Origin of the sequence: Paraburkholderia ginsengisoli NBRC 100965 (genome assembly GCF_000739735.1) — a bacterium.
GTDB classification, from domain to species: Bacteria; Pseudomonadota; Gammaproteobacteria; order Burkholderiales; family Burkholderiaceae; genus Paraburkholderia; species Paraburkholderia ginsengisoli.
This window is the reverse complement of the sequence record NZ_BBJF01000004.1, coordinates 1-115343: the sequence shown is the minus strand read 5'-3', so window position 1 is coordinate 115343 and position 115343 is coordinate 1. Positions and strand designations below refer to the sequence as shown.

The window sequence follows — 115343 nt, the reverse complement described above, 5'->3', positions numbered from 1 at the left end:
GGACAGGTTCGCGGCGTGGGCCTCACGCAATTCGCGAAGCACCGCATGAGCGGACCGCCGACGAATGCGCAAAAAAAAACGGAGCCCAATCGGGCTCCGTTTTGCGGACATTGCGAACCATACGACGCGATGTTCAAAGCGCCGAAGTCCACATCATTCTCCCGACGACTCCTGCGCCTGCGCGACGCCGCGCTTGATCCACGCGCCGAGGTTGTGCGGACGAACCGTGTCCCACTCCTCGAACGGTTGATGAATCCACGGATTGGTGGCCAGGTACTGAACGTGGTAATCGGGCTTCACCTTCGAGCAGCCCTTGTACCAGAGCACCGCCGAGCGCACTGCGGTGATCGCCGGATAGCGCTCTTTCAGATGCTGCTGAACCCGCGCCAGCGTGACGCCCGAATCAACCAGGTCGTCGACCAGCAGCACGTTGCCGTGCAATTCGCCGCGCGTCATCGTGATGTATTGCGCGATGTCGAGTTCGCCCTGCTCCGTGCCGGCCGCTTCGCGATACGAACTGGTGGCGAGAATCGCCAGCGGCAGATCGTAGATGCGCGAGAGCTGGTCGCCGACGCGCAGGCCGCCGCGCGCGAGGCACAGGATCTGGTCGAACTTCCAGCCGGACTCGTGCACCTGCAGCGCCAGCAACTCGATCAACCGGTGATACTCGTCCCAGCCGACCCACAGGTTCTTTTCGTCATTGCGCGGATCTTTCATCGCGATCATGGGTACACCTTGAACCATGGCTTAAACCTTGAACGGATGACGAAGAAGAATGGTCTCGTCACGATCCGGACCGGTCGACACCATGTCGATCGGAATACCCGCGACTTCCTGCACACGCGACAAGTACGCACGCGCATTGGCCGGCAGCTTGTCCCATTCCTTGATGCCGACGGTGCTTTCCTTCCAGCCCGCGAAGGTTTCGTATACCGGCACGCAACGCGCGACTTCCGACGAGCCACGCGGCAGCAGATCGACATTCTTGCCGTCGACCGTATAGCCGACGCACAGCTTCACTTCGTCGAGGCCGTCGAGCACGTCGAGCTTGGTCATGCACAGACCCGACACGCCATTGATCTGGATCGAGCGGCGCAGCGCGGCGACGTCGAGCCAGCCGGTGCGGCGCGGACGGCCGGTGACCGAGCCGAACTCCTTGCCGACGGTCGCCAGTTCCAGGCCGATCGCTTCCTGACGCGCGGCGTTGTCCGCGTCGTACAGTTCGCTCGGGAACGGGCCCGAACCGACGCGCGTGCAGTACGCCTTCGTGATGCCGAGAATGTAGTTCAGCTTTTGCGGACCGACGCCCGCGCCCGCGGTCGCCGCACCTGCCACACAGTTGCTCGACGTGACGAACGGATAGGTGCCGTGATCGATGTCGAGCAGCGTGCCTTGCGCGCCTTCGAACAGCAGATTGCTGCCGGCGGCGTTCGCGTCGTACAGGCGGCGCGACACGTCGGTCACCATCGGCTTCAGGCGGTCGGCGTAGCTCAGCATCGTGTCGAGCGTTTGCTGGAAGTCGACAGCGGCGACGCCCAGGTATTGCGTGAGCACGAAGTTGTGATAGTCGAGGTTTTCGCGCAGACGTTCGGCGAAACTCTCCGGCTCGAACAGGTCCTGCACGCGCAAGCCCCTGCGTGCCACCTTGTCTTCGTAAGCCGGGCCGATGCCGCGACCGGTCGTGCCGATCTTGCTTGCGCCACGGCGCGCTTCGCGGCCCTGGTCGATGGCGATGTGATACGGCAGGATCAGTGTGGTGGCTTCGGAAATGAAGAGGCGATTCTGAACGTCGACGCCGGCGGCTTCGAGCTCGCCGATTTCCTTGAACAGCGCTTCCGGCGACAACACGACGCCATTGCCGATATAGCACGCGACGCCGGGATGCATGATGCCCGACGGAATCAGACGCAAGATGGTTTTCTTGCCGCCGATGATGAGCGTGTGACCGGCATTGTGACCGCCCTGGAAGCGAACGACGCCTTGAGCGTGGTCCGTCAGCCAGTCGACGATCTTGCCCTTGCCCTCATCACCCCACTGGGTTCCCACGACGACGACGTTGCGCCCGGGGTTCACATTCACTGCGCTGGCAGACATGTTGTTTCGTAAGCTGGTTAAAAACGTATTCTACCTATGTTCGCGGAACCTTCCGAATTTTTCCGTTTCCGCTCAACGGCATGCACATTTTGTTAGGTGTAGAAAAGATGGCGTGGCGGCTCGCCGCGCCTCGTTCGGCGACGCGTTCGCCGCCGTCTGACAGGTGCCGGGGATGGTCCCCGCAAGGGCTAACCGGAACGCGCTCAGGCGCGCGGCTCGACGACCCAAGCACCGTTGCGCTCGACCAACACGCGGTCGAACGCGAATTCATCAAGACTGTGCTCGTGACCGGGCAGCGCCTGGATCACCACTTCACCGGCATCGCGCAATGCGGCGACGCTCACGCGCAGCGCGTCGTCGTGTTGCCACGGCGCGAGAATGGCGCTGCTGCGCGCTTCGACCGGCGAGATCCGCGCCACTTCACGCAGATCGAGCGAAAAGCCGGTTGCTGCGCGAGCCCGGCCATACGCCTGGCCCACGTGGTCGTAACGGCCGCCGCGCGCCACCGCATTCGGCACGCCATCGACATACGCCGAGAACATCACGCCGCTGTGGTACGCGTAGCCGCGCAGATCGGCGAGGTCGATCATCACTTCGGCGCCGTCCACCTGACCCGCGAGGAACGCGAGGTCGTCGAGCGCGCGGGCAATGGCCGGCGCGTTCGGCAGGCGCGCACGCGCTTCGTCGAGCACCGACGCGTCGCCATACAGCGTGGGCAGCGCGCGCAACGCGTCACGAATGACCGGCGTGAGCCCCGCCGTCAGTTCGATCAGGCGCGGCACGTCCTTGCCCGCCAACGCGTCGTACAGCGACTGGCCGAGGTCGGCCGCGGCCGGCTCGGCTTCGATCAATGCCGCGAGCACACCCGCGTGGCAAAGATCGAGACGCACTTTCGCGAGGCCGGCGAGGCGCAGCGCGTCGAGCATCAGTTGCTGGATCTCCAGGTCCGCCTCGAGGCCAGCGTGACCGTAAATTTCCGCGCCGATCTGGATCTGTTCGCGCGTCGCGTGCAGGCCGCGCGGCCGCGTATGCGCGACGTTGCCCGCATAGCAAAGACGCGTGACGCCCTGACGGTTCAGCAGATGCGCATCGATACGCGCAACCTGCGGTGTGATGTCGGCGCGCAGACCGAGCGTGCGGCCCGACAGTTGATCGACTAGCTTGAAGGTACGCAGATTCAGATCGTGACCGCCGCCCGTCAGCAGCGACTCGATGTACTCGAGCAGCGGCGGCATGACCATCTCATAGCCGTACGAGCGGAAACGGTCCAGCAAGTGGCGTCGCAACTCTTCGATCTTGCGGGCTTCCGACGGCAGCACGTCGGCAATATTCTCGGGAAGTAACCAGGTCGACATCGATACAGTCCTACGACGTTGAACACGGCGGCCGAAGGCGCCGGTAAGTGAGTGTGTGAATGGCGGGCGGCGGCTCGATTCTGGCGGCTAACGCAGGCGTTGGTGCGGTCCGCAAGGGCGCTTTTCCGGAAGACCGGGCGCGCATTGCAACGCCTGCCGTCGCGAGCGGCTGCGCGAACACGCGCTGCTGGGTCGCGGCGTGGCCCCGTCAAGTCACGATAAACAGCAGGATCAACCCGAGCACCATCACGACCAGGCCGCCGATGCGAATCTGATGCGCGGGCCGTTCCGCTATTTTACGGAAGGTGTCGCGCCAGGCGGCCGGAAAAACGAAGGGAAACATCCCCTCGATAATCAGCATCAATGCGATCGCGAGCAATAACGAGCCGGCTATATCCATGCGAATTGAAGAGGCCGCGATGCGGATGCCGCGGCCTTCCGGTTATCAGTGTTTGCGCGAGGCCGCGGGAGCGTCCGGCGCAACGCCGCCGGTCGGACTACGCATGAAGCGGAAGAACTCATTGTTCGGATCGACCACGATCAGGTCGCCCGGCTTGAAGGTCTTCTTGTATGCCTGCATGCTCAGGTAAAACTGGTAGAACTGCGGATCCTTGCCGAATGCTTCGGCAGCGATTTCCGCGGCCTTCGCATCGCCCTCGCCGCGGATGGCCTGCGCCTCGCCGTAGCCTTCGGCGAGCACCGCCTGCTGTTTGGCGAGCGCGTCGTCCTTGATCTGGTTGGCCTCGGCCGCGCCCTTCGCGCGTTCGTCGGCGGCCATCTGTTCGCGTGCGGCGATCATCCGCTTGAAGACGGAATCGGTCATCTCCGCCGGGAAATCGACGCGCGTCAGTTGCAGGTCGACCACCGACACGCCCAGCGACGCCGCGCTCTTGTCCATCGCACCGCGCGCTTCGTCGGCGACGCTTTGCTGTTTGGCGAGCGCATCGGTCAGCGTGAACTTGCCGAACGCATCGCCGAGCGCGCTGCGCGACAGCAGCGCGAGCCGGTCCGGCAGGCTCTGCACATCGCCCCTGGTTTCGGCGAGCAGCTTGACGGGATCGGTCACGCGGAACTTGATGACCGGATTGACCAGCAGATCCGTTTTATCCGACGTGGCGAAGCGGTCTTCGTCCGGTGCGTCGAGCGATTGAATACGGTTGTCGACCAGCGTGACGGTTTGCAACGGCGGCGGCAATTTGACGTGTAGCCCCGGCCCGAGCAACGTGGACGGCGTGTCGCCACGCGACGACAACACGGCCATGTGTCGCTGATCGACGATGAACACCATCGACGAAGCCGCGAACAGCACGACGACGAGAGCCACGACGAGCGCAATGATCTTGTTCATGTTGTGCGCTCCTTATTGAACGTCGTCTTCGCGCATGCGATTGCGGAAGGCTTCGCGTGAGCGCAGCGCGGCGCCGCTGGCGGTAGGCTGGCTCGCGGCGGCCCCCGATGCGGCTCCCACGACAGCTGCGGAAGCACCCGACGGCGCCACGGCGCTCGCCGCTTGCGGCGCGCCGGCTGCCGCTGCGCCCGGCGCGGCGGTTGCCGCGTCGGCGACCCGCTGGCGGGCCTGCTCGGCCAGCTTGTCGAGCGGCAGATACAGCACGTTGTTGCCGTTCTTGCTATCCACAAACACCTTGGTCGTCGTCGAGTAGATCTGCTGCATCGTTTCCATGTACATGCGCGTGCGAATCACGGCCGGCGCTTTCGAGTACTGGGCGTAGACCTGCTTGAAGCGGTCGGCCTCGCCTTGCGCCTGGGCCACCGTCTTCTCGCTATAGGTTTTCGCTTCTTCGATCTGTCGCGCCACGTCGGCTTGCGCACGCGGCAACAGATCCGCCGCATAGGCCTGCGCATCGCGTTTCGCGCGCTCGTTTTCCGCCCGCACTTTGGCGGCGTCGTCGAACGCGGCCTGCACCTGGTCGGGCACCTGCACGCTCTGGATCGTCACGCCCGTCACGGCGAGACCCGATTCGTACTGATCGAGTGATTGCTGGATCGCCGCCACCAGTTGTTGACGCATTGTTTCGCGATCCTGACCGAGAACTTCGTTCGTGCTGCGCGCGCCGACGATGCCGCGCACCGCCGCCTGCGCGGCGTGCGTCACGCTCAGATCGGGATCGACGCTGCGGAACAGATAGTCGGTGGGCTTGCGCACCTGGTACTGCACCGCGAAGCGCACGTCGACGATATCACCGTCGTGCGTGAGCATCGATGCGTCCTTCACGTTCGCCGGACGCACCACGTTGTTGCGGCCGATCTCGACCTGGCGAACCTGGCCGATATTGACGAACTCATGCGCTTCGAACGGATACGGCAAACGCCAGTGCACCCCCTGCCCAGCGGTGTAGCGATACTTGCCGAACTGCATCACGACCGCGGCCTGGCCATCCTGCACGACGAACACGCCGCTGCCGAGATAGATCGCGATCAACACGCCGATCACGATGCCCACGCCGATGCGCGCGCCACGTCCGTTGTCCGGACGGCCGCCGCCCGCACCGCCGCCCTTGCGTCCGAAGATCCGGCTCAGGCGACGGTTGAAGTCGCGCCACATCTCGTCGAGATCGGGTGGACCTTCACCGTCTTTCGGCGGACGTTTGGGATCGTTCGGCCGTTGCCGGTCGCCATTGCCGTCGCCCCGGCCCCAGCGCGGATCGTTCAGTGAAAGCAAGGCTCGCATGCGCAGCCAGATACTCCGCTCGTTGTAATCGTTCACCTGTGTTCGTTCACCAGAGTAGACAGCGGGTCAGTGCAATTGGAACGGGTCAGTGCCCGAGTTCTGGAACCTTGCGGTCGTCGTCGCGTGGTGCGGCCGACCGGTCTTCTTCCGACTGATCGATCAGCATGTCGGTAAGCGGTTCGGCAGTAGCGATTTCAGCGATGGCAGCACGCAACGTATCCAGCCCTTGCCCGGTGCGCGCGCTCAAAAAGACGCGCGAAATATTACCATACTCATCCCGCTCAACCGCGTCGCCACGGGCCGCCAACTCCGGCACCGCGTCGATCTTGTTGAACACCAGCACCTGGCGAATCGTGTCCGCGCCGATCGCGTGCAATACCTCGTTCACCTGATCGATCTGGTCGAGGCGCACCGCGCTCGATGCATCGACCACATGCAGCAACAGATCCGCGTGAATGGTTTCCTCGAGCGTGGCGCGAAACGCCGCGACCAGTTGGTGAGGCAATTCGCGAATGAAGCCGACCGTGTCGGACACCACCACCTGCCCCGCTTCGTCGCCGAGATAGACGCGCCGCGAAGTCGTGTCGAGCGTCGCGAACAATTGATCGGCGGCATACGCCTGCGCCTTCGTGAGCGCGTTGAAGAGCGTGGACTTGCCCGCGTTCGTATAGCCGACCAGCGACACCGACATCGTCTGATTACGGCTGCGCGCGCGACGCTGCGTGCCGTGCTGACGGCGCAGTTTTTCGAGCCGCGTCTTGAGCGCCTTGATGCGCTCGCCGATCAAACGGCGGTCGGTTTCGAGCTGCGTTTCACCGGGACCGCGCAAACCGATACCGCCTTTCTGGCGTTCGAGGTGGGTCCACGCGCGAATCAGCCGGGTCGACAGATACTGCAGCTGCGCGAGCTCCACCTGCAGCTTGCCTTCATGGCTGCGGGCGCGTTGCGCAAAAATATCGAGTATGAGACTGGTGCGATCGACCACGCGCCGGTTAAGCGCCTGCTCCAGATTGCGCTGCTGCGCAGGCGCCAGAGCATGGTTGAAGATCACGAGTTCGATGTCGTTCGCCTCACACGCGAGCCGCAATTCTTCGGCCTTGCCGCTGCCGACGAACATCTTGGCGTCGGGACTGGAGCGGCGTCCGGTGAGGGTGACTAAGGGATTCGCGCCCGCGCTTTGCGCGAGCAGGCTGAGTTCTTCGAGACTGGCTTCGAAATCGATCTTACCGAAGTCGATGCCGACAAGCGCTGCATTGATCAAATTGGAGGGTATCAAAATGAGGCGGCCGGGAGTAATCGCCAACGGGCGACGCTACGCCGGCCGCGACGGGGGTTAGGACTGTTCGGAATCCGGGTGGAAATTCACCGGGCGGGCTGGCACGACTGTCGAGATTGCGTGCTTGTAGACCATCTGGGTGACCGTATTCCGGAGCAACACGACGTACTGGTCGAACGATTCGATGTTCCCTTGAAGCTTGATGCCGTTGACCAGGTAGATCGACACCGGCACATGCTCTTTACGCAGTGCGTTCAAAAACGGGTCTTGTAACAATTGCCCTTTGTTGCTCATAGCAAACTCCGTATTTTTTTGCAGGTTGACTGAATCGACGACGAAGAAAAAGAGATCCGCCGTCGACCGCTACACTATAGCCGATTTTCGTTTTGGCGCGAGGGCTCGGGCCGTGCGCCCAAACCCAGCACACACGCGGGTTTCAGCCTTTGTCCGCGTAAGGGTTCGTCGATGATCTGAACTCTATCCGCAATGGAGTCCCGGTCAGCTTGAAAGTTTCCCGGAAGCGGTTTTCGAGGTAGCGTTTATACGTTTCCGTGATCGCATCGAGTGCGTTGCCGTGAATCACAATAATCGGCGGATTCTGTCCACCCTGGTGCGCGTAACGCAGTTTCGGCCGCACCGGACCGCGTCGGCGCGGCTGCTGGAATTCGACCGCATCGATCAGCGCGCGCGTGAGCTTCGGCGTCGGCAGCTTGGCCATCGCGGCGGAATACGCGTCGTCGACCGAACGCATCAGCGGACCAATTCCGGTTTTTTCCTGCGCGGAAATGAAATGGAATTTGGCGAAGTCGAGAAATTTTAGTTTGCGCTCGAGGTCCGCCTTGGTGCGGTCGCGCACATGCGGATCGAGACCGTCCCACTTGTTCACGCCCACCACCAGCGCGCGGCCCTGCTCCACCACGAAGCCGGCAATGTGCGCGTCCTGTTCGGAGATGTCCTGGCGCGCGTCGAGCAGCAGGATCACGACGTTCGCATCCGAGATGGATTGCAGCGTCTTCACCACCGAGAACTTTTCGATCGCTTCAAACACTTTGCCACGACGGCGCAAACCTGCCGTATCGATCAACGTGTATGGCTTGCCCTGCCGTTCGAAGTCGACGTAGATCGAATCGCGCGTGGTGCCCGGCATGTCGAACGCGATCACGCGCTCTTCGCCCACCAGTGCGTTGATCAGCGTCGACTTGCCGACGTTAGGACGACCGACGATCGCGATCTTCACGCCGCGCGTTTCTTTCTCGTCGTCGCTTTCTTCCGGCTGACCGGCATACGCGACGCCGAGCGCCTCGTTGATCATTTCGGTGACGCCGTCGCCATGCGCGGCCGAGATCGCGCGCGGGTCGCCGAGACCGAGTTCGTAGAAATCGGCGGCCACCGTCGTGTACTTCATCCCCTCCGCCTTATTGACGACGAGGAAGATCGGCCGGCCGACCTTGCGCAGATAGTCGGCGATCGACTTGTCCTGCGGCGCGAGACCGTTGCGGCCGTCGACGATGAACACGACGATGTCGGATTCTTCGACCGCCTGGCGCGTTTGACGCGCCATCTCGTGCAGGATGCCGTCCTTCGCGACCGGCTCGAAGCCGCCGGTATCGACGACCAGATACGGCCGCTCGCCGGCGCGCCCTTCGCCGTAATGGCGGTCGCGCGTGAGACCGGGCAGGTCGGCAACCAGCGCGTCACGCGTGCGCGTGAGGCGGTTGAACAGCGTGGATTTCCCCACATTGGGGCGCCCAACGAGGGCAATAACGGGTTTCATCAGATGTTGTTCACGGTGAAACGCGGGATCGAAATCGACCGGCCGCGTAGCGACGCCATGCGGCCGCTACACGGCAGCGTTTGACGAAAATTATCACGAATTCGGCCAGCCCCGGATGTGCCATTGATATGCGCACCGGGGCGGCCGGGAGTTTGGCTGTATGGGCAGCGCCAATGGGCCGCCAGATTCAGTCTTTCCTGCCCGACGGCTCGCACGCCCGTTCGATGACGGTGGCGCTGTGCTGCCGTCGAAGGTGGCGCCGCAAGCAGCCACCTATGGCCACGTGAGCTACACGCGCCATATCTGATCCGACTTGCCGGACCAGCCAGTCCGGCGGAATTCTTCTACTTGCTCGACGACACGACCAACATTCAAAAACGGCCAGGACCACCGCAACAGAAACGCGCGCGGCCGGCGAAGCCGGCCTGCGCGCTTGACGGCGAGCCTTGCGCGATCAGCGAGGACGATAGCCGTACAGGCCGCCGTCGCGCGTCTGCACGACCAGCGTTTCACCGGCCAGCACCGGGGCCGCGGTAATCGCGCTGCCGTCGGTCTTCATGCGTGCGACGAGCGTGCCGTCGGCCGCCGACAGGAAGTGCACGAAACCCTGATAGTCGCCGAGCACCGCGGCGCGACCCAGCAGGAATGGCACGCCGAGATCGCGGTTCTTCAGCTTGTCGTTCTTCCACTGCACCGCACCGGTGTTGACGTCGAACGCTGATACCACCGACCAGTCGTCGGCGGCCACTACCGTGCGGTCATCCTGCGCCAGACCGCTCGTGCTCGAAAACGCCTTTTCCCATACGACGCGGCCGGAGTTCGCGTCGAAGCAGCCAATCTGCCCCTGAAACGTCACCGCGCAGGTTTGCGAACCGACCAGCGTGGGCGGACCGGTTACGTCGTTGATGCGCTCGACTTCCGTCACGCCCTTCGGATACGACACCGGCGTCTGCCAGAAGGCGTCGCCGGTTTGCAGGTTGATCGCGGAGAACGAGCCGCCCGGGAAGCCGGCCAGCACGGCCGCGTCACCCGCGAAGGTCATGCCAGCCGACACCCGCAGATTGAGCGGCACCGCGCGGTTGCGGTAATTCCACTTTTGCTCGCCGGTCTGCGCGTTGAAAGCGACCAGCTGACCGTCGACCGTGCGCACCACCACGAGGCCGTTGCCGACTAGCGGCGGCGAAATGATTTCGCCGGGCGCCTTCGCGGTCCACAACTGCTTGCCGTCCGCGCCGAGCACGTAGACGTCGCCCTTCAGACCGCCGACCGCCGTGAGCGTGCCGTCGCTGCCGACACCCGCCGACAGGTCGTCGCGCAGCTTGACGCGCCAGATATCCTTACCGGTTTGCGCGTCGATCTTCGCAACCGAGCCGTTCGCGCCGGCCGCGAACACCGCATTGCCGACCGCGACCGGCGCGAACAGGTAACGACCTGCCTTGCCTACGCTCGCCGTCCACGCCTGCTGCACGTCGAGCACGGGTTTGAACTCGGTGAGCGGCGTCGGCACACGGCGCTCGTCTTTCGTGGATGAGCAAGCCGCCATCGTAAGGACGGTCATCGCACAGATAACGGGCACAGCGTAACGTTTCAGCAGATTCATCGGTGGACGAAGCATTAGGAAATTGATTAAAGGAGACCGTTGGTCGTTCATGCGGCGCGCAGCGCGTGGCGATCAGCCACCCAGCGCGTCGAGCTTGAACTGGATCAACTGGCGTGCCGAGCTGTCGTTTTTCGACAGCGAGTCGAGCGCGAGTTTGTAGGCCGTGCGCGCGTCGTCGCGCTTACCCTGGGCGGCAAGCAGGTCGCCGCGGCGATTCGCCACGATGCCCTTGAACGCGTCGGATTGCGGCTCGGCAAGCAAGGCGAGGCCCTGCTCGTAAGCCTTCTCGTCAAGCAGCAGCGAAGCCATGCGCAGTTTCGCGAGTTGCTTGAACTCGTCGTCCTTCGCGTGATCGATGGTCCATTGCAACTGGGCCTTCGCACCGGCTTCGTCGCCCGCGGCATAGAGCGCCTTGGCGGCGCCCAGTGCGCTCATCTGCGCATACGCGGTACGGCTGAACTTGTCTTCCATGTCGGCGGCGGCGCGCGTGATACGGGCCTTGTCGCCCGACGCCACGGCCTGCTGCACCTGGTCATACAGCACTGCGGCTTCCGCCGCCTGGCGCCGCTGCCAGAAATTCCAGCCGTTCCAGCCGGCTGCTGCAACCAGTGCCACCAGCACGATCCACGTGGTTGCATTACCCCACTGCGCCCACCATGTCTTCAGACTTTCAATCGATTCTTGTTCGTCGTGGTAACTCATTGCCCGGCGCTTTCCTCTTTCTTGATACGTGTGCGTGTCGAGCCAACCGGCCCGACGACATCGCGATCAGTCGTCGCCGTCTTCGGCGGTTGCAACCATCGCATTGATTAGAAATTCGGTCAAGTCTTCGGCGGGCACGTTATGTTGCTCGTTTTTACCGCCGTTAGCATTTGTATCTCGCAGCGGTTTGACGCCGACCGTGCCATTGGCGATTTCATCTTCGCCGAGCACCACCGCGAACGCCGCGCCGCTCGCGTCGGCGCGCTTCATCTGCGATTTGAAGCTGGCCGTCTGACCGTCTGCGCTGCAATGCAGGATCACGTCGAGACCTGTATCGCGCAGCCGTTCCGCGATGATGAAGGCCTGCTCGCGCGCGGCATCCCCTTGATGGACCACGTACACGTCGCAGCCTTCGGCCTCGGGCACGAGTTGCTCTTCCTTCAGCAATTCGAGAATCCGCTCGACGCCCATCGCCCAACCGCATGCGCCCGTCGGCTTGCCGCCGAGCTGCTCGATCAGCGGATCGTAGCGGCCGCCCGCCGCAACCGTGCCTTGCGCGCCGAGCTTGTCGGTCACCCATTCGAACACGGTCAGGTTGTAGTAATCGAGACCGCGCACGAGACGCGGATTGATCGTGAACGGAATGTTGTTCGCCTTCAGGATGCGCTGCAGACCTTCGAAGTGCGCGCGCGATTCTTCGCCGAGAAAATCGATCAGCTTCGGCGCGTTCTGTGCGACTTCCTGCATCGCCGGATTCTTCGTATCCAGCACGCGCAGCGGGTTCGTATAGAGACGGCGCTTCGCTTCTTCGTCGAGCACGTCCATGTGCTTTTCGAGGTACGCGATCAGTTCGACGCGATGCGCCGCGCGCTCTTCGGCGAGGCCCAGCGAATTGAGTTCGAGCTTGATGCCCATCAGGCCGAGGTCGTCCCACAGCCGCTGGCACATCATGATGATTTCAGCGTCGGCATCCGGGCCCGCGAAGCCCAACGCTTCCACGCCGACCTGATGGAACTGGCGATAGCGGCCGCGTTGCGGACGCTCGTGACGGAACATCGGACCGATGTACCACAGACGCTTCGGACCGTCGTACAGCATGTTGTGTTCGATCGTCGCGCGCACCACCGCCGCCGTGTTCTCGGGGCGCAGGGTCAGGTTTTCACCGTTCAATGCATCGGTGAAGCTGTACATCTCTTTTTCGACGATGTCGGTCACTTCGCCGATACCGCGCTTGAACAGCTGCGTATGTTCGACGATCGGCGTGCGAATATTCTGATATCCGTACGAACGCAGCATCGACTTGACGGTGGTTTCGAAAAATTCCCAGAGCCCGGCTTCCTGCGGAAGGATGTCGTTCATGCCCTTCACGCCGGAGAGCTTTTCGAGCTTTTTCTTCTGTTCAGTCATCTGTGTTTCGAGAGCCGATATTTAGTTGAGTGCTTCGGCGCGGCCGTAGCGGCGCTCGACGTAGTCACTCACGATTTGCTGGAATTCTTGCGCGATGTTCTCGCCGCGCAGCGTCTTGACCTTCTCGCCGTCGATGAACACCGGCGCGGCCGGGTTCTCGCCCGAGCCCGGCAAGCTGATGCCGATATTGGCCTGCTTTGATTCGCCGGGACCGTTGACGATGCAGCCCATCACCGCGACGTGCATCTTCTCGACGCCAGGATACTGGTCGCGCCACACCGGCATCTGTGTGCGCAGATACGTCTGGATTTGTGACGCCAGTTCCTGGAACAGCGTGCTGGTGGTACGGCCACAACCCGGGCACGCGATCACCATCGGCGTGAACGAGCGCAGACCCATGGTCTGCAAGATTTCCTGGCCGACGATCACCTCGCCGGTACGCGACGCACCCGGCTCAGGCGTGAGCGAGATGCGGATCGTGTCGCCGATGCCCTGCTGCAGCAACACCGACAACGCCGCGGTCGATGCGACGATACCCTTCGAACCCATGCCTGCCTCGGTCAAGCCGAGATGCAGCGCGAATTCGCAACGGCGCGCGAGTTCGCGGTACACGGCGATCAGATCCTGCACACCGCTGACCTTGCACGACAGAATGATCTTGTCGCGTCCAAGGCCGAGTTCAACCGCGCGTTCGGCCGAACCGATCGCCGACTGGATCAGCGCTTCGTACATCACGCTTTGCGCTTCCCACGGCGTGGCGCGCGAGGCGTTCTCGTCCATCATCTTCGCAAGCAGGTCCTGATCGAGACTGCCCCAGTTGACGCCGATCCGCACCGGCTTGTCGTACTTCACCGCGGCTTCGATCATCTGCGCGAACTGCGTGTCGCGCTTTGCGCCGTGACCGACGTTGCCGGGATTGATCCGGTACTTCGACAGCGACTCCGCGCACGCGGGGTAATCGCGCAGCAGCAGATGGCCGTTGTAGTGGAAGTCGCCGACCAGCGGCACCGACACGCCCATGCGGTCGAGCTGCTCGCGTACGGCCGGCACGGCCGCGGCCGCTTCTGGCGTGTTCACCGTGATACGCACCAGTTCCGAACCGGCTTGCGCCAGCTCCTTGATCTGGATCGCGGTGCCGATCGCGTCCGCCGTGTCGGTGTTGGTCATCGACTGCACGCGCACCGGCGCGTCACCGCCGATGGTGACGAGCTGGCCGCCCCAACGGACGTCGACCGCATGCGACTTGCGCCGCGCAGCCTGGCCGCCGAACACCGGTTCGTTAGAAACGATCTTGCTACTGGATCGGGATTGAGCTTCGGATTGCATCGAAAAACCCATTTACGCCGCATGCGCTACACAAAAAACGTAGCGCCTGAATTGAAAAAGCGCCGCGGACCGGTTGGCCGCGGCGCATACCGTATCTGTCAAGGCAGCGCGAAGCGTGCCACATTTCCCTTGGCCGCCGAATATTTCGCCGGATCGACCGGCTGGCCGTCGAGCGTCAGCGACTCGAGACCGGCCTTGTTGCCGAGTGTGATCCGGAACGGCGCCTCGCCCGTTACTTCCTTCGTATCGCCTGCGTGCACAAGGCCGGAGAATACTTCCTTGCCATCTTTGCCGCGCACGCTGAACCAGCTGTCCTGCGTCACGCGCAGCGCGACGATCGCCTCACCTGCGGCTGGCGCCGCCGCGACTCCCGATGCGGCCGCCACGACGGCCGGCGCGCTCGCGCCCGGTGCCGCGGCGGCCTGACCCTGCGAGCCGGCCTTCGGAGCCGTGGGCATGGCCGTGACCGCGGGCGCCGATGACGGCGCGGTACCGGTGGCCAGCGGCGCGGGCATCGGCGTTCCCGACGCTGCGTTATCTTCGGCAGCCTGCGCTTGCGGCGCCGACGCGCCCTCCTGCGCCGCCGCATCCGCCGATGAACTCTGCGCGACCGCGCCCGATGCGCCGGTCGCGGCACTACCGTTCGCGCTCGCCTTCAAACGCGCGAGCCACGCGGTCGAGTCACCGCCGTTGGTGTGCCACATCGCGAGCGCGATCACCGCGACGACCACCGCCGCGACGCCCCACAGCCACGAGCGACTCTTCTGCCCGCTGCCGCCGAGCGACAGCGAAACCCGGCCGCGCGGCAAATCCTTACCCGACGACGCCGGCATCGACAGATCCGGCGCCGGCACACCCGTCTCGCGGCGCAACGCCTGCGTGAACGGCGTGGGATCGGCGCCGAGCATCTTCGCGTAGCTGCGCACCACGCCGAGCGCGAAGGTCGTATCCGGCAAATGGCTGATGTCGCCCGATTCGAGCGCTTGCAACTTGATGACTGAAACCTTCAATCGGGCCGACACGTCTTCGATCGACCAGCCCTTCGATTCACGCAATTGGGTCAAGCGCGCGCCAACCGCCGCCAACGAATCCAGGTTCGATTGCACAACAGGCTGCACGACCGCCCGGGCGACCGGCGCCGGATGGCCTTCGTTCGTGTCTGTGTCGTGCGGCTGCGGGTGCTGCGGCTCACTCATCCCAAATCCTTTCGCGTCGATTCTTTTTTCACTCGTGCCACCCGGACGGGCCAAAGCCTCGCGCCCGAATCGCAGACCGTTTATAACAAAATGCGCGGCTTTGTGTGCCGCTTCCGATCGCTTCTGCAAACTTTCTTTTCAATCGACGGTGGCACCAAGACGTTCGGATTGGCTGGACTTCCAGCGAACGCCGATGCCTTGCCATACAGAACGCTCACCATACGATTACACGGCGCGAACCTCGATCACCTTGGCCGCCTTCCCGGTGCGCTCAGCAAGGCGCGTGCGGTCCTGCACCGCACCGGCCAGCTGACCGCAGGCAGCGTCGATGTCATCGCCGCGTGTTTTGCGCACCGTGGTGACGACGCCCGCGTCCATCAACACTTGTGCAAATCGCTTGATCTGTTCCGGCTTCGAGCGGATGAGGCCCGATTCGGGGAACGGATTGAACGGAATCAGATTGAATTTGCACGGCACGTCGCGCGTCACGGCCAGCAATTCGCGCGCTTGCGCTTCGCTGTCGTTCACCCCGTCGAGCATGCAGTACTCAAACGTAATGAAATCGCGCGGCGCGACTTTCAGATAACGCTGACAAGCCGCCATCAATTCACGCAGCGGGTACTTCTTGTTCAGCGGCACCAGCATGTCGCGCAGCGGATCGCTGGGCGCATGCAGCGAGACCGCGAGCGCCACCGGCAGATCCGCGCCGAGGCGGTCCATCATCGGCACGACGCCCGAAGTGGACAGCGTGACGCGGCGGCGCGAAAGGCCGTATGCGTTGTCGTCGAGCATCAGGCGCATGGCCGGCACGACCGCGTCGTAATTGAGCAGCGGTTCGCCCATGCCCATCATCACGACATTCGTGACGACCCGCTCGCCCTTGCCGTCGCCGCCCGTGGCGCGGCCGCCCGCCACGCCGCGCGACGCGCGCAGCGCGAACTCGGCCATGCGCAACTGGCCGATGATTTCGCCGGTGGAGAGATTGCGGGAGAAACCCTGTTTGCCGGTCGAACAGAAACGGCAGTTGACCGCACACCCGGCCTGCGACGATACGCACAGCGTGCCACGCGTTTCTTCGGGGATGTACACGGTTTCAACCGCGTTGCCGTTGCCGACGTCGATCAGCCACTTGCGTGTGCCGTCGGTCGAAATATGATCGCTGACGATGCCGGGCATCGTGATCTCAGCGCGCCCTTTGAGCTTTTCGCGCAAGGACTTCGCGAGATCAGTCATGCCGTCGAAGTCGGCAGCGTTGTACTGATGAATCCAGCGCTGCAATTGCTTGGCGCGAAACGGCTTCTCGCCCAGGCTGTCGCAGTACGCGACAAGCCCTTGGGCGTCGAGGTCGAGAAGGTTGACGGTGGGACTGCTCGTCATATCGAATCCTGCCATTTCAGTGCGAGACTGCGTTCATGCAACAAGCTGCATGAACGCAATGCCGTTCGCGCCCATTCCTGCTGCTTTTACCTTACTACTTTGCCGGGCGATTCGTGCGATAAAACGGATCGGCTGCACGAATCGCGCGAAGCAAACCGGCATATGCGCGGCTTGGCGCCCGGCTTAACGCGAGTAGACGTTCACTTGCGGGAAGAAGAACGCGATTTCGACCGCTGCGGTTTCAGCAGCGTCCGAGCCGTGAACGGCGTTAGCGTCGATGCTGTCGGCGAAGTCGGCGCGGATCGTGCCCTTTTCCGCCTTCTTCGGGTCCGTTGCGCCCATCAGGTCACGGTGCTTCAGGATCGCGTTCTCGCCTTCCAGCGCTTGCACGACCACCGGGCCCGAAATCATGAATTCGACCAGATCCTTGAAGAACGGACGTGCAGCGTGCACGGCGTAGAACTTCTCTGCGTCAGCGCGCGACAGGTGAACCATGCGCGATGCCACGATCTTCAGACCCGCGTTTTCGAAACGGGTGTAGATCTGGCCGATCACGTTCTTGGCCACTGCGTCCGGCTTGATAATCGACAGGGTGCGTTCGATCGCCATAAAAACTCCAAAAAATTAAGAGGTTACAGATTCAAATGAATCCGCTATTGTAGCATGTTCCCGTGTATGATTGCGATTGAACCCTTACAGCGCTGAAAGAATCGCGGCGCGCGTTCCAAAATACTGGTAGCGTAGGCCGTGGGGGGCATTTCGAGGTATTGAAACTCCGTGCTCCCGCGCTAATCTTAGGGATGAACAGCTTACGCGCCTGGCGGCAAACCATTCCTGCCGACGCACCACAAACCGCCGTATCACCATCACGAAACACGCTTCTGAGGTAAGGAGAGACCATGAACGATCATCCGTATAGCTTTGGCCGCAATGGCGCCGTCAGCACGGTCGAAACGCGCAACCGCGTACTACGGAATACCTACTGGCTGCTCGCGCTGTCCATGATTCCCACCGTGCTCGGCGCATGGGTAGGTCTCGCCACCGGCTTCTCGCTGTTCGCGGCCACCAGCCCGGCGATGAGCATGCTGGCGTTCTTCGCGATCGCCTTCGGCTTCATGTTTGCGATCCAGAAAACCAAAGACAGTTCGGTCGGCGTGTTCGTGCTGCTCGGCTTCACGTTCTTCATGGGCCTGATGCTGTCGCGCATTCTCAGCTTCGTGCTCGGTTTTTCGAACGGCCCGTCGCTGATCATGCTCGCGTTCGGTGGCACTGGTGTGATATTCACCGCGATGGCCACCATCGCCACGGTCAGCAAGCGCGACTTTTCCGGCCTCGGCAAGTGGCTGTTCATGGGCGTGATCGTGCTGCTGCTGGCTTCGGTCGCGAACGTGTTCCTGCAACTGTCGGCGCTGATGCTGACGGTTTCGGTGCTGGCCATCGTGATCTTCTCGGCCTATATGCTGTTCGACGTCCAACGCGTCGTGAACGGCGGCGAGACGAACTACATCACCGCTACGCTCGCGATTTATCTGGACCTGTACAACGTGTTCGTCAACCTGCTCGCGCTGCTCGGCATTTTTGGCGGCAACCGCAACTAAGAAGTTCGACACGGGCGCAACGTTCGCGGAACGCCGCGCCCTGAAAAGAAAAAGCCCATAACGAGCAATCGTTATGGGCTTTTTTCATTGCGCCGCCGCCAGGCTTCGCGGCCTGAACCTGTGAAGTGGCGATCACGACCAACCGGGCATCACACGCTCAGCCACGCAAACCCCTCTGCCTGCGAAGCGACCACCACTTCGGTAGGCGCCGCGCCTAGCACAGCGGCCATCGCCGCCTGCGCCAGCTCCGGCAGATTGTTCTGCTGACTCAAATGCGCAGCGACCAGATGGCGAAGACGCGAACGGTCGAGTGAAGCCAGAATGTCCGCCGCCGCGTCGTTGTTCAGATGCCCGTGATTGCCGCCAATGCGCGCCTTCAGCGATTGCGGATAACGGCTGCCCGCGAGCATCCGCACGTCGTGATTGCATTCGAGCACCAGCGCGTCGCAACCGCTCAGCACCGCGCTGATATGCGGGGTGGACGTGCCGACGTCGGTCAGCACGCCGAGCCGGCTCGCGCCGTTCGAGAACACGTATTGCAACGGTTCGCGGGCGTCGTGAGGGACGGTGTAAGGGAGGATGCTGAGGTCGCCGACCGCCACCGCCTCGTCGCCCCACAGCACCTGCAGGTCGATGTTGGCTTCGTCGGCGCCTACTGCGCGCGCGGTGCCCCAGCTCATGTACAACGGAATCGACCACTTGCGCGCCAGCGTCAGCGCGCTGCCGATGTGATCGCTATGTTCATGCGTGATCAGAATGGCGTCGAGACCCTCGACGCTCGCGCCGATCCGCGCCAGACGCCGCTCGACCTCGCGCGCCGAAAACCCGCAGTCGAGTAGCACGCGCGTGGTGGTTGCGCCGCTCTGCGCTTCCACCAGCAGCGCATTGCCTTCGCTGCCGCTGCCGAGACTCGCGAACCGCACGGTCCGCCTAGTTCAGTTGCGCGTGCAGCAACGTCACGATGCGCTGCGCGTCGGACGACGTGTCGACCTGCCCATTCGCGTCGAGCACGGCCACCTGCGTCACGGAGTCACCCTTCGCGCGCACGTTGACGAGGAATTCCTGCCCCGGCTTCTTGGTCGAGGTGCCGCTGTAGAACAGCTTGCCGAACAACCCTTCGCGCTTCAGTTCCTGCATCGAGTCCGCGTAGCGCACATAGTAGATGCCCTTCGCGCGATCGCGGTTGTCGACGGTAAAGTTGGTGCGGTCGAGCGCGAGGCCGACGCGCAGCCATGCACGGTCGAACGATTCCTGCAGGTCGAGCGTCGACGAGCCCGCGCTCTTGTCGATCGTTGCCGGCGCGGTAGCCGGGCGCGCATCGGTCAGCAGTTGCTTCGATTGCGCTTCGGTCAGCCCGAATTTCTCCATCAGCTTCGCGAGGAACATCGCTTCGAGCGCCGGATCGCGCGGACGCTCTTCCCAGCGCGACGACGTCTTGTCCTGCCCCGTCAGCATTTCTTCCATCGCGCTATGCGTGACCGAAATGTCCGTGGTGTCAGACGGCCCGCGCGACACGAGCGTGCGGAAGCTGTCGCGCGTACCCGACGAGTACGCGAAGTCGATGACCTTGCCCACCGTGCGGCGGAACCAGTCGTCCGGAATATTCGCGCGGTTTTCCGCCCAGTCGGTCACCATGATGCCGGTAGCCGGCGCGTCCGTTTTCAGGACGAAACCGTTTTCCTGCCAGAACTCCTGCAGTTGCGGCCACAGTTGCTCCGGCGAGCGGCCGTCGACCACCAGCCAGCGGCGATCGCCGTCACGCTCGATGTGCATGCCGAACGGGTCCTGCTCAGTCGGCTTGCCTTCTGTCGCGTTGCCGGCCGCCGTGACGTTGCGCGCCGTTGCGCCGCCCAGCGCCAGATTGGCGGGCGGTGCGACGTAGCGCTGATCGGTCGGCGAGGTGCTCAGATCGCCGGGAACGGCGAGCGGCGGCGCGCTCGCCGCGACCTTGTAGTTGACGCGGTCGGAAGCGAACCAGTCGTTCAGCGTGTCACAGCCGGCGAGCGTCGTCAGGGCAAGCGCCAGCGCCGCCATGCGGGTTGCGTGGAGGGAAAGTGCGGAACGTTTCATGAGGTCCTTCGTGATGCTGGAACGCGGTGCCTGGTTCTGTGTGCCGGGAACGTGGGCTGGATCGACGTCGGTTAAGGGAATGCCGGTGGCAGTCTTCGGTGGCGCTGCTGGATGCCGCGGTCGAACCGCTTAGCCCAGCAGCCCTGCTTCGCGCAGCGCGGCGCGCACCACGTCGTGGTACTGCTCGGCAAGCGGCGTAAGCGGCAAGCGGATGCCGCCCTGCACACGACCCAGTTGCTGCAGTGCCCATTTGGCCGGAATCGGATTCGATTCGATGAACAGGTTCTTATGCAGCGACAGGAGCTTCAGATGAATCTCGCGCGCGGTCTTTGCGTCCGCCGCGAGGGCCGCCTTGCACAGCTCGCTCATCGCGCGCGGCGCGACGTTCGCAGTAACCGAAATATTGCCGTGGCCGCCGAGCAGCATCAGCGCAATCGCGGTGGGATCGTCGCCGCTGTAGATGCCGAAATGCGCGGGCGCCGCCTTGATCAGTTGCGCGGCGCGCTCGATGTTGCCGGTCGCCTCCTTCACGCCGACGATGCCCGGCACCTGCGCGCAACGCAGGATGGTGTCGTTGCTCATGTCCGCGACGGTGCGGCCCGGCACGTTGTACAGGATCACCGGCAGATCGACGGTCTCGGCGATCTTCGCGAAGTGGCGATAGATGCCTTCCTGGGTCGGTTTGTTGTAGTACGGCACGACCTGCAACGTCGCGTCCGCGCCGACGTCTTTCGCGTGTTGCGTGAGTTCGATCGCCTCGGTGGTGGAGTTGGCGCCCGAGCCCGCGATCACCGGAATCCGGCCCGCCGTGTGCTCGACCGCGGTCTTGACCATCAACACGTGCTCTTCGACCGACAGCGTGGCCGACTCGCCGCTCGTGCCGACCACGACGAGCGCATCGGTGCCTTCCGCGACGTGCCAGTCGATCAGTTTGCGAAACGCCGGCAGATCGAGGCTGCCGTCTTCGAGCATCGGGGTGATGATGGCAGGAATGCTGCCGCGAATCTGAACGCTGTCGTTGCTGCGAGTGCCGCTTTGGTTGCCGTTAGTCATGAAACGCCATGAATTTGATCAGGTAAACCGCGATTGTAGCGGATTAGCCAGCCAACTCGTAACAAGGCGGGGATGCCGCCTGCGCGGGGTCGTCTGGGCGCTCCGCCTCCAGAATTGCGCAAATCCGCTGGACGTAGGCCGGGCGCGGCTGCGCGAGAAAACCATCTTGAAATGCGACCACCCGGAGCTGGCCGCGCACCCTGTCGAGGAGTTCGCCGGGCGCGAGTAGAAACGCCGGATTGGACGGCTTGCCGACGCTTTCGTTGCCTTGCGCGAAGGTCTCGTAAACCAGTACGCCGCCGGGCGCGAGCGAATGCAGAAGCTGCGGGAAAAGCGGCCGGTGCAGATAGTTCGTCACGACGACGGCAGCAAATTTCGCGTCGCCGGCGAGCGGCCACGCGGCGCCTTCGAGGTCGGCGGCAAGCGGTGTGATGAGCGGCTCGCCGCGCAGCATGTCGAGCGCGGCGGCATCGCGATCGAGCGCGGTCACCGGATGCCCCCGCGACGCGAAGAACCGCGCGTGCCGCCCCGCTCCCGACGCGACGTCGAGCACCGCGCCGCCGGCCGCGACCAGATGCGCCCATTGGCGCACCCAGTGCGACGGCTCACCCAATCCATGGATGGCGGCGGGCGTGCTCATCGACGTACGTGAACGGCTCAGTTGTACGACAGGCCCATGGCCTCGCGGACGTCGCGCATCGTTTCCGTCGCGAACTTGCGGGCCTTGTCGCAGCCATCTGCGACGATCGCGCGCAGCAGCGACGGATCGTCCATGTACTTCTGTGCGCGTTCGAGCATTGGCTGCTGTTCGCGCAGAATGCCTTCGATCACCGGCTGCTTGCAGTCGAGACAACCGATACCCGCCGAACGGCAGCCCTTCTGCACCCACTCGTGGGTGGCTTCGTCGGTGTACACCTGGTGCAGCTGCCACACCGGGCACTTGTCCGGATCGCCCGGATCGGTACGGCGCACGCGGGCCGGGTCGGTCGGCATGGTGCGCACTTTCTTCGTGATGGTTTCCGCGTCCTCGCGCAGGCCGATCGTGTTGCCATACGACTTCGACATCTTCTGCCCGTCCAGACCCGGCATGCGCGACGCTTCGGTCAGCATCGCCTGCGGCTCGACCAGGATGATCTTTCGCGAACCTTCGAGGTAGCCGAACAGACGCTCGCGATCGCTCATCGACAGGCTCTGCGACTCCTGCAACATCGCGCGCGCCTGTTCGAGCGCCTCGTCGTCGCCTTCCTGCTGGTACGCATTGCGCAACTCGTGATACAGCTTGGAGCGCTTGCCGCCCAGCTTCTTCGCGGCTTCGTTGGCCTTCTGCTCGAAGCCCGGCTCGCGGCCATACAGGTAGTTGAAACGGCGCGCGATTTCACGCGTCATTTCGACGTGCGGCACCTGGTCTTCGCCGACCGGCACGAGCGAGCCGCGATACAGCAGAATGTCCGCCGCCATCAGCACCGGGTAGCCGAGAAAGCCGTAGGTGGACAGGTCCTTGTCCTTCAGCTTCTCCTGCTGCTCCTTGTAGGTCGGCACGCGTTCGAGCCAGCCGAGCGGCGTGCTCATGCCGAGCAGCAGCGCCAGCTCCGCGTGCTCGGGCACCTTGCTCTGGATGAACAGCGTCGCCTGCGCCGGGTCGATGCCGGACGCCAGCCAGTCGATCAGCACGTCCCAGACGTTCTTTTCGATCACTTCGGGCGTTTCGTAGTGCGTTGTCAGCGCGTGCCAGTCGACTACGCAGAAGAAACACGGGTATTCGGACTGCAGCCGCACCCAGTTTTTCAGCACGCCGTGATAGTGGCCGAGGTGCAGCGACCCGGTGGGCCGCATGCCGGAGAAGATACGGTCTGGGAACATGATTATTTAGAAAAGCGAAACAAGGGGAGTCAGGATTGCGGTAATCGCACTGTAGCCGAGCGTCACCAGCGGATTCAGCCAATAACGCGTCAGCGTGCCGGTCATGACCAGTGCCATCACGATGAAAAAACCGTAGGGTTCGAGCCGCGACAGCGCGATCGACTGGCGCGGCGGCAGCAGCGCCATCAGCACGCGGCCGCCGTCGAGCGGCGGCAGCGGAAACAGGTTCAGCACGCCGAGCACGAGGTTCACGCCGACGCCCGCGCCAGCCATGCGCGTGAAAAACGGTTCGTCGACATTGAACACCGCCAGTGCGATGCCGAACAGGCCCCAGATGAGCGCCTGGATGAAATTGGACGCCGGACCCGCCGCCGCGACCCACAAACTGCCCCAGCGCGGATTGCGCAGGTTGCCGAAGGCGACCGGCACCGGCTTCGCGTAACCGAACATGAACGCGCCGCTGGTGGCGAAGTAGAGCAGCAACGGAATCGCAATCGTGCCGAGCGGATCGATGTGCCGCATCGGATTGATCGACACGCGGCCGAGCACGTAGGCGGTATTGTCGCCGAGCCAACGCGCGACGTAGCCGTGCGCGGCTTCGTGCAGCGTTATCGCGAAAATGACCGGCAACGCGTACACCGCAATCGTCTGTATCAGGGAAGAATCCATAACTCGCTATTGTAACAACGCGATTGCGTGCGTCTGTCCGCTTTCACTCTTGCCGCGTTTGCGCCGTTTTCAGGCCGTCTCTTCGAGACCGAAGGGCGTGAGAGAGCCGCGCCCTGCCCGCACCAGCACCGGCTCAGCGCCGGTCAGATCGATCACGGTCGACGGCTCGCACACGCAGGCGCCACCGTCGATCACCAGCTCCAGTTGCTTTTCGAGGCGGGCGCGGATTTCTTCGGGGTCGTTCAGCGGCTCGGTTTCGCCGGGCATGATGAGCGTCGAGCCGATCAGCGGCTCGCCGAGTTCCTCGAGAATCGCCAGCGTGATCGCGTGATCCGGCACTCGCAGACCGATGGTCTTGCGCGACGGATGCGACAAACGGCGCGGCACTTCCTTGGTGGCCTGCAATACGAACACGTACGGACCCGGCGTCACCGACTTGATCAGCCGGTACTGCCGGTTGTCCACCATCGCAAAGTTCGACAGTTCCGACAGGTCGCGCACCAGCAGCGACAGCAACTGCTTTTCGTCGAGACCGCGAATCCGCCGCAGGCGCTCGGCCGCGTCCTTGTCGTCGAGCTGGCAGGCTAGCGCGTAGCTCGAGTCGGTCGGCAGCGCGACCACGCCGCCGTCCTTGATGATCTGCACGGCCTGTTTAACGAGGCGCGGCTGCGGGTTGTCAGGGTGAAGCCGGAAGTATTGGGACATGGCGGCTAACGGTGGCTATCGGTGCTATCGGTGGCGATCGGGAAACTGCGAGCTAACTTCGGGCGAACCGCGAGACAAGCCGGGCGGACTGCGGCCGGAGTGCGGCCCGGATACGGCTGACCGGCGGCAGGAGCGGCGCAAACGGACATGCGCCGCCGGCCGGTTCTCGCGCGTGACGTGCCGCCCCGGCACGACGCGCGATCACAGCCAGCGTTCCCAGACGGGCTTGAGATCGGAAGGCAACGGCGGCAGCGCGCCGAGGTCGATGCGGCCTTCGCCGGCTGCGTGGAAGTCGGACCCGCGCGACGCCTCGAAACCGAAGCGGCGCGCGACGTCCGCATATTCGCGGTATTGATCGGGCGTGTGGCTGCCGGTCACCACTTCGATCGCCTTGCCGCCGAGATCGATGAACTCGGCGAAAAACGCGTCGAATTCGACCGGCGAGTACGCGTAGCGGCCCGGATGCGCGATGATCGCCTCGCCGCCGGCCGCCCGGATCCAGCCGACCGCGTCCGCCAGCTTGGCCCAGCGATGCGCCACGTAGCCCGGTTTGCCGTCACCGAGAAAGCGGTTGAACACGTCTTGCGTGGAGGTGCAGTAGCCCTTCTCGACCATGAAGCGCGCGAAGTGCGTGCGCGAAATCATGTCCGGGTTCGACACATACTGAATCGCGCCCTGGTAGGCATCGGGGATGCCGAGCGCGGCCAGTTGCTCGCCGATCGCCTCGGCGCGCGCGGCGCGGCCGTCGCGAGTGCGCGCGAGACCGTCGATCAGGATCGAACTGGTCGCATCGATGCCGAGGCCGACGATGTGCACGGTGCGCGACGCCCACGTCACCGATATTTCGACGCCGCTCACGTAGCCCATGCCGAGCGCCTCGGCGGTGGCGCGCGCTTCGTGCTGGCCGCCCAGTTCGTCGTGGTCGGTCAGCGCCCACAGCGTCACGCCGCCCGCATGCGCGCGGCGCGCGACGTCGGCCGGCGCGAACTGGCCGTCGGAAACGGTGGAGTGACAGTGCAGATCGGCGTTCATCTTGGTCCTGAAAAGGTTCTACAGCCATTTTACTGCAACGCAGTAAGTGACCGCAGAGCTATCTCGCGCCGCCCGCCCCATCCTTCCCAATAAGCAACGCTTTTCAGGAACAAAATCCCTCTATCAACGCGGCCACCTGCTCCGGCTGATCGTGGTGCACCATGTGCCCCGCCCCGTCGATGATTTTCTCGCGCCAGTTCGGAAACGCCTGGAAACGCGCCTTGAACTCGTCGAGCGGTATCTCGCCGGCAATCTGCGCGAGCGTGGGCGAATTGGCGGCCTCGACGTGCAGCACTTTCGCGCTGACCTTGCGCCACACGGCCATCACCTCGTCGAGGCGGTACAGGGTCGGTCCGCGCAACTTGTGCGCCGGGTCGGCGAGCAGCATGCGGCGTCCTTCGCCGTCCGGCTTCGACCAGTGCTGCGCGAGAAACTGCGCGCGCCGCGGATCGAGGCGCGGATTGGTCTTGATGAGACGCGCGGCGACGTCATCGAGCGACGCATAGCGCTTCAGTTGCGGCGGGTCGCGCAATTCGTCGAGCCAGTTCAGCAGGCGTTTGGGCGCTTGCGCCGAGTGCGATGGCGCGAGCCCGAAGCCCTCCAGATCGACCACGCGCCGCACCCGCTCGGGCCGCACGCCCGCATACAGGCAGACGATGTTCGCGCCCATGCTATGGCCGACCAGATTCACCTCGCCGGAGGGCGCGTAGTGGTCGAGCAGCGCGTCGAGATCGGCGAGATAGTCCGGAATCCAGTAGCTGCCGCCGCCGCGCTCGGCCACCGGCCAGTCCGACAGGCCGAAGCCACGCATGTCGGGCGCGAGCACCTGCCAGTCGCCGGCCAACGCATCGACGACGAACTGGAACGACGCCGCCACGTCCATCCAGCCGTGCAGCATGAACAGCATCGGCGCGCCGGGATTGCCCCAACGCCGCACATGCAGACGGATGCCGCGCACGGCGACGAACTCAGACCGGGAAGTATTCATGAACGGCACGCTCAAAAAAGAATGGTCGTTCGATTATAGAGACAGCCGGGCGATACGTGGGGTCGGATTATCGACAGACCTCAGCCGTTCGCGACGGGTGCGGCCGGCTGTCTGGCGTCCAGGCCGGCCAGCGCGGCCAGTTCCGCTTCGTCGAAGCCGGCGTCGCGACGCGCCTCGAAATTGAACGGACCGCGTAATTTCGGTGCGTGATACTGATCGGCGAGGCGCGTGTAGGTCGGGTGCGGATCGAGGCCGCTCGCGGCGCACAGGTGCCGAAACCAGTGATTGCCGATCAGCACATGGCCAATCTCGTCGCGCAGGATCACGTCGAGAATTTCCGCGGACGCGTGATCCCCCGCCTGCTGCAGACGCGCGCGGATCGGCGGCGACGCGTCGAGGCCGCGGGCCTCGAGCGTGCGCGGCACCAGCGCCATGCGCGCCAGCACGTCGCCGCGGGTGCGCTCGCACATGTCCCACAGGCCGTCGTGCGCGGGGAAATCGCCGTATGCGTGCCCGTATTCCGCAAGGCGCGCGGCCAGCAGCGAGTAGTGATAGGCCTCCTCGGCGGCGACCTTGAGCCAGTCGGTATAGAACGCGGCGGGCATGCGGGCGAATCGCCAGACAGCGTCGAGCGCGAGATTGATTGCGTTGAATTCGATGTGCGCGAGCGCGTGCAGCAGAGCCGCGCGGCCTTCCGGCGACTGCATGCTGCGCCGCTTCAGTTGCCGCGGATCAACCAGTTCGGGACGCGCGGGACGGCCTGGGAGGCCGGCGGGCTCGTCGAGTTCGAGGTCGGTCGGACATGACGCGCCGCCCGCGAGGACGGCGGCGTACAACGCCCGGACCGTGGCGGCTTTGATGGCCGGATCGTTTTCGCTCAATGCGGCCAGCGCGGCCGTTCGCGCGCACGCGGGCTGGTCTTGGGGAGGCGGAACGGACGAAGCGGCGGACATCATGGCAAGCGGATCGGCGAAGGAAGTGATAAATGAAGAACAGCCGGGGCAAGCGGCGCGAGACGTGCAAGACGCGGCGGCGAACGCGTTAAAAGGACGGCGCCTGCGCGCCTGGCGGGAGACCCGCAACGCCACAACGGCGCCGCCAGGCCGAGCCACTGGCCGGAAAACGTCCGGACGGCCACGAAAGCGGCCCAACCACACAAACGTTTACAATACTCGATTCGACCATCCAGCGCGCTCGTGGCACCTGCGCGATGGAGCCCCAGCGGGACACCCCGGCGAGGCGCGCGTCGGGCTGTTCACCGTCCCACCGAGCACGCGCCGCGACCGATCCAGAGGAGACACTGTGACGATTTACAAGCTTGGCGAAGCCGCCCCGACCATCCATGAAAGCGTGTTCGTCGCGGATTCGGCGAACATCATCGGCAACGTGACGCTCGAGGAAAACGCGAGCGTGTGGTTCGGCGCAACGATTCGCGGCGACAACGAAGGGATCACCATCGGCGCCGGCAGCAATGTGCAGGAAAACGCGGTGCTGCACACCGACCCCGGCTTCCCGCTGACGATCGAGCCGAACGTGACGATCGGCCATCAGGTCATGCTGCACGGCTGCACAATCAAGGAAGGCTCGCTGATCGGAATTCAGGCGGTGGTCTTGAATGGCGCGGTGATCGGCCGCAACTGTCTGGTCGGAGCGGGCGCCATCGTCACCGAAGGCAAGGTGTTTCCCGACAATTCGCTGATTCTCGGCGCGCCCGCCAAGGTGGTGCGCGAACTCACCGAGACGGATATCGCCAATATGCAGCGCGGCACGGCAAGCTATGCCGAGCGCCGCGAATATTTCAAGGCGCAGCTCGTACGCATCGGCTAACAGCCGGCGCGTGCGAGATGCGCCATTCCACCGAGGAAAAGTTGTGAGCGACCAGTTGCAAAAATTCATGTTCAGCGCGGCGCCGGTGCGCGGCGAGATCGTTTCGCTGCGCAATACGTGGCAGGAAGTGCTGACGCGCCGTGACTATCCGGCGCCCGTGCGGACGATTCTGGGCGAAATGATGGCCGCGTGCGCGCTGCTGTCGGCGAACCTGAAGTTCGACGGCACGCTCGTCATGCAGATCTTCGGCGACGGCCCGGTCAAGATGCTGGTGGTGCAGTGCGGCTCCGATCTGTCGATGCGCGCCACCGCGAAGCTGTCCGGCGACGCGGACAACACGATCGACGACGCGACCTCGATGGTCGAACTGCTGAACGCGAGCGGTCACGGCCGCTGCGTGATCACGCTCGACCCGGCCAGCAAGCAGCCTGGTCAGCAGCCGTATCAAAGTATCGTGCCGCTGTCGGGCGTGGACGGCCCGCTCAAATCGATGAGCGAAGTGCTCGAGCATTACATGCATCACTCGGAGCAGCTCGACACGCGCCTGTGGCTCGCGGCGAACACCGAGCGCGCGGTCGGCATGCTGCTGCAGAAGCTGCCGGGCGACGGTGGCATCGTCCCGCATCCGGGCGAACTGGACGCGGACACGTGGGAGCGCGTCTGCACGCTGGGCAGCACGCTGTCGCAGGACGAGTTGCTGAAGGAAGAACCGGAAACGGTGTTCCGCCGCCTGTTCTGGCAGGAGAACGTCCAGCATTTCGAGCCGGCCACCGCGCGTTTCGAGTGCACGTGCTCGCGCGAAAAAGTCGGCAGCATGCTGAAGATGCTGGGTCGCGAGGAAGTGGACGGCGTGATCCAGGAGCGCGGCCATGTCGAGATCCATTGCGAATTCTGCAATCAACGCTACGAATTCGATCCGGTGGACGTCGCGCAGCTTTTTGTTGCCAACGCGCTCTCACAAGGTGTGACGCCGGCCGCCGACCAGCGGCATTGAACGACTTGTGGCGCCGGTGTGTGCGCGTCGCGCGATTGACGTAATAGCAGCCGCACGCTCCACCGCCGCACCTGCACGACGACAGTCATCAGCGCGCCGCCCAGGACTTTTCACGGCTTGGCCGGCGCGTTATCTTTGATCGTTGCGGTGGATCATCGGCGTTGCACGCTGCGCATGTTTTGCTTAGGCATCCAGACTGTTGGAGATCGAACATGAACTACCCTGCTTCGTTGATTCGCGATGTGCGCGCGCTCGTGGCCGTGGCTGTCGTCGTGGGGAGCGCCGCACTGAGCGGCTGCGCGATGAATCCTGCGGGGCCGTCGCAGATCCTGAGCCGCTTGCCGCCCGACCAGACCGGCGGCGCGCCCAATGCGCCCGCTCCGCTGACGCCTGAAGAGCGCGCCCGCTATGACGCGATCGATCGTCAGGTACTGTTCGAGCAGGACCAGGCGATTGCGGCCGAGAACGCCGCCCAGGCGTGGTCGCGTTATTACTCGCCACCCGTCACCGTGTTCGGCGGCTATTCGAGCGGCGGCTGGGGACGTGGCTGGGGCACGGGTATCGGTGTCGGCTTCGGGCCGAGCTGGGGCTGGTAGCGATCAACTGTCAAACCCAAAGAAAAAGGCGCGGTTCAGAAATGAACCGCGCCTTTTTTTTGCATCTTTAGGACCAAAGCCAGATGCCGACCGACCAGGCTCAATGCGTCGCCTTTTTGTCCTTCGCTGCCTTCCCGCCATGCTTGCGATCCGGCTTCGCACGCGACTCCGGATTCGGCACCACGTGCAGCGGCGCGGCCGATACTTCCCCGCGCGTCGAGGTGGTCACCGAAGGCGTGTTCGCGGTCGGCAACGGCGCATTCGGCGACACGAACTGCACGAACACTTCTCCGTCCTTGACCATGCCCATTTCGTAGCGCGCCCGCTCTTCGACCGCGGCGGTGCCGTTCTGCAAGTCTTGCACTTCGCCCTGAATGCGCTCGTTGCGCAGCTTCGAATCGGCATTCTTCTGCACCTGCTGGGCCAGTTGCTGCTGCAACTCGTGCACACGCAACCAGCCGCCATGGCCCCACCAGAGCGGGTACTGGATCAGCGCCAGCAGAACGATCAGGACAGCAGTGACAAGCCGCATGAAGTAAGCACAATAAATACGCGCCGCCCTGCGCTATACGCAGGGCGGCGAGGTCAATCAGGAACGAAGGATGACCGGCTCATCGGTCAATGCAGACAAACTGGCCACAGACAAACTCAGCGCAGGTTGTAGAACGCCGACTTGCCCGGGTAGCTGGCGATATCGCCGAGATCTTCTTCGATGCGCAGCAGCTGGTTGTACTTCGAGATGCGGTCCGAGCGCGACAGGGAACCCGTCTTGATCTGACCGGCGTTCAGGCCGACCGCGATGTCCGCGATCGTCGAATCTTCGGTTTCGCCCGAACGGTGCGAGATCACGGCCGTGTAGCCGGCGCGCTTGGCCATTTCGATAGCCGCGAAGGTTTCCGTCAGCGTACCGATCTGGTTGATCTTGATCAGGATCGAGTTTGCGATGCCCTTCTCGATGCCTTCCTTAAGGATGCGCGTGTTGGTGACGAACAGGTCGTCGCCCACCAGTTGGACCTTCTTGCCGAGCTTGTCGGTCAGCGTCTTCCAGCCCGCCCAGTCGCTTTCGTGCATGCCGTCTTCGATCGACACGATCGGGAACTTGTCCGCGAGGTTCGCGAGGTAGTCCGCGAATTCCGTGGACGACAGTTGCAGGCCTTCGCCGGCCAGCTGGTACTTGCCGTCGTGGTAGAACTCGCTCGCTGCGCAGTCGAGCGCGAGCAGCACGTCTTCGCCGGCACGGTAGCCCGCTTTCTCGATCGCTTGCAGGATGGTCGACAGGCATTCGTCGTTGCTGCCGAAGTTCGGCGCGAAGCCGCCTTCGTCACCCACGGCCGTGCTCATGCCGCGATCCGACAGGATCTTCTTCAGCGCGTGGAACACTTCGGCGCCGCAGCGCAGTGCTTCGCGGAAGGTCGGCTGGCTGACCGGCACGATCATGAATTCCTGGATGTCCAGGCTGTTGTTGGCGTGCGCGCCGCCGTTGACGATGTTCATCATCGGCACCGGCAGTTGCATCGCGCCCGAGCCGCCGAAGTAGCGGTACAGCGGCAGACCGGCTTCTTCAGCGGCAGCCTTCGCGACAGCCATCGACACGGCCAGCATCGCGTTCGCGCCGAGGCGCGACTTGTTGTCGGTGCCGTCGAGTTCCAGCAGGGTCTTGTCGAGGAAGGCCTGCTCGGAAGCGTCGAGGCCCATGATCGCTTCGGAGATTTCAGTGTTGATGTGCTCGACGGCTTTCAGCACCCCCTTGCCGCCGTAACGGCCGGCTTCGCCGTCGCGCAGTTCGATGGCTTCACGCGAACCCGTGGACGCGCCCGACGGCACCGCTGCGCGGCCCATCGTGCCCGACTCGAGCAGCACGTCGCATTCGACGGTGGGGTTGCCTCGCGAATCGAGAATCTCTCGACCGATGATATCTACGATAGCACTCATGGTTTCCTCAAGAAATGACGTTGAATTCTTTGCTGTGACACTGTATCGCGCATGTCGATCCGGGGTTAGCGCTTTAGCGCTTACGCCGGTCCCATGCAGAGCACCGGTCTCCCCGACAGACAACTCACGCGCCGATACGTTCGACGACCATTGCTAACATTCGCCGCGCGCCGACGATGGCGCCATTATGCAAGCCAATCGTGACTCATCACGCAACACGGCGAATGCCCGAATCAGTTTCAGTTGAAATCGCTTTCGAGGAACGGCGCGCGCTTGACGGCCTGGTCGAGCGTTACCAGCGTCTCGAGCAGGTCGGCCATGCGGTTGAGCGGCACGGCGTTCGGGCCGTCCGATTTGGCCTGCGCCGGATTCGGATGCGTTTCCATGAAGAGGCCGGCGACGCCCACCGCCACCGCGGCACGCGCCAGCACCGGCACGAATTCGCGCTGACCGCCCGAGCTCGTGCCCTGCCCGCCGGGCAACTGCACCGAGTGCGTCGCGTCGAACACGACCGGCGCATTGGTTTCGCGCATGATCGCAAGCGATCGCATGTCCGACACGAGGTTGTTATAACCGAACGACACACCGCGCTCGCACGCCATGAAACGGTCTTCCGACAGACCGGCTTCACGCGCGGCGTCACGCGCCTTGTCGATCACGTTCTTCATGTCGTGCGGCGCGAGAAACTGGCCTTTCTTGATGTTGACCGGTTTGCCCGAACGCGCGCAAGCGTGAATGAAGTCGGTTTGACGGCACAGGAAAGCCGGCGTTTGCAGCACGTCGACCACCGACGCCACCTGTTCGATTTCGTGCTCGGCGTGAACGTCGGTCAGCACCGGCAGACCGAGCTGACGCTTCACTTCCGACAGGATGCGCAAACCTTCGTCCATGCCCAGACCGCGGAACGACTTGCCGCTGCTGCGATTGGCTTTGTCGTACGACGATTTGTAGATGAACGGAATGTTCAGCTTCGCGCAGATTTCCTTCAGGCGGCCGGCCGTGTCGATCGTCATCTGTTCGGATTCGACGACACAGGTGCCCGCGATCAGGAAAAACGGCTTGTCGAGTCCGATTTCGAAATCGCCCAGTTTCATGCTTTCTCCCCGACTTCGTTCGTCGCGCGCGACTGCTGACGCGCGAGCGCCGCTTCGACGAACGACTTGAACAGCGGATGGCCATCACGCGGCGTGGACGTGAATTCCGGGTGGAACTGCACGCCGACGAACCACGGGTGCATGCTGCGCGGCAATTCCATCATTTCCGGCAGATCTTCGCTCGGGGTACGCGCGCTGATGATCAGGCCACCGGCTTCGAGTTGCGGCACGAAGCGGTTATTGACTTCATAACGGTGACGGTGACGCTCGTTCACGTCCTTGCCGTAGATTTCTTCGGCCATCGTGCCGGGCTTGATCGGGCAACGTTGCGAACCGAGGCGCATCGTGCCGCCCAGATCCGACTCTTCCGTACGCTTCTCGACACGGCCTTCGCGGTCGTACCACTCGGTGATCAATGCGACCACGCGGTTCTCGGTTTCCTGATCGAACTCGGTGCTGTTCGCGTCCTTCAGGCCGACCACGTCGCGGGCGAATTCGATCACGGCGAGCTGCATGCCGAGACAGATGCCGAGATACGGCACCTTCGCTTCACGCGCATAACGGATCGCGGCGATCTTGCCTTCGGTACCGCGACGGCCGAAGCCGCCCGGCACGAGCACCGCGTCGAGATGCTTGAGGCTCTCGACGCCTTGCGTCTCGATCTCTTCCGAATCGATATATTCGATGTTGACCTTCGTCGACGTGTGCATCGACGCATGGCGCAGCGCTTCGATCAGCGACTTGTACGACTCGGTCAGATCGACGTACTTGCCGACCATGCCGATCGTCACTTCGTGCTTCGGATTTTGCAGCTTCTCGACAAGGTCGGACCACATCGACAGATCCGCGGGCTTCGGCGTGAGCTTCAGCTCTTCGCAGATGATCGCGTCCAGACCCTGGTCGTGCAGCATTTGCGGAATCTTGTAGATGCTGTCGGCGTCCCACACGGAGATAACCGCGTCTTCCGGCACGTTCGAGAACATCGAGATCTTCGCGCGCTCGTCGTCGGGGATGCGGCGGTCCGCGCGGCACAGCAGCACGTGCGGCGAAATGCCGATTTCGCGCAGCTTCTGCACGCTGTGTTGCGTCGGTTTGGTTTTGAGTTCGCCAGCGGTGGCGACCCAGGGCACCAGCGTCAGGTGCACGAAGCACGCGCTGTTGCGGCCCATGCGCAGGCTCATCTGACGCGCGGCCTCAAGGAACGGCAGCGATTCGATATCGCCCACCGTGCCGCCGACTTCGACGATCGCGACATCCGGCTCGCCGCACGTCGCAGAAGCTGCGCCGCGTTCGACGAATGCCTGGATTTCGTTCGTGATATGCGGGATGACCTGCACCGTCTTGCCGAGATAATCGCCCCGGCGTTCCTTGCGGATCACCGATTCGTAAATCTGGCCAGTGGTGAAGTTATTGGCCTTGCGCATCTTCGTGCTGATGAAGCGCTCATAGTGGCCAAGGTCGAGGTCAGTCTCTGCTCCATCTTCCGTCACGAACACTTCGCCGTGTTGGAACGGGCTCATCGTGCCGGGGTCGACGTTGATGTACGGATCGAGCTTGAGGAGGGTGACTTTAAGACCGCGCGATTCGAGGATCGCGGCGAGGGAAGCGGCGGCAATACCCTTGCCGAGGGAAGATACTACGCCGCCGGTGACGAAAACATATTTGGTCATCGCTGGATGCTCGCGGGAAAAACGGATTATACCGTAAAGCAAGGGCCCGACCCAGCAAAATGCACGCGAAGTCTGCGCGTGCGTATGCCACGGTAACGGCATGCGCCGCTCGCCGTTCCGGGACTGCTCATCCGCCGCGTATCGGCCGCACATTCACCGCTCGTGCGCCCGTTATGCGCCCTTCATGCGCCGCTTATCCCGGCTTCTCGCGACGCCGTTTGCGGCTATGCGCAGCGACTCGCCCAACGATGGGCCTGGACGCGTGCTCCCGCGCACGCGGTTAATCTCAGCTCAGCCGGTGCCGGCGGGCGGAGCGCCGCGCGTTACCGCCACGCCGACGCCCATCGCGTCGCCACTCGAACATAAGCTCATCCACGCCCCATCAAACGCGCGGCGCCAGTTCGCGCAACATCCGCTGCACCGCACGCGCGGTTTCGAGCGGCTTTTCCATCGGATAAAGATGGCTGCCCTCGATCCACTCCAGATGGCCACCAGTGGCGCGGCGGGTCGCATCGAGCCCGGCCTGGCGGATTTCCTTCGAGCGGGTGCCGGCGATGAACCCGACCGGCACCGGCGCGCCTCGGGCAAGCCGCGCGCCGAGCGTGTGCGGCAGGGTCCTGTAGATCTGATACTCGGTGCGGCGGTCGAAAGCCAGCGTACGGCCGCCGTCGGGCGAAGTCTGCGGGATGCCGAAGTCGATGTAATCGGACAGCATGCGTTCGTCCCAGCGCGCGAACGCCGGCTTCGCATGAAAGTGCCGCCACGCTTCGTCGCGGCTCGCCCAGTGGGTGCGGCGCGTGCGCGTGGCGGCCGCGGGCGAGAGCCGCTCGTCGAGCCCGGTCCATTGCGACACGCGCAGCATGCTGCTGCGCCAGCCGGCGATCACCGGCGAGTCGAGCATCACCACGCCCCTCACCCACTGCGGCTTCTTCAGCGCGGCCATCAGCGACAGATAACCGCCGAGCGAATGCCCCACCAGCCACACCGGCTGCTCGTACGAACGGCCGATGTCGTCGAGCAACTGATCCACTAGATGCGGCCAGTCCTGCGTCACCGGGAAGCGCGTGTCGTGACCGATACGCTCGATGGAACGCAACTCATAGTCGTCGGAGAGTTCGGCGAAGATCGTCCGGTAGGTCGATGCCGGAAAGCCGTTCGCGTGCGAGAAATGAATGATGTTTTTCAACTGCGGCTATCTCCGTGCTGTTTTTTTGCTTGCGGGCTTGCGCGTGCGTTTTTGAGCGCGTGCCGTGAATGTTCGGCGCCAGTTCCCCGGCGACGACTTCGGTCTTGCTGTGCGTCACTTCTAACTGGACAACCGGCGGTTCATTCGACGACTCGCCGGTCGGCGTTTCCGTCGACGGCGGCACTTCAGTCGCACTTCAGTCGGCCATCAGCGATCCATCCAGTAGCGGCGCTGCGTATCGCGATAGCGTTCGAGCGTCAGTTCCGCGCCGTCGCCCGCCGGGTCCACGTCGACCCGCACCGCGCCGTCCGCATCGCTGCGCGCCAGCTCGATCCGGCGCGCCTTGTAGCGCTCGAACACCCCCACGTTCGGATGATGAAAGCGGTTGCGATAGCCTACCTGAAATAACGCGATGGACGGTTCGATAGAGTCGAGGAACGGCTCGGTCGACGACGTCTTGCTGCCATGATGCGGCACGACCAACACCTGCGCGCGCAATGCGCCGCGATCGCGCGCGAGCAGCACGCGTTCGGTCGGGGCCTCGATGTCCGCGCTCAGCAAGGCCGCGATGGGCGGCTGCGCCGTTTGAGGACGCGTCGCGAGTGGGCTCGTCGCGCTCCTGGTGCTTTTCGTGCTCGCTGCACTCTCCGTGCCCGGCAACGCCGCGACCCGCAACACGCAGCAATGCGCATTCGGCTTGCCTTGCAGCGGCCCGGCATCCGGCCACAGCATCGCGAACTCGACGCCGTCCCACTGCCAACGCTGGCCCGCCGCGCACGGCAGCGTCGCTGCACCGTGTCGTCGTGCGCTCGACCACAACGCGTTGTCCGGCGCCAGCGCGGCCACCATCTGTTTGACCCCGATCGCGTCGAGCACGGCCGGCGCGCCGCCCGCATGATCCGAGTCGGCGTGGCTGATGATCAACGTGTCGAGCGCCGTCACGCCGTGCGCCTGCAGGAACGGCACGACCACCCGCTCGCCCGCATGCGTCGATTCCGGGCCCGGTCCCGTATCGAACAGCAACGTGTGATGCGCGGTTTCGATCAATACCGACGTGCCCTGCCCGACGTCGAGCGCCGTCAAGCGGAAACTGCCGGACGGCGGTCCGGGCGGGGCCGGCATCAGCAGCGGCAACCATGTGAGCGGCGCGGCCCAGCGCAACGGCCAGCCACGCGGCGCCAACGTCCAGAACACGCCGATCGCGGCCGCGGCCAACGCCCACGCATCCGGTTGCGGCAGCCACCAGAGCGCCCAGCGAGACCCGCTCAGCAGATGCAAGCCCGCGGCCAGCAGTTCGAGCAACGCATGCGCGGCGTGGAACGCCCACGCGTCGAGCGGCGCGGGCAAGGCGACACCGGCCAGCACCACCGGCGTGACGAGCAGACTCACCCACGGAATTGCAAACGCGTTCGCGAGCGGACCGAGCAGCGGGATCTGCGCGAACCAGTAGACGGTGAGCGGCGCGAGCGCGAGCGTCACTGCTATCTGCACGTGCGCGGCGCTGCGCAGACGCTCGAGGAAAGCGCGCACGCGGCGGCGCAGAGCGGCGCGTATGGACGCGCGTGTGTCGGGCGTCGCGCGAGCCTTTGCGACTTGTATAGCCTGGTCAGATTTATCAACGTCATCAGCTTCAGCAAGCTCGCCTTTCTCGCCTTTCTCGCCTTTCTCGCCTTTCTCGCCTTTCTCGCCTTTCTCGCCTTTCTCGCCTTTCTCGCCTTTCTCGCCTTTCTCGCCTTTCTCGCCTTTCTCGCCTTTCTCGCCTTTCTCGCCTCTCTCGCCTCTCTCGCCTCTCTCGCCTCTCTCGCCTCTCTCGCCTCTCTCGCCTCTCTCGCCTCTCTCGCTTAAATCGCCTAAATCGCCTAAATCGCCGCCGTCGTCATCGCGAGTCCTCTGGCGGACCCGCACGCGCGGCCGACCCGACATCGCGAACAGAATCGCCGCCACCGCGCAGAACGACAGCCAGAATCCCGCCGACACCACCGCCCACGGATCGATCAGCAGCACGAGTCCGAGCGCCCACGCCAGCACCACGGAACGCGCGAGACTGCGCCCGCTGACGAACGCCAGCGCGACGACACCTGCCATCCACAGCGCCCGTTGCGCCGGCACGTTGAGGCCGGCCAGCGCCGCGTGCAATGTGGCGAACGCCGCGCCGCTCACCACCGCGACGATTTGCGCGGGCACGCGCAACGGCCAGTCGCGGCCAAGCCACGCGGAGCGCCGCCACACCGCGCCCGCGAGCCAGCCGGCCAGCCCCGCGACGAAGCCGATGTGCAAACCCGAAATCGCCACCAGGTGGCTCGTGCCGGTGCCGCGCATCAGGAGCCAGTCGGCGGCGCTGACTTCGTCCTGCGCGCCGATTGCCAGCGCCACGACGATCCCGCGATGCGGCGCGTCCGCGAGCACCGCATCGATCCGCGAGCGCAGCGCCGCGCGCCAGCGATCCACGCTCACGCCCGGGCCGTGGGCTTGTCCCGGCAAGCGCGTCGCGTGAGCCGGCGCGCTCACGTAGCCGGTTGCCCGCACATTGCGCGCGAGCAGAGTCGCTTCGGCATCGCGCACGCCGAAGTTCGCGTTGCCGTGCGGCCGCTTGAGCCGCACCGTCAGACGCCAGCGCTCGCCGGGTTTGAGCGGAGGCGCGGGGGTGTAGTCGGCGATCCACGAGAGCTGAAGGACGCGCGGGAAGCCGGCGATGGGCGCGTTGGCCGCGTCGACTTCGAACAGGAAGCGCGCGCCGTTTTCGTCGCGTGACGGCAGGCCTTTGATGCTACCGATCACGTCGATGTCGCGGCCTTCCCATGCTGTCGGCAAGCTCGTCGCGAGTCGTATTTCCGCGCGCACGGCGGCATAGCCGAAGCCCGCGCAGATTGCCGCGCACCAGACGGCGCTCCAGCCGACGAGCGAGCGTATGCGTCGGCTGAGTCGGAAGCGGCGTATGGGCGATGGGGTCGGCTGGCTTGAGGATAGAGCTTGCGGCGAGACGGAAGCCGGTGGCGAAATGGTGGCGTTCGGCAAACCGCTGAGCGAAACCGAATGAGAGGCGCAAGCTGAGGCTAAAACTGGAACCCGCGCCAAAGCAGGAGCCACAGCCGAAGCCAGGCACCTTGCCAAAGCACACGCCGGAGCCCAAACCAAGGACCGCGCCGAAGCACAAGCCGGAGCCCAAACCAAGCCCCGTGCCAAAGCACAAGCCGGGACCCAAACCACAGTCCGCGCAAAAGCAAGAGCCGGGGCGGAAACCGAGAGCCACGCCAAACTCCAAAGTGGAGTCCGAGCCAGAGCCATAACCAAGGCCTTCGCCGCCTTCCAGGCTGAAGCAAACGCGAAAGCGAGCGTAGAAATCCAAGCCGGGGCCACGACCGAAGTTCGCATCGAATCCAGAACCGAAACCCGTGCGGAAGCAGTACCTGAACCTGAGCCAGAGCCAGAGCCAGAACCAGAGCCCGAACTGGAACCGCAACCCAACCCCAAACCCTCCCGCCCACCCGCAACCCCGCCATCCTCCCGCAACCCCCAAACCGCCACGGCCAACGCCGCGACGCCAACCACAACCAACCCGCACCACCCCGCCCAACCCGGCAACGCCGCCTGCCGCTGCAGCCAGATCACGCCCAACGCAAACCCGCACCACCCTGCCCGCATTCGCCCTCCGCCCGGCAACCGCCGAACGCCGCCACACGCGGCGAGCAGGCGTCAGCGAGCCCGCCGGATATGGGTTCCGCCCGGCGCGAACCACTCAGACCAACGAGATCGATTATGCAGAGGAAAGGGCGAGTCGCGGCAGCGCGGCGAGCGCGTTAGCCGTTGTGCCTAGGGCGGTTGCGTCGGCGCTCATGCCGCGCAGTTGCGCAAGGCCCGCCCCGATGCCCGGAATCTGCTCTGGCGAGTTGCGCTGCTTGTACATCCATGAAGGCGCGATGTCCGGCGCATCGGTTTCGACGACCAGCGCATCGAACGGCAACTGCTCGGCCAGCCGGCGGATTTGCCGCGCGCGCTCGAACGTCAGATTGCCTCCGAAGCCTAGATGCAGCCCCTGGTCGAGATACGCCTGCGCCTGCTGGAAACTGCCGTTGAACGCGTGCGCGATGCCACGATGGATCTGATGCCGCCGCAGTCCCTTGATCACCTGATCCTGCGATTTGCGCACGTGGCAAATCACCGGCAGATCGAATTCGCGCGCGAGTTGCAGCTGACCGCTGTAGAAGAATTGCTGGCGCGCATCGTCGAGACCGTCGACGAAATAGTCGAGCCCGATTTCACCAATGCCGACGAAGCGCGGATCGTCGAGACTCGCCTCGATCTCCATGCGCAGCAGATCGAGATCGCCATCGGCGGCGCCGGGCGTGAACAGCGGGTGAATGCCCAGCGCATACGCGCCGCCGTCGATCCGATGCGCGAGCTCGCGCACCGCCGCGAAATTCTGCCGGCCGATCGCCGGAATCACGATGCGCGACACACCCGCACCGCGCGCCGCGGCAGCCACCGCGTCGCGGTCGGCGTCGAATTCGGAAGCGTCCAGGTGACAGTGCGTATCGATCCACATGGGCGTACCTCATGAAACCAGCTGCGCCCGCTCGCCCCTTGCGGCAAGCGGCAAAAGCAAGGCCGCCCGCGGGCGGCCTCCCCTCAAACCGGCACCGGCGGCTCTTCGTACAGCACGCCGTCGCGCAAGCGCATGATGCGGTCGCAGCGCCCCGCCAGTTCCGGATCGTGCGTGACGATCACGAAGCTCGTTTCGAGCGTTTTCGACAGTTCGAGCATCAGGTTGAACACCGTGTCGGCGGTGCCGCCGTCAAGGTTGCCGGTCGGCTCGTCGGCCAGCACGCAGGCGGGCTTCGTCACCAGCGCGCGCGCGATCGCGACACGCTGACGCTCGCCGCCCGACAGCTCGCCCGGCCGATGTTTCGCGCGATGCCCCATGCCGACCCGCTCCAGCACCGCGAGCGCTTCGCGGCGCGAGGCCTCGGTCGTCATGCGACGAATCCGCAGCGGCATCGCGACGTTGTCGAGCGCAGAAAACTCCGGGAGCAGATGGTGGAACTGATAGACGAAGCCGAGCGCGCGATTGCGCAGGTCGTTGCGTTCGCGCTCGGACAGCTTGGTAAAGGGCTTGCCCATCACCGAGACGTGGCCGGCGCTCGGATCGTCGAGACCGCCGAGCACGTGCAGCAGCGTGCTCTTGCCGGAACCCGACGCGCCGACGATCGCCAGCTTCTCGCCGCGTCGCACGCTCAGTTGCGTGTTGTTGAGCACCTGCACGTTCAGACCGCCCTGCACGAACGATTTGGAAATGCCGGTTGCTTCGAGCACGTAGGGATACGGCGCGGATTCCTGAGTAGCCATGGAGAGATTTGCGGAACGGTCATTCATAGCGCAGCGCCTCCGCCGGACGGACTTTGGCACCGCGCCAGCTCGGGTAAAGCGTCGCCACCGCCGACATCAGGAACGCAATGATGCCGATGCGCGCGACGTCGGCCGGAATCAGCTCGGACGGCAGCTCGCTGATGAAGTACACCGACGGCGGCAGGAACTGCACGCCGAGCATGTGCTCGATCATCGGCACGAGCCACGGAATGCTCCACGCGATCAGACAGCCGAGCGCGACGCCGGTCGCCGTGCCGATGAAGCCGATCGTCACGCCTTGCACGACGAAGATCTTCATGATCGAGCCGGGCTGCGCGCCGAGCGTGCGCAGGATCGCGATGTCGGCCTGCTTGTTGGTTACCGTCATCACCAGCGACGAAACGAGATTGAACGCGGCCACCGCGATGATCAGCGTGAGGATGATGAACATCATGCGCTTCTCGATCTGCACCGCCGAGAACCAGGTCTTGTTCTGCTGCGTCCAGTCGCGGATGTAGAGATCGCCCGACAGGCTGCGCGCCAGTTCATGCGCGACTTCCGGGGCGCGCTGCATGTCGGTCAGGCGCAGCCGCACGCCGGTCGGCGCGGGCAGCCGGAACAACGCCTGCGCGTCCTTGATGTTGATCAGCGCGAGCGTGCTGTCGTATTCGTAATGCCCCGACTCGAAGATGCCCACCACCGTGAACTGCTTCAGCCGCGGCAGCATGCCGGCCGGCGTGATGGTGCCTTCGGGCGCGACCAGCGTGATCTTGTCGTTCAGCTGCACGCCGAGATTGGTCGCGAGGTCCGCGCCGAGCACGATGCCGAAATCGCCGGGCACGAGATCGGTCAGCTTGCCGCCTTTCATTTCCTTGCCGATGTCGGACACTTCAGGCTCGAGCGACGGCTCGACGCCGCGCAGCGCGACGCCGCTCACGGCGTCCTGGCGCGTGAGCAGCGCCTGCGCTTCGACGTACGGCGCCGCGCCGATCACCTGTTTATTCAGGCGCGCTTCCTTCGCGGTGAGTTGCCAGTTCGGCATCGAGCCGGTCGGCGAAAAGATTTCGACGTGCGCGAGCACCGAGAGCATGCGGTCCCGGACTTCTTTCTGGAAACCGTTCATCACCGACAGCACGACGATCAGCGCCGCGACGCCGAGCGCGATGCCCGACATCGACACCAGCGCGATGAACGAAATGAAGCCGTTACCGGTCGTGCGTTTGCCGGCGCGTGTGTAGCGCCAGCCAATCTGCCATTCGTAGGGAAATTTCAAGCGAATCCTTTTCTGCGTTTTCGGCTTTGTGCTGTGCACGGAAGACGTTGAAGCGCCTGCCGTGCGGCCCGAGCGTCGTGATCGTTGGTGTCGTGGCGGCGTCGGAGGTTCCGGGCCGCCGCGCTGTGGTAGCAAGACGCGCGCCGCTGCCACTGCCGATCAAGCGCGAAGTTTGCCATACAATGCCGCCGGCTCGCGCAAAGGCGGCCGGGAGCGGGCCGGTGCCGGCAAACCGGCGCGCTCGGTACGAGGCGCGTGGCGCAGCGGTTCGTCGTAGCGGGATTCGCCGGCTGCCGGCGCTTTCCACCGCTTCTCACCGCTTTGCACCGCTTTGCACCGCTAGCGCAAGTTATACCGCCCGCGCAACTCGTTGATGATCCCCGCCGCGGCCTGGCTCGCCGCCTCGCGCGCATCCGCATCCTTGCGGTCGCGATGCAGATGGGTGATGTCCCAGTTGCAGCCGTCCTCGTCCTCGACGGTCTCGTGGAAGCCGGTCGGAATCCAGCCGGCCGTGACCGGGTTGGCGTCGAGCGCCTGCACGACCAATGCGAGCAATTCCCGCTCGGTTTTGAGTTCACGCGACATGCCGGTCTCCCTCGTCATGGGCGCGGTGCCGCCGCGCGCGGCTGCTGCTCCGCCCCCGCTCCGTCCTCGCGCGATGCTCGCCACCTGTTGAGCCTGGCGTCGCGAGGCAGTGGAACCGGAAGCCGATGGTCGGAATACTCGCACTCTTTGCCCTACAATGCGCAGCATCATGCTCGCCAACCGTCTCCATCTTCTGTTGCCCTTCGCGCTGCCCGCCGCAGCGGACGCCTCCACCGCCCTTCACGACATCCAGAGTCCGGCCCTCGACCGGCTGATCGCGCGCGCGACGCTGGTCGAACGGGTGATCGGCGAAGATTTTCAGCGCACGCTGCCGCACGAGCGCTGGGTGGCCCGCCAGTTCGGCGCGCTGCCAAGCGGCGCGGCAGCCGCCGACGAAGCGCCGCTCGCGCCGTACATGCTGCGCGCCGACGGCGGCGAGCCCGGCGACGCGACATGGGCCTGCGTGCAGCCGGTGCACGTGCGTATCGCGCACGATCACCTCGTGCTGATCGATCCCGCGTCGCTCGAACTGTCAGATGACGAAGCGCACGCGCTGCTCGCCGTCGCGCGGCCGCTGATCGAGGAGCTCGGGGTGCGCATCGAAGCGCCGCAGCCCGCACGCTGGTATCTGTCGGGCGACGGTTTCGGCACGCTCGCGGGCGCGTCGCCGTTGCGCGCGAGCGGCCGCAATATCGAAATCTGGCTGCCGCACGAAGCGCATTCCGGCGAGCGCTCGCGCGCGTGGATGAAGCTGCAGAACGAAGTACAGATGGCGTGGTTCGAGCATCCGGTCAACGAAGCGCGCGAGGCGCGCGGCCTGCCGGCCGTCAACTCGATCTGGTTTCATGCGCAAGGCGCGGCGCAGCCGGTGCACAGCCCGTTCGCGCGGGTGCTCTCCGATGCGGCGGCGACACGCGGGCTGGCAATCACGGCGGGCGTCGAGACGGGTGCGCCGCCCGCCTCGTTTGCTGCTTTATCGGCGTTGGCTGACGGCGCGAATACCGGCGCAAAAGCCGGTGCAAAAGCCGACCCGACGAGCGGCCCGGCAAATAGCGCAGGTAGCGCCAACAGCGCGGCCGGCGCGACGCTCGTCGAACTCGACCCGTTCTCGGCGCCCTACATCGAACAGGACTGGGCGCGCTGGAACGACGCGTTCGCCGCCGTGCAAGCTGATTGGTTCGAACCCGCGCTGGCCGCGCTGCAATCCGGCCAGCTCAGCGAACTCGGCCTGACCTTGTGCGGCGACACCGGCTCGGTGACGCTCACGGTCACGCGCGGCGATCTGCGCAAATTCTGGCGGCGGCGCGTGCTGGCCTCGCTCTTCATCGAATGATTTATCGCCTGCTCCACGGGCCTTCCGAATGACTCGAATCGTTACGCGCACCTGCTCCCCGGTCGACCTCGAAATCCTCACCCGCCATGGTCTGCATCCGGTGCTCGCGCGTCTGTACGCGGCGCGCGGCGTGTGCCTGCCCGATGAAATCGAAACCGGTCTCGCGCGGCTCGTGCCGCCAGTCGCGCTGAAGGGCTGCGAAGACGCCGCCGTGCTGCTCGCCGACGCGATCCAGCAGAAGCGCCGCATGCTGGTGGTCGCCGACTACGACTGCGACGGCGCCACCGCCTGCGCGGTCGCGGTGCGCGGGCTGCGCATGTTCGGCGGCCAGATCGACTACCTGGTGCCGAACCGCTTCGAGTACGGCTACGGCCTCACGCCCGAGATCGTCGCGCTGGCCGCGCGCGGCGCGTCGGGCAAGCCGGATCTGCTGATCACGGTCGACAACGGCATCGCCAGCGTCGACGGTGTGGAAGCCGCCAACGCGCTCGGCATCGACGTACTGGTCACCGACCACCACCTGCCCGGCGACGAGTTGCCCGCCGCGCGCGTGATCGTCAATCCGAACCAGCCGGGCTGCACGTTTCCGAGCAAGTGCATTGCCGGGGTCGGCGTGATGTTCTACGTGCTGCTCGCGTTGCGCGCGGAATTGCGCCGCCGTGGCGCGTTTAACGACGCTTTTCCCGAGCCGCGTCTGGATGGCCTGCTCGATCTGGTCGCGCTCGGTACGGTCGCCGACGTGGTCAAGCTCGACGGCAACAACCGCGTGCTGGTCGCGCAAGGCTTGCAGCGCATCCGCAAAGGCAAGATGCAGCCGGGCATCGCCGCCCTCTTTCGCGCCGCCGCGCGCGACGCGCGCAGCGCGTCGGGCTTCGACCTCGGCTTCGCGCTCGGCCCGCGGCTCAACGCGGCGGGACGCCTGTCGGACATGTCGCTCGGGATCGAATGCCTGACCACCGACGACATCGGCCGCGCATGGGATCTCGCGCAGCAGCTCGACACGATGAATCGCGAGCGCCGAGAGATCGAAGCCGGCATGCAGCAACAGGCGCTCGACGACCTCTCCACGATCGACCCGCAAGGCTCGACCACCATCACGCTGTTCAATCCGGGCTGGCATCAGGGTGTGATCGGGATCGTCGCCGGCCGGCTGAAGGAGAAATTCCACCGGCCCTCGTTCACCTTCGCGCTTGCCGACGACAGCGGCCAGACCGTCAAAGGCTCGGGCCGCTCGATTCCCGGTTTCCATCTGCGCGATGCGCTCGACCTGATCTCGAAGCGCGAGCCGAACCTGATCGTCAAATTCGGCGGCCACGCGATGGCCGCAGGCCTGACGCTCGCCGCCGCCGATGTGGCGCGCTTCACCGCCGCGTTCGAAGCGGTCGGGCGCGAATGGCTGTCCCAGGACGCGCTGTCGCGCACGGTGGAAACCGACGGCGAACTGGAAGACGCGTACTTCACGCCGCAATTCGTCGAGATGCTCGACGCCGCCGTGTGGGGCCAGGGCTTCCCGGCCCCGGTGTTTTCGGGCGAATTCGACATCGCGTCGCAGGCGCTGGTGAAGGACAAGCACCTGAAGCTGCAACTCGTGCGCGGCCGCCAGCGCTTCAACGCCATCTGGTTCAATCACACCGACACGCTGCCCGCGCGCACCACCGTCGCGTACCGGCTGGCGAGCGATACGTGGAACGGCGTGTCGCGCGTGCAATTGATCGTCGAGCACGCGGCGAGCTGAAGCGGCCGCCCGCGCATCGCCGCAAAAAACCCCAAAAAACTCCGCAAAATCAACCCCGAACCCGCGCCGGATCGCTCGACAGCCTCCGGCGCGGCACGCCGATCGGCTATAATTTCCCCTTTTTACGAAGCTATAAAAGATCGACATGGAAGCGGAACGTCTCAACGCGATCGAAGCCTCTCTGGCGGACCTGCGCACGCGCGCAGACTCGCTACGGGGGTATCTTTGACTACGACGACAAAGCACTGCGTCTAATCGAAGTCAACCGGGAACTCGAAGACCCGGACGTCTGGAACGACTCGAAGCACGCCCAGGCCCTCGGCCGGGAAAAGAAACTGCTCGACGACACCGTCGGCAAGCTCACGTCGCTCAATAACGATCTGCGCGACGCGCAGGACCTGTTCGAGATGGCCCGCGAGGAAGGCGACGAGGAAACCCTCCTCGCCTGCGAATCCGACGCGCAAGGCATTGAACAGCGCGTCGCCGACATGGAATTCCGCCGGATGTTCGCGAACCCGGCCGACCCCAACAACGCGTTCCTGGACATTCAGGCCGGCGCCGGCGGCACCGAGGCGTGCGACTGGGCGTCGATGCTGCTGCGGCAGTATCTGCGCTACTGCGAGCGCAAGGGCTTCAAGACCGAAGTGCTGGAGCAGACCGACGGCGACGTCGCTGGCATCAAGAACGCGACGATCAAGATCGAAGGCGAATACGCATACGGCTTCCTGCGCACCGAAACCGGTGTGCACCGCCTCGTGCGCAAATCGCCGTTCGACTCGTCGGGCGGGCGTCATACGTCGTTCTCGTCGGTGTTCGTGTACCCGGAAATCGACGACTCGATCGAAGTGGACATCAACCCGGCCGATCTGCGTATCGACACGTACCGCGCGTCCGGCGCGGGCGGTCAGCACATCAACAAGACCGACTCCGCGGTGCGTATCACGCACCTGCCGTCGGGCATCGTCGTGCAGTGCCAGAACGACCGTTCGCAGCACCGCAACCGCGCCGAAGCGATGGCCATGCTGAAGTCGCGCCTGTACGAAGCGGAAATCCGCAAGCGTCAGGAAGAGCAGGACAAGCTGGAAGCCGGCAAGACCGATGTGGGCTGGGGTCATCAAATCCGCTCGTACGTGCTGGACAACAGCCGTATCAAGGATCTGCGCACCAACGTCGAAATCAGCAACACCAAGAGCGTGCTCGACGGCGACCTCGACCCGTTCATCAGCGCAAGCCTGAAACAGGGCGTGTAAGCGCACAGAGCGCCATCGGCGCGGCCCGCATGGTCGCGCCGCATCTTTTTACCGCCTGAGGTTTTTACACTGACTGGCCTCCCTCATCCGGCGCACTCAGGTGCATGCCGATGCGGGCCACCAACATCAAATCATCATGACCGAACCGACCCAGCCGAATGCGGCCCAGCCGACTGTCGCGCCCGAGGTGGACGACAACAAGATCATCGCCGAGCGCCGTGAAAAGCTGCGCGAGTTGCGCGAGCAAGGCGTCGCCTATCCGAACGATTTCCGTCCCACGCATCACGCCGAAGATCTGCAGGCGCAGTTCGAGCATGCCGACAAGGAAGCGCTCGAAGCGAATCCGCTCGAAGTCGCGATCGCCGGCCGCATGATGCTCAAGCGCGTGATGGGCAAGGCGAGCTTCGCGACCGTGCGCGATGGCTCGGGTCAGATCCAGTTCTTTATCACGCCGGCCGACGTCGGTCAGGAAACGTACGACGCCTTCAAGAAGTGGGACATGGGCGACATCGTCGCGGCGCGCGGCGTGCTGTTCCGAACCAACAAGGGCGAACTGTCGGTGCGCTGCACCGAACTGCGTCTGCTGTCGAAGTCGCTGCGTCCGCTGCCGGACAAGTTCCACGGTCTGTCGGACCAGGAAATGAAGTATCGCCAGCGCTACGTCGATCTGATCGTCACGCCGGAAACGCGCAAGACCTTCGTCGCGCGCACCAAGGCGATTTCGTCGATCCGCAAGTTCATGTCCGACGCCGACTTCATGGAAGTCGAAACGCCGATGCTGCACCCGATCCCGGGCGGCGCGGCGGCGAAGCCGTTCACCACGCATCACAACGCGCTCGACATGCAGATGTTCCTGCGTATCGCGCCGGAGCTGTATCTGAAGCGGCTGGTGGTCGGCGGCTTCGAGCGTGTGTTCGAGATCAACCGTAACTTCCGTAATGAGGGCGTGTCGGTGCGCCACAATCCGGAATTCACGATGATCGAGTTCTACGCGGCGTACACCGATTACAAGTGGCTGATGGACTTCACCGAGCAGCTGATCCGCCAGGCCGCGATCGATGCGCTCGGTACGGCGACCATCACGTATCAGGGCCGCGAGCTGGACCTGGCGAAGCCGTTCCATCGGCTGACGATCACCCAGGCAATCCAGAAGTACGCGCCGCAGTACACGAGCGGGCAACTCGCGGACGCCGCGTTCCTGCGCACCGAATTGAAGAAGTTCGGCGTCGACGCGTCGCAGCCGCAGTTCCTGAACGCGGGCGTCGGCTCGCTGCAACTGGCGCTGTTCGAAGAGACCGCCGAATCGCAATTGTGGGAGCCGACCTACATCATCGATTACCCGATCGAAGTGTCGCCGCTCGCGCGCGCGTCGGACAAGGTCGACGGCATCACCGAGCGTTTCGAGCTGTTCATCACGGGCCGTGAAATCGCCAACGGCTTCTCGGAGCTGAACGATCCCGAAGACCAGGCCGCGCGCTTCAAGAAGCAGGTCGACCAGAAAGACGCCGGCGACGAAGAAGCGATGTTCTACGACGCCGACTACATTCGCGCGCTCGAATATGGCATGCCGCCGGCCGGCGGTTGCGGGATCGGCATCGACCGTCTGGTGATGATGCTGACCGATAGCCCGAGCATCCGCGACGTAATTCTGTTCCCGCATCTGCGTCGCGAAGACTGATCCGTTACGCGGTTTGCAGCAAAGAAAACGCCCTGCTTTTTCGAAGCCGGGCGTTTTTTCTTGTGGCTCAGGGAAAGGCGCACCGTGCGCGAGCGCCGATGGTTTGTAACCATAGGTAAAAGGTGATCAAGCGCGGCGCGCACGCTGTGCAAGACGAGCCCTCCCAACATTGCAAAGACCAAGGCGCCCCGCCCTGCCGGTCGCGGCATGCCCGCGCTGTCGTGGCGCCACCGGTTACAACTTGAAACGCCGCCGGGATCGAATTGCCGGACACTCAGTCTCAATAAAGTCGACTCTGCAACAGACGGAGGCCAGGATGAACAAACCAGCCAACGATACCCAGCCTACCCAGCAACGTCGCCTTCACCCGCTCGTCGCGGGCGCGGCCGCTGCGGTGATCATCGCGAGTCTCGCCGCGACCGCGGCCGTCACGGGCCTGTTCTCGAAGGCGTCGGGCACCGGCGCGCAAACCGACCAGACTCAGGCCGCGCGCGTGACGACGCAACCCGGCGTCGTCGATTCGGCCGCGCCGGTCAACGGCTCGGCGCGACAGCAGCAACTCGCTGAACAGCAGGCGCAACAACAACCGCCGCAGCCGGCTGCGCAACCAGCTCCGGCCGCTCCGGCGCTGCAACAACAGTACGCGCAGCAGCAACAGGCGCAAGCCGCGCCGCAATACGCACAGCAACCGCCGCCGCAGTCAACTTACTGCTCGACGTGCGGCACGGTCGTCGCCATTTCGGCGGTGCGTCAGGAAGGTCATGGCACCGGGATCGGTGCGGTCGGCGGTGCGGTCGCAGGCGGTGTCGTCGGCAATCAGTTCGGCTCGGGCGGCGGCCGCACCGCGATGACGCTGCTCGGCGCGCTCGGCGGCGGCCTCGCCGGCAATTCGGTCGAAAAGCACATCCGGACCTCGACGTCGTATTCGGTACGCGTGCGAATGGAAAACGGCAAGACGCGCTATTTCACGTACCACGAAGCGCCGCCGTTCCAGCAAGGCCAGCACGTAAGGGTCGAAAACGGCACGCTGGTCGCGGGCTAGACGAGCGCCCGGCCAACGCAACAACCCGCGCGAAGTCGATGCAAAGATCAACGCGAAGGCCCAGGGAGGCTGCCCCGCTTTTGCGCGGGCGTTAAAAAAGGCGATTCCAAGGGAATCGCCTTTTTCTTTACCACGACGCAGCCGCCACGGAACAATTCACGCAGCGCTGTTCGGCTGTGCAGCCGCGTCGCGCTCAGTAATCCGCGTCTTCAATCCATGCAGCCTGAATCGCCTCGAGGATCTTTTCGTTCGAGCGGTTGGGATCGTCGTCAAATCCCTCCAGCTCGGTGACCCAGCGATGCAAGTCGGTGAAGCGCACCTGCTGCGGATCGATGTCCTGGTGCTTGTCAGTCAGGGCCATCGCGATGTCTTGCGTATCGGTCCACTTCATGGCTGCATCCTCCTGTTAGTGGTTTTCCTTCGCGTGATTGATCGAGTAACGCGGAATTTCGACGACCAGGTCCTGCTCCGCCGGCACCATGGCCTGGCACGACAGACGCGAGGCCGGTTCGAGCCCCCATGCCTTGTCCAGCAGATCGTCCTCGTCTTCCTCGGACGGCGTCAAGGCGGCGAAACCCTCACGCACGATCACGTGACAGGTCGTGCACGCGCACGACTTCTCGCACGCATGCTCGATTTCGATGCCGTTATCGAGCAGGTTGTCGCAGATGCTCTTGCCGGGCACGGCGTCGATCACCGCGCCTTCCGGGCACAGTTCGACGTGGGGCAGCACAACGATTTGAGGCATACATTTTCCGTTTGGGTCTGAGGCGCGGCGGCCGCAACGGGCTCCGCACCATTTTACTGGCGCCGCGGGGACTTTTTAAGTCGGCACGGCGCGCTTGAGCGTCAGCGACCGGCGCGATGCGCGCCGGCCTGCGACCCTCAGATCTCGTCGAGCTTGCGACCGGCGAGCGCGCGGCGAATGCCCTTGTTCATGCGGCGGGCGGCGAATTCGTCGGTGCCTTCGGCGAGCGTTTTGGTGGCGGCTTCGATCGCGTCGGCGTCGTCGCTTTGGGCGACCTTGCGCAACGCATCGAGCAACGCGTCGAGCGCGACACGCTCGTCGTCGTCGAGCAATTCGGCGTCGGCGGCGAGCGCCGCGTCGGTCGCTTCCACGAGACGCCGCGCTTCGACCTGCGCCTCGCGCAACGCACGCGCGCGCATGTCGACTTCGGCGGTCGAAAAGCTGTCTTCGAGCATGCGGGCGATGTCGTCGTCGGCGAGGCCATACGACGGTTTGACCACCACCGACGCTTCCACGCCCGAGGCCTGCTCACGCGCGAACACCGACAGCAGCCCGTCCGCGTCCACCTGGTAGGTCACGCGAATGCGCGCCGCGCCGGCCGCCATCGGCGGAATGCCGCGCAGCTCGAAACGCGCGAGCGAGCGGCAGTCGCTGACGAGCTCGCGCTCGCCTTGCACGACGTGAATCGCCATCGCGGTCTGGCCGTCCTTGAAGGTCGTGAAGTCCTGCGCGCGGGCGACCGGAATCGTCGAGTTGCGCGGGATGATCTTCTCGGTCAACCCGCCCATCGTCTCGACGCCAAGCGACAGCGGAATTACATCCAGCAGCAGCCAGTCGTCGCCGTCCGCGCCGCGGTTACCCGCGAGCAGATCGGCCTGGATCGCAGCTCCAAGCGCGACGACCTGATCCGGATCGAGGTTCACGAGCGGCGGCTGGCCGAAAAACGACTCGACCGAGCGGCGGATCACCGGCATGCGCGTCGCGCCGCCGACCAACACCACGCCCTTGATCTCTTTGGTCGTGACTTTGGCGTCGCGCAGCGCTTTTTTCGTGGGGCCAAGCGTTCGCTGCACCAGCGCCTGAGTGATCGCCTCGAAAGTAGCTTCGGTGATCGTCAGATCGAGCCTGGTGCCGTTCGAGAGCGTCGCCGCGAGGGTTGCCTCAGGTGCGGCCGACAACGCCTCCTTGACCTCGCGTACGCTGTCGAGCAGCAGACGCACGTCTTCCGGTGCGAGCGTTTGCGGTGCGATGGCCGCCTGCTCCAGCACGTGGCGATACAGCGCGTGGTCGAAATCGTCGCCGCCGAGCGCGGAGTCGCCGCCCGCCGCGAGCACTTCGAACACGCCCTTGGTGAGCTTCAGGATCGACAGGTCGAAGGTGCCGCCGCCAAGGTCGTACACCGCGTACAGACCCTCGGAGCCGTTGTCGAGACCATAGGCGATCGCGGCCGCGGTCGGCTCGTTCAGGAGGCGCAACACGTTCAGGCCGGCCAGCCGCGCGGCGTCCTTGGTCGCCTGGCGCTGCGCTTCGTCGAAGTAAGCCGGCACCGTGATGACCGCGCCGACCAGCTCGTCGCCGAGCGAATCTTCGGCGCGCTGACGCAGCGTCGCAAGAATTTCGGCCGACACTTCGACCGGGCTCTTCACGCCGTCGACGGTGCGGATCTGCACCATGCCGGGCGCGTCGATGAAATCGTACGGCGCGTTTTCAGCGCCTTCGACTTCCGCCTTGCCCCGGCCCATGAAGCGCTTGACCGAGACGATCGTGTTGCGTGGATCGCTCGCCGCTTCGGCCTTGGCCGTGCGGCCGATGCGGCGGCCGCCCTTTTCCAGGTAACGCACCACCGACGGCAGCAGCACATGACCGTCTTCGTCGGGCAGCACGTCGGGCACGCCGCTACGCACCGCGGCGACGAGGGAGTTGGTGGTGCCGAGATCGATACCGACCGCCAGACGCCGCTGGTGCGGCGCCGGCGCCATGCCGGGTTCGGAGATTTGCAGTAAGGCCATCTGGATCTTCTCGGGGCCGCTGTGCCCCGTCCTGAATTTTCGCGTTGCTGGATTGAATTGCTTCGGCTTCTGGGTGCTGCGCCGCGCGCTAGTTTTCAAGCCGCTCGATCTGCGCGCCGATTTCCGACGCCACCCGCTCGATGAACATCAACTGCCGCACCGCCTCGCCCGCCGCCTGATTCGCGCCGCTGTCGAGCGATGCGCCGAGCTTGTCGAAACGCATGCGCTCTTCGTCGCGCAGTTCGGTGAGCAACGCGTCGAGCGCGTCGACGTTCTTCGCCGCGGCCGCGTCCTCGATGTTCTCGCGCCACTCCATCTGCTGCATCAGGAACGCCGGCTCCATCGCCGTGTTGTTTTCCGCGCCGACGTCGATGCCGCGCAGCGACAGCAGATACGTGGCGCGCTTCAACGGATCTCGCAGCGTCTGATACGCCTCGTTGGCGCGCGTCGCCCATTGCATCGCGATGCGCTTTTGGGCGTCGCCGGCCGCTGCGAAGCGATCCGGATGCACTTGCGCCTGCACCGTGCGGTAGGCGTGATCGAGCGTTGCCGCGTCGAGCGCGAATTGCGCCGGCAGATCGAACAGGTCGAAGTGGCTGTCGTTCAGCGAGGCCATCGGATAAAAGGAGTCCGTTGATGAAAGCGCACCGGAGTGCAGTCTAAAAATGTGGCTCGAAAGCGAAAACGCGGCGCAGCGTGAGAGAGAAGTCGGCAAGCCATGCGGCCCCGGATGCGCGGATCAAACTAAAAAGGCGGCCCGCGCCGCCTTTGATCCGCTGCACGCGGAAAACTTCGAACTTACACGCGGAACGACTCGCCGCAACCGCATTCGTCCTTCACGTTCGGGTTGTTGAACTTGAAGCCTTCGTTCAACCCTTCGCGTGCGAAGTCGAGTTCGGTGCCGTCGATATAGGCGAGGCTCTTCGGGTCCACAATGATCTTCACGCCGCTGGTTTCGAACACCTGATCTTCGGGCGCGAGTTCGTCCACGTACTCGAGCTTGTAGGCCAAGCCGGAGCAACCGGTAGTGCGCACGCCGACGCGCAGTCCGACGCCTTTACCGCGACGGGTCAGATACTTCTGGACGTGCTGTGCTGCCTTTTCGGTCAACGTAATTGCCATAGCGTTTCTCATTGCGCGGTGCGGGTCCGCCGCATGGGGTGTCGATCACCCGTGTGACGGTTTGCGCACTGCGACCCTGCCTGCATCAAATATCGCTCATGCTGGACGGCGCATTCGATCCGCGCCGTCCGCTTCCTTTCAATAAACCGCGATCAGTCGCGGTTCAAGCGACGCTCACGCGTGCTGCTTGTCGCCTTCGACGACCGCCGCTTCACCGTGACGCTGCTTGTAGTCGGCGACCGCTGCCTTGATCGCGTCTTCCGCGAGGATCGAGCAGTGGATCTTCACCGGCGGCAGCGCCAGTTCTTCGGCGATCTGCGTGTTCTTGATCGACATTGCCTGATCGAGCGTCTTGCCCTTCACCCATTCGGTGACGAGCGAGCTCGAAGCAATCGCCGAACCGCAGCCGTACGTCTTGAACTTCGCGTCTTCGATGACGCCGTCCGCGCCCACGCGGATCTGCAGCTTCATCACGTCGCCGCAGGCCGGCGCGCCGACCATGCCAGTGCCGACCGCATCGTCGTCCTTCGCGAAGGAACCGACGTTGCGCGGGTTTTCGTAGTGGTCCAGAACCTTGTCGCTATAAGCCATGATTAAACTCCTTGATCCGTTTCAACCTGCAATTTGCAATTCGATGAATTCAACTTCGTCCAGATGGCGCGTCAGTGCGCTGCCCACTGGATCGTCGAAATATCGATCCCGTCCTTGTGCATTTCCCACAGCGGCGACAAGTCGCGCAGCTTCGAAATCTTGCTCTTCAGCAGGTTGATCACGTAATCGACATCCTGCTCGGTCGTGAAGCGGCCCACCGTGAAGCGGATCGAGCTGTGCGCGAGCTCGTCGTTGCGGCCCAGTGCGCGCAGCACGTACGACGGTTCCAGCGAAGCCGACGTGCAAGCCGAACCCGACGACACCGCCACGTCCTTCACCGCCATGATCAGCGATTCGCCTTCGACGAAATTGAAGCTGATGTTCAGGTTGTGCGGCACACGCTTTTCCATGTCGCCGTTCACATACACTTCTTCCATTTCCGACAGGCCGGCGAGCAGCCGATCGCGCAGCATGCGGATGCGTTCGTTTTCCGTAGCCATTTCTTCACGCGCGATCCGGAACGCTTCGCCCATACCGACGATCTGGTGCGTGGCCAGCGTGCCCGAACGCATGCCGCGCTCGTGACCGCCGCCATGCATCTGCGCTTCGATACGGATACGCGGCTTGCGACGCACGTACAGCGCGCCGATGCCCTTCGGACCGTAGGTCTTGTGCGCGGAGAACGACATCAGATCGACCTTCAGCTTTTGCAGGTCGATCGCGATCTTGCCGGTGGCTTGCGCGGCGTCCACGTGGAAAATGATGCCTTTCTCGCGGGTGATCTCGCCGATCGCCTCGATGTCCTGGATCACGCCGATCTCATTGTTCACCGACATCACCGACACCAGAATCGTGTCGGGGCGCAGCGCGGCCTTGAACTTTTCGAGGTCGATCAGACCGTCATCCTTGACGTCCAGATACGTGACTTCAAAGCCTTCGCGTTCGAGTTCGCGGCAGGTATCGAGCACGGCCTTGTGCTCGGTCTTCACCGTGATGATGTGCTTGCCCTTGCTCTTGTAGAAGTGCGCGGCGCCCTTGATCGCGAGGTTGTCCGACTCCGTTGCACCCGAGGTCCAGATGATTTCGCGCGGGTCGGCGTTCACCAGCGCGGCGACGTTCTCACGCGCTTCTTCGACTGCGCGCTCCGCGTCCCAGCCATACGAGTGGCTGCGCGATGCGGGGTTGCCGAACTGCTCGCGCAGATACGGAATCATCTTGTCCACCACGCGCGGATCGATCGGCGTCGTAGCGCTGTAGTCCATGTAAATGGGCAGATGGAGAGAGTCGTTGTTCATCAATTGCTCCGGGGACGTCATGTGCTCTGGCTTCTGGGTTCTTGATCAGGCGGCGGCGAATGCTAGATACCGCGCCTCACGAACCGGCCATGTTGAAAACGGAATTGGGCCCTTTCGGCACGGTACGGACAGGCTCGACCGCCGGCGCTTCGTTGCGCCTGTCGCGCAGCACCGCCGGCGCGCCTTCGCGCGAACGCTGCTGATCGACGAGATCCTTCAGGGAGACCGAATCGAGGTACTCGACCATTTTCTGGTTCAGCGTCGACCACAGTTCATGCGTCATGCAGTGGCCGTCGTGCTGTTTGGTGCCCTCGCACGAGCCCTTGCCGCCGCACTGTGTGGCGTCGAGCGGCTCGTCGACCGCGATGATGATGTCGGCCACCGTGACGTCTTCGGCGCGGCGGGCAAGATTGTAGCCGCCGCCCGGTCCGCGCACGGACTCGACGATTTCGTGACGACGCAGCTTGCCAAACAGCTGCTCGAGATAGGACAGGGAGATATGTTGGCGCTGGCTGATACCCGCAAGCGTCACCGGGCCCTGCTCCTGGCGCAGCGCCAGGTCAATCATCGCCGTGACGGCGAAACGGCCTTTTGTGGTGAGTCTCATATGTGTGGGAACCGCAATTCTCGACAAGTTTGGTCAAGTATAAATACATGAGCGATTTAGTCAAGTATCCCTATTGCAATTTGGGTCATTTGCTTAATAGCTAGCGCGCCCGAATTCCGCCGCCAGCCAGGCTAGGTGAACAATTGCGGACGCAAGGCGGCGATTAGCCCGCGGCAAGCGGCTTCGCACTGATCCAGCACCTGCTCGAAACCCTCCGCGCCGCCAAAGTATGGATCGGTGACTTCGCGGGTGCCGCTCCACCGGCTGTCCGTCTGCGGCGCGAATTCCATCAGCAGACGAATCTTGTCGCGCTGCCCCGGCGGGCACATTTGACGGAGCGCGGCGACGTTCTTGTCGTCCATCGCGATCAGCAGATCGAAGCGCTCGAAGTCAGTCGCCGCAATCTGGCGACCGCGCAAAGCGGCCAGCTCGTAGCCCCGTTGCGTCGCCGCTTGCTGAGCGCGCTGGTCGGGCGGCGCGCCGATATGCCAGTCGCCCGTGCCGGCGGAATCGATCAGAATGCGCTCCGCGAGCTTCGCCTCGTCGACCAGATGGCGCATCACGCCTTCCGCCGTCGGCGAACGGCAGATGTTCCCGAGGCATACGAAACAGACGGACACGGTTTTCATCAGAAGTTTCGGGCGCTTCAACGCACTAGGCGAGGAGACTGAGGGTTTTAAACGGTGCCGCGATTATACAAAGGCCGGCGGAATCTCGCCGGAGGACGCTCGGCGCGTTCAGGCGGGCTGTGCGCTGTGGAGGGGCCAGCGCGCGCGAGCGGTGCGCATCGCGCCACGGCGTTTTCCGAACGTGCCGCTCAGGATGCCTCGGCGAGCGGCATGGCCGTCGCGGCGCGCATCGGTTTCGCCGGCAGCGCCGAAGTGGCGTCGATCATGCCGTACGAAACAGCGCGCGCGAGTTCGGCGGTCAGTTGATCGGCGCCCAAGGGAGCCTGTGGGCGCGAAGCGGCGTTGCCGCAAATGTGCAGATAAGCAGCCGCAGCGAGCGGCACAACAATGGCAAGGGGCCAGTACACCGATATTGTCTTTTTCATGATGTCGTTTTCCGATTAGGGGCGCATACGCTTGTGACGCACTATGCCCAGTGCAAATGCTATAGAAATTTGCAATCAGGAAACCCCACCGACACGAGATACAGCGTTGCTCCAAATGGAACAGTCAATTGTCGATTATGTCCCGCAGCGCAATCGCCGCTGGCACGAAAATGAAATCCTTACAAACATATACAAAGCTTCGATGACGGTTGGGGATAATAGCGGTCTTACAGACGTAATCCTCTCGCACTGGTCCACCCAATGAAACGATTTGCACCACTCGCCGGTCTCGCCATCGCCGTCCTGCTTGGCGGCTGCGCCGTCTACCCGGACGGCACCCCGATGTACAGCAACGGTTACGGCGGCGGCTACGACGGTTATGACGGCTATGCCACCGGCGGCCCGGTCGTGCCGCAGGCCAATGTGTATATGGGATATAGCAATTACTCGGCCCCCGGCTATTACGGCGGACCGGGCCGCTATTACGGGCCGGGTCCCGGCTATCACGGCTACCCTGACCGGGGCCGACCGAACAACGGCAACTACGGAAACCACGACAACCACGGGGACAATGGCGGCCGACATGGGCAACCGAACGGCGGGCCGCCGCCGCAGGGCGCAGTCGGCGGGCCGCGCGGGCCTGGCGGGTCGAATGCGCCTCGGCCCGGCGCGGGAGGTCCGCCGCCGCAATCCCCGCAGCAGGCGGGCAATGGCGGCGGGCGCGGCAACGGTAACGATGCGCGGCCGGCGCGGAACGCTTCGAATCGCCAGCCGGACGGCGCATTCAGGGAGCACTAATAGCCGCGAAGTAAACGGCACAGGCGCTTGATCAGCGCATATCGGCTGAGCGCCTGATCCCCGCGCCTGACAACAAACCAGAGCCGCCTCCGCCCGCGTGGCGGCTTGCAAGGCATCGTGCGCGTTATCTCCCAGCGCAGGCAATCACCTTCCCAGCGCTTGCGACAGACCGGCCAGGTCCTCTCTCAACGGAACCATCCCGCTCAGCCAATATGACTGCGCTGCGCGGCGTACAACTCCCTGAAAGTACGGCCGACTGGCGCCGGCATCTCACGCGTGTTGGTCCACCCCGCGCCGCCCAACGGCAATCTGGCGATCGAACGGTTACGCCCGCCCATGCGCTCCAGCACGCGAACGGCCAGTTTGGTGAAAAGCGCATATGCATCCGGATGCAGCGCCAGAAAACCCCACACGGCGAGCCCCGCGCGCTCCTTCCACGGACGCAGTCGCCGCTCCACCTGTTTCTCGCGCAGCTTGCGCAGCAGATCGGATAGCGGAATCCCCACCGGACAAACGCTGTTGCATTCGCCACACAGGGTCGCGGCCTGTGGCAAATCCAGCGCCTTGTCGATTCCGACATAGCTCGGCGTCAATACCGAACCCATCGGCCCCGGATAGACCCAGCCATACGCATGGCCGCCGACCTTCTGATAAACGGGGCAATGATTCATGCACGCGCCACAGCGGATGCACCGGAGCATCTCCTGAAAATCGCCGCCGATCAGCCCCGTGCGCCCGCCGTCGACCAGCACGACGTACATGTGCTCGGGACCGTCCTGGTCGCCCTCGCCACGCGGCCCGGTCAGTACGGAAAAATAGTTCGAGGTCGTCTGCCCGGTCGCCGAGCGCGGCAGCAAACGCATCGCGGTCGCGAGGTCTTCGAGGGTGGGCAGCACCTTCTCGATACCCGTGACCGCGACGTGCACGCGCGGCATCACCGTACACATGCCTTCGTTGCCCTCGTTCGTCACGAGAACGACCGAGCCCGTCTCCGCGATCACGAAATTGCCGCCCGTCACCCCCATGTCCGCGCTCATGAAATGAGGCCGCAGCATCTCGCGCGCCTCGCGTGTCATCTCGGGAATTTCGGTCAGACGCGGCCGGCCGTGCGTTTTGGCGAACAGGTCGGCGATCTCGTCCTTATCTTTATGGACGACCGGCGCGATGATGTGGCTCGGCGGCTCGTTGTCGTTGATCTGCAGGATGTACTCGCCCAGATCCGTTTCGATCGACTGCACGCCCATTTGCCCGAGCACCTCGTTCAGGCGCATTTCCTCGGTGACCATCGACTTGGTCTTGATCACCTTCTTCACGCCGTGCCGTCGCGCGATATCGCCGACGAGCCGCGCGGCCTCCTGCGTCGTCTCGGCGAATAGCACCGTCACGCCGCGCCGGGTCGCTTCGCGTTCGAAGCTTTCCAGCCACACATCGAGATTCTCCAGCGCGCGATTTCGGCGCTCCTTCAGCGCGGCGCGGGTCGCGAGAAAGTCGATCGCGGTCATCGCGCTCGCGCGGGCCGACACGAACTTGGTGGACAGTTTGGTCAGGTTCTGCTGCAAACGCTGGTCAGCAAGTTTCTGACCGGCGCGAGCCTTGAACTGCATCGATTGGATTTGCATGGCGTCCTTAGGCGGAATCCGAAACGCAACGCGCGGCACGGAAAACGCGCGAAGCGACATGCGTGAAAGGAATGGCGCGAGGTAGCGCGCGGCGAACGGCGGCGAACGGGTCAGGCATGCCGGCCGCACACGCCCCCCGCGTGCGACACGCGCCGACGCCGGCCGCTACACGTCGCCGGCCAGCACCTGCGCGATATGCAGCACCCGCGTCGTCGAATCGCCGGTCCGTCGCAGACGGCCTTCGATGTTGAGCATGCAGCCGAGGTCGCCGAGCACCACCGTACCGGTACCGCTCGCACTGATGTTCGCGCATTTCTCGTCGACGATCGCCGTGGAGATATCGCCGTACTTGACCGCGAACGTGCCGCCGAAACCGCAGCAGTGCTCGCAATCCTTCATCTCCGTCACCGCCACGCCCACTTGCGCGAGCAACGCGCGCGGCTGGGACTTGACGCCGAGTTCGCGCAACCCCGAGCAGGAGTCGTGATACGTCACCTGGCGCTGCCCGGCGAATTCACCCCGCTGCAACTGCACCTTGGCCACATTGACGAGGAAATCGGTCAGCTCGAACACCCGGGCGCGCAAACGGCCGAAGCGGTTCATCAGTTCGGGATCGTCGGCGAACAGGTCGCCGTAGTGCGCGCGGATCATGCCGCCGCACGACCCCGACGGGACCACCACGTAGTCGAACTGTTCGAACTCGCGCAGGGTTTTCTCGGCCAGGTCGCGCGCGATGCGCCGCTCGCCCGAGTTGTACGCGGGCTGCCCGCAACAGGTCTGCGCGGGTGGCACCACCACCTCGAAACCGGCGCCTTCGATCAGCTTGATGACCGAAAAGCCGATCTCGGGACGCATCAGGTCGATCAGACAGGTGACGAACAATCCGACTCGCATGAGCCCTCCTTCGGGAAAACGTCCCTGATTATCCGCTGTTTGGCGCACAATACCAATCGGCCAGAAGGCATAGGACGAACGCCAGCCAAATTTGAGCAGGCCTTCGAACCGCGTTCGCTTTTTTCACTATACGAGATACAATCAATTTCCGCTGTTTGACGCGTCAACCGATTCCTCCCATGAGCGATACGAACCCGGATCCCAAAACTTCGATCCAGGTGATCGAACGCATGATGCGCCTGCTCGATGCACTCGCGGCGCATAGCGACCCGGTCAGCCTGAAAGAACTCGCCATCCGCACGGAGCTGCACCCGTCCACCGCGCACCGCATCCTGAACGACATGGTGATGTGCCGGCTGGTCGACCGGTCGGATCCCGGCACGTACCGCCTCGGTATGCGCCTGCTCGAGCTGGGCAATCTGGTGAAGGCGCGTCTGTCGGTCCGCGACGCGGCGCTCACGCCGATGCGCGAATTGCACCGGCAGACGGGCCAGACGGTGAACCTGTCGGTACGCCAGGGCGACGAGATCGTGTATATCGAACGCGCTTATTCGGAACGCTCCGGCATGCAGGTGGTGCGGGCCATCGGCGGGCGGGCTCCGTTGCATCTGACCTCGGTGGGCAAGCTGTTCCTCGCCGCCGACGAATCGACGCGCGTGCGCGCGTACGCCACGCGCACCGGCTTGTCGGGCCACACGCAGAACAGCATTACCGATCTGACCAAACTGGAGCGCGAGCTGTCGCACGTGCGTCAGCAAGCCTGCGCGCGCGATAACGAGGAGCTGGAACTGGGCGTGCGCTGCATCGCCGCCGGCATCTACGACGACACCGGCAAGCTGGTCGCCGGCCTGTCGCTTTCGGCGCCGGCCGACCGTCTGCAAGACTCGTGGCTCGGCCAGCTCAGCCAGACGGCGCTGATGATTTCCGAAGCGCTCGGCTACCGGCCGCAGGCACCGCACGATCATTCGCGCAGTCACCACGCGTAACAGAGCGCCGCTTCTGCCCGCCGCAATGAAAAAGCCTCGCATTCGCGAGGCTTTTTCATCACAGCCGGCGGGAAACCGGCCGCCGTCGTAACACGAAGCGCTTCAGGTGCCCGGACCGCCCGCGTCCGCGCTGGTGATGCGCGTCTGATCGCCACCGTTATCCAGCCACGTGCGCAGACGCGTGGCGTCCGCGAAACGCGAGTACTTGCCAGACGAATCGAGCAGCACCATGATCATCGGACGGCCGTGAATCGTCGCCTGCATCACGAGGCACTCGCCCGCTTCGTTGATGAACCCAGTCTTCTGCAGACCGATGTCCCACGTCGGGTTGCGCACCAGCGCATTGGTGCTGTTGTACGCGAGGTTACGCTTGCCGGTGTACACCTCGTAGCTGTGATCGGTCGAGAACCGGCGGATCAGCGGATACTGGTACGCCGCGTTGACCATCTTCACGAGGTCGCGCGCGCTCGACACGTTCTGGCTCGTCAAACCCGTCGGGTTTTCGAAGTGCGTGTCGGTCATGCCCAGTTGCTTCGCCTTCGCGTTCATCGCCGCGAGAAACGCCGGGCGCCCGCCCGGGAAATAGCGCGACAACGACGCGGCGGCACGGTTTTCCGAGGCCATCAGCGCGATGTGCAGCATGTCTTCACGCGAGAGCACCGAGCCCACCGACAGACGCGAGCCCGTGTTCTTCTCGTAGTCGCGGTCTTCGTCGGTGACTTCGATCTGGTCGGTCATCGGCGCTTTCGAGTCGAGCACCACCATCGCGGTCATCAGCTTGGTGATCGACGCGATCGGCACCACGGCGCGCGAGTTCTTGTCGAACAGCGACTCGCCGGAGTTCTGGTCGATCACGTACGCCACGCTCGAGCGCAGCATCAGCGCGTCCGGCGTTTCATGCAGGCCGAAAGCCTGGCCCACGGTCGGCTGACGCGGCTCGTACGCGACACGGCGCACCACCGAATGGTGACGGCCGTTGGACGTGAAGCTCACACGCTTACGCTTGGCCGAAGCACGCGGCGTATCGTCGTCCGCCGCGGCGACGGTTTTCGCCGCCGCGCCCTTGCCGGCTCTGGCCGGGGCCTTGGCGGCAACGGCAGCGGCGGCCGGCTTCTTCGCGGCTTTTGCGTGTTTGGAAGTTTTTGCACTTGCAGCAGACGTGGCGGCAAAAGTGCTGACAGGCGTGGCGAACGCCGCTGCGACGACCAGAGAGACGGCCACCGACAGAGCGGTGCTGCGGGCCGCGCCGTGGATCACTTTTAGCGACGAAAACATGTCGGTTTTCATGGGTGTTCGGTAGGGAGCGGCGAGAGGTTTCCGCAAGTGTAGTAAAACAACGAAAAATTAGCAATTTGAAGCACTTATAAGCGCTCCTTAAACCGGCTTGTAAGCTCCGATCGCAAAAACACAAATAAGTGCCGCGCTTCGATCGAAAAAAACGATCGCCAGCGCGCTGCGTCCCGCCTTTGCCGTCATCCGCCCGAACCGAGGGGATTCTTCGCAGCTTAACGGCAATTTCGAGACAACCTTGATCAGGGGAAATACGGTTAGGGCATCGGCAAGTACAGCGCCGTCGATGCGGCACGACGTCGTGACAGCCTCGCGTTCAGGTTCTTAAACGCCTGCTGGAGACCGCCAACGCGCATTCGACCGGCATGCAGCATTAACGTTCCGTGACAGTTTCTGGTTTACATCGAATCTTCCCGCACACAACTTTTATGAGACGCGGGACATTACCACCGCGCGCCTCGCGCCGCGATTGCCGCGCCAAAAAACCGCATCGAATTGGCATCGGAAGCAGCACCAGCAAGGTGCGGCGCCCCAATTCGTCCCGAGTCATACGAATGTCATGCTTACTGCATAAGGTATTGTTTTATCAGCATTTTCTTAAAATTGTGCGGCGCACAAAAAATGCTTGACATTCATTGTGGCCATCCTAAAATGGGAACCATTGCTGCGATGCACCATACGTCGCAGTCCGGGGAGACGAACTACTGCGTCTCACCACCCACCCCAATGCGGTCCGCACAGACAGACCGCAATCCAGGAGCGTAAACCATGACTCTGCTGACCCCTGAGCAATTCGCCGCAGCCCAGAAAGCCAACTTTGAAACGCTGTTCGGCCTGACGACCAAAGCATTTGAAGGCGTCGAAAAGCTGGTTGAGCTGAACCTGCAAGTCGTCAAGTCGACGCTCGCGGAAAGCCAGGAAAATGCCCAACGCGCGCTGTCGGTGAAGGACGCGCAGGAACTGCTGGCGCTGCAAGCGAGCCTCGCGCAGCCGGTGGCCGAAAAGGCGCTGTCGTACGGCCGTCACGTATATGAAATCGTTTCGGCAACGCAAGGTGAATTCACCCGCGTCGCCGAAGCGCAGTTCGAAGAGCAAAACCGCAAGGTGCAATCGCTCGTCGAAAACGTTGCGAAGAACGCACCGGCCGGTTCGGAAACCGCCGTCGCCGTGATGAAGTCGGCCATCACCGCCGCCAACACCACGTACGAAACGGTCCACAAGGCAACCAAGCAAGCCGTCGAAATCGCCGAAAGCAACTTCAATGCAGCCGCTACGGCCGCGTCGAAGGCGGCTTCGCAAGCCGCTGCGCAAGCATCGCGCTCGGCCAAGAAGCCAGTCTAAGCTTCCTTCCGGTAGTTTTTTAAGGCAAGACCTCACGCCGGCACAGTGCGAACTGTGCCGGCGTTATCGTAAGCAACAGCGTCGTGCCGTTGCCGCTCACACGGTTTCATTGGCCGAACGCTCCGATACGTTGAACAGCGTATCGTTTGCCCGGCGACCAGCCGGGATTTTTTTGCCGGCTGGCTGATGCAGACGAGCATGCGCAAACTGCCGCCTTCGGCGTCGTGTGTTGTTGCCGCACCGCGAACGCCTTGCCCAGTTCTCTTGCGTAATGAAAAACGGCGCGCCCTTCACAGGACGCGCCGTTTTTCTTTGCCCATTCGCACCCGCCCGCATGCGGACGGGTTCCAGAGCGCCTTACTTCTTTTTCTGCGGCGGCAAGTCGGTGCAGACGCCTTCGTACAGCTCGGCGGCCATGCCGATCGATTCGCCGAGCGTCGGATGCGGATGGATCGTCTTGCCGATATCCGTTGCATCCGCGCCCATCTCGACGGCGAGACAGACTTCGCTGATCAGGTCGCCCGCGTTCAGGCCGACGATGCCGCCGCCGATCACGCGATGCGTTTCCTCGTCGAACAGCAGCTTCGTGAAGCCTTCGTCGCGGCCATTGGCGATCGCCCGGCCGGAAGCGGCCCACGGGAACACCGCCTTGCCGTACTTGACGCCTTCGGCCTTCAACTGGTCTTCGGTCTTGCCGGCCCACGCCACTTCCGGATCGGTGTAGGCCACCGACGGAATCTGCAGCGCGTCGAAGTATGCCTTCTCGCCATGCGCGGCTTCCGCTGCGACGTGGCCTTCGTGCACCGCCTTGTGCGCGAGCATCGGCTGACCGACGATATCGCCGATCGCGAAGATGTGCGGCACATTGGTGCGCATCTGCTTGTCGACGTCGATGAAGCCGCGCTCCGTCACCGCAACGCCGGCCTTGTCCGCGCCGATCTTCTTGCCATTCGGCGAACGGCCGACAGCGACCAGCACGAGGTCATAACGCTGCGCTTCGGCCGGGGCCTTCTCGCCTTCGAACGACACGTAGATGCCGTCGTCTTTCGCTTCGGCCGCGGTGGTCTTGGTCTTCAGCATGACGTTCGCGAAACGCTTGCTGTTGTACTTCTCCCAGACCTTGACCAGATCGCGGTCCGCGCCGGCCATCAGACCGTCGAGCATTTCGACCACGTCGATCTTCGCGCCGAGCGTCGCGTACACCGTCGCCATTTCCAGGCCGATGATGCCGCCGCCGATCACCAGCATGCGTTGCGGAATCTGCCGCAGTTCGAGCGCGCCGGTCGAATCGACCACACGCGGGTCTTCCGGAATGAACGGCAGCTTCACCGCTTCCGAGCCCGCGGCGATGATCGCCTGCTTGAACTTGACGACCTTCTTGCCGCCTTCGGTCTGCACTTCCATGTGATTCGGGTCGACGAACGCGCCGGTGCCCGTCACTACTTCGACCTTGCGCGCCTTGGCCATGCCGGCGAGACCGCCGGTCAGCTTCTTGACGACGCCGGACTTGAAGTCACGCAGCTTGTCCAGATCGATCTGCGGCTTGGCGAACGTGATGCCGTGCGCGCCGAGCGCTTCGGCTTCGTCGATCACCAGCGCCGTATGCAGCAGCGCTTTCGACGGAATGCAGCCGACGTTCAGACACACGCCGCCGAGCGTCGAGTAACGCTCGACCAGCACCGTCTTCATGCCCAGGTCAGCCGAGCGGAACGCTGCCGAATAGCCGCCGGGGCCCGAACCGAGCACGAGCATGTCGCATTCGATGTCGGCGCTGCCGGAGAAGCTGCCCGCTTGCGGCGCGGGAGCCGCGGCCTTGGGCGCAGCAGCGGGAGCGGGAGCCGGAGCCGGAGCAGCCGCTTTTTCGGGCTCCCTGGCCGCGGCCGTCGGTGCATCTTTAGCAGGCGCCGCTTCACCGGACGTTTCGACGAGCGCGACCACCGTGCCCTGCGAGACCTTTTCACCGGCTTTGACGCGGACTTCCTTGACGGTGCCGGCGACATCGCTCGGCACTTCCATGGAAGCCTTATCGGATTCGAGCGTCAGCAGCGACTGCTCTTTTTCGATCGCATCGCCCGGCTTGATATTGACTTCGATGACATCGACGTCCTTGAAGTCACCGATATCCGGCACTTTTACTTCGACGAGACTCATGGTGTCCCCTTCTCTTGTTGATCGTGATGAGCGAAGAACCCGCGCCTGTCGGCGCAAAAAGCTGGCAGCGCGACGGACGGAATCATCCTTTGCTGTCCGCTGAGGAACGCGCCTTCTTTTGCCTACTTTTCTTTGGCAAGGCAGAGAAAAGTAGGTGCCGCCCCGCACAGGGGCGACGCCAATAGACCGACATGAAAGCAGGTTCTACAGAGAGACGCGGATCACAGACAAGCAACCCGCGCTCTGCGCAACATCACATCAAAGAATCACACGCCGGAAATCGGCAAGAATCGAACCCAGATAGGCATTGAAGCGCGCCGCCTCGGCACCATCGATCACACGATGGTCATACGACAGCGACAGCGGCAACATCAGCTTCGGCACGAACTGCTTACCGTCCCAAACCGGCTTCATCGCACCGCGCGACAGACCGAGAATAGCGACTTCAGGCGCGTTGATGATCGGCGTGAAATGCGTGCCGCCAATGCCGCCCAGCGACGAGATGGAGAAGCAGCCGCCTTGCATCTGGTCCGGCTTCAGCTTGCCTTCGCGCGCGGCCTTCGACAGATCCGTCATTTCCTTCGCGATCTCGACGAGGCCCTTCTTGTCCGCGTCGCGAATCACCGGAACAACGAGACCGTTCGGCGTATCCGCGGCAAAACCTACGTGGTAGTACTGCTTGAACACGAGGTTGTCGCCGTCGAGGCTTGCGTTGAACGTCGGGAATTTCTTCAGAGCCGACACCACGGCCTTGATCACGAACGCCAGCATCGTGATCTTCACGCCGGACTTTTCGTTTTCCTTGTTCAACTGCACGCGCAGCGCTTCGAGTTCGGTGATGTCCGCTTCGTCGTTGTTCGTGACGTGCGGAATCATGACCCAGTTGCGATGCAGGTTCGCGCCCGAGATCTTCTTGATGCGCGACAGCGGCTTCGGATCGATCGGACCGAACTTCGTGAAGTCGACCTTCGGCCACGGCAGCAGATTCAGCTCGCCGCCGCCTGCGGCTGCGGGCGCCGCACCGGCCGGAGCCGCGCGCTGGCCGGTCATCACACCCTTGATAAAGGCGGTGACATCGGCTTGCGTAATGCGGCCCTTCGGACCCGTACCCTTCACCTGCGTCACGTCGACGCCGAGTTCGCGCGCGAACTTGCGCACCGACGGCGACGCGTGGCTCGCGTGGCGCGTGCCGCCCTCGCCTGCCGGAATCAGCGGCGCTTGCGCGAGCGCGGACGGCGTAGCCGGAGCCGGCGACGGCGCAACCGGTGCATCGGACGGTTTCTCGACGGGAGCCTGCTTCGCGGCCGGTGCAGGAGCCGGCGCGGCTGCGCCGCCTTCGGCTTCCACCACGACGATCACCGAGCCTTCCGACACGTTGTCGCCGACCTTGACCTTCACTTCCTTGACGACGCCGGCGGCCGAGCTCGGCACGTCCATCGTCGCCTTATCGGATTCGAGCGTCACGAGCGACTGCTCTTTCTCGACGCGATCGCCGACCTTCACCGCGATTTCGATCACGGGGATGTCTTTGTAGTCGCCGATATCCGGTACTTTGACTTCCTGCAGACCGCCGCCGCTTGCAGCAGGCGCAGCGGCCGGGGCCGGGGCGGGCGCAGGTGCAGCAGCAGGCGCCGGTGCAGCAGCCGGCGCTCCAGCCGCCGCGCCGCCTTCAGCGCCTTCCAGCACGACGATCAGCGAACCTTCCGACACGTTGTCGCCGACCTTGACCTTCACTTCCTTGACGACGCCGGCGGCCGAGCTCGGCACGTCCATGGTCGCCTTGTCGGATTCCAGCGTAACGAGCGATTGCTCTTTCTCGACGGTATCACCCGCCTTCACCAGCACCTCGATCACAGGGATGTCCTTGTAATCGCCGATGTCCGGCACCTTGACTTCGATCGCTTGACTCATTGTTAGTGTCTCCTGGGCCGCGCACGCGGCCTGCCTCTGTCGATCAGAAGCAGGCGCGCACGCCTTGGCACACGGGGAATGATGCCTTAGACGGTCATCGGGTTGGGTTTGGCGGGATCAAGGTTGTACTTCTTGAGCGCCTCGGCGACCACCTTGCGTTCGATCGTGCCTTCGTCCGCCAGCGCGTTCAGCGCGGCGACCGTGACCCAGTAGCGATCGACTTCGAAGAAGTGACGCAGCTTTTCGCGCGTGTCCGAACGGCCGTAGCCATCCGTGCCCAGCACGACGAACTTCTGCGGCACGAACGCGCGGATCTGCTCGGTCAGCGCACGCACGTAGTCGGTCGATGCGATGACCGGACCCGGCGCGTCCTTCAGCAGCTTCTCGACGTGCGACAGCTTCTTCTCTTCGGTCGGGTGCAGCAGGTTCCAGCGCTGGACTTCGTGACCTTCGCGCGCGAGTTCGGTGAAGCTCGGCACGCTCCACAGGTCGGCGGCGACGCCCCAGTCGTTCTTCAGCAGGTCGGCGGCGGCGATCACTTCGTTGAAGATCGTGCCCGCACCCATCAGCTGAACGCGCGGCGCCTTCTTGTCGGCTTCGGCTTTGCGGAACGAGTACATGCCCTTGATGATGTCGGCCGCTACTGCGTCGCCCTGCGGAATCGCCGGGTGCTCGTAGTTTTCGTTCATCACCGTGATGTAGTAATACACGTCTTCCTGGTCAGCCACCATGCGACGCAGACCGTCCTGCATGATGACCGCGAGTTCGTAACCGAACGTCGGGTCGTAACTGATGCAGTTCGGCACCGAAGCGGCCCACAGCAGCGAGTGGCCGTCTTCGTGTTGCAGACCTTCGCCGTTCAGCGTCGTGCGGCCCGCGGTGCCGCCCAGCAGGAAGCCGCGCGAGCGCATGTCGCCCGCCGCCCATGCGAGGTCGCCGATCCGCTGGAAACCGAACATCGAATAGAAGATGTAGAACGGGATCATGATCTCGCCGTGCGTCGAGTACGACGTCGCGGCTGCGATCCAGTCGGCCATGCCGCCGGCTTCGTTGATGCCTTCCTGCAAAATCTGACCGCTTTCCGACTCGCGGTAGAACATCAGCTGGTCGGAATCTTCCGGCACGTACTTCTGGCCCTCCTGATTCCAGATACCGATCTGACGGAACAGACCTTCCATACCGAAGGTACGCGACTCGTCCGGCACGATCGGCACGATGCGCTTGCCGAGTGCCTTGTCCTTCAACAGAATGTTCAGGATCCGCACGAACGCCATCGTCGTGGAGATCTCGCGGCCTTCGCCCGTGCCCTTCAGCAGCGGCTCGAATGCCGACAGTTCCGGCACCGGCAGCGAGTCCGCCTTCTGACGACGCGCCGGCAGATAACCGCCGAGGTCCTGACGGCGAGCGCGCATGTACTCGAGTTCTTTCGAACCCTCTTCGAACTTGAGATACGGCACGTTGACGAGGTCTTCGTCGGCGATCGGCAGACGGAACTGGTCGCGGAATTTCTTCAGCTGCTCCACCTGCATCTTCTTCTGCTGGTGGGTGATGTTCATCGCCTGACCAGCTTCGCCCATCCCGTAGCCCTTGATCGTCTTCGCGAGGATGACGGTCGGCTGGCCCTTCGAATTCGATGCTTCCTGGAACGCTGCGTAGATCTTGTGCGGATCGTGGCCGCCGCGATTCAGATTCCAGATGTCCTCGTCGGACCATTCGGCGACCAGCGCCTTCAGTTCCGGCGTGTTGAAGAAGTGCTCGCGAACATACGCGCCCGACTCCGACTTGTACGTCTGGTATTCGCCGTCGACGACTTCCATCATGCGGCGCATCAGCGCGCCCGACTTGTCGCGTTGGAACAGCGCATCCCAGCGGCTGCCCCAGATCACCTTGATGACGTTCCAGCCCGCGCCGCGGAATTCGCTTTCGAGTTCCTGGATGATCTTGCCGTTACCGCGCACCGGGCCGTCGAGGCGCTGCAGGTTGCAGTTGATCACGAACACGAGGTTGTCGAGGCGTTCGCGGCCAGCCATGCCGATCGCACCGAGCGATTCCGGCTCGTCCGTTTCGCCGTCGCCGAGGAAGGCCCAGACCTTGCGGCCTTCTGTCTTCGTGATGCCGCGCGCCTGCATGTACTTCATGAAGCGCGCCTGGTAAATCGCCATGATCGGGCCGAGGCCCATCGACACGGTCGGGAACTGCCAGAAGTCCGGCATCAGCCACGGGTGCGGGTACGACGAGATGCCCTCGCCGCCCACTTCCTGACGGAAGTTGTCGAGCTGGTTTTCGGTCAGGCGGCCGAGCAGGAACGCGCGCGAGTAGACGCCCGGCGACGAGTGGCCCTGCACGAACACGAGATCGCCGCCATGCTCGGCGGACGGCGCGTGCCAGAAGTGGTTGTAGCCGACGTCGTACAGCGTGGCCGCCGAGGCGAACGACGCGATGTGGCCGCCGACGTTCGTTTCCTTGCCCGCGCGCAGCACCATTGCGATGGCGTTCCAGCGCGTGTATGAGCGGATGCGGTGTTCGAGGTCCTGGTCACCGGGGATCTTCGCCTGGCGCGCGACCGGAATCGTGTTGATGTACGGGGTGTTGGCCGAGAACGGCAGATGTTCGCCGTGCACGCGCGCGAATTCGATCTGTTTCTCGATCAGGTAGTGGGCGCGGTCTGGGCCCACAGCAGAAATCACGCCATCCAGCGCTTCAAGCCATTCGCCGGTTTCCTGGGGATCGTCGTCTTTTTCAGCGGCGACATATTTCATGACTTCGTCGGGTACAGCGGACATGCTCGTCTCCTGGATATAGAGGAACGCTCTTTGAACAGACGACGCGGACGAAGCACGGCCGCGGCAGCTTCGGCCGATTGTAATAAGGGTCCCGACGTCCGTGCAACAAAATTTTCGAATTGCGAGATGAATTCTCATAATGCGGAAAATTGCTGCGGCGCAACCTGATTTGACTGCCGATCGACGGATACGTCGGCTAGTTTGCGCCGATTAACGGTACTTTCCGCGCTTTTTTGCGCCTTTTGTCAGTCACGCGCTGCGCTACAATGCCACGCATGTTGACCGAACGGCTTTTCGCTCGCTCGGCGCGTACCGCCGGTTCGCCGAGCGATTCGACGCCGTCCTCCCGCTGGCACCATGGACCATGGTGGTCGAATTCCTATTTGCTGACGCCGCTCCTGTCGATCCTGGTTTTTTTGGTCGTCATGAGCCTGATTCTGTGGAGCCTGAACCGGCGCGAACAGCAGCAGCAGGAAGACACGCTTTACCGTAACGTCGCGTGGGCGCAGCAGCAGATCCGCCTGTCGATGACCGGCGCGCAGGAGCAGATTCAGGCGCTCGCGCGCGATCTGGCCGCCGGCCACGCCGACCCGCATTCGTTCCAGGTGTCCACCACGGACATCATGCAGGGGCATCCCGAGATCCTCTACATGAACTGGTACACCAGCGCGCAGCAGCCGCGCTGGCCCAATACCGCGCTGCCCGTGTTCGGCCAGCGGCTCGCGCGGCCCAACGACGCGCAGATGGACGAAGCGGTCAAGGCCGCCTTTACCGAAGCGCGCGACACGCGCCGCCAGGTCTATTCGCCGCTGATCTACGACGATCTCGGCAACGGCTACATCACGCTGCAGACGCCGGTGTTCCGTGACCGCGAGTTCCTCGGCGCGATCGCCGCGGTGTTCTCGGTCGAAGGCATTCTGAAGCGCGACATTCCGCCCGAGTTGTCGGCCAAATACAAGATTTCGATCATCGACGTGAACAACCGCGAGTTGACCACCACGTCGACCCGCCCGCGCCTGCCGCGCGACATGTTCTACGACCTGCCGCTCGATCCGCCGGGCCAGGGCATCTCGGTGCGCGTGTACGCGTTCCCGCAGATGACCAACTTCACCAACAACACGCTGGTGTGGCTGGTGGCGGGCCTGTCGTGCTTCGTGCTGTGGAGCCTGTGGAGTCTGTGGAAGCACACGCGGCAGCGCTTCGAGGCACAACAGGCGTTGTACGCGGAAGCGTTCTTCCGCCGCGCGATGGAAAACTCGGTGCTGATCGGCATGCGCGTGCTCGACATGCACGGCCGTATCACCCACGTGAACCCGGCGTTCTGCCGGATGACCGGCTGGGACGAAAGCGATCTGGTCGGCAAGAACGCGCCGTTCGCGTACTGGCCGCGCGACGCCTATCCCGAGATGCAGCGCCAGCTCGATATGACGCTGCGGGGCAAGGCGCCGTCGTCGGGCTTCGAATTGCGGGTGCGCAGGAAGGACGGCTCGCTGTTTCACGCGCGCCTTTACGTGTCGCCACTGATCGACAGCTCGGGCCGCCAGACCGGCTGGATGTCGTCGATGACCGACATCACCGAACCGAAACGCGCGCGCGAAGAACTCGCCGCCGCCCACGAACGCTTCACCACCGTGCTGGAAAGCCTCGACGCCGCGGTGTCCGTGCTGGCCGCCGACGAAGCCGAACTGCTGTTCGCCAATCGCTACTACCGGCACCTGTTCGGCATCCGCCCGGACGGCCATCTGGAATTGGCGGGCGGCGGGTTCGATAGCGCACAGGCGTCGTCCGATTCGATCGATATGGTGGACACCTACGCCGGCCTGCCCGCCGCCGCGTTGACCGAAAGTACCGCCGATGCGCAGGAAATCTACGTGCAAAGCATCCAGAAGTGGTTCGAAGTACGCCGTCAGTACATCCAGTGGGTGGACGGCCACCTCGCGCAGATGCAGATCGCGACCGACATCACCACCCGCAAACGCGCGCAGGAACTGGCGCGCCAGCAGGACGAAAAGCTGCAGTTCACGAGCCGTCTGATGACGATGGGCGAGATGGCCTCGTCGCTCGCGCACGAACTCAATCAGCCGCTCGCCGCGATCAACAACTATTGCTCCGGCACCGTCGCGCTGGTTAAATCCGGTCGCACGACGCCCGACAATCTGCTTCCCGTGCTCGAAAAGACCGCCCAGCAGGCGGTGCGCGCCGGCATGATCATCAAGCGTATCCGCGAGTTCGTGAAGCGCAGCGAGCCGAAGCGCCAGGCCACGCGTGTCGCCGACATCGTCGCGGACGCGGTGGGTCTCGCCGAACTCGAAGCGAGGAAGCGCCGCATCCGCATCGTCACCGATCTGCGCTCGCGCCTGCCGGTGATCTACGTCGACCCGGTGCTGATCGAGCAGGTGCTGGTCAACCTGCTGAAGAACGGCGCCGAAGCGATGGCCGAAGCGCGCCCGAATGCGGTCGATCCGGTGATCCGCGTGGTCGTGCGGCTGGAAAGCGGCTTTGTCTGCATCAGCGTCGTCGACCAGGGACCGGGCGTCGACGAAGCGACCGCCGAGCGGCTGTTCGAACCGTTTTACAGCACCAAGTCCGATGGTATGGGCATGGGGCTGAACATTTGCCGTTCGATTATCGAATCGCACCGCGGCCGTCTGTGGGTGGTCAACAACGTCGAGTCCGACGGCCACATCACAGGCGCCACGTTCCATTGCAGTCTGCCTATTGGAGAGCCTGACGGCCCGAGCAACGGCGGGTCAGAGGCGCCGACACCACAAACCGTTACGGGAGAGCTATGAACAGCCCAGTCACCACACAGGAAACTGTCTTTGTCGTCGACGACGACGAGGCCGTGCGAGATTCGCTGCGCTGGCTGCTGGAGGCGAACGGCTACCGCGTGCAATGCTTCTCCAGCGCCGAGCAGTTCATCGACGCATGGCAGCCGCATCAGCATCCGGGCCAGATCGCATGCCTGATCCTCGATGTGCGGATGTCCGGCATGAGCGGACTCGAGTTGCAGGAACGCCTGATCGCCGACAATGCGTCGCTGCCGATCATCTTCGTGACGGGCCACGGCGATGTGCCGATGGCGGTGTCGACGATGAAAAAAGGCGCGATGGACTTCATCGAGAAGCCGTTCGACGAAGCCGAGTTGCGCAAGCTGGTCGAGCGCATGCTCGACAAGGCGCGCAGCGAAAGCACCAGCGTGCAGCAGCAGCGCGCCGCCGCCGAGCGTCTGGGCAAGCTGACCGCGCGTGAGCATCAGGTGCTCGAACGCATCATCGCGGGCCGCCTGAACAAGCAGATCGCCGACGACCTCGGCATCAGCATCAAGACGGTCGAGGCGCATCGCGCGAACATCATGGAAAAGCTGAACGTCAATACGGTCGCCGATCTGCTGCGACTGGCGCTGTCGAACAAGCCGCAAGCCGCGCAATAACTGCAACCGGCGGCCTTCCCCGCAAAAAGCTATCGAGTGCCAACGGCCGGACTGCAGAAGGAGTCCGGCCCGGCGCGGCTCCATCTCCCGTGCTCCCGGCGCGCGTCGTCCGGCGCCTGCACCCTCTCTGCTTCTCCTCTCGCGTCTTCGACACGCAATGCCGAGCGCCGCATGCGGCCCGGCAATTGCTCACCTGGCTCACCGCCGGCTCGGCCCGTCTGAAGCCGGGCCGCTTTCGTCCGATTTGATTGACAAGCCCCGCTACGCCCCCTAATTTATACGGAACTCCTTAGCGGGAATCGCTGATGCGCGATCAATGCGGGCATGACGTGCGGCACCTGTCGCACACCGTTTCGCGAAACGCCACCAGCGGATCGCGCGGCTCGAACGTCGCGCGCACCGCGTCGCTGCCGCATCGCGATCGCATCTGTTCCGCGCAGTCTCAGTCCGTTCGCTGCTCCGCCTGTCTGCCTGTCCGCCTCGCCGCCTGTGCCTGCCCTGATTCCGACGTGATGCATCGTCGCCGCGCATGCCGCGCGTCGACCTGTCGCGTGTAACCCGACCGGGAGGATGTCATTGTGAAACGATCCGGAGCACACCGCTCGCGCGCGTGGCTGATTTGCGCGGCCCTTGCCGGGACGCCCCTCGGCGCCGGCCTCGTGATGCCAGGCATCGTGTACGCGCAAAGCGCCGCGAAAATCTCGAACCAGCAACTCGATTCGTTGACGGCCTCGATCGCGCTGTATCCTGACGCGCTGCTCGCCCAGGTGCTGATGGCCGCCACCTTCCCGCAGGACGTGCAGGCCGCCGCGGCCTGGTCCAAAGCGAACTCGAAGCTGCAAGGTGACGATGCGGTGAAGGCGGTCGCCGGCGAGCCGTGGGACCCGAGCGTGCAATCGCTGGTCGCCTTCCCTCAGGTGCTCGCGACGATGTCCGCGAAACCCGACTGGGTCTCGCAACTCGGCAGCGCCTTTCTCGCCCAGCCCAACGACGTGATGGACTCCGTGCAACGCCTGCGCAAGCAGGCGCAGGCGGCCGGCAATCTGAAGACGAGCGAACAGCAGAAGGTCGTGGTCGAACAGAGCACGATCCAGATCGTGCCGGCCAATCCGCAGGTCGTCTATGTGCCGACCTACAACCCGACGGTGGTCTACGGCACGTGGCCCTATCCCGCCTATCCGCCCGTGTATGTGCCACCGCCGCCCGGTTATGCGGTCGCGAGCGGACTCGCCGCGGGGCTGGCGTTCGGCGCCGGCGTCGCCGTGGCGAACTCGCTGTGGGGCGGCTTCAACTGGAATACGCACGACGTCAACGTCAACGTGAACCGGTACAACAACATCAACGTGAACAACCGCATCGACGCTAACGGTGGCACGACGAACTGGAATCGCAACGCCAACGTCAACCGCAACAACGTCAACCGCAGCGACGTCAACAACAACCTGGGCGCCGCGCAACGCGACGCGTATCGCGGCCGCGACGACGCGCGCGCTCAGGCGCAGCAGACCCTCCAGCAGCGCACCGGCCAGCAGATGGGCGGCAACGCGAGTCAGCGCGTGCAAGGGATTCATCAGGGCGGCGTCGCAAATCAGAATCTGCAGAACCGCGCGCAGAACGCCAATCGCGACAACGCGCTGCGCGGCGCCGGCGACGGCAATGCCGCGCGGCTCGATGCCCAGCGCGGCGCGGCGAGCCGCGCCAATCTGGCGAGCGGTGGCCAGCATGCGGGCGGCGGATTCGGCGAGCGCGGCGGCGGCGAGGCGTACCACGGCGGCGGATTCGGCGAGCATGGCGGCGGCGTCCAGCGGGGCGGCGGCGGAATTGGCGGTGGTGGTGGAGGCGGAAGACTCGGCGGCGGTGGCGCGGGTCACATGGGCCACCGCCGTTGAACATTCATGAGGAGACTCGGATGATCCGCTTACTCTCACGGCGCGCGCTGCCTGCGTGCGTTCGGGCACTGGCCGCCGTCGGCGGCCTCGGCGCGCTGCTGGCGGTCGCGAGCGCGGCCCATGCGCAAGCCGTCTACCCCAGCGCCGACGCGGCCGCCAACGCTTTCGTCGACGCGGTCGCCAGCAACGACGACCGCGCGCTCAGGCATGTGCTCGGCAACGATTTTCGCCGCTTCATCCCGACCGCGGACATCGGCGAGGACGACATCTACCAGTTCCTCGGCGCGTGGTCGAAGGGACACCAGATCGTCGAGACGCCGGCCAGCGATGGCGGACGCGCGACCGCGCATCTGGCGGTCGGCGACAGCGGCTGGACCGTGCCGATTCCGCTCGTGCAAACGGCGCAGGGCTGGCGTTTCGATCCGCCCGCCGCGCGCAACGAGATGCTGACGCGCCGCATCGGTCGCAACGAACGCGCGGCGATTCTGACGTCGCTCGCGTATGTCGACGCGCAGAACGATTACCACAACGTGGCGAAGCACTACGCACAACGCTTCGTCAGCACGCCGGGCCAGCGCGACGGCCTGTACTGGCCGACCGCGCCCGGCGAAGCCGAGAGCCCGCTCGGGCCGCTCGCCGCGACGATGCCCAGTCACACGCTGCCGACGGAGGCCTATCACGGCTATCACTACCGGATCCTGACCGCGCAAGGGCCGCACGCGAAAGGCGGCGCGCAGAACTACATCGAGAACGGCGTGCTGGACGGCGGCTTCGGGCTGATCGCATCGCCGGCCGAGTATGGGAAAACCGGGGTGATGAGCTTCGTCGTCAATCAGGACGGTCAGGTGTATCAGAAGAACCTCGGGCCGCAGACGGCGCGCGCGGCGGCGGCGCTCAAGTCGTTCGACCCGGGTGACGGGTGGCAGGCTGTACAACCGTGACGCGGGTGTGATCGGCGAGGGGTTGTGGCCGGTTGCGAGGCTATCCGCGATGCTCGCTGGGGGCTTCGTCTCGACCGTCGCGGCGCGCTCATGTTCGTGGCGGTCTGAAGCCATTCGTCCATGGTGAATCAGTCAGGGCTTCGGTGCGCACTTCGGGCCCGTCACGTAAACCATCGCGGTCCGGGGGGCGGCGGCGATAGTCTTCGTGGCGGCCTGTAACCGCTTCGCCCTTGGCAACTCAGTCAAGGCTTCAGCGAAACTTCGTCCCGCAGGCAAAGCCGCTATGGCCCGTGCGCAACCCGCCTTCGCGACCCCGAATCCGTACGCGGCGCACGACCCGGCGCCGGTATAATGTCGGACTTCGCAGCCGCGCCTATCGCCGATTCGCGCCGCGCGCTTTTCAGGTGCCGACCCGTTCCCGCTGAAAAACGCCATCGCGTGGCATGCCCTGAGCCTCCGCGCCCTGCTCCGCTTTCCAAACTGCCTATCTCGACCCGACCATGACAGCCAAACTGATCGACGGCCTAGCCCTTTCCAAGACCCTGCGCGCCGACGTCGCCGCGCGCGCCGCCGCCCTCACCGCCCGCGGCCACCAGCCAGGGCTCGCCGTCGTGCTGGTCGGCGACAATCCGGCCAGCGAAGTATATGTGCGCAACAAGGTCAAGGCCTGCCAGGACAACGGCCTCGGCTCGTCGTTCGACCGTTATCCGGCCGACCTGCCGGAAGCCGACCTGCTTGCGCGTATCGACGAGCTGAACCGCGATCCGCGCATCCACGGCATTCTCGTGCAACTGCCGCTGCCGAAGCACATCGACAGCCACAAGGTGATCGAGGCGATCGCGCCGGAAAAGGACGTCGACGGTTTTCACGTCGCCAACGCCGGCGCGCTGATGACCGGCCAGCCGCTGTTCCGCCCCTGCACGCCGTACGGCGTGATGAAAATGTTCGACGCGTACGGGATCGATCTGAAAGGCGCGAACGCGGTGGTGATTGGTCGCTCGAACATCGTCGGCAAGCCGATGGCGCTGCTGCTGCTCGAAGCCGGCGCGACCGTGACGATCTGCCATAGCAAGACGCGCGACCTCGCCGCGCACACGCGCAACGCCGACGTGGTGGTCGCCGCCACCGGCCTGCGCAACATCCTGACCGCGGACATGGTGAAGCCGGGCGCGACAGTGATCGACGTCGGCATGAATCGCGACGACGCCGGCAAGCTGTGCGGCGACGTCGACTTCGCGGGCGTCAAGGAAGTGGCCGGCTACATCACGCCGGTGCCGGGCGGCGTCGGCCCGATGACCATCACGATGCTGCTTGTGAACACGATCGAAGCCGCCGAGCGCGAAGCGGACGCGAAGGCGTAATCGCGGCAAGCGCAAACAAAGCCGGCGCAGTGCGTGCGCCGGCTTTTTTTGTTTCTCGGCAAGGGACTTGCTGGAAACGCAGACGTCCCGCTTTACGACGCAAGTTTCACGCGCGAGGCGATGGCGCGCAGCGTTAACCCAGCGCGTCTCAGTACGCCTCACCGCGCCGCCTGATCCCCCGCAGCCATGGCCGTCGCCAGTGGTCTGCGCTGCGGCGCAAGCCGCGTGCGACACCACGTCAGCACCGGCCGCTCCACGAAGTGCCACGACAGCGCCGCGCTCGCAAGGATCAGCGGCGCCGCGATCACTAGCGACGTCACATGACTCAACTGCGGCGCCAGATTCGCGATGCACTGCTGCACCATGAACCCGTACAGATAAATGCCGTACGAGTAATCGTGACGCGGCACGAAGCGCCGCAACAGCGGCGTCGTCCCCACCCACAGCACGCCGTACACGAAGGCCAGGTAGAACAGCGGCTGCGCGCCGGCCGTATCGCGAAAGACCAGAAAGACCATCGCGAACCCCAGCGCCGTCAGACCGCTGATGTCGACCCGCTCGCGCCAGCCGTACAGCAGCATCCCCAGGATGAAGAACGGCTCCGGCCAGAACGAATAGCCGTTGGCGGTATGGCTGAAATCGCGCACGCCCAGTTGCAGATGCGGAAGATGCACGCGCAACACGATCGCGGCGGCGCCGAGCGCCACCGCCAGCAGCACGCCGCGCGGCGTGGACAGCAGCCCCAGCATGCCGGTCACGAGCACGATCAGATAGCAGCGCACTTCGAGCGGCAGCGTCCACAGCGTCGCGCAGATCTCGTGCGGCATACGGTTGTGCTCGAACACGCCCGGCAACGTCCAGCGGGTCTTCAGCACAATGGTGGAAAAGTTGTCGAGGTTCGCCCACGTCATCCCGGAGGCGAAGTATTCGCGCAGCGGCAGCGTCGTGAAAAGCGGCCCGATGATAAACACCGTCACGACCGAGCCGACCGCCACCGCCGGCCACAGCCGCGCAATCCGCAACGCGATGAAGCGTGGCCCCGAGCGTTGCCGGTCGTAGCTGGCCGTCACCAGCATGCCGCTCAGCAGAAAAAAGGCGTAGACGCCGAACGCGCCGAAACCGTCGAAGCCGAGTGCGTTCTGCACCCAGTCGGTCGCGCCATCCGGTGCCTGGAGCAGATACGAATGCCCATACACGACGGCCACGGCGGCCAGCAGTCGCACGAGGTCGAAGTTGTTGCCGTTGCGCTTTAAAGCGCGCGAAAGCGGGTTCATCGACACCTCTGACAAAAAATGTCGCAACTCGCAGCGACACGCCACATTGCGGCACAGCAACAATCGTCACCGTTCGCTTTCGCACAAAAACGCAGAGTGCGTACTGTGGCGACGGTGTGCGGCTCGGCCTAACCTGCCTGCACAAGCCGGGCGATTCGCGCACGCGGCCGCCACATCTGATAATTTGTCTGCCGACGGATTGGAATTGGCGCGTCCCGCCCCAATAATGTTCATACCGGCAGCCATAGGGCGACCTTGCGCGTGCCCGTCGATTTACCGATTACCCGTTCACCCGCGTCAGACAGGAAGCCTCATGTCCACTATCTCCTCGCATCACGACAACCCGCTCCTCGATTTCTCCGACCTGCCGCGCTTTGGCGACATTCGCCCCGAACACGTGACACCCGCCCTCGATGTGCTGCTCGCCGACGCGGCCGCCGCCGTCGAGCGCGCCGCACTGCCGATCACGCCCGCGTCGTGGGCCGACGTGGTCGAGCCGGTCGAGCGCGCTACCGAACCGCTGTCACGCGCGTGGAGCGTGATCGGCCATCTGAACGCCGTCGCCGATACGCCCGAGCTGCGCGCCGTGTACGGCGAGAACCTGCCGCGCGTCACCGAATTCTGGTCGAGCGTCGGCCAGAACCTCGCGCTGTACGAGAAGTACAAGGCGCTGAACGCAAGCAGCGATTTCGCGTCGCTGACCGGCGAGCGCAAGAAGATCCTCGGCAATGCACTGCGTGATTTCCGTCTGTCGGGCGCCGAATTGCCGGAAGACCAGAAGCCGCACTTCGCCGAATTGCAGGAAAAGCAGGCAGGGCTGTCGAAGGCGTTCTCGGACCACGTGCTCGACGCGACCAACGCTTACGCGTACATCGTCGCAGCAGGCGATGAAGCGCAACTGGCCGGCCTGCCCGAAGACGTGATCGAAGCCGCGAAGGAAGCGGCCGAGCGCGAAGGCAAGACCGGCTACAAATTCACGCTGCACTTCCCGTCGTATTTCCCGGTGATGCAGTACTCGGAAAATCGTCCGATGCGCGAAGCGATGTACCGCGCGTACGTGACGCGCGCGTCCGAACTCGGCGCGCAGTACGGCAACGGCAAGCCCGAATGGGACAACACGTCGGTGCTCGCCGAGCAGTTGAAGCTGCGCGCCGAAGAAGCGCACATGCTTGGCTACGCAAACTTCGCCGAAGTGTCGCTCGCGCCGAAGATGGCCGAATCGCCCGCGCAAGTCATGAGCTTCCTCGAAGACCTCGCCACGCGCGCGCGACCGCACGCGGAACAGGACTGGAAAGAGCTGCGCGAATTCGCCGCAAACGAACTCGGCATGACCGATCTGCAACCGTGGGACATGACGTTCGCCGCCGAACGTCTGCGTCAGAAGCGCTATTCGTTCTCCGAGAACGAGGTCAAACAGTACTTCCCCGAAGACGCCGTGTTCAAGGGTCTCTTCAAGGTCACGGAGACGCTGTTCGGCGTGCGTATCCGTCGCGACGAAGCGGCCGTGTGGCATCCGGACGTGCGCTTCTTCCGCGTCGAGAATCAGGACGGCGGTCTCGTCGCGCAGTTCTACCTCGACCTGTATGCACGCGAAGGCAAACGCGGCGGCGCCTGGATGGACGACGCGCGTGGCCGTCACAAGCACACGCACGGCGGGGTGCAGACGCCGGTCGCGTACCTGACCTGCAATTTTTCGGCGCCGGTTGGCGGCAAGCCCGCCTGCTTCACTCACGACGAAGTCATCACGCTGTTCCACGAGTTCGGTCACGGGCTGCATCACATGCTCACGCGCGTCGATGAACTCGGCGTGTCGGGCATCAACGGCGTCGAGTGGGACGCGGTCGAACTGCCGTCGCAGTTCATGGAGAACTTCTGCTGGGAGTGGGACGTACTCTCCGACATGACCTCGCACGTCGAAACGGCGAAGCCGCTGCCGCGCGATCTGTTCGACAAGATGCTGGCCGCGAAGAACTTCCAGAGCGGTCTGGGCACGCTGCGCCAGATCGTGTTCTCGATGTTCGACATGCAACTGCATACCGGCTTCGACGCGAGCGGCACGAAGAGCGCCACCGAACTCGCGAGCGAGATCAACGAGCGCTTCCACGTGGTGCCGCAAGCGCCGTTCTCGCGTTGGCCGAACACGTTCAGCCATATTTTCGCGGGCGGTTATGCGGCGGGTTACTACAGCTACAAGTGGGCCGAAGTGCTGTCCGCCGATGCGTACGCCGCGTTCGAAGAAGCGGCGCAAGCCGCGAGCGGCAGCGTGCTCGATCAGGCGACCGGCATGCGCTATCGCAAGGAGATTCTGGAGGTGGGCGGCAGCCGTCCGGCGATGGAATCGTTCAAGGCGTTCCGTGGCCGCGAGCCGAACATCGACGCGTTGTTGCGCCATAACGGCATGACGCCGGGCGCGGCGGTGCATTGATCGGTTGATGCATCGGGCGGCGCGTCTTGAACGCCGCTCGTCGTAATGAAAACCGGCAGCCTGTGTGAACAGGTTGCCGGTTTTTTTATGCGCTCACGCTTTGCCTACGCACGCGCCCATCATGCGACGCGAAGTGACGCGACTCCACTACGCACCGGCGAGCTACCCGCGATGCAACTTGAAATCCACCTGAGCCGGCCGCCCTTCGAGCGACAGCGCCGCACGCGCGGCCGGCGCGCGGCTCACTACCTTGCCACGGCTCACCACTGCGAGCCGCGCGGCGCGCAAGCGGATCGCCTCGACCGGATCGCGCGCGTCGAGCAACACGAGATTAGCCGCGCATCCCGGCGCGACGCCATAACCTTCGAGGCCGAGAATGCGCGCGGCATTCACCGTGACCGCATCGAAGCACGCGTGCATCCCGTCGACGCCCGTCATCTGCGCGACGTGCAAGCCCATGTGCGCGACTTCGAGCATGTCGCCCGAACCGAGGCTGTACCACGGGTCCATCACACAGTCGTGGCCGAACGCGACGTTGATGCCGGCCGCCATCATCTCCGGCACGCGCGTCATGCCGCGCCGCTTCGGATACGTATCGCTGCGGCCCTGCAACGTGATGTTGATGAGCGGATTCGCGATCGCGGCGACGCCCGACTCGCGCATCAACGGCAGCAGCTTGCTGACGTAGTAGTTGTCCATGGAGTGCATCGACGTCAGATGCGAGCCGGTGACTCGCCCCTGCAAACCGAGCCGCTGCGTTTCGGCCGCGAGCGTTTCGATGTGACGCGATAGCGGATCGTCCGATTCGTCGCAATGCATGTCGACGCGCAAGCCCTGCTCCGCCGCGAACTCGCACAGCAGGCGCACGGACTGCGCGCCGTCGGCCATCGTGCGCTCGAAATGCGGAATGCCGCCGACCACGTCGACGCCCATCGCGATCGCCCGCTTGAGGTTCTCGAACGCGCCGGCGCTGCGCAATATGCCGTCCTGCGGAAACGCGACCAGTTGCAGATCGAGATACGGCGCGACCCGGCGCTTTACTTCGAGCAGCGCCTCGACCGCGAGCAGGCGCGGATCGCACACGTCGACGTGGCTGCGGATCGCCAGCAGGCCGCGCGCGACCGCCCAGTCGCAATACTGGAGCGCGCGCCCGACCAGCGCTTCCTGCGTCAGATCGGGTTTCAGCTCGCCCCACAGCGCGATGCCTTCGAGCAGCGTGCCCGACGCGTTCACGCGCGGCAAGCCATACGACAGCGTCGCGTCCATGTGGAAATGCGGATCGACGAACGGCGGCGTGACGAGCGAGCCCGCCGCGTCGATTTCTTCGGCCGCGCTCGCGGCCAGCTTCGGCTCGACGGCGACGATGCGCCCGGCATCGATGCCGATGTCGACCGCTTGTCCATCCTGCGACGCGGCGCTGCGCGGCAACATCGCGCGGCGGATGATCAGGTCCATGTATCGCTCCTTTGACCGCTTCTGACTGGTTACGATTCTATCGGCGACAGAAAGGTCGTGCGGCGTTTTATCGGGATGCCCGTACCGGCGCGCGGCGCGCAATCCGTACCGGCTGCGCGCCACGCCGTGCGCCTATACTCGGCGTTCGAGACGGTCGATGCCGGGTCTTCCGGCAGCCGTCACCCGTTCACGGAGTTGGCCTATGAAAACGATCGGCGTGATCGGTGGGATGAGCTGGGAGTCGTCCACCGAGTACTACAAACTCCTCAACCGTCACGCGAAGGCGCGTCTCGGCGGCCATCACAACGCACGCAGCCTGATGCTGACCGTCGACTTCGCGCCGATCGAGGCGAACCAGCGCGCGGGCGACTGGGCCGCGCTCGGCCAACAGATGGCCGATGCCGCGCTGCACCTCGAACGCGGCGGCGCCGATCTGGTGATGCTCGCGACCAACACGATGCATCGCGTGTACGAATCGATCGAGCAGGCAATCACAGTGCCGTTTCTGCATATCGCCGATCCGACCGGCAACGCGCTGCGGGCGGCGGGCATCGAGCGGGTGGGTCTGCTCGGCACACGCTATACGATGGAGCAGAGCTTTTACACGGGACGCCTGCGCGAGCGCTACGGGCTCGAAACGCTGGTCCCCGATGAAGCCGGACGCGCGGACGTGCATCGCATCATTTACGACGAGCTATGTCACGGCCACGTGCAGGATGCGTCGCGAGCGGTATATCAAGGTGTGATCCAATCGTTGGCCGCGCGTGGCGCTCAGGCGGTGATTCTCGGCTGCACCGAAATCACGTTGCTGATCAAGCCGGAAGATTCCGCGCTGCCGGTGTTCGACACGACCGCGCTGCATGCGCAAGCGGCGGTGGAATGGGCGATTGATTCGGACTGAGCGGACGAGTCAAAGAATCAGTGAGCGTCGCTACGCGTGCGGCTGATCGCACGCGCGCACAGCGAGAAAAAGGCCTAAAAACAGCGCTGAAAGTTAAAAAGCCCGCGTGGCTTGCGCCAGCGGGCTTTCAACAAAACTTGGTTGCGGGGACAGGATTTGAACCTGTGACCTTCGGGTTATGAGCCCGACGAGCTGCCAGACTGCTCCACCCCGCGTCAGAGAAAAAAGATTATATCTGGCCGATCGTGGAACGTCAAACATTCGTGTGAATTATTCTCTAACAGGGTGCACACCCAGGCGCTCGCCCGTGATGCGAGTCAAAGATCCTGGACCGTCGCGCCTTCCACCTTGCCATCGATGATGTCCGCGCCGTACTGGCTCGCACTGCGTTTGGCCACGCCGAAGTCCGCGATCGTCGCGGGTAGCACGAGGCGAAACACGCGGCTCGCCTTCGAACCGCTGATGGCTCCAGGACGACACACGCGCACCGCGACGTCATACCCTTCGGCATCGCGCTTGTGGCCGTCGAATTTGTCGAATGATCGCGAGAAAACCAGCGGATGCACTTCGAAGTCCTTATAAAGGGCTGGGTATAGTTCGGCCATGATGACTCTCCGACTCGCAAGCGTGCGAATGTGTATGTGATCCCACTATACGCCGCGACGTGGTTGGCTCGCGCCTTTATTTTCGCCGCGCGACGTGGCCAATTTTCACCGGCCCCGCTCGCGCGCGATAAGATGCGGGGCTATCGGAATCGCCTGCGGAATCGACCGCATCATCGGCCGCGCCATGAGTCGAATGGCCATCGTCACGACGACGCGCGGCACACCGGGGCGCTCGAGCAAAACGCGGGGTCGAGGCCCCCACGAAACCTTGCCCAGCAAGACTGTGAGAATGTCATGAAAATCGCCACCTGGAACGTCAACTCCCTTAAAGTCCGCCAGCAACACGTGATCGACTGGCTCGAATCCAGCGGCACCGACGTGCTGTGTCTCCAGGAACTGAAGCTGCCCGATGAAAAATTCCCGCGCGCCGAACTCGCGGAAAAAGGCTACCGAAGCTGGTATGCCGGTCAGAAGACCTATAACGGCGTCGGCATCCTGGTGCGCGACGGTCTGGACGTCGACGAAAGCAGCATCGTGCGCAACATTCCCGGCTTCGAAGATCTGCAGCAACGCGTGATCGCGGCAACCATCGACGGCGTGCGCATCATCTCCGCCTACTTCCCCAACGGCCAGGCGCCGGGCACCGAGAAGTTTGAGTACAAGCTGCGCTGGCTCGCCGCGCTGCACGACTGGATCGCGAGCGAAATGGCGCTGCACCCGAAGCTCGCGCTGCTCGGCGACTACAACATCGCGCCGGACGATCGCGACGTGCACGACCCGAAAGCATGGGAAGGCCAGAACCTGGTGTCGCCTGAAGAACGCGCGGCGTTCGTGCGGCTGATCGAACTCGGCCTGCTCGATGCGTTCCGCCAGTTCGAACAGCCGGAGAAGATCTACTCGTGGTGGGACTATCGGATGATGGCGTTCCGCCGCAATGCCGGGCTGCGCATCGATCACATCCTGCTGTCGAAACCGTTGGCCGATGTGTGCTCGGCGTGCGACATCGACAAGGTGCCGCGCAAGTGGGAGCAGCCGTCCGATCACGCGCCGGTCTTCGCGCTGCTCGGCTGAGCGTTCGATTCGGCTCGATTCGATCCGACTCGATTCTGTTCGGGCGTGATGCGACGCGCGGGTAACGCCTCGCATCACGCGAGGCAGGTGCGCGTCACGCCGTCGCTTCACCCTGCGCTGAGCCGTTCAACACGCGCCACAAGAACTCGAACACCATCGCATCGTGCTCGGCCTGCTCCAGCTCATCGGAGCCGCCGTGCCCGCCTTCCGTGTTCTCCCGATACCAGACCCTGTCCGCGGCGGGCGCGCCCAGCGCCTGCATCCGCGCGGCCATCTTGCGCGCGTGGCCGGGATGCACGCGATCGTCGGCGGTCGACGTCGTGAACAGCACCGGCGGATACGCGACGTCCGCCGACACGCGGTGATACGGCGAGTAAGCGGCCAACGCGCGCGCTTCGTCGGGCTCGTCCGGGTCGCCGTATTCGTCGATCCATGACGCGCCCGCGTGCAGCAGGTGGTAGCGGCTCATATCGAGCAAGGGCACTTCGCACACAACCGCGCCGAACAACTCGGGACGCTGCACCATGCACGCCGCCACCAGCAAACCGCCGTTGCTGCCGCCCTGAATGCCGAGTTGCGCGGCGCTCGTCACGCCGGTGTCGATGAGCGCTTCGGCCACCGCGATGAAATCGTCGAACGCGCGTTGACGGTGCTCGCCCTGCGCCGCCGTGTGCCAGCGCGTGCCGAACTCGCCGCCGCCGCGAATATGCGCGACCACGTACACGCCGCCGCGCTCCAGCCAGCCGATGCCCTGCCCGGTCAGATAGCTCGGCAGCAACGGGATCGCGAAGCCGCCGTAGCCGCTTAGCAGACAGGGCCTTGCGGCTTGCCCGGACGTCTGAACATCGCGCGGTCCGATCACCGTGTACGGCACGCGCGTCCCATCCGCCGACACCGCATGACCTCGCGTGACCACGAAACGTGTAGCGTCGAACTGCGTCGGCCAGCGGTCGATCAGCTCCCATTCGCGCAGATCGTCACGCGCGAGATCGGCGAGCCAGTATGCCGGCGGTTGCAGATAGTCATCGGTATCGACGAACACTTCGTCGTTGAGCGTGGGCTCCACCGGCGACACGTCGGCCTGCCCATCCGCATGCGACGGAAACAGGCGCTGCTGCCAGTGCCATGCGTGATCCGGGCCTTGCGACGGCGTCCACAACGAGGTCTTGTTCTGCACATCGTCGAGGTAGGACACGATCAGATGGTTGCGCGTATGCGTCCATTCGCACGCCGACGTCAGCGGCGTCGGCATGAACAACGGCACCACGTCGCGCTCGCCGCGCAAAAACGCCTCTTCGCGAATCGCCAGCAACGCGCCGCCCGGATAATGCGCGCCCTCGCAGTCCCAATCGAGCCGCGGTTCGAGCAGCAGCCAGCCTTGCCAGCCGCCCACCGCCACGTGCGCCGGCACGTCGTACTGACGCCATGCGTCGGCGGCGCTCTCCGCGCCGTCAGCACCCCCGGCGCTGTCGAGGTAATACGTGTGCGAGTCGAAGAAATCGACGCTGCTCACGACCGTATGCCGCCACTCCACCGGATCGTAGTGTGCCTCCACGCCGATGTCGCCGAACGCGCCTCTGAACACCACCGGCGCATCGGCAAGCGCGGTGCCGCGCGTCCACCTGCGCACTTCGCGCGGATAGCCCGAGCGTGTCAGCGTCTTGCGGCCGTTGTCCCAGCCGACGTACAGCGTGTCCCGATCGATCCACGACGCGGTGTGCTTGCCGGCCTTCGCGATAGCAAAGCCGTCGTCGACGAAACGCTGCGCGTCGATATCGAACTCGCGCACCACCTGCGCGTCCGAGCCGCCCGGCGACATCGTGATCAGCGCGCGGTCGCCGTCCGGATAAAGAATGTCGAGCTCGACGCACACCCACGGCGCACCTTCGGCCGCACCGAGCGCGTCGAAATCGAGCAGGTTCTGCCAGACCGGCGCGCCGCTGCGCCATGCCGCCCACGTCGTGCGCCGCCAGATGCCGCGCGGATTGCGCTCGTCCTGCCACAGATCGTAGGCCCAATCTTTCCAGCGATCGGGAATCACCGGACGCTCGCGCGGCAGGTACGCATCGGCGAGCCGCCGCCTGAGCGACTCGAACTGCGCGCCGCTACACCACGCGGCGCGCGTGCGCGCGTTCTGCTGTTCGACCCACGCGAGCGCGGCGGGATCGTCGAGCGCTTCGAGCGACAGGAAAGGATCGGGGGAAAGCGGCCAGGAGAAAGGTGCGGAGGAAGCGAGAGGTGCGGGCATCGTCGGCTGTCGAATGAAAACAGCGTTGATTATGCCTTGTGGGAGCCTGAGCCTTGCTCAACCAGCGATAACCAGCGATATCCGGCAAACACGGGCAACAAAGAACGACGGGCGGGGCGGCTCGCACGCCGCCCCGCCCTCGCTGCGATATCGCGATCACGGCTCGAGATTGAGCTCCTGAATCTTGCGCGTGATCGTATTGCGGCCGATGCCCAGCCGCTCCGCTGCCTCGACCTTGCGTCCGCGCGTGAAGTCCAATGCCTCGCGAATCACCGCCGCTTCGAAACGGCGCGCGAGTTCGTCCATCACGTCCGCCGAGTTTTCGCGCAACAGCCGCGCGACCTCGGTGCGCAAACCGCCCTCCCATGCGCTCACCGTGGTCGCGGCCGGCAGACCCGCAGCGCCGGCCGGATGCGCCGTCGTGCTCAAACCATTGGCCGGCACACCGCCCGCGAGACTCTCGTCGCCCGCGCCGAGCGCACCGCCGCCGAGTTCGTTCGCGCCGGCTTGCGCGGGACCGAGATCGGGCGGCAAGTCCTTGATCTCGATGGTCTGCGCGGGCGCCATCACCGTGAGCCAGTTGGCGAGATTCTCCAGCTGGCGCACGTTGCCCGGAAACGGCAACGATGCGAGATACGCGAGCGCTTCTTCGGACACGCGCTTCGATTCGACGCCAAGATCGCGCGCGCTCTTCTGCAGGAAGTGCCGCGTGAGCAGCGGGATGTCCTCGCTGCGCTCGCGCAACGCCGGCAAGCGCAAGCGGATCACGTTGAGCCGGTGGTACAGGTCCTCGCGGAACAGGCCCTGACGCACGCGCGATTCGAGATTCTGGTGCGTCGCCGCGATCACCCGCACATTGGCGCGCAACGGATTGTGACCGCCGACCCGATAGAACTGCCCGTCCGACAACACGCGCAACAAACGCGTTTGCAGATCGAACGGCATGTCGCCGATTTCGTCGAGAAACAGCGTGCCGTTCTCGGCCTGCTCGAAGCGTCCCTGGCGCATTGCCTGCGCGCCGGTGAACGCGCCGCGCTCGTGGCCGAACAGTTCGGATTCCAATAGATCTTTCGGAATCGCGGCGGTGTTCAGCGCGATGAACGGACCGTTCGCGCGTGGGCTATGTCGGTGCAGCGCGCGCGCGACCAGTTCCTTCCCGGTGCCTGATTCGCCGGTAATGAGCACGGTGGCCGCCGAGTGCGACAGGCGGCCGATCGCGCGGAACATGTCCTGCATCGCCGGCGCCTGGCCGAGCATTTCGGGCGCTTCGGCGACGCGCTCGTCCCACGGCTGCTCGCCGCGCATGCTTTCGTCCACCGCGCGGCGGATCAGCTCCACTGCCTTGTCGACGTCGAAGGGTTTGGCAAGATACTCGAACGCGCCGCCCTGGAACGCGGCGACCGCACTATCCAGATCCGAGAACGCGGTCATGATGATGACCGGCAGACCCGGCACCTTGTCGCGCACGGTTTGCAGCAATTCGAGGCCGGAGCCGCCCGGCATCCTGATGTCGGACACCAGCACCTGGGGGCTCTCGTGATCGAGCGCGGCCGAGGCCTCACGGACATTCGCGAAGCTGCGGGTCGCGAAGTTTTCGCGGGCGAGCGCTTTTTCGAGCACCCAGCGAATCGATTGATCGTCGTCTACTATCCAGATCGGCTTCATATGGGTCGGTCAGAAGTCTTGAGATGCATGAGGGTTAGCAGTCGAGCGGCAGCAGAATCTGAAACTCGGTGTGGCCCGGCCGGCTCTCCACTTCGATCAGACCGTCGTGCTGTTGCACGAACGTCTGCGCGAGCGTCAGACCGAGACCGCTGCCGTCCTCGCGCCCCGACACGAGCGGATAGAAAATGCGGTCACGGATGTCCTCGGGAATGCCAGGGCCGTTGTCGGTAATATGCAAGTCCAGTGCCAGCTTACATAAGCGTTTCGAGATCGTGATCTTGCGCGCGATACGGGTGCGCAATTCAATGCGCGCATCGCCTTGCGAAATGCGTTCGCGCAATGCTTCGGCCGCGTTGCGCACGATGTTCAAAAGCGCCTGGATCAGTTGCTCCTTGTCGCCGCGCAGATCCGGCACGCTCACGTCATAATCGCGCTCGATGGTGAGGCCGCGCGGAAACTCCGCGAGAATCACCTGGCGCACGCGTTCGCACACTTCGTGAATGTTCACGTCGCCGACGATATGCGGATGACGATGCGGTTCGAGCAGGCGGTCGACCAGCGTTTGCAGCCGGTCCGATTCCTTGATGATGACCTGCGTGTACTCGCGCAACTCGTCGCGCTGACGCTCGCCGAGTTCGAACTCGAGCAGTTGCGCCGCGCCGCGAATGCCGCCGAGCGGATTCTTGATCTCGTGCGCGAGATTGCGGATCAGTTGCTTGTTGACCGCCGTGAGATCGTTGATGCGCTCCTCACGATCGGTGCGCAGATGCCGCTCGTTTTCGAACAGTTCAAGCAGCACGTAATCCTGCGCGCTCTCCAGAAAGCCGACGATCGCATGCACATGCAGCGGCTCGTGGCCCGGACGCTCGAGCACGGCATCCAGATGGGTCGCGTGAAAACGGTGTGCGGCGATCGCGGTAATGGTCGCAACCAGTTCGTCCGCATTCGAGAAGATGTCCGGCCACGTCATCTGCGTCAGTTGCCGGCGCGACATTTCCAGCATCGACTCCGCCGACGGGTTCGCGAACGCGACGCGCAGCGAGCGCTTGTCGAGCACGAGCACGACGGTCGGCAACGTTTCGAAGCCGGGCAGCAAACCGGAACTCACGAGCTGCGCATCGTCCGACAGCGACTGCTCGTGCCCTTTCCTTGCCTTGATCAGATTCTTGAGAACCATCTTGCAGTCTGGCCGGTAGGAGCTGGTGGAAAATCAGATGTCCGCGTTGATTGTGTTGCTCGTCGCCGGAGCATCGCAAAGGCTGCGATGTTGTCGGCGGGTCTAACGAAAAAGGGACGGCGCCGCCGTCCCTTCGTGACCGATCGCGAGCTTCGACCAAGCGCTTCGCCAGGTGACCGGCGAAGCGCCATGGCCGCTTACAGCGAGTAGTACATTTCGAATTCGATCGGGTGCACCGACTGACGATAGCGTTGCAGCTCGCCCGTCTTCAGTTCGATGTACGCGTCGAGCATCGAGTCCGTGAACACGCCACCGCGCGTCAGGAATTCGCGGTCCGCGTCGAGTGCGTCCAGAGCCTGGTCGAGGCCGGCACACACGGTCGGGATCTTTGCATCCTCTTCCGGCGGCAGGTCGTACAGGTTCTTGTCGGCAGCTTCGCCCGGGTGAATCTTGTTCTGCACGCCGTCCAGACCCGCCATCATCAGCGCGGAGAAGCACAGGTACGGATTCGCCAGCGGATCCGGGAAACGCGTTTCGATACGACGGCCCTTCGGGTTCGACACGTGCGGAATACGGATCGATGCCGAACGGTTGCGAGCCGAGTAAGCCAGCTTGACCGGTGCTTCGAAGTGCGGCACGAGACGCTTGTACGAGTTCGTACCCGGGTTCGTGATCGCGTTCAGCGCGCGAGCATGCTTGATGATGCCGCCGATGTAGAACAGCGCGAATTCCGACAGACCTGCGTAGCCGTTGCCCGCGAACAGGTTCTGGCCGTCCTTCCAGATCGACTGGTGAACGTGCATGCCCGAACCATTGTCGCCGACGACCGGCTTCGGCATGAACGTCGCCGTCTTGCCATACGTGTGCGCGACGTTATGGATGATGTACTTCATCTGCTGCAGCCAGTCGGCGCGTTGCACGAGCGTCGAGAACTTCGTGCCGATTTCGTTCTGGCCTTGGCCTGCGACTTCGTGGTGGTGCACTTCGACCGGGATGCCGATCTGTTCGAGCAACAGGCACATTTCCGAACGGATGTCCTGGAACGTGTCGACCGGAGCGACCGGAAAGTAGCCGCCCTTCGTGCCCGGACGGTGGCCGGTGTTGCCGCCTTCGAATTCCTTCGCCGACGACCACGGTGCTTCTTCCGAACCGATCTTGATGAAGCAGCCCGACTGATCCGTGTTCCACTGGACCGAGTCGAAAATGAAGAATTCGGGTTCCGGACCGAAGAAGGCGGTGTCGCCGAGGCCCGTGCTCTTCAGGTACGCCTCAGCGCGCTTTGCCAGCGAACGCGGGTCGCGCTCGTAGCCCTTGCCGTCAGCCGGTTCGACGACGTCGCAGGTCAGCACGAGGGTCGACTCTTCATAGAACGGGTCGATGAAGGCGGTGTTCGCGTCCGGGACCAGCAACATGTCCGATGCTTCGATGCCCTTCCAGCCGGCAATCGACGAACCGTCAAACGCATGGCCGCTTTCGAACTTGTCTTCATCGAATGCCGACACCGGCACCGAAACGTGTTGCTCTTTGCCGCGCGTGTCGGTGAAACGGAAGTCGACAAACTTGACGTCCTCGTCCTTGACGAGTTGCACGACGTCGGCCACGGATTTACTCATAACCTATCTCCTGATTAACGAATTCGGCGGATTCAGCCGCCGCCCAATCTAGCTGGTCCGTCCCGGCGCGTCCACCCTCAAACGTGGGGAATGAACAGAAATGCCTGCCGGGACAAATCGATCGGCACCAGTAAAGCAGCTTCTGTGCCATGTATGCGCCACCGCGGCGCAGAAGCAGTCTGCGCGCGCCTTGACGGGGAACCGGCGCACCGCGCTGCATGCGGCCCTCCAAATGGCGGGCCCGCACGCGCACCAAACTAGTGCGTTCGTCCGATGAGAAATACCGTTGATCCTCATTGTGGTGCATATGAGCAGAAATGCACCATATTTGCGCGCGAAGCCTGCGCCCGTGAACTCGCCGAGCTCGACGCGCAGGCCGTGCGTGCGGCACGCACGCCGCGCGCTAGAATGACCATTTGGTCCGAAGGAGATTGGCGCTCATGAGCACGCTCGAACAGTTGTACGCCCAGGCGGACGCCCGCCGCACCGAGAACCAGCTGCCCTATGCGGGCGCGGTGTCGCCCGCCGAGGCGTTCGAATTGCTGCAACTCGATCCGCGTACGCGTCTGGTCGACGTCCGCACCCGTGCCGAACTCGATTGGGTCGGCCGGCCGGTTATCGGCGATGGGCAATACGTGCACGTGGAATGGACGCGCTACCCGGGCGCGGTGCCGAATCAGGAATTCCTTGCCCAGTTGAATCAGGCGGCGTCGCACGATACGCCGGTGCTGTTTCTGTGCCGCAGCGCTGCGCGCTCGAAGCTCGCCGCGATCGCCGCGACGCAAGCCGGTTTCACGAAGGCGTACGACCTGCTGGAAGGCTTCGAAGGCGACAAGGACGGCCAGGGGCATCGGAAGACGGTGTCGGGCTGGTGCTTTCGCGGGTTGCCGTGGATCGGCGCGTAACGGCAGGTTGATTGCAGGGCGACGCCAGTCGTGGATTGCCGCTACCGGCTTTTGGTTATCAGCTCCGGTTGAATACCGGAAGCCGAATCTTCAGCCGTTGGGACAGCGGCGGTGGAAATACAGACACATCGTCGGTGCTGAATGTGTCAGCGCGATGATGGACGAAGGGTTCAATCGGAACCGGCCGAAAACGCGCTCGGCCGGTCGGACAGCAACAACATCAGCGACGACGCGGGGGCGCGCGCAGCATTGCACCCCGCTCCTCACCCGCCGCGTTTCAGCCGCGCGGCTTCGTCGCCGCGGCAGCGTCCGGTTCGACGATATCGCCGCCCAACAGATGCACGCCCTCACGCAGCTTCACGAACGCAGCCGCCACCGCCTCGGGCTCGCCCTTCACCCCGAGGTCGATGTGATGACGCGCATACACGCCGCCGCGTTCTGCATCGCCGACGCTCGGCAGACTGAACACCCGCACGCCCGGAAAATCGCGTTCGATTTTTTCCATCAGCGGCGTCAGGCGCGACTCCGGCAACTCGAACACCAGCAATGACTTCTCCGCGTGCGGCATCGCGTGATGCAGGTGCGCGTACTGCGTATCCAGCACCCACTCGATCATCGGCCACGCCATCACCGGAAAGCCCGGCACGAAATGATGATGCCGGATCGAGAAGCCGGGAATCTTGTTGTAGCCATTCGGAATGATCGTCGCGCCCTGCGGATACGTGCCCATATTCAGACGATGCCGGTTTTCCGGCGAGTCCAGATCGAGCGGCGCCGCCGCGGTCGCCGGATGCATGTCGCGAATGCGCTCCTGAATCAGCTTCGCGGCCTCCGGGTGCAGTTCCAGCGGCACGCCGAGCGCCGCCGCCGCGCATTGGCGCGTGTGGTCGTCCGGCGTGGCGCCGATGCCGCCCGTGGAGAACACGATGTCGCCCGACGCGAACGTGCGCCGCAGCGTCGCGGTGATGCGCTCAGGGTCGTCGCCGATGTACTCCGCCCAGCCGAGCGACAGCCCACGCGCGCCCAGCAATTCGATGACCTTCGGCAGATGCTTGTCGACACGCCTGCCCGACAGGATTTCATCGCCGATGATGATGACGCCAAATGCCATTTGCCGCCTCTTTCGTTTAATCAAACCAGTCAATAAGGAACCGGCGCCGTGTGATGCACACCGCCGTGCTGTTCCGCCCGCAGGCGTTGCAGCGCGCGCAAGCAGTAGTAGCCGAACCACAGCGCCGAAAACACGAGGATGAACGCATAAATCCAGATCGTGGCCGCGGTGATCACCGGGAACAGCACGATCAACCAGACCGACGACGCCCACAGCAGCGTCGGCAGCGAACCCAGCAAGCCGCTCGCGATGCCGATCAACAGCAGCGGCAGCCGGAACCGGCGCACCAACTCACGCCGCTCGTCGCGCGTCGCGTGCAGCGCGAGCGCGTCGTAGCTCATTACGCGATAGGTCAGCCAGCCCCACAGCAACGGCGGAATCAGCGCGAAGAACGGCGGGATCAGCCACAACGGCAGCGTGACGATCAGCAGCACCAGACATACCAGCGTGGTCCACAACGCCTGACCGAGGCTACCGTACCACGTTCCGCCGCGGCGCATTTCGAGCGCCGGAAAGTGACGTGCGGCCAGAAAGCGGATCACGGCGGGCATCGACAGCGTGGCGATCAGCAGCAACACCGTGACGACGATTAGCGGAATCGCCATCGCAATCACGATGAAAGGCGCGATCGCCGCGTGCAGCGCCGAAAAACCGAGCCAGTCGAACAGCCGATAGAGCGTGACCGTAAACGACCAGCTGTCGAGCCAGACCCGGGTCGACCCGATCAACGTCTGCCAGGAAAACCAGAGAATCACACCCCAGCCGACCGTCGCCGCGAGAAACGGTTTGAAGGTCAGCCAGAGCATGCGCGGGTGGAGCGCGCTGGCGAGTGCGCGCCCAAACGAGCGCAACAGATCATTCATGCGAGCCGGTGTCAGTGAACGAAACGATGGAATGGAGAGAGACGCGCCACACAGCGTCGCGAGACCTGGAGCGCGCGCAAACGTGCACAGGATAAACCACGAGACGCGCCGCCGGGGAAACCAGCGGCGGTATGGAAGCGGTGTGGCAGATACGGGAGATCAGACGGCGGCGGCGTCGTTGCTTTCGCTCGCGCCGGCGCGGCGCTTCGAGGTGAGGCGCCCCGCGATGCGCACGAACGCGAGCCAGTGCTGCGCCCAGAATCCGTCGCCGTAACGACGGCCTTCGAGTTGATCGCCGATTCCGGTCGGCTCCATGTCGCGACTCCAGGACACGCTGCGGAACAGCATGTCCCACCATGGAAACAGCACGCCAAAGTTGCAGCCGTAGTTCAGCCCCTCGTGGCCGTACCCGATTGCATGGTGACGCCGATGGAAAGTCGGGCTGACCAACAGCCGCTCGCCGAGCCAGCCGAAGTACAGACGGATGTTCGCGTGCTGCACGCTTTGCGCGAGGTTCGTGATTGCGACCAGCACGACGAACTGCGACGGCGGCACGCCGATCACCAGCGCGATGACCGCGAAGAACGACGCCTGCAGCAGATCGTCGAGCAGATGGTTGCGGTCGTCGGACCACAGCGACATCTGCTGCTGACTGTGATGCACCGCGTGCAACTCCCACCACACACCGATCCGGTGTTCCCAGCGGTGATACCAGTAGCCGGCGAAATCGAGCACCAGCAGATACATCACGAACGTCACGAGCGGCTGCGTGGTGACGCCGGGCCACAGATTGTCGAATTCGATATTCGCGATGTTGTGCAGCCGCAGCCACGCCTGCACGGTGTCGAAGAACGGCTGCAGCGCGAAGAAAAAAAACAGGTTCAGGATGCCGAGCTTGGCGATCCACGTGTAAAGCACGTCGATGCGCACCGCCTTGCGGTTCTCCCACTGCTCGACCGGCCGCAACGCTTCAAGCGGACGCAGGATCGCGTACATCGCCAGCACCTCGAGCACGCCCACGATCACCCAGTACAGGCTGTCGTAGGTGTCCTCGTCGTAGTCCATCAGGCCGAAGCGGTACAGCAGCGGCTGAACCACGTCGACATACAGCAGCGTCTGCACGGCTGAAACGAAGCTGTCGAGCGTAGAGAAAATCAGATGGAACATGGTGCTGGCCTGGTTACTTCATCCGTCATGACTTGCGTGGCGTCCGGTACGGCAACGGCGACGGCGTCAAGCGCCGTTCGGCGCCGTTACCGGCGCACGATTGAAGAAATAGATGCCGTGCGGCGAACGGCCCACGGCGATCGTCTGGATCAGCTTGCGCGTGCTCAGGTCGATGATGCCGATATGCTTCGCGAAGCGGAACGTCACCCACAGATACCGTTTGTCGGCGGAAAGTTCCATGTCGTCCGGCCCAGGCATCAAACCGGTGATGTCGCCGACGTTGGTGAGCGTGTCCTCGTCGATGATGCTGATGGTGCTCGCCACCCGGTTCGACACCGCGACGTGCTTGCCGTCGGCCAGCGAACGGAAATTGTGCGCGCCCTTGCCCGTCGGGATGGTCTTGACGATCTTCTGGTTGCGCCAGTCGACCACCGCGACGTAATCCGCGCCGGTCATGCCGACCAGCAGATACTTCTCGCCCGGCGTCATCCACAGCCCCGCCGGCACCTTGCCGACCTTCATCTTCCACTTCACGGTTTGCGTGGGCAGATCGATCGCGGCCAGTTCGCCGGAGACCTGCAGCGTGACGAACACCGTCTTGCTGTCCTGGGTGAACGCCATGTGGCTCGGCATGACCGCAAGCGGCAGGCGCGACGCCAGCGTCATCTGGTTCTTCTGGTCGTAGTGGTAAATGTCGAGACGGTCCAGGCGCAGACCGGTGGTGACGAGCCACTTGCGGTCAGGCGAAAAGCCGATCTGATATGGGTCCTCGATGTTCTCGACCCAGCGCTGCACCTGGCCCGACTTCGGGTCGACGAACATCAGATTGTTCGACACCGAGTTGGCGACGATCAGCGACGAGTTGTCCGGCGTGGCCATCAGGTGATGCGGTTCCTTGCCGGTCGGCACCGTGCCCACGACCTGACGGCTGGTCTCGTCGATCAGACTCAGTGTGGCTTCGCCGGAATTGAGCACGATCACGTTGTTGGCGTGAGCCGCGGGAGAAAAAAAGCCTGCGGCGGCGACCAGTGCCGCGCTTGCGGCGAACGTGGCAGTCAAGCCGTGAAGAAAAAATTTACGCATGAAAACTCACTTCGGAGAACAACGGTCATTGTAGAACGTTTGCCGCCGTCAGCGGGTTGACTTAGGTCGGTGCGCGGCACGTCGAGAATAACGGACGCGAGATATCGCGTCGGCGTTCCGGCGCACCTGCAGGCTCAATATGAGTCGCGACCTATGCCATTCGGCCAAAAATTAAAATAATCGCAAAGCCGGATAAATATCCATAAGAGCGAATCGGAGCATTCCTTATTTTGTTTATCGGCGCTCTCCAATTATTTAAATTAATTCAGACGGGTTATTTATCCCACCCATTTAAGATTTCGCTGATATCTACGTCCCACCGCGGAACCAGATAATCAACCGCTCATCGCCCTGACGCGCATTAACGTCACACACAGCGTGGCGCGGGCGTTCCGGACGTGCAAAAGGCACAACAGCGCGAATGCGGAAGGAGCCGCTGCCTATTTTGTCTTTATGTTTTCAGCGATTTATCAGGGCGATGAACCCTGCCCCATCGCCTTTAGTCACGCGCCGCCGTCCACTCGCACAATAACGTGGAGGTCCGACACAATGAATCGAAGTATTTCAATGGTTTGGTGTACAGCAACACACGCATCGCCGACTGCATCCGGGTCGGCAGGTCTCAAGGGGAATCGCGCCGCGGCGCGAAAGAAGGCCATCGCGCAGGCCGTGTTGAGCGCGGCAGTGCTGGCGACTGGAGCGCCGGCGGTCGCCGCGGGCGCCGACGCAATTGAGTTGGGTACGGCCGCCGGTGCGTCGGGCGATCTCGCCATCGCGATAGGTTCGCAAGCACACGCGCCGGGCCCCGACTCGGTTGCGCTCGGCGCGCAGGCCAGCGCACAAGGCACCGCCGCGCTGGCAGCCGGTCAGAATGCCAATGCACAAGGCGATGGCGCCGGGGCCGTCGGACTGAACGCCACTGCGCAGGGCACCGGCGCGGTTTCGGTAGGGACGGGCACCAAGGCGCTGGGCAACGGCGCAACCGCCGTGGGCCTGGACGCCAGCGCGTCGAACGAGCACGCAATCGCAGTTGGCCTGGACGCTGCCGCGCTGGGCGCTGACTCCATCGCGTCGGGCTCGGCCGCGACGGCGGCGGACACGGCCGCCGTCGCGTTCGGCGCGCAGGCAACGGCTTCCGGCGTCGCGTCCGTCGCAGTGGGCTTTCACGCGCAAAGCGTGGGCGGCGCGTCCTTCGCTGGCGGGAGTTCGGCGCTCGCGGGGGCTGACAACAGCGTTGCGCTCGGCAGTAATGCAGTCGTCAGCGGCGTCGGCGGGATCGCGCTCGGCACGCTCGCTCAGGCGACCGGCCCGAACGCGAGCGCTCTCGGCCTCGGCGCAGTGGCGGCGAACGCGAGCGCCGTCGCACTCGGCAACCACGCGACTGCCAGCGCCGCCAACAGCGTCGCGTTGGGCGCGGATTCCACCACCGACGCGGACCTGACACAGCACGCTTATGCGCCGGACGGGTTGGGCGCCACGTTGATCGCGGCACCCGATCCGACCGGCGAAGTGTCGCTCGGCGCGACGCACAACGAGCGCCGTCTGACGAACCTCGCGGCGGGCGCCGCGCCGACCGACGCCGTCAACGTCAGCCAGTTGAGCGCGGTCAACGGCAAGGTCGATGCAATTGCCCAAAGCGGCACGCAGCGTTACTTCAACGCAGATGGCAGTATCGACGGTTCTGATAACGCCGTCGCCGGAAGTACGCATGCGCTGGCGGCAGGCGCCGGTGCAAGCGCGACGGCCGCCGATGCGGCCGCGGTCGGTGCCGGAGCGCACGCCAGCGGAACCGGTTCGGTCGCACTCGGAACAGGCGCGATGGCGGACGCGGCGCGCGCCACGTCGATCGGGGCGAGTGCCGCTGCCGGCGCTGTGGACGCCACATCGATCGGGGCTGGCGCGATTGCCGGAGAAGCGAACGCCACGTCGATCGGCGCGACTGCCCTCGCCGCCGGCCCGAACGCGACCGCCATTGGCGCGTACTCCGCTGTCACCGGCGAAGGGAGCGTCGCGCTCGGCTACAGCGCGACGGTCAGTGCGGACAACGCGGTCGCGCTCGGCCGCAATTCACTCGCCGACCGGGCGAACACGGTGTCGGTAGGCTCAGTCGGGCAGGAACGCCAGCTCACGAACGTGGCGGCGGGCACCGCGGCAGCCGACGCCGTCAACCTGAGCCAACTGGATGCCGCGACCGCAACGGCGTCGCATTACTTCAAGGTCAACGGCAGCGATCCGAACGATGCCAGCAACGACGCCTCGGCAACCGGCAACCACGCGATCGCCATTGGCAACGCGGCGCGCGGCCCAGGCGAGGCGAGCGTCGCCGCGGGATCGGACTCGCTGGCGCAGGGTGGTTTCAGCGCGGCAATCGGCGCAGCGTCCACGGCCGGGAGCGACGGCTCCGCGGCGTTCGGCTATAACGCGGAAGCCGCTGCAGTCAACTCGGTCGCGCTCGGGTACAACGCGAGCGCCGTTGCCGCGGACTCGATCGCGCTCGGCCACGGCTCGATCGCCGATCGCGCGGGAACCGTCTCGGTCGGCTCCGTTGGCCAGGAGCGTCAGATTACGAACGTCGCTGCCGGCAGCGCTGATACCGACGCGGTCAACGTCGCCCAGTTGAAAGCAGTGAACGACCAGAGCACAGCGACTGCCGCGAAACTCGATGGCGCATTGATGTACGACCGGAACCCGGACGGCAGTGTCAACCGCAACAGCTTCACACTCGGCGGCGACGCGGCAAGCGGCGGCACGGTCATCCACAACGTCGCTGATGGCGTCGACGCATCGGACGCGGTCAATCTCGGTCAGTTGAACACGCTCGTCAACGGCGCGGTCAACAACGCCGTCGTCAACGCGGCGAATCCGTTCATCAGCGCGGAAGGCAGTCGCAATACCGAAGGCCCGGTGTCATCGGGCGCGCATTCGGTGGCGGCGGGTGCGAGCGCGCGGGCCACGGGCGCTGACGCGAGTGCCATCGGCGCGAATGCGATTGCCGGCGGCAACCGCGCGACCGCGCTTGGCGCGGCAGCGAACGCGAGCGCCGACAATTCGGTCGCGTTGGGGCACGGCTCGGTCGCCGAGCGGGCAAATACCGTGTCGGTGGGCGCAATGGGTCAGGAACGCCAGATCACCAGCGTCGCCGCCGGCGTGCAAGGCACCGACGCGGTCAATGTCAATCAATTGCAGCAGAGCGTAGGCGGCGCGCTCAGCGAGGCAAACCGCCATACTGACGATCAGATCCGCTCCACCCGTCGCGATGGATACGGCGGCACGGCCTCCGCCTTGGCTATCGCCGGCTTGCCGCAGGCGGTACTGCCGGGTCGCGGCATGTTCGCGATGGCCGGCGGCACGTATGGCGGCCAGGCGGCGCTGGCTATCGGCGTGTCGCAGTTGTCGGATAAGGGGACGTGGGCCTACAAGCTGCAAGGGACCACCGACTCGCGCGGCCAGTTCGGCGCATCGATCGGCGCGGGTGTGCACTGGTAGTGCCGACGTCGTGGGACGAAACCGTTTCGACTTTCGAGGGCAGTCGCTGTAGTGGTTTCAGCGCTGCGGTGAAGCGATAACGAGCGCGGGTCGAAACGGCCCACGCTGTCTGTGCAGTGACTTCGTTCTCACGAGGAATGAAGTCACGCACTGCGTCGTCCGCGCGAGGCGACGGCCTCGCACACAGGCAACAGCAGCCGCCCCTGGAAGCCGAAGCCGAAGCCGAAGCCGAAGCCGAAGCCGAAGCCGAAGCCGAAGCCGAAGCCGAAGCCGAAGCCGTCAGGAGTGTAGAACGCGTCGGCAGTACACAGACAATGCACAACGAGCACCCCTGCCCTTCCACCACGCCGGAATCAACTCCGACCACTCACCGCTGCATCGACTCCCAAACCTTGTACAACCGCTTCACCGAAACCGGCATCGGCGTCCGCAACTCCTGGGCAAAGAGCGAGATCCGCAACTCCTCCAGCAGCCAGCGAAACTCCGACAAGCGCGGGTCCAGCACACCCCCACGCTGCGCCACCGCACGCTGATAGTTCTGCAGCAGCGGCGCAAACTCCGCAAACTGCCGGGCGTCGCGCGGCGGCTCCGCCTTCAGCTTGTCGATACGCAGCGCCATTCCCTTCAGATAGCGCGGAAAGTGCGCCAACTGCGCGTACGGCGTGTCGACCACGAAGCGCTTACCGATCAATCCATCCAGCTGACTCTGCATGTCGGCATACGCGGCCGTGAACGACTTCGCCTGCACCAGCTTCTTCGTCACGCTCGCGTATTCGCCGAGAATCTGCCCGACCAGCCGCGCGATCTCCTGCGCGAGCAGCGTCAGGCGGCTGCGTCCCTCGTCGCGTCGCGTGTGGAAACTGACGTCGTCGTCCGGCAGCGGGTCTTGCAGACACGCGCGATCGAGCGCGGTATCGATCAGTTGGTCGCGCAGTTCTTCCTGCGTGCCGCGCGGCATGAACTGCATCGCCATTTCGCGCAGGCCGGGCAGGTTCTTCTCCAGATACTTGATCGGTTCCTTCAACTGCAAGGCGAAGAGCCGGCGCAATCCCGCGCGATGAATCCGGGCGGCCTCATCCGGCGAATCGAACACTTCGACATCGCAATGCGTGCCGCGATCCACCAGCGCCGGATAGCCGAACAGCGTCTGCCCGCCGCGGCGAATCTCGAGCAACTCGGGAAGCTTGCCGAAATTCCACGTGGTGAGTTTTTCGTAAAGCGCGGTGCCCCCCGCCCCCTCTTGCAACGCGGTTTGCGGACCGGCCACCGCTGCGCCCTTGCCGCGCTGCGCAGCGCCGCCACGCGCGACACCGGCCCCACCTGCCGCACCGGCTCCTTGCGCAGGCGTCGCAACACCCCCGCCGCCCGCATCCGCCAACGCCGCGCCCGCCGCGCTCGACGCGATCTTCTGGAAATGCTGCTGCGCCTGCCCGCCGAGTTCGGCGCGTAGCTGCGACAGATTGCGCCCCATCGCGAGCTGCCGCCCGTGCTCGTCGACGATCTTGAAGTTCATGAACAGATGCGGCGGCAAGGTTTCGAGCTTGAAGTCCGACTGCTTCATCGCGACCTGGGTCTGCTCGCGAATATCGGCGATCAACGACTCCAGCAAACCGCCCGCGCCGAATTTCGGGCCGCTGTGCCGATCGACGAAACCGGCCGCGTACTCCGGCAACGGCACGCAATGCCGCCGCAACTTCTGCGGCAACGATTTCAGTAACAGTTGCGTCTTCTCTTTCAGCATGCCCGGCACGAGCCACTCGCAGCGGCGAGCGTCGACCTGATTGAGCGCGTAGAGCGGCACGGCGAGCGTGACGCCATCGCGCGGCGAGCCCGGTTCGAAGTGATAGCTGAGCGCCATCTCGACGCCGGCCATCGTCATCCGTTTCGGGAACAGATCGGTCGTCACGCCGGCGGCTTCGTGGCGCATCAGATCATCGCGCGACAGATACAGCAGGCGCAGCTTGTCTTCCGGCTGGCCGCTCTTTTTCACCTCGTCGCGATACCAGCGCTCGAACGACGCGCCGGTGTAAATGCCGCCAGGCAACGCCTGATCGTAGAACGCGAAAATCAGTTCGTCGTCGACCAGCACGTCCTGACGGCGCGACTTGTGTTCCAGTTGCTCGATGTCGGCGAGCAGCTTGCGGTTGTGCGCGAAGAACGCGAGCTTCGTATCGAACTCGCCTTCGACCAGCGCGCCGCGAATGAACAACTCTCTCGCGCGCGCCGGGTCCTGTTTGCCGAAACTCACGCGCCGCCGGTGATAGATCGGCAGGCCATAGAGCATCGCGCGCTCGAACGCGGACACCTGCGCCGCGCGCTTCTCCCAATGCGGCTCGGAAAGCGATTTCTTCAGCAGATGCGCGCCGATCTTCTCGACCCACTCGGGCTCGATCTTCGCGATGCAGCGCGCGTACAGACGACTCGTCTCGACCAGTTCGGCGGCCATCACCCACTTGCCCGCCTTCTTCACCAGCGCCGAGCCAGGCCACAGATAGAACTTGATGCCGCGCGCGCCGAGATAGTACGGTTCGTCGTCGGCTTTCAGGCCGATGTTGCCGAGCAGACCGGTCAGCAGCGCCAGATGGATCTGCTCGAAAGTCGCCTCAGCGTCGTTGATGCGCCAGCCATGCTCGCGCACCACCGTCAGCAATTGCGAGTGCACGTCGCGCCATTCCCGCAGCCGCAGTTGCGACAGGAAGTTCTTGCGGCACTCCTCGTGCAGCTGCTTGTTCGACTTCTTGTGCGCAATTGCCTCTTCGAACCAGTTCCAGATTTTTAGCCACTGCAAAAATTCCGAGCGCTCGTCGGCGAAACGGCGATGCGCCTGGTCGGCCTGCTCCTGCGCTTCGATCGGCCGGTCGCGCGGATCCTGCACCGACAACGCACTGGCGATGATCAGCACTTCCTTCAACGCCTGCTGATCGCGCGCGGCGAGAATCATCCGGCCGACGCGCGGATCGAGCGGCAGCCGCGCGAGTTCGCGGCCGAGCGGCGTGAGCTGGTTGTCGTCGTCGACCGCGCCGAGCTCGTTGAGCAACTGGTAACCGTCGGCGATCGCGCGGCCCGGCGGCGGCTCGATGAAGGGGAAGGTTTCGATCGCGGTCAGATGCAGCGACTTCATCCGCAAGATCACCGACGCCAGCGACGAGCGCAGAATCTCCGGATCGGTGAAGCGCACGCGGCCCTGGAAATCGCTTTCCTCGTAGAGACGAATGCACACGCCATCGGCGACGCGGCCGCAGCGCCCGGCCCGCTGATTCGCGGCGGCCTGCGAAATCGACTCGACCTGCAGCTGCTCGACCTTGTTGCGATACGAGTAGCGCTTCACGCGCGCGAGACCGGTGTCGACCACGTAGCGGATGCCCGGCACCGTCAGCGAGGTTTCGGCAACGTTGGTCGCCAGCACGATACGGCGCGCGTTCGACGTGCGGAACACGCGCTCCTGTTCGGCCGCGGACAGCCGCGCGAACAGCGGCAGGATTTCCGTATGCGGCGGGTGGTGCTTGCGCAACGCTTCGGCGGCATCGCGAATCTCGCGCTCGCCGGGCAGGAACACCAGCACGTCGCCGGGACCTTCGCGGCACAGTTCGTCGACCGCGTCGACGATCGCGTCCATCAGATCGCGATCGGTCTCGCGCTGGGTCTTCGGCCTGTCGCCACGCGATGACGATGCGCCAGACGACGTCCCCTGCGCCGCCTTCACCGCCGGGCTGTCCTCGACGACCGGGCAATAACGCACCTCGACCGGATAGAGCCGCCCGCTCACCTCGATCACCGGCGCGGGTTTCTCTTCGCTGCCGAAATGGCGCGCGAAGCGATCGGCGTCGATGGTCGCCGACGTCACGATCAGCTTCAGATCGGGACGCTTCGCGAGAATTTCCTTCAGATAGCCGAGCAGGAAATCGATGTTCAGGCTGCGCTCGTGCGCTTCGTCGATGATCAGCGTGTCGTACGCTTTGAGCAGCGGATCGGTCTGCGTTTCGGCGAGCAGGATGCCGTCGGTCATCAGCTTGACGGACGCGCCCGGCGACAGGTTGTCGGTGAAGCGCACCTTGTAGCCGACCACTTCGCCGAATGGCGTGCCGAGTTCTTCGGCAATGCGCCGCCCGGTCGCCGACGCGGCGATCCGGCGCGGCTGCGTGTGGCCGATCAGACCCGCGCCGCCCGCGCCGAGCCCACGCCCTAACGCGAGGCAGATTTTCGGCAACTGAGTGGTCTTGCCGGAGCCCGTCTCACCCGACACGATCACCACCTGATTCTCCGCGATCGCTTTGGCGATCTCGTCGCGGCGGCCGGAGACCGGCAGCGCTTCGGGGAACGTGATCGGCGGAATCGGATTCGGTTCGACGACGCGCGCCGCTCGCGGGGCGCGGGGAAGGCGTGGCTCACGCGGTTCACGCAGCTCGCGCGAACCGCCTGCCCCACCTGCTTCATGCGCTTCCCGCGATTCGCGGCGCCCGCCATCGCGTTCGGCACCGCCCTCTCGCGGCGCTTTCCGGGCGGGGGCGCCGGCTTCGCGCCGCGCCTCACCGCCCGGCGCCGACCCGCGGCTCTGCTGATTGGCGCGAACGTCACCGCGTGCAGCTTGTGAAGCGCCGCTGCCGGCGGTGTGCCGCGCACGCGAGTCGCGCTCGCGCGGCGATTTATTTTCCTGCGCCGGCACCTGCGCGCCTTCTCCCGCACGATGCGGTTCGCGCGCCGCGTGCGGCGTGTTGGGCTCGGTGTCCTGCGCAGGACGGCGCTTCGCGTCGCCGGTGTTCATCTGATCGGCGGCCGGCGCCGGATTCTCGTTCGCCGCAGCGGGACTTTTGGGTACATTCGACATGGGGGCGCATTATAATCCCCGGCATGAATTCCCAAACCGACCTCGTCCCCGCGCCCGCGAGCGTTCCGGCCCCCGCCGGAGCAACGGAAAACCTCGCACAGCATGCGCAATTCGTCGACTGGATGCGTTCAGTCGCCCCCTACATCCATGCATTCCGTAACAAGACGTTCGTCGTCGGTTTCGGCGGCGAGGTGGTGCATCAGGGGCTCCTGAATGCGCTGGTGTCCGACATCGCGTTGCTTCAGGCGATGGGCATCCAGATCGTGCTGGTGCACGGCTCGCGACCGCAGGTCGAAGAGCAGATGAGCCTGCACGGCGTGGAGTCCGAGTTCTCGCACGGCATGCGCATCACCGACGCGCGCGCGCTCGAATCCGCGAAAGAAGCGGCGGGCGAAGTGCGTCTGGACATCGAGGCCGCGATCAGCCAGGGCTTGCCGAACACGCCGATGGCGCACGCGCACATCAGCGTGGTGTCGGGCAATTTCGTGACGGCGCGCCCGGTCGGCATTCTCGACGGCGTCGACTTCGCGCACACCGGCGTGGTCCGCAAGATCGACGCGGATTCGATCCGCCACTCGCTCGCGAGCCGCAAGCTGGTGCTGTTGTCGCCGCTCGGCTTCTCGCCCACCGGCGAGGCGTTCAATCTGTCCATGGAAGACGTCGCGTCGGCGGCAGCGATCGCGCTGCGCGCCGACAAGATCGTGTTCCTGACCGAGACGCCGGGCCTGATGGAAGCCGGTGAAGACGGCCCCGAACTGCTGCGCGAACTGTCGCTCGACGACGCGTACAAGCTGCACGAAAGCGGCGAAGTCACCGGCGACGCTGGCTTCTATCTGAAGCATTCGATCCGCGCGTGCCGCGGCGGCGTCGCACGGGCGCACATCATCCCCTACGCGCTCGACGGCAGCCTGCTGCTCGAACTGTTCCTGCACGACGGCGTCGGCACGATGATCTCGTACGAGAACCTCGAAAGCCTGCGCGAAGCGACGCCGGACGACGTCGGCGGCATTCTCTCGCTGATCGAGCCGCTCGAAGCGGACGGGACGCTCGTGCGGCGCGGCCGCCACCAGATCGAACGCGATATCGATCACTTCTCGGTGATCGAGCACGATGGCGTGCTGTTCGGCTGCGCGGCGCTGTATCCGTATCCGCAGGAGCGCATCGGCGAAATGGCGTGCCTGACGGTCGCGCCCGAAGCGCAAGGCACCGGCGACGGCGAGCGTCTGCTCAAGCGCATCGAGCAGCGAGCGCGGGCGCGCGGCCTGACGCGCATTTTCGTGCTCACCACGCGCACCGAACACTGGTTCCTCAAGCGCGGCTTCGTCAAGGTCACGGTCGACGACCTGCCTGAAGACCGCCGCAGACTCTATAACTGGCAGCGCAAGTCGCTCGTGCTGATGAAGCAGCTCTGAGCGGCCTCATATAAAGCGACTGCCCGCCCCCACATCGATAGGAGAAGCACAGCATGACTCGTATGGTTCAATGCGCAAAGCTCGGCAAGGAAGCCGAAGGCCTCGATTTCCCGCCGCTGCCGGGCGAACTCGGCAAGCGGATCTACGAAAGCATTTCGAAGGAAGCCTGGCAGGCCTGGTTGAAGCAGCAAACCATGCTGATCAACGAAAACCGCCTGAACATGGCCGATCCGCGCGCGCGCCAGTATCTGATGAAGCAGACCGAGAAGTTCTTCTTCGGCGAAGGTGCGGATACCGCGCAGGGTTACGTGCCGCCATCGGCCTGAGCCTCGACAGGCGCTACTGGCGCCGCTCGTCGCATCGACCGGATCCGCGCCGCGAGCGCGGATTTTTTTCGTCTTTCTGATCCCACTGCGCCGCTCTGTTATGGTCGCTTTGCGTCCGGATGGTGGCATGCTTCGTCGGCTTTTTTGCGACCTTTTCGCCACCCCTCCGAAGTCATTCTCCGCGCCGGCGCGCCGCCGCAAAATGAGCTAAACGGTTCAATTTCACTCACCTCCAGCCCGCCGCCAAATCCGCCGCAATCCCCCACCTGGCAAGGGATCGAGCGCGCCGGCCGGACCCTCGCCGGACAGAAGGTTTGCACGATCATCCGTCATCGTGCTATCATGTGCATCGTTCCAACTGCAATTCACCCTCATTGACCTTTCGTTTCACCGTTGGCCGCAACCCTTGTGCCGCGCTGAATCGAATCGTTTTTACACAAGAAGGCTCGTCGGTCGTTTCCCGTCTCGTCTCGCTCAATGAGCGCTCATGAGAGGCGAATAAAGCAACCGGCCTTTTTCGTTTCAAGCCTTCCAGCGGCGCGCGGGCCAGCTTCCAGCCACCCCGGCGTCCTCATGTACCTGCCCCCCTTCCACGGCCACGCAGGTGCGACAGTCAGCACAATCTAGACGAGTGTTTTTTCGCGACATGTCTCGCGAGGCACGGGCGTTCTGTTTTCTTTTGCGCCTGCTCTGCACTGCCGGTTCCGGCGGCGGAGAAGTCATCGCCTTGCTCACGAAACGACACTTCCCAGCAACCGTGGCGGAACGTTCATGCGCATCATGAGTTTCGTCGCAGTCATTGGAGTTTTCAACTTGACGGCTTCCAGCTACGGCTTCTGGCGACATCACAAAGAAGAACAACGCCTTTCTCTCGACGACATCACCGTCGTCGACAAATCCCTCCTCAAGCGTGCGGTCGGCGCGATGGCGCTCGGCAACGCGATGGAATGGTTCGATTTCGGCGTGTACAGCTACATCGCCGTCACGCTCGGCAAAGTGTTCTTCCCGTCGGCGAGTCCGGCCGCGCAGCTGATCGCCACCTTCGGCACGTTCGCCGCGGCGTTCCTCGTGCGTCCGGTCGGCGGCATGGTGTTCGGGCCGCTGGGCGACCGCATCGGCCGTCAGCGCGTGCTGGCGATGACCATGATCATGATGGCGCTCGGCACCTTCGCGATCGGCCTGATTCCGAGCTACGCGACGATCGGCATTTTCGCGCCGGTGCTGCTGCTGGTCGCACGTCTGGTGCAGGGCTTCTCGACCGGCGGCGAATACGGCGGCGCCGCGACCTTCATCGCCGAGTTCTCGACCGACAAGCGCCGCGGCTTCATGGGGAGCTTCCTCGAGTTCGGCACGCTGATCGGCTACGTGCTCGGCGCGGGCACGGTGGCCGTGCTGACCGCGACGCTATCGAACGACGCGCTGCTCTCGTGGGGCTGGCGTGTGCCGTTCCTGATCGCGGGTCCGCTGGGTCTGGTGGGTCTGTACATCCGGATGAAGCTCGAAGAAACGCCGGCGTTCAAGAAGCAGGCCGAGCAACGCGAAGCGGAAGACAAGGCGCTGCCCAAGCAGTCGTTCCGTCAACTGCTCGCGCAGCAATGGCAGCCGCTCCTGCTGTGCGTCGGCCTCGTGCTGATCTTCAACGTCACCGATTACATGGCGCTGTCGTATCTGCCGAGCTATCTGTCGGCCACGCTGCACTTCAACGAAACGCACGGCCTGTTCCTCGTGCTGCTCGTGATGGTCCTGATGATGCCGATGACGCTCGCCGCCGGCCGCCTGTCCGACACGATCGGCCGCAAGCCGGTGATGCTGTTCGGTTGCGTGGGGCTGTTCGCGCTGTCGATTCCCGCGCTGCTTCTGATCCGCATGGGCACGGTGCTGCCGGTGTTCAGCGGCCTGATGATTCTCGGCGCGCTGCTGTCGTGCTTTACCGGCGTGATGCCGTCGGCGCTGCCGGCGCTGTTTCCGACCAAGATCCGCTACGGCGCGCTCGCGATCGGCTTCAATATCTCGGTGTCGCTGTTCGGCGGGACGACGCCGCTCGTGACCGCATGGCTGGTCGACCGTACCGGCAATCTGATGATGCCCGCCTACTACCTGATGGGTGCGTCGCTGATCGGTATCGTGTCGGTGCTGGCGCTGCGCGAAACCGCGCGCAAGCCGCTGCTCGGCTCGGGCCCGTGCGTGGCCACGCGCGCCGAAGCGCATGCGGTGCTGCGCGGCGAGCGTGAAGCCGAAGAGATGGATGAGCGTTACGCGGCGGCTGCGACGGCGCGTGCGTGACCGAGGGTCGCGCCGGTGGTTCCACGGCGCGGCGTCGATCAGGCTGCACGAGGTACGCTGCGCAAGGTGCGCTGTTCTGAGCGCAAAACTCCAGGCGCGCACAATTGAGAAACGGGCCGGCAAATTTTTTGCCGGCCCGTTTTTTTACGTCAGCAGTGAATCGAACGACGCACTCACCTGCGCGCCTTCGACAATCAACAGCCCCGCGCAAATCGGCAGCTTGAAACGCCGTGGTCCCGCGCTGCCGGGATTGACGAACAGCACGCCGTCGCGCTCGACGATCGACGGCTTGTGCGAATGGCCGCTCACCACCACGCGCACACCTTCATTGCGCGGATCGGCGCCCAGATCGGCGATGTCGTGTACGACGCGGATCGTCACCTGCTGCGCGGTCAGGCTCGCGAGCGTCGGCAGCGCGGCGGCCCACTCGCCGGTGTCGTTGTTGCCGCGCACCGCGGTGACCGGCGCGATCTGCCTCAGCGCGTCGAGCACGGCCGGATTACAGATATCGCCCGCATGGATGATCGCGTCGCAGCCCGCGAGATAGTGCAGCGCTTCGGGACGCACGAGGTTGTGCGTGTCGGAGATGAGTCCGATGCGGGTCAGCGAAGAGCCTGATTTGCGCGAAGTCATAGGCTTAGGGAAAGGTATCGGCCCAACGGCCTCAGTCCACCTGTTGTCCGGCAAGCTCGCGCGACACCGCCGCCTGCGCGGGCCGTCGTGAACCGAGCATGCGCCGCGTGGCGCCCTGCACGACGATCGACGCCAGCGCCGCGCACGCGAAGCTCACGCCCACGCCTTCGTGCGGCAGCATCGTCGCGGTCACCGCGAAGAACGCCGCGAACGAGCCGCGCCCGATCACCATGCCGCGCATCAGCAACGCGACGAAGTCCGCGCCGTGCGCGCGCTGCGCCGATACGGCGAGCACGATGCCGAGCAACGGAAACACCGACAGCAACCCGCTCCAGGCCGCACCCATCGATGCGGACAAAGTCGTCACCGCGACCGTCAGCAAGGCGCCGGCAAGCATGCGCACGGTTAGATCGACGATGCCGACGCGCGCCGCCGGCACATGGCCCGTCACGCGCGGCAAGCCGCTTTGCGACACCGCCACCGCCGCGCACGCCGCCGCGAGCGCCCACACCAGCGAGCCGGGCAGACGCACGAGCAACAGCGCGACGCCGAGCCAGCCGGCCATGCCCGCGGCCAGCGCGAGCGGCCACGCAAAGCGCCGGCAGGTCCACGCGTACGCGAAATTGAACGCTTCCGACGCGGCGATCGCCGCGATCGATGCCGCCGACGCCTGCGCCGCGAACGACGGCCCACGCTCCAGCGCGAGCAGTAGCACGATCGGCCCGGCGACGACCGGCAGCCCCGCCAGCCACCCCGCCACCGACGGCCCCCACACGCGCCCGGCCATCGTCAGCGCGGCAAGAAAACCCGGCACCAGCAGGAGCTTGAGCGTGAGCAGCACTTACGATCCCAGCACGTGTTCGATGCGCTGATCCGGAATCAGCCACCATGCGGCGACGAGCGTATAGAGCGTAGCCGATCCCCACGGCAACACGAACGCGATTCCGATACCGACCAGATAGAGCACGACGGACACCTTGCCCTTGAAGTCGTTGCCGATCGCTCTCGCGAGGGTCGACTCCTTGCCGTGTTCACGGATCAGCACACGCATCAGAATGAAATACGCGATCGCCGACATGAACAGCACGACGCCGTACATCGCGGTCGGCCAGGAGGCCAGATGGTTTTCGCCGACCCAATGCGTGACGGCCGGCAGCAGCGACAGCCAGAACAGCAGATGGAGGTTGGCCCACAACACCCTGCCGTTGACCTTCTGCACCGCATGGAACATGTGGTGATGATTGTTCCAGTAGATGCCGACGTAGATGAAGCTCAGCACGTACGCGCAGAACACCGGGACCACCGGCCGCAGCGAAGCGAGATCGAAGCCCTCGGGCACCTTCAGCTCGAGCACCATGATCGTGATGATGATGGCGATCACGCCATCGCTGAAGGCCTCGACTCGTCCCTTGCCCATCGGTGGGTTTCCTGATGATGAATGTGATTGGCGCACAGCCCGTCCGCATCTCGCCGACGATCCGCGCCGCAGCCGATTATCCGCGATGCCGTCGCGCTTTGTCGATGCGCGTGCGTGGGTGGCATGGGTGCGAGTGCAGAAAGAAAACGGAGCGGTGCGAACTCCGTGTATAGCGTCGACCCGCGGCAGCGCAATACGCTTCGCTCAGTCCGACACACCGTCGGGGTAGTACACGGCGAGCCACACGCTCGGCTCCGTGTCGCTGGTCCACGCGACCCGATGCCGGCAATGCGCTTCGATCAGCACGTGATCGCCGGGCTTCATCGGATGCGGCTGCGGGTCGTCTTCGAATTGCAGCGCCGCCGCGCCGCTCAGCAACACGACCCACTCGGCGCGCGGGCTGTCGTACCAGAAGCCCGGCGGACTCGCCTGCCCGGTCGATACGATCCGCTCGATCGTCACGCCGGCCTGCTCGACGAGCGCGTCGATCCGCTCGTCGGCGTTGACGTCGGCATTCGCATTGGCGTCCACGCATGCCCCGCGATCGAACAGATTCCCCGTGATGAGCGCGCGTTTCATCGTGCGTGCAGCGCCTGTCATTGCATCGGCTTCAGGCCGTCGAGCAAGGTCGGCACCAGTTCGCTGATGGTCGGATGGATGTGCATTGCGTACTGCAAGGTCGGATACGGCGCGCCCGCCGTCATGATGTCGATGAACGTGTGAATCGCCTCGTCGCCTTCGATGCCGTGAATCGCCGCGCCAAGTATCTTTTTGCTCTGCGTGTCGACCATTACCTTCATGAAGCCGTCGGTCTCGCCGCGTTCGCGGGCGCGGCCCACGCGCGACATCGGCATGGTCGCGATCAGCGCGTCGCGGCCGCTCTTGCGCACCTCGGCCTCCGACATGCCGACGCGCGCAAGCGGCGGATCGACGAACACCGCGTAGGCCATGATGCGCGTATCGACGCTGCGCGCGTTGGGGTTGGCGAGATTCGCCGCGACGATCTGGTAATCGTCATAGGACGTATGCGTGAACGCGCCGCGTCCGTTGACGTCGCCGATCGCCCACACGCCCGGCACATTGGTGCGCAAGTGGCCGTCGACCGGAATCGTGCCGTGCCGGTCGACCTCGATGCCGGCGGCGGCGAGGCCGAGATCGTCGGTATTAGGTTCGCGGCCGGTCGCGAACAGCAGGTGCGACGCCTCCAGTGCGGGAATGTTCTGCTCGAAGCCGATGCACACATCGTTCGCGCGATGCGGATGCGGCTCGACCCGCGACGGCTGCACGCCGAAGCGGAACTCGACGCCTTCGCGCGCGAGCACCGCGCGCACCGATTCCGCGAAATCGGCATCCTCGCGGGTGAGCACGCGATCGCCGCGCACCAGCACCGTCACCTGGCTACCGAAGCGGCGAAAGATCTGCGCGAATTCGAGCGCGATATAGCTGCCGCCGACGATCACCAGATGACCCGGCAACTCGGTCAGTTCGAGCAGATTGGAGTTGGTGTAGTAGCGAATCCGCTCGAGACCTTCGAGCGGCGGCACGACCGCGCGCGTGCCGGTGTTGATGTAGATTTCGTCGGCGCTGAGTTCGTCCAGCACCTGCCCGTCCGGTCCGCTGATCGCGAGCGACTGCGCGCCCGTGAAGCGCGCATGGCCGTTGAACACGGTGACGTTGTCCGCGCCGCGCAGCCATTGTTCGACGCCGTCGCGCGACTGGCCGATGATCCCGTCCTTGCGCGCCTTGACCGCCGCTAGATCCACGCTGATCGAGCCGCTCACGTGCACGCCGAGTTCGGCGGCATGGCGCGCGACGTGCGCGGCGCGGGCGCTGGCCACATACGATTTGGTCGGCGTGCAGCCGACATTCACACAGGTCCCGCCAAAGGCCGCGCGTTCGATCACCGCGGTTCGGCGGCCGCTTTCACCGAGGCGTACGGCGAGCGGCGCGCCGCCTTGTCCCGTACCGATCACGACTGCGTCAAAGTGCTGTGGCATGACGACTCTCCCGAGGCTGGGGTGCAGGTCGTAGCATCTTACCCTCTAACCTTCGGTACTTCGCGTTGCGATGCGGTGTTGCGTAGGGGTTGTGCGCCGCAGGGCGCGCGGGGATACGTGCACTGCGTTGAATGGCGGGTTATTGCATCCGGCTGCGCTTACGCATGGCAATGCACCGCGCAGATCAATTCGCGCGAGCGTTGCAGCGCGGCCTGCGCGCCACGTGCTGCAACGACCCAGCCGACCTGGCCGAGGTTGAAGTCCTGCGA

95 protein-coding genes and 1 tRNA gene are annotated in these 115343 nt (G+C 64.3%); 25 read left to right on the top strand and 71 right to left on the bottom strand.

Features of this window, described 5'->3' with window-relative positions; genetic code table 11:
• Positions 1 to 153: 153 nt before the first annotated feature.
• From BGI01S_RS04680 to ndk, 16 genes are all read right to left on the bottom strand, one after another.
• A complete protein-coding gene (locus BGI01S_RS04680; protein WP_042322836.1) occupies positions 154 to 744 on the bottom strand; it encodes a phosphoribosyltransferase in 591 nt (196 codons plus the stop codon).
• A 3-nt stretch (positions 745 to 747) separates the two neighbouring features.
• The gene (locus BGI01S_RS04675) at positions 748 to 2094 is read right to left on the bottom strand and encodes an adenylosuccinate synthase (protein ID WP_042322835.1); all 1347 of its coding nucleotides are present in this window, start codon (positions 2092 to 2094) and stop codon (positions 748 to 750) included.
• 203 nt (positions 2095 to 2297) lie between these two features.
• A complete protein-coding gene (locus BGI01S_RS04670; protein ID WP_042322833.1) occupies positions 2298 to 3449 on the bottom strand; it encodes an ATP phosphoribosyltransferase regulatory subunit in 1152 nt (383 codons plus the stop codon).
• Between the two features lie 208 nt (positions 3450 to 3657).
• Positions 3658 to 3849 carry a DUF2065 domain-containing protein gene (locus BGI01S_RS04665; protein ID WP_042322831.1) on the bottom strand — a complete coding sequence of 64 codons (192 nt, stop codon included), beginning with the start codon at positions 3847 to 3849 and terminating at the stop codon, positions 3658 to 3660.
• A gap of 45 nt (positions 3850 to 3894) precedes the next feature.
• On the bottom strand, positions 3895 to 4797 hold the full coding sequence (hflC, locus tag BGI01S_RS04660; protein WP_042322828.1) for a protease modulator HflC: 903 nt from the start codon (positions 4795 to 4797) through the stop codon (positions 3895 to 3897).
• A 12-nt stretch (positions 4798 to 4809) separates the two neighbouring features.
• Positions 4810 to 6174 (bottom strand): FtsH protease activity modulator HflK, encoded by a 1365-nt coding sequence (hflK, locus tag BGI01S_RS04655; RefSeq protein WP_042322826.1) that lies wholly within the window; start codon positions 6172 to 6174, stop codon positions 4810 to 4812.
• Positions 6175 to 6223: 49 nt separating this feature from the next.
• Entirely contained in the window at positions 6224 to 7414 is a 1191-nt protein-coding gene (hflX, locus tag BGI01S_RS04650) for a GTPase HflX (protein ID WP_174447379.1), read from the bottom strand.
• 57 nt (positions 7415 to 7471) lie between these two features.
• The gene (gene hfq / locus BGI01S_RS04645) at positions 7472 to 7708 is read right to left on the bottom strand and encodes an RNA chaperone Hfq (protein ID WP_006051315.1); all 237 of its coding nucleotides are present in this window, start codon (positions 7706 to 7708) and stop codon (positions 7472 to 7474) included.
• 142 nt (positions 7709 to 7850) lie between these two features.
• The gene (der, locus tag BGI01S_RS04640; protein WP_042322823.1) at positions 7851 to 9188 is read right to left on the bottom strand and encodes a ribosome biogenesis GTPase Der; all 1338 of its coding nucleotides are present in this window, start codon (positions 9186 to 9188) and stop codon (positions 7851 to 7853) included.
• Between the two features lie 454 nt (positions 9189 to 9642).
• Entirely contained in the window at positions 9643 to 10788 is a 1146-nt protein-coding gene (gene bamB / locus BGI01S_RS04635) for an outer membrane protein assembly factor BamB (protein WP_042322821.1), read from the bottom strand.
• Between the two features lie 72 nt (positions 10789 to 10860).
• On the bottom strand, positions 10861 to 11490 hold the full coding sequence (locus BGI01S_RS04630) for a YfgM family protein (protein ID WP_042322819.1): 630 nt from the start codon (positions 11488 to 11490) through the stop codon (positions 10861 to 10863).
• Positions 11491 to 11556: 66 nt separating this feature from the next.
• Entirely contained in the window at positions 11557 to 12897 is a 1341-nt protein-coding gene (gene hisS, locus BGI01S_RS04625; RefSeq protein ID WP_042322817.1) for a histidine--tRNA ligase, read from the bottom strand.
• A gap of 21 nt (positions 12898 to 12918) precedes the next feature.
• The gene (ispG, locus tag BGI01S_RS04620; RefSeq protein WP_042322815.1) at positions 12919 to 14235 is read right to left on the bottom strand and encodes a flavodoxin-dependent (E)-4-hydroxy-3-methylbut-2-enyl-diphosphate synthase; all 1317 of its coding nucleotides are present in this window, start codon (positions 14233 to 14235) and stop codon (positions 12919 to 12921) included.
• 86 nt (positions 14236 to 14321) lie between these two features.
• Positions 14322 to 15419: a helix-turn-helix domain-containing protein gene (locus BGI01S_RS04615; RefSeq protein ID WP_042322814.1), complete on the bottom strand. Its 1098-nt coding sequence runs from the start codon at positions 15417 to 15419 to the stop codon at positions 14322 to 14324.
• A 225-nt stretch (positions 15420 to 15644) separates the two neighbouring features.
• Positions 15645 to 16796, bottom strand: coding sequence for a 23S rRNA (adenine(2503)-C(2))-methyltransferase RlmN (rlmN, locus tag BGI01S_RS04610; protein ID WP_042322812.1), 1152 nt, complete (start codon positions 16794 to 16796; stop codon positions 15645 to 15647).
• A 183-nt stretch (positions 16797 to 16979) separates the two neighbouring features.
• Complete coding sequence (gene ndk, locus BGI01S_RS04605) at positions 16980 to 17405, bottom strand: nucleoside-diphosphate kinase (RefSeq protein ID WP_042322811.1); 426 nt, start codon at positions 17403 to 17405, stop codon at positions 16980 to 16982.
• Positions 17406 to 17695: 290 nt separating this feature from the next.
• Between ndk and BGI01S_RS04600 the strand changes: the two genes are divergently transcribed.
• On the top strand, positions 17696 to 18394 hold the full coding sequence (locus BGI01S_RS04600) for a Bax inhibitor-1/YccA family protein (protein ID WP_042322809.1): 699 nt from the start codon (positions 17696 to 17698) through the stop codon (positions 18392 to 18394).
• Positions 18395 to 18543: 149 nt separating this feature from the next.
• Here BGI01S_RS04600 and BGI01S_RS04595 read toward each other — a convergent pair whose 3' ends face one another.
• The 10 genes from BGI01S_RS04595 to BGI01S_RS04550 form a co-directional block, all read right to left on the bottom strand.
• The gene (locus tag BGI01S_RS04595; protein ID WP_042322807.1) at positions 18544 to 19317 is read right to left on the bottom strand and encodes an MBL fold metallo-hydrolase; all 774 of its coding nucleotides are present in this window, start codon (positions 19315 to 19317) and stop codon (positions 18544 to 18546) included.
• Positions 19318 to 19324: 7 nt separating this feature from the next.
• The gene (bamC, locus tag BGI01S_RS04590) at positions 19325 to 20464 is read right to left on the bottom strand and encodes an outer membrane protein assembly factor BamC (protein WP_042322805.1); all 1140 of its coding nucleotides are present in this window, start codon (positions 20462 to 20464) and stop codon (positions 19325 to 19327) included.
• Between the two features lie 129 nt (positions 20465 to 20593).
• Positions 20594 to 21517 carry a 4-hydroxy-tetrahydrodipicolinate synthase gene (gene dapA, locus BGI01S_RS04585; protein WP_042322803.1) on the bottom strand — a complete coding sequence of 308 codons (924 nt, stop codon included), beginning with the start codon at positions 21515 to 21517 and terminating at the stop codon, positions 20594 to 20596.
• A gap of 43 nt (positions 21518 to 21560) precedes the next feature.
• Positions 21561 to 22157, bottom strand: a complete 597-nt coding sequence (locus tag BGI01S_RS04580) for a class I SAM-dependent methyltransferase (protein WP_042322801.1) — start codon at positions 22155 to 22157, stop codon at positions 21561 to 21563.
• A 17-nt stretch (positions 22158 to 22174) separates the two neighbouring features.
• A complete protein-coding gene (locus tag BGI01S_RS04575) occupies positions 22175 to 23377 on the bottom strand; it encodes a tryptophan--tRNA ligase (protein ID WP_042322799.1) in 1203 nt (400 codons plus the stop codon).
• A 6-nt stretch (positions 23378 to 23383) separates the two neighbouring features.
• Positions 23384 to 24046: a site-2 protease family protein gene (locus tag BGI01S_RS04570; RefSeq protein ID WP_042322797.1), complete on the bottom strand. Its 663-nt coding sequence runs from the start codon at positions 24044 to 24046 to the stop codon at positions 23384 to 23386.
• A gap of 69 nt (positions 24047 to 24115) precedes the next feature.
• Complete coding sequence (locus BGI01S_RS04565) at positions 24116 to 24751, bottom strand: L-threonylcarbamoyladenylate synthase (RefSeq protein ID WP_042322796.1); 636 nt, start codon at positions 24749 to 24751, stop codon at positions 24116 to 24118.
• Positions 24752 to 24952: 201 nt separating this feature from the next.
• On the bottom strand, positions 24953 to 25783 hold the full coding sequence (locus BGI01S_RS04560) for a 3',5'-nucleoside bisphosphate phosphatase (RefSeq protein ID WP_042322793.1): 831 nt from the start codon (positions 25781 to 25783) through the stop codon (positions 24953 to 24955).
• A 103-nt stretch (positions 25784 to 25886) separates the two neighbouring features.
• Positions 25887 to 26771: an alpha/beta fold hydrolase gene (locus tag BGI01S_RS04555; protein WP_042324377.1), complete on the bottom strand. Its 885-nt coding sequence runs from the start codon at positions 26769 to 26771 to the stop codon at positions 25887 to 25889.
• 80 nt (positions 26772 to 26851) lie between these two features.
• Positions 26852 to 27727, bottom strand: coding sequence for a ferritin-like domain-containing protein (locus tag BGI01S_RS04550; protein ID WP_042322791.1), 876 nt, complete (start codon positions 27725 to 27727; stop codon positions 26852 to 26854).
• Between the two features lie 346 nt (positions 27728 to 28073).
• On the opposite strand from BGI01S_RS04550, the gene BGI01S_RS04545 reads away from it, so the two are divergent.
• The 3 genes from BGI01S_RS04545 to BGI01S_RS04535 all read left to right on the top strand — a co-directional run bounded on the left by BGI01S_RS04545 (position 28074) and on the right by BGI01S_RS04535 (position 30188).
• Complete coding sequence (locus BGI01S_RS04545) at positions 28074 to 28598, top strand: gamma carbonic anhydrase family protein (RefSeq protein WP_042322789.1); 525 nt, start codon at positions 28074 to 28076, stop codon at positions 28596 to 28598.
• 43 nt (positions 28599 to 28641) lie between these two features.
• Positions 28642 to 29592 carry an Hsp33 family molecular chaperone HslO gene (gene hslO / locus BGI01S_RS04540; protein ID WP_042322788.1) on the top strand — a complete coding sequence of 317 codons (951 nt, stop codon included), beginning with the start codon at positions 28642 to 28644 and terminating at the stop codon, positions 29590 to 29592.
• A gap of 212 nt (positions 29593 to 29804) precedes the next feature.
• A complete protein-coding gene (locus BGI01S_RS04535; RefSeq protein WP_042322787.1) occupies positions 29805 to 30188 on the top strand; it encodes a hypothetical protein in 384 nt (127 codons plus the stop codon).
• A gap of 100 nt (positions 30189 to 30288) precedes the next feature.
• On the opposite strand, the gene ftsB is transcribed toward BGI01S_RS04535, so the two are convergent.
• The 10 genes from ftsB to BGI01S_RS04485 form a co-directional block, all read right to left on the bottom strand.
• Positions 30289 to 30720: a cell division protein FtsB gene (ftsB, locus tag BGI01S_RS04530; RefSeq protein WP_042322786.1), complete on the bottom strand. Its 432-nt coding sequence runs from the start codon at positions 30718 to 30720 to the stop codon at positions 30289 to 30291.
• Between the two features lie 116 nt (positions 30721 to 30836).
• On the bottom strand, positions 30837 to 32120 hold the full coding sequence (eno, locus tag BGI01S_RS04525; RefSeq protein WP_042322785.1) for a phosphopyruvate hydratase: 1284 nt from the start codon (positions 32118 to 32120) through the stop codon (positions 30837 to 30839).
• Between the two features lie 239 nt (positions 32121 to 32359).
• Positions 32360 to 33214, bottom strand: coding sequence for a 3-deoxy-8-phosphooctulonate synthase (gene kdsA / locus BGI01S_RS04520; protein ID WP_020065520.1), 855 nt, complete (start codon positions 33212 to 33214; stop codon positions 32360 to 32362).
• Positions 33211 to 34884 carry a CTP synthase gene (locus BGI01S_RS04515; RefSeq protein ID WP_042322784.1) on the bottom strand — a complete coding sequence of 558 codons (1674 nt, stop codon included), beginning with the start codon at positions 34882 to 34884 and terminating at the stop codon, positions 33211 to 33213. The genes kdsA and BGI01S_RS04515 overlap by 4 nt, the downstream gene beginning before the upstream one ends.
• 382 nt (positions 34885 to 35266) lie before the next feature.
• On the bottom strand, positions 35267 to 36070 hold the full coding sequence (locus BGI01S_RS04510; protein ID WP_042322783.1) for an alpha/beta fold hydrolase: 804 nt from the start codon (positions 36068 to 36070) through the stop codon (positions 35267 to 35269).
• A gap of 207 nt (positions 36071 to 36277) precedes the next feature.
• Positions 36278 to 38980, bottom strand: a complete 2703-nt coding sequence (locus tag BGI01S_RS30930) for a ComEC/Rec2 family competence protein (protein ID WP_167335638.1) — start codon at positions 38978 to 38980, stop codon at positions 36278 to 36280.
• A gap of 844 nt (positions 38981 to 39824) precedes the next feature.
• Complete coding sequence (locus BGI01S_RS04500; RefSeq protein WP_042322782.1) at positions 39825 to 40613, bottom strand: TatD family hydrolase; 789 nt, start codon at positions 40611 to 40613, stop codon at positions 39825 to 39827.
• 83 nt (positions 40614 to 40696) lie between these two features.
• Positions 40697 to 41440 (bottom strand): lipoprotein-releasing ABC transporter ATP-binding protein LolD, encoded by a 744-nt coding sequence (gene lolD / locus BGI01S_RS04495; RefSeq protein WP_042322781.1) that lies wholly within the window; start codon positions 41438 to 41440, stop codon positions 40697 to 40699.
• On the bottom strand, positions 41433 to 42686 hold the full coding sequence (locus BGI01S_RS04490; RefSeq protein ID WP_042322780.1) for a lipoprotein-releasing ABC transporter permease subunit: 1254 nt from the start codon (positions 42684 to 42686) through the stop codon (positions 41433 to 41435). Before BGI01S_RS04490 ends, lolD begins: the two co-directional genes overlap by 8 nt.
• Before the next feature lie 339 nt (positions 42687 to 43025).
• Positions 43026 to 43271 carry a hypothetical protein gene (locus BGI01S_RS04485; RefSeq protein WP_042322779.1) on the bottom strand — a complete coding sequence of 82 codons (246 nt, stop codon included), beginning with the start codon at positions 43269 to 43271 and terminating at the stop codon, positions 43026 to 43028.
• Positions 43272 to 43428: 157 nt separating this feature from the next.
• Here BGI01S_RS04485 and BGI01S_RS04480 point away from each other — a divergent pair, with 157 nt between their 5' ends.
• From BGI01S_RS04480 to BGI01S_RS31280, 5 genes are all read left to right on the top strand, one after another.
• Complete coding sequence (locus BGI01S_RS04480) at positions 43429 to 44604, top strand: hypothetical protein (RefSeq protein WP_042322778.1); 1176 nt, start codon at positions 43429 to 43431, stop codon at positions 44602 to 44604.
• Between the two features lie 28 nt (positions 44605 to 44632).
• A complete protein-coding gene (gene recJ, locus BGI01S_RS04475; protein WP_042322777.1) occupies positions 44633 to 46339 on the top strand; it encodes a single-stranded-DNA-specific exonuclease RecJ in 1707 nt (568 codons plus the stop codon).
• A 145-nt stretch (positions 46340 to 46484) separates the two neighbouring features.
• A protein-coding gene (prfB, locus tag BGI01S_RS29265; protein ID WP_157004116.1) for a peptide chain release factor 2 occupies positions 46485 to 47589 on the top strand; the annotation gives its coding sequence in 2 pieces (ribosomal slippage) (positions 46485 to 46565 and positions 46567 to 47589; 1104 coding nt in all).
• A 136-nt stretch (positions 47590 to 47725) separates the two neighbouring features.
• Positions 47726 to 49267 (top strand): lysine--tRNA ligase, encoded by a 1542-nt coding sequence (gene lysS / locus BGI01S_RS04465; RefSeq protein WP_042324372.1) that lies wholly within the window; start codon positions 47726 to 47728, stop codon positions 49265 to 49267.
• A gap of 316 nt (positions 49268 to 49583) precedes the next feature.
• Complete coding sequence (locus BGI01S_RS31280) at positions 49584 to 50309, top strand: glycine zipper 2TM domain-containing protein (RefSeq protein WP_042322776.1); 726 nt, start codon at positions 49584 to 49586, stop codon at positions 50307 to 50309.
• 193 nt (positions 50310 to 50502) lie between these two features.
• Here the strand turns inward: BGI01S_RS31280 and iscX are convergent, their stop codons facing one another.
• The 10 genes from iscX to BGI01S_RS29260 all read right to left on the bottom strand — a co-directional run bounded on the left by iscX (position 50503) and on the right by BGI01S_RS29260 (position 57735).
• Positions 50503 to 50700 (bottom strand): Fe-S cluster assembly protein IscX, encoded by a 198-nt coding sequence (gene iscX / locus BGI01S_RS04455; RefSeq protein ID WP_007181290.1) that lies wholly within the window; start codon positions 50698 to 50700, stop codon positions 50503 to 50505.
• Between the two features lie 15 nt (positions 50701 to 50715).
• A complete protein-coding gene (fdx, locus tag BGI01S_RS04450; protein ID WP_028199497.1) occupies positions 50716 to 51057 on the bottom strand; it encodes an ISC system 2Fe-2S type ferredoxin in 342 nt (113 codons plus the stop codon).
• 137 nt (positions 51058 to 51194) lie between these two features.
• Positions 51195 to 53066 (bottom strand): Fe-S protein assembly chaperone HscA, encoded by a 1872-nt coding sequence (gene hscA / locus BGI01S_RS04445; protein WP_042322775.1) that lies wholly within the window; start codon positions 53064 to 53066, stop codon positions 51195 to 51197.
• Between the two features lie 88 nt (positions 53067 to 53154).
• The gene (gene hscB / locus BGI01S_RS04440) at positions 53155 to 53682 is read right to left on the bottom strand and encodes a Fe-S protein assembly co-chaperone HscB (protein WP_042322774.1); all 528 of its coding nucleotides are present in this window, start codon (positions 53680 to 53682) and stop codon (positions 53155 to 53157) included.
• Between the two features lie 182 nt (positions 53683 to 53864).
• Positions 53865 to 54188 carry an iron-sulfur cluster assembly protein IscA gene (iscA, locus tag BGI01S_RS04435; RefSeq protein WP_042322773.1) on the bottom strand — a complete coding sequence of 108 codons (324 nt, stop codon included), beginning with the start codon at positions 54186 to 54188 and terminating at the stop codon, positions 53865 to 53867.
• 174 nt (positions 54189 to 54362) lie between these two features.
• Positions 54363 to 54779, bottom strand: a complete 417-nt coding sequence (iscU, locus tag BGI01S_RS04430; protein WP_042322772.1) for a Fe-S cluster assembly scaffold IscU — start codon at positions 54777 to 54779, stop codon at positions 54363 to 54365.
• Between the two features lie 71 nt (positions 54780 to 54850).
• Positions 54851 to 56074, bottom strand: a complete 1224-nt coding sequence (locus tag BGI01S_RS04425; RefSeq protein WP_042322771.1) for an IscS subfamily cysteine desulfurase — start codon at positions 56072 to 56074, stop codon at positions 54851 to 54853.
• A 76-nt stretch (positions 56075 to 56150) separates the two neighbouring features.
• On the bottom strand, positions 56151 to 56681 hold the full coding sequence (gene iscR, locus BGI01S_RS04420) for a Fe-S cluster assembly transcriptional regulator IscR (protein WP_042322770.1): 531 nt from the start codon (positions 56679 to 56681) through the stop codon (positions 56151 to 56153).
• 131 nt (positions 56682 to 56812) lie between these two features.
• On the bottom strand, positions 56813 to 57310 hold the full coding sequence (locus BGI01S_RS04415; RefSeq protein WP_042322769.1) for a low molecular weight protein-tyrosine-phosphatase: 498 nt from the start codon (positions 57308 to 57310) through the stop codon (positions 56813 to 56815).
• Between the two features lie 188 nt (positions 57311 to 57498).
• Positions 57499 to 57735, bottom strand: coding sequence for a hypothetical protein (locus BGI01S_RS29260; protein ID WP_084585262.1), 237 nt, complete (start codon positions 57733 to 57735; stop codon positions 57499 to 57501).
• Positions 57736 to 57996: 261 nt separating this feature from the next.
• Between BGI01S_RS29260 and BGI01S_RS04405 the strand changes: the two genes are divergently transcribed.
• The gene (locus tag BGI01S_RS04405; protein ID WP_042322767.1) at positions 57997 to 58533 is read left to right on the top strand and encodes a hypothetical protein; all 537 of its coding nucleotides are present in this window, start codon (positions 57997 to 57999) and stop codon (positions 58531 to 58533) included.
• A 203-nt stretch (positions 58534 to 58736) separates the two neighbouring features.
• On the opposite strand, the gene BGI01S_RS04400 is transcribed toward BGI01S_RS04405, so the two are convergent.
• Both BGI01S_RS04400 and BGI01S_RS04395 read right to left on the bottom strand, forming a co-directional pair.
• Positions 58737 to 60152, bottom strand: a complete 1416-nt coding sequence (locus BGI01S_RS04400; RefSeq protein WP_042324370.1) for a lactate utilization protein B — start codon at positions 60150 to 60152, stop codon at positions 58737 to 58739.
• A gap of 165 nt (positions 60153 to 60317) precedes the next feature.
• The gene (locus tag BGI01S_RS04395; RefSeq protein WP_042322766.1) at positions 60318 to 61046 is read right to left on the bottom strand and encodes a (Fe-S)-binding protein; all 729 of its coding nucleotides are present in this window, start codon (positions 61044 to 61046) and stop codon (positions 60318 to 60320) included.
• Positions 61047 to 61225: 179 nt separating this feature from the next.
• Here BGI01S_RS04395 and BGI01S_RS04390 point away from each other — a divergent pair, with 179 nt between their 5' ends.
• Positions 61226 to 62032, top strand: coding sequence for an IclR family transcriptional regulator (locus BGI01S_RS04390; protein ID WP_042322762.1), 807 nt, complete (start codon positions 61226 to 61228; stop codon positions 62030 to 62032).
• A gap of 102 nt (positions 62033 to 62134) precedes the next feature.
• Here BGI01S_RS04390 and pbpG read toward each other — a convergent pair whose 3' ends face one another.
• Positions 62135 to 63319 carry a D-alanyl-D-alanine endopeptidase gene (gene pbpG / locus BGI01S_RS04385; RefSeq protein WP_042322760.1) on the bottom strand — a complete coding sequence of 395 codons (1185 nt, stop codon included), beginning with the start codon at positions 63317 to 63319 and terminating at the stop codon, positions 62135 to 62137.
• A 771-nt stretch (positions 63320 to 64090) separates the two neighbouring features.
• Here pbpG and BGI01S_RS04380 point away from each other — a divergent pair.
• Positions 64091 to 64663 (top strand): phasin family protein, encoded by a 573-nt coding sequence (locus BGI01S_RS04380; RefSeq protein WP_042322758.1) that lies wholly within the window; start codon positions 64091 to 64093, stop codon positions 64661 to 64663.
• 357 nt (positions 64664 to 65020) lie between these two features.
• Here the strand turns inward: BGI01S_RS04380 and lpdA are convergent, their stop codons facing one another.
• The 3 genes from lpdA to aceE form a co-directional block, all read right to left on the bottom strand.
• Positions 65021 to 66814: a dihydrolipoyl dehydrogenase gene (lpdA, locus tag BGI01S_RS04375; RefSeq protein ID WP_042322755.1), complete on the bottom strand. Its 1794-nt coding sequence runs from the start codon at positions 66812 to 66814 to the stop codon at positions 65021 to 65023.
• A 258-nt stretch (positions 66815 to 67072) separates the two neighbouring features.
• On the bottom strand, positions 67073 to 68725 hold the full coding sequence (gene aceF / locus BGI01S_RS04370; RefSeq protein ID WP_042322752.1) for a dihydrolipoyllysine-residue acetyltransferase: 1653 nt from the start codon (positions 68723 to 68725) through the stop codon (positions 67073 to 67075).
• A gap of 86 nt (positions 68726 to 68811) precedes the next feature.
• On the bottom strand, positions 68812 to 71508 hold the full coding sequence (gene aceE, locus BGI01S_RS04365; RefSeq protein ID WP_042322749.1) for a pyruvate dehydrogenase (acetyl-transferring), homodimeric type: 2697 nt from the start codon (positions 71506 to 71508) through the stop codon (positions 68812 to 68814).
• 275 nt (positions 71509 to 71783) lie between these two features.
• On the opposite strand from aceE, the gene fixL reads away from it, so the two are divergent.
• The 5 genes from fixL to folD all read left to right on the top strand — a co-directional run bounded on the left by fixL (position 71784) and on the right by folD (position 79132).
• Positions 71784 to 74300: an oxygen sensor histidine kinase FixL gene (fixL, locus tag BGI01S_RS04360; protein ID WP_042322746.1), complete on the top strand. Its 2517-nt coding sequence runs from the start codon at positions 71784 to 71786 to the stop codon at positions 74298 to 74300.
• Positions 74297 to 74941, top strand: a complete 645-nt coding sequence (fixJ, locus tag BGI01S_RS04355; protein ID WP_042322743.1) for an oxygen response regulator transcription factor FixJ — start codon at positions 74297 to 74299, stop codon at positions 74939 to 74941. Before fixL ends, fixJ begins: the two co-directional genes overlap by 4 nt.
• A 578-nt stretch (positions 74942 to 75519) precedes the next feature.
• Positions 75520 to 76830, top strand: a complete 1311-nt coding sequence (locus BGI01S_RS04350) for a DUF3300 domain-containing protein (protein WP_042322741.1) — start codon at positions 75520 to 75522, stop codon at positions 76828 to 76830.
• 20 nt (positions 76831 to 76850) lie between these two features.
• Positions 76851 to 77771: a DUF2950 domain-containing protein gene (locus BGI01S_RS04345; protein WP_052400411.1), complete on the top strand. Its 921-nt coding sequence runs from the start codon at positions 76851 to 76853 to the stop codon at positions 77769 to 77771.
• A 500-nt stretch (positions 77772 to 78271) separates the two neighbouring features.
• On the top strand, positions 78272 to 79132 hold the full coding sequence (gene folD / locus BGI01S_RS04340; protein WP_042322736.1) for a bifunctional methylenetetrahydrofolate dehydrogenase/methenyltetrahydrofolate cyclohydrolase FolD: 861 nt from the start codon (positions 78272 to 78274) through the stop codon (positions 79130 to 79132).
• A 158-nt stretch (positions 79133 to 79290) separates the two neighbouring features.
• On the opposite strand, the gene BGI01S_RS04335 is transcribed toward folD, so the two are convergent.
• Entirely contained in the window at positions 79291 to 80406 is a 1116-nt protein-coding gene (locus BGI01S_RS04335; RefSeq protein WP_042324368.1) for an acyltransferase family protein, read from the bottom strand.
• A 313-nt stretch (positions 80407 to 80719) separates the two neighbouring features.
• Here BGI01S_RS04335 and BGI01S_RS04330 point away from each other — a divergent pair, with 313 nt between their 5' ends.
• Complete coding sequence (locus BGI01S_RS04330) at positions 80720 to 82831, top strand: M3 family metallopeptidase (protein WP_042322733.1); 2112 nt, start codon at positions 80720 to 80722, stop codon at positions 82829 to 82831.
• Positions 82832 to 82993: 162 nt separating this feature from the next.
• Here BGI01S_RS04330 and BGI01S_RS04325 read toward each other — a convergent pair whose 3' ends face one another.
• Entirely contained in the window at positions 82994 to 84286 is a 1293-nt protein-coding gene (locus BGI01S_RS04325) for an amidohydrolase family protein (protein WP_042322731.1), read from the bottom strand.
• Positions 84287 to 84488: 202 nt separating this feature from the next.
• Here BGI01S_RS04325 and BGI01S_RS04320 point away from each other — a divergent pair, with 202 nt between their 5' ends.
• Positions 84489 to 85187, top strand: coding sequence for an aspartate/glutamate racemase family protein (locus BGI01S_RS04320; RefSeq protein ID WP_042322728.1), 699 nt, complete (start codon positions 84489 to 84491; stop codon positions 85185 to 85187).
• Between the two features lie 138 nt (positions 85188 to 85325).
• On the opposite strand, the gene BGI01S_RS04315 is transcribed toward BGI01S_RS04320, so the two are convergent.
• A tRNA-Met gene (locus BGI01S_RS04315) sits at positions 85326 to 85402 on the bottom strand.
• Between the two features lie 102 nt (positions 85403 to 85504).
• Positions 85505 to 85792 carry a hypothetical protein gene (locus BGI01S_RS04310; RefSeq protein ID WP_042322727.1) on the bottom strand — a complete coding sequence of 96 codons (288 nt, stop codon included), beginning with the start codon at positions 85790 to 85792 and terminating at the stop codon, positions 85505 to 85507.
• Positions 85793 to 86086: 294 nt separating this feature from the next.
• Here BGI01S_RS04310 and xth point away from each other — a divergent pair, with 294 nt between their 5' ends.
• Positions 86087 to 86863: an exodeoxyribonuclease III gene (gene xth / locus BGI01S_RS04305; protein WP_042322725.1), complete on the top strand. Its 777-nt coding sequence runs from the start codon at positions 86087 to 86089 to the stop codon at positions 86861 to 86863.
• Positions 86864 to 86957: 94 nt separating this feature from the next.
• Here xth and BGI01S_RS04300 read toward each other — a convergent pair whose 3' ends face one another.
• From BGI01S_RS04300 to glnA, 4 genes are all read right to left on the bottom strand, one after another.
• Positions 86958 to 89111 (bottom strand): prolyl oligopeptidase family serine peptidase, encoded by a 2154-nt coding sequence (locus tag BGI01S_RS04300; protein ID WP_042322723.1) that lies wholly within the window; start codon positions 89109 to 89111, stop codon positions 86958 to 86960.
• A 156-nt stretch (positions 89112 to 89267) separates the two neighbouring features.
• Positions 89268 to 90776: a nitrogen regulation protein NR(I) gene (gene ntrC / locus BGI01S_RS04295; protein ID WP_042322720.1), complete on the bottom strand. Its 1509-nt coding sequence runs from the start codon at positions 90774 to 90776 to the stop codon at positions 89268 to 89270.
• Positions 90777 to 90810: 34 nt separating this feature from the next.
• Positions 90811 to 91953, bottom strand: coding sequence for a nitrogen regulation protein NR(II) (glnL, locus tag BGI01S_RS04290; RefSeq protein WP_042322717.1), 1143 nt, complete (start codon positions 91951 to 91953; stop codon positions 90811 to 90813).
• A 197-nt stretch (positions 91954 to 92150) separates the two neighbouring features.
• A complete protein-coding gene (glnA, locus tag BGI01S_RS04285; RefSeq protein ID WP_042322714.1) occupies positions 92151 to 93566 on the bottom strand; it encodes a type I glutamate--ammonia ligase in 1416 nt (471 codons plus the stop codon).
• Between the two features lie 440 nt (positions 93567 to 94006).
• On the opposite strand from glnA, the gene BGI01S_RS04280 reads away from it, so the two are divergent.
• Positions 94007 to 94471, top strand: a complete 465-nt coding sequence (locus BGI01S_RS04280) for a rhodanese-like domain-containing protein (protein ID WP_042322712.1) — start codon at positions 94007 to 94009, stop codon at positions 94469 to 94471.
• Between the two features lie 277 nt (positions 94472 to 94748).
• On the opposite strand, the gene BGI01S_RS04275 is transcribed toward BGI01S_RS04280, so the two are convergent.
• The 4 genes from BGI01S_RS04275 to BGI01S_RS04260 form a co-directional block, all read right to left on the bottom strand.
• Entirely contained in the window at positions 94749 to 95582 is an 834-nt protein-coding gene (locus tag BGI01S_RS04275; RefSeq protein WP_042322710.1) for a competence/damage-inducible protein A, read from the bottom strand.
• Between the two features lie 29 nt (positions 95583 to 95611).
• Positions 95612 to 96445 (bottom strand): EI24 domain-containing protein, encoded by an 834-nt coding sequence (locus BGI01S_RS04270; RefSeq protein ID WP_042322707.1) that lies wholly within the window; start codon positions 96443 to 96445, stop codon positions 95612 to 95614.
• Positions 96446 to 96604: 159 nt separating this feature from the next.
• On the bottom strand, positions 96605 to 97612 hold the full coding sequence (locus BGI01S_RS04265; RefSeq protein WP_042322703.1) for a sterol desaturase family protein: 1008 nt from the start codon (positions 97610 to 97612) through the stop codon (positions 96605 to 96607).
• 66 nt (positions 97613 to 97678) lie between these two features.
• Entirely contained in the window at positions 97679 to 98695 is a 1017-nt protein-coding gene (locus BGI01S_RS04260) for a YVTN family beta-propeller repeat protein (RefSeq protein ID WP_042322702.1), read from the bottom strand.
• 549 nt (positions 98696 to 99244) lie between these two features.
• On the opposite strand from BGI01S_RS04260, the gene BGI01S_RS04255 reads away from it, so the two are divergent.
• The gene (locus BGI01S_RS04255) at positions 99245 to 102181 is read left to right on the top strand and encodes a YadA-like family protein (RefSeq protein WP_042322700.1); all 2937 of its coding nucleotides are present in this window, start codon (positions 99245 to 99247) and stop codon (positions 102179 to 102181) included.
• Between the two features lie 143 nt (positions 102182 to 102324).
• Here the strand turns inward: BGI01S_RS04255 and BGI01S_RS04250 are convergent, their stop codons facing one another.
• Both BGI01S_RS04250 and hrpA read right to left on the bottom strand, forming a co-directional pair.
• Complete coding sequence (locus BGI01S_RS04250) at positions 102325 to 102510, bottom strand: hypothetical protein (RefSeq protein ID WP_042322698.1); 186 nt, start codon at positions 102508 to 102510, stop codon at positions 102325 to 102327.
• A gap of 38 nt (positions 102511 to 102548) precedes the next feature.
• On the bottom strand, positions 102549 to 107006 hold the full coding sequence (hrpA, locus tag BGI01S_RS04245) for an ATP-dependent RNA helicase HrpA (RefSeq protein WP_042322697.1): 4458 nt from the start codon (positions 107004 to 107006) through the stop codon (positions 102549 to 102551).
• Between the two features lie 23 nt (positions 107007 to 107029).
• Here hrpA and argA point away from each other — a divergent pair, with 23 nt between their 5' ends.
• The 3 genes from argA to proP all read left to right on the top strand — a co-directional run bounded on the left by argA (position 107030) and on the right by proP (position 111027).
• On the top strand, positions 107030 to 108418 hold the full coding sequence (argA, locus tag BGI01S_RS04240) for an amino-acid N-acetyltransferase (protein WP_042322694.1): 1389 nt from the start codon (positions 107030 to 107032) through the stop codon (positions 108416 to 108418).
• Positions 108419 to 108471: 53 nt separating this feature from the next.
• Positions 108472 to 108744: an oxidative damage protection protein gene (locus BGI01S_RS04235; RefSeq protein ID WP_007181244.1), complete on the top strand. Its 273-nt coding sequence runs from the start codon at positions 108472 to 108474 to the stop codon at positions 108742 to 108744.
• A gap of 780 nt (positions 108745 to 109524) precedes the next feature.
• The gene (gene proP / locus BGI01S_RS04230) at positions 109525 to 111027 is read left to right on the top strand and encodes a glycine betaine/L-proline transporter ProP (RefSeq protein ID WP_232624368.1); all 1503 of its coding nucleotides are present in this window, start codon (positions 109525 to 109527) and stop codon (positions 111025 to 111027) included.
• 144 nt (positions 111028 to 111171) lie between these two features.
• Here the strand turns inward: proP and BGI01S_RS04225 are convergent, their stop codons facing one another.
• From BGI01S_RS04225 to BGI01S_RS04205, 5 genes are all read right to left on the bottom strand, one after another.
• Complete coding sequence (locus BGI01S_RS04225; RefSeq protein WP_042322692.1) at positions 111172 to 111660, bottom strand: metallophosphoesterase family protein; 489 nt, start codon at positions 111658 to 111660, stop codon at positions 111172 to 111174.
• A 31-nt stretch (positions 111661 to 111691) separates the two neighbouring features.
• Complete coding sequence (locus BGI01S_RS04220; RefSeq protein WP_042324365.1) at positions 111692 to 112498, bottom strand: hypothetical protein; 807 nt, start codon at positions 112496 to 112498, stop codon at positions 111692 to 111694.
• A gap of 3 nt (positions 112499 to 112501) precedes the next feature.
• Entirely contained in the window at positions 112502 to 113077 is a 576-nt protein-coding gene (locus BGI01S_RS04215; RefSeq protein WP_042322689.1) for a TMEM175 family protein, read from the bottom strand.
• Positions 113078 to 113281: 204 nt separating this feature from the next.
• On the bottom strand, positions 113282 to 113656 hold the full coding sequence (locus BGI01S_RS04210; protein WP_042324364.1) for a cupin domain-containing protein: 375 nt from the start codon (positions 113654 to 113656) through the stop codon (positions 113282 to 113284).
• Positions 113657 to 113673: 17 nt separating this feature from the next.
• Positions 113674 to 115074 (bottom strand): FAD-containing oxidoreductase, encoded by a 1401-nt coding sequence (locus tag BGI01S_RS04205; RefSeq protein WP_042322686.1) that lies wholly within the window; start codon positions 115072 to 115074, stop codon positions 113674 to 113676.
• Between the last annotated feature and the right edge of the window lie 269 nt (positions 115075 to 115343).

Bases quoted from the DNA above. Each gene is read 5' to 3' on its own strand.
- BGI01S_RS04380 (WP_042322758.1), top strand. From the start codon at position 64,091: ATGACTCTGCTGACCCCTGAGCAATTCGCCGCAGCCCAGAAAGCCAAC.
- ndk (WP_042322811.1), bottom strand. From the start codon at position 17,405: ATGGCGATCGAACGCACCCTGTCGATTATCAAGCCGGACGCAGTGGCC.
- hfq (WP_006051315.1), bottom strand. From the start codon at position 7,708: ATGAGCAACAAAGGGCAATTGTTACAAGACCCGTTTTTGAACGCACTG.
- BGI01S_RS04260 (WP_042322702.1), bottom strand. From the start codon at position 98,695: ATGCGTAAATTTTTTCTTCACGGCTTGACTGCCACGTTCGCCGCAAGC.
- folD (WP_042322736.1), top strand. From the start codon at position 78,272: ATGACAGCCAAACTGATCGACGGCCTAGCCCTTTCCAAGACCCTGCGC.
- eno (WP_042322785.1), bottom strand. From the start codon at position 32,120: ATGAGTGCTATCGTAGATATCATCGGTCGAGAGATTCTCGATTCGCGA.
- iscX (WP_007181290.1), bottom strand. From the start codon at position 50,700: ATGAAGTGGACCGATACGCAAGACATCGCGATGGCCCTGACTGACAAG.
- hflC (WP_042322828.1), bottom strand. From the start codon at position 4,797: ATGAACAAGATCATTGCGCTCGTCGTGGCTCTCGTCGTCGTGCTGTTC.
- BGI01S_RS04265 (WP_042322703.1), bottom strand. From the start codon at position 97,612: ATGTTCCATCTGATTTTCTCTACGCTCGACAGCTTCGTTTCAGCCGTG.
- BGI01S_RS04280 (WP_042322712.1), top strand. From the start codon at position 94,007: ATGAGCACGCTCGAACAGTTGTACGCCCAGGCGGACGCCCGCCGCACC.
- iscR (WP_042322770.1), bottom strand. From the start codon at position 56,681: ATGAGACTCACCACAAAAGGCCGTTTCGCCGTCACGGCGATGATTGAC.
- BGI01S_RS04300 (WP_042322723.1), bottom strand. From the start codon at position 89,111: ATGCCCGCACCTCTCGCTTCCTCCGCACCTTTCTCCTGGCCGCTTTCC.
- BGI01S_RS04235 (WP_007181244.1), top strand. From the start codon at position 108,472: ATGACTCGTATGGTTCAATGCGCAAAGCTCGGCAAGGAAGCCGAAGGC.
- BGI01S_RS04255 (WP_042322700.1), top strand. From the start codon at position 99,245: ATGAATCGAAGTATTTCAATGGTTTGGTGTACAGCAACACACGCATCG.
- fixL (WP_042322746.1), top strand. From the start codon at position 71,784: ATGTTGACCGAACGGCTTTTCGCTCGCTCGGCGCGTACCGCCGGTTCG.
- glnA (WP_042322714.1), bottom strand. From the start codon at position 93,566: ATGAGTAAATCCGTGGCCGACGTCGTGCAACTCGTCAAGGACGAGGAC.
- BGI01S_RS04580 (WP_042322801.1), bottom strand. From the start codon at position 22,157: ATGAGCACGCCCGCCGCCATCCATGGATTGGGTGAGCCGTCGCACTGG.
- BGI01S_RS31280 (WP_042322776.1), top strand. From the start codon at position 49,584: ATGAACAAACCAGCCAACGATACCCAGCCTACCCAGCAACGTCGCCTT.
- BGI01S_RS04210 (WP_042324364.1), bottom strand. From the start codon at position 113,656: ATGAAACGCGCGCTCATCACGGGGAATCTGTTCGATCGCGGGGCATGC.
- BGI01S_RS04550 (WP_042322791.1), bottom strand. From the start codon at position 27,727: ATGATGTCCGCCGCTTCGTCCGTTCCGCCTCCCCAAGACCAGCCCGCG.
- BGI01S_RS04630 (WP_042322819.1), bottom strand. From the start codon at position 11,490: ATGAGTTACCACGACGAACAAGAATCGATTGAAAGTCTGAAGACATGG.
- BGI01S_RS04335 (WP_042324368.1), bottom strand. From the start codon at position 80,406: ATGAACCCGCTTTCGCGCGCTTTAAAGCGCAACGGCAACAACTTCGAC.
- xth (WP_042322725.1), top strand. From the start codon at position 86,087: ATGAAAATCGCCACCTGGAACGTCAACTCCCTTAAAGTCCGCCAGCAA.
- BGI01S_RS04565 (WP_042322796.1), bottom strand. From the start codon at position 24,751: ATGTCCCAATACTTCCGGCTTCACCCTGACAACCCGCAGCCGCGCCTC.
- BGI01S_RS04330 (WP_042322733.1), top strand. From the start codon at position 80,720: ATGTCCACTATCTCCTCGCATCACGACAACCCGCTCCTCGATTTCTCC.
- argA (WP_042322694.1), top strand. From the start codon at position 107,030: ATGAATTCCCAAACCGACCTCGTCCCCGCGCCCGCGAGCGTTCCGGCC.
- BGI01S_RS04390 (WP_042322762.1), top strand. From the start codon at position 61,226: ATGAGCGATACGAACCCGGATCCCAAAACTTCGATCCAGGTGATCGAA.
- lpdA (WP_042322755.1), bottom strand. From the start codon at position 66,814: ATGAGTCTCGTCGAAGTAAAAGTGCCGGATATCGGTGACTTCAAGGAC.
- BGI01S_RS04600 (WP_042322809.1), top strand. From the start codon at position 17,696: ATGAACGATCATCCGTATAGCTTTGGCCGCAATGGCGCCGTCAGCACG.
- hrpA (WP_042322697.1), bottom strand. From the start codon at position 107,006: ATGTCGAATGTACCCAAAAGTCCCGCTGCGGCGAACGAGAATCCGGCG.
- BGI01S_RS04275 (WP_042322710.1), bottom strand. From the start codon at position 95,582: ATGGCATTTGGCGTCATCATCATCGGCGATGAAATCCTGTCGGGCAGG.
- lolD (WP_042322781.1), bottom strand. From the start codon at position 41,440: ATGAATGACCGTTCCGCAAATCTCTCCATGGCTACTCAGGAATCCGCG.
- pbpG (WP_042322760.1), bottom strand. From the start codon at position 63,319: ATGAAAACCGACATGTTTTCGTCGCTAAAAGTGATCCACGGCGCGGCC.
- BGI01S_RS04555 (WP_042324377.1), bottom strand. From the start codon at position 26,771: ATGAATACTTCCCGGTCTGAGTTCGTCGCCGTGCGCGGCATCCGTCTG.
- rlmN (WP_042322812.1), bottom strand. From the start codon at position 16,796: ATGACGAGCAGTCCCACCGTCAACCTTCTCGACCTCGACGCCCAAGGG.
- BGI01S_RS04325 (WP_042322731.1), bottom strand. From the start codon at position 84,286: ATGGACCTGATCATCCGCCGCGCGATGTTGCCGCGCAGCGCCGCGTCG.
- BGI01S_RS04225 (WP_042322692.1), bottom strand. From the start codon at position 111,660: ATGACTTCGCGCAAATCAGGCTCTTCGCTGACCCGCATCGGACTCATC.
- BGI01S_RS04680 (WP_042322836.1), bottom strand. From the start codon at position 744: ATGGTTCAAGGTGTACCCATGATCGCGATGAAAGATCCGCGCAATGAC.
- BGI01S_RS04345 (WP_052400411.1), top strand. From the start codon at position 76,851: ATGATCCGCTTACTCTCACGGCGCGCGCTGCCTGCGTGCGTTCGGGCA.
- BGI01S_RS04670 (WP_042322833.1), bottom strand. From the start codon at position 3,449: ATGTCGACCTGGTTACTTCCCGAGAATATTGCCGACGTGCTGCCGTCG.
- der (WP_042322823.1), bottom strand. From the start codon at position 9,188: ATGAAACCCGTTATTGCCCTCGTTGGGCGCCCCAATGTGGGGAAATCC.
- ntrC (WP_042322720.1), bottom strand. From the start codon at position 90,776: ATGAAGCCGATCTGGATAGTAGACGACGATCAATCGATTCGCTGGGTG.
- BGI01S_RS04675 (WP_042322835.1), bottom strand. From the start codon at position 2,094: ATGTCTGCCAGCGCAGTGAATGTGAACCCCGGGCGCAACGTCGTCGTC.
- fixJ (WP_042322743.1), top strand. From the start codon at position 74,297: ATGAACAGCCCAGTCACCACACAGGAAACTGTCTTTGTCGTCGACGAC.
- BGI01S_RS04515 (WP_042322784.1), bottom strand. From the start codon at position 34,884: ATGACCAAATATGTTTTCGTCACCGGCGGCGTAGTATCTTCCCTCGGC.
- BGI01S_RS04665 (WP_042322831.1), bottom strand. From the start codon at position 3,849: ATGGATATAGCCGGCTCGTTATTGCTCGCGATCGCATTGATGCTGATT.
- BGI01S_RS04535 (WP_042322787.1), top strand. From the start codon at position 29,805: ATGAACTACCCTGCTTCGTTGATTCGCGATGTGCGCGCGCTCGTGGCC.
- BGI01S_RS04575 (WP_042322799.1), bottom strand. From the start codon at position 23,377: ATGTTCCCAGACCGTATCTTCTCCGGCATGCGGCCCACCGGGTCGCTG.
- BGI01S_RS04485 (WP_042322779.1), bottom strand. From the start codon at position 43,271: ATGTCGCGTGAACTCAAAACCGAGCGGGAATTGCTCGCATTGGTCGTG.
- ftsB (WP_042322786.1), bottom strand. From the start codon at position 30,720: ATGCGGCTTGTCACTGCTGTCCTGATCGTTCTGCTGGCGCTGATCCAG.
- BGI01S_RS04405 (WP_042322767.1), top strand. From the start codon at position 57,997: ATGAAACGATTTGCACCACTCGCCGGTCTCGCCATCGCCGTCCTGCTT.
- iscA (WP_042322773.1), bottom strand. From the start codon at position 54,188: ATGGCAATTACGTTGACCGAAAAGGCAGCACAGCACGTCCAGAAGTAT.
- aceE (WP_042322749.1), bottom strand. From the start codon at position 71,508: ATGTCCGCTGTACCCGACGAAGTCATGAAATATGTCGCCGCTGAAAAA.
- BGI01S_RS04570 (WP_042322797.1), bottom strand. From the start codon at position 24,046: ATGGATTCTTCCCTGATACAGACGATTGCGGTGTACGCGTTGCCGGTC.
- ispG (WP_042322815.1), bottom strand. From the start codon at position 14,235: ATGGGTTTTTCGATGCAATCCGAAGCTCAATCCCGATCCAGTAGCAAG.
- BGI01S_RS04560 (WP_042322793.1), bottom strand. From the start codon at position 25,783: ATGAACGCCGATCTGCACTGTCACTCCACCGTTTCCGACGGCCAGTTC.
- recJ (WP_042322777.1), top strand. From the start codon at position 44,633: ATGACTCGAATCGTTACGCGCACCTGCTCCCCGGTCGACCTCGAAATC.
- BGI01S_RS04415 (WP_042322769.1), bottom strand. From the start codon at position 57,310: ATGAAAACCGTGTCCGTCTGTTTCGTATGCCTCGGGAACATCTGCCGT.
- glnL (WP_042322717.1), bottom strand. From the start codon at position 91,953: ATGGTTCTCAAGAATCTGATCAAGGCAAGGAAAGGGCACGAGCAGTCG.
- hisS (WP_042322817.1), bottom strand. From the start codon at position 12,897: ATGACTGAACAGAAGAAAAAGCTCGAAAAGCTCTCCGGCGTGAAGGGC.
- dapA (WP_042322803.1), bottom strand. From the start codon at position 21,517: ATGACTAACGGCAACCAAAGCGGCACTCGCAGCAACGACAGCGTTCAG.
- hscA (WP_042322775.1), bottom strand. From the start codon at position 53,066: ATGGCCTTACTGCAAATCTCCGAACCCGGCATGGCGCCGGCGCCGCAC.
- proP (WP_232624368.1), top strand. From the start codon at position 109,525: ATGAGTTTCGTCGCAGTCATTGGAGTTTTCAACTTGACGGCTTCCAGC.
- hscB (WP_042322774.1), bottom strand. From the start codon at position 53,682: ATGGCCTCGCTGAACGACAGCCACTTCGACCTGTTCGATCTGCCGGCG.
- iscU (WP_042322772.1), bottom strand. From the start codon at position 54,779: ATGGCTTATAGCGACAAGGTTCTGGACCACTACGAAAACCCGCGCAAC.
- BGI01S_RS04320 (WP_042322728.1), top strand. From the start codon at position 84,489: ATGAAAACGATCGGCGTGATCGGTGGGATGAGCTGGGAGTCGTCCACC.
- bamC (WP_042322805.1), bottom strand. From the start codon at position 20,464: ATGAAACGTTCCGCACTTTCCCTCCACGCAACCCGCATGGCGGCGCTG.
- BGI01S_RS04395 (WP_042322766.1), bottom strand. From the start codon at position 61,046: ATGCGAGTCGGATTGTTCGTCACCTGTCTGATCGACCTGATGCGTCCC.
- BGI01S_RS04425 (WP_042322771.1), bottom strand. From the start codon at position 56,074: ATGAACAACGACTCTCTCCATCTGCCCATTTACATGGACTACAGCGCT.
- fdx (WP_028199497.1), bottom strand. From the start codon at position 51,057: ATGCCTCAAATCGTTGTGCTGCCCCACGTCGAACTGTGCCCGGAAGGC.
- BGI01S_RS04310 (WP_042322727.1), bottom strand. From the start codon at position 85,792: ATGGCCGAACTATACCCAGCCCTTTATAAGGACTTCGAAGTGCATCCG.
- BGI01S_RS04480 (WP_042322778.1), top strand. From the start codon at position 43,429: ATGCGCAGCATCATGCTCGCCAACCGTCTCCATCTTCTGTTGCCCTTC.
- BGI01S_RS04400 (WP_042324370.1), bottom strand. From the start codon at position 60,152: ATGCAAATCCAATCGATGCAGTTCAAGGCTCGCGCCGGTCAGAAACTT.
- kdsA (WP_020065520.1), bottom strand. From the start codon at position 33,214: ATGAAACTGGGCGATTTCGAAATCGGACTCGACAAGCCGTTTTTCCTG.
- BGI01S_RS29260 (WP_084585262.1), bottom strand. From the start codon at position 57,735: ATGAAAAAGACAATATCGGTGTACTGGCCCCTTGCCATTGTTGTGCCG.
- BGI01S_RS04615 (WP_042322814.1), bottom strand. From the start codon at position 15,419: ATGAGTGAGCCGCAGCACCCGCAGCCGCACGACACAGACACGAACGAA.
- BGI01S_RS04500 (WP_042322782.1), bottom strand. From the start codon at position 40,613: ATGTGGATCGATACGCACTGTCACCTGGACGCTTCCGAATTCGACGCC.
- BGI01S_RS04205 (WP_042322686.1), bottom strand. From the start codon at position 115,074: ATGCCACAGCACTTTGACGCAGTCGTGATCGGTACGGGACAAGGCGGC.
- bamB (WP_042322821.1), bottom strand. From the start codon at position 10,788: ATGAATCTGCTGAAACGTTACGCTGTGCCCGTTATCTGTGCGATGACC.
- aceF (WP_042322752.1), bottom strand. From the start codon at position 68,725: ATGAGTCAAGCGATCGAAGTCAAGGTGCCGGACATCGGCGATTACAAG.
- BGI01S_RS04215 (WP_042322689.1), bottom strand. From the start codon at position 113,077: ATGGGCAAGGGACGAGTCGAGGCCTTCAGCGATGGCGTGATCGCCATC.
- BGI01S_RS04270 (WP_042322707.1), bottom strand. From the start codon at position 96,445: ATGAATGATCTGTTGCGCTCGTTTGGGCGCGCACTCGCCAGCGCGCTC.
- lysS (WP_042324372.1), top strand. From the start codon at position 47,726: ATGACCGAACCGACCCAGCCGAATGCGGCCCAGCCGACTGTCGCGCCC.